106 protein-coding genes and 1 tRNA gene (2 of these 107 only partly in view) are annotated in these 112,965 nt (G+C 64.5%); 50 read left to right on the top strand and 57 right to left on the bottom strand.

The genetic code is table 11. The features are described from left to right. A protein-coding gene (locus tag ABIB80_RS06155) for a MarR family winged helix-turn-helix transcriptional regulator (RefSeq protein ID WP_007599417.1) crosses the window boundary here: on the bottom strand, positions 1-138 show its 5' portion. 357 nt of this gene lie to the left of the window's left edge; the window shows 138 of its 495 coding nt (coding positions 1-138); the start codon lies at positions 136-138; its stop codon lies off the left edge, out of view. 126 nt (positions 139-264) lie between these two features. Between ABIB80_RS06155 and gstA the strand changes: the two genes are divergently transcribed. Continuing rightward, complete coding sequence (gene gstA, locus ABIB80_RS06150) at positions 265-879, top strand: glutathione transferase GstA (protein WP_007599415.1); 615 nt, start codon at positions 265-267, stop codon at positions 877-879. 70 nt (positions 880-949) lie between these two features. Here gstA and ABIB80_RS06145 read toward each other — a convergent pair whose 3' ends face one another. The 4 genes from ABIB80_RS06145 to ABIB80_RS06130 all read right to left on the bottom strand — a co-directional run bounded on the left by ABIB80_RS06145 (position 950) and on the right by ABIB80_RS06130 (position 6,675). Continuing rightward, positions 950-3,163: an FAD-dependent oxidoreductase gene (locus tag ABIB80_RS06145; RefSeq protein WP_007599413.1), complete on the bottom strand. Its 2,214-nt coding sequence runs from the start codon at positions 3,161-3,163 to the stop codon at positions 950-952. A 19-nt stretch (positions 3,164-3,182) separates the two neighbouring features. Continuing rightward, positions 3,183-4,391 carry an acetyl-CoA C-acetyltransferase gene (locus ABIB80_RS06140; protein WP_007599410.1) on the bottom strand — a complete coding sequence of 403 codons (1,209 nt, stop codon included), beginning with the start codon at positions 4,389-4,391 and terminating at the stop codon, positions 3,183-3,185. Positions 4,392-4,459: 68 nt separating this feature from the next. Further along, the gene (locus ABIB80_RS06135) at positions 4,460-6,250 is read right to left on the bottom strand and encodes an acyl-CoA dehydrogenase C-terminal domain-containing protein (RefSeq protein WP_354127137.1); all 1,791 of its coding nucleotides are present in this window, start codon (positions 6,248-6,250) and stop codon (positions 4,460-4,462) included. Between the two features lie 38 nt (positions 6,251-6,288). Then, a complete protein-coding gene (locus ABIB80_RS06130) occupies positions 6,289-6,675 on the bottom strand; it encodes a nuclear transport factor 2-like protein (protein WP_007599406.1) in 387 nt (128 codons plus the stop codon). 199 nt (positions 6,676-6,874) lie between these two features. Here ABIB80_RS06130 and ABIB80_RS06125 point away from each other — a divergent pair, with 199 nt between their 5' ends. The 4 genes from ABIB80_RS06125 to ABIB80_RS06110 all read left to right on the top strand — a co-directional run bounded on the left by ABIB80_RS06125 (position 6,875) and on the right by ABIB80_RS06110 (position 13,328). Beyond that, positions 6,875-7,465, top strand: a complete 591-nt coding sequence (locus tag ABIB80_RS06125; RefSeq protein WP_007599404.1) for a PadR family transcriptional regulator — start codon at positions 6,875-6,877, stop codon at positions 7,463-7,465. 365 nt (positions 7,466-7,830) lie between these two features. After that, complete coding sequence (locus ABIB80_RS06120) at positions 7,831-11,271, top strand: tetratricopeptide repeat protein (RefSeq protein WP_007599401.1); 3,441 nt, start codon at positions 7,831-7,833, stop codon at positions 11,269-11,271. Positions 11,272-11,643: 372 nt separating this feature from the next. Next, complete coding sequence (locus ABIB80_RS06115) at positions 11,644-12,561, top strand: sulfite exporter TauE/SafE family protein (protein ID WP_007599400.1); 918 nt, start codon at positions 11,644-11,646, stop codon at positions 12,559-12,561. Next, a complete protein-coding gene (locus tag ABIB80_RS06110; RefSeq protein ID WP_035993981.1) occupies positions 12,558-13,328 on the top strand; it encodes a TIGR02186 family protein in 771 nt (256 codons plus the stop codon). Before ABIB80_RS06115 ends, ABIB80_RS06110 begins: the two co-directional genes overlap by 4 nt. Before the next feature lie 144 nt (positions 13,329-13,472). Here ABIB80_RS06110 and ABIB80_RS06105 read toward each other — a convergent pair whose 3' ends face one another. Next, the gene (locus ABIB80_RS06105) at positions 13,473-14,246 is read right to left on the bottom strand and encodes an MBL fold metallo-hydrolase (RefSeq protein ID WP_007599397.1); all 774 of its coding nucleotides are present in this window, start codon (positions 14,244-14,246) and stop codon (positions 13,473-13,475) included. Positions 14,247-14,258: 12 nt separating this feature from the next. Beyond that, a complete protein-coding gene (locus ABIB80_RS06100) occupies positions 14,259-15,170 on the bottom strand; it encodes a DMT family transporter (protein ID WP_007599395.1) in 912 nt (303 codons plus the stop codon). Between the two features lie 95 nt (positions 15,171-15,265). Here ABIB80_RS06100 and ABIB80_RS06095 point away from each other — a divergent pair, with 95 nt between their 5' ends. After that, positions 15,266-16,129, top strand: coding sequence for a LysR family transcriptional regulator (locus ABIB80_RS06095; protein ID WP_007599393.1), 864 nt, complete (start codon positions 15,266-15,268; stop codon positions 16,127-16,129). 238 nt (positions 16,130-16,367) lie between these two features. Here the strand turns inward: ABIB80_RS06095 and pdeM are convergent, their stop codons facing one another. From pdeM to ABIB80_RS06075, 4 genes are all read right to left on the bottom strand, one after another. Continuing rightward, on the bottom strand, positions 16,368-17,039 hold the full coding sequence (pdeM, locus tag ABIB80_RS06090) for a ligase-associated DNA damage response endonuclease PdeM (protein ID WP_051058445.1): 672 nt from the start codon (positions 17,037-17,039) through the stop codon (positions 16,368-16,370). 53 nt (positions 17,040-17,092) lie between these two features. Continuing rightward, positions 17,093-19,669 carry a ligase-associated DNA damage response DEXH box helicase gene (locus ABIB80_RS06085; protein ID WP_035993979.1) on the bottom strand — a complete coding sequence of 859 codons (2,577 nt, stop codon included), beginning with the start codon at positions 19,667-19,669 and terminating at the stop codon, positions 17,093-17,095. Positions 19,670-19,826: 157 nt separating this feature from the next. After that, complete coding sequence (locus ABIB80_RS06080) at positions 19,827-21,056, bottom strand: ABC transporter substrate-binding protein (RefSeq protein ID WP_354127136.1); 1,230 nt, start codon at positions 21,054-21,056, stop codon at positions 19,827-19,829. 114 nt (positions 21,057-21,170) lie between these two features. Next, positions 21,171-22,097, bottom strand: coding sequence for a methyltransferase domain-containing protein (locus tag ABIB80_RS06075; RefSeq protein ID WP_007599385.1), 927 nt, complete (start codon positions 22,095-22,097; stop codon positions 21,171-21,173). A gap of 64 nt (positions 22,098-22,161) precedes the next feature. On the opposite strand from ABIB80_RS06075, the gene ABIB80_RS06070 reads away from it, so the two are divergent. From ABIB80_RS06070 to ABIB80_RS06050, 5 genes are all read left to right on the top strand, one after another. After that, positions 22,162-23,199 carry a ligase-associated DNA damage response exonuclease gene (locus ABIB80_RS06070; protein ID WP_035993976.1) on the top strand — a complete coding sequence of 346 codons (1,038 nt, stop codon included), beginning with the start codon at positions 22,162-22,164 and terminating at the stop codon, positions 23,197-23,199. Further along, positions 23,196-25,073 (top strand): ATP-dependent DNA ligase, encoded by a 1,878-nt coding sequence (locus ABIB80_RS06065; protein WP_007599381.1) that lies wholly within the window; start codon positions 23,196-23,198, stop codon positions 25,071-25,073. Before ABIB80_RS06070 ends, ABIB80_RS06065 begins: the two co-directional genes overlap by 4 nt. Before the next feature lie 285 nt (positions 25,074-25,358). Next, on the top strand, positions 25,359-25,661 hold the full coding sequence (locus ABIB80_RS06060) for a DUF6460 domain-containing protein (protein ID WP_007599380.1): 303 nt from the start codon (positions 25,359-25,361) through the stop codon (positions 25,659-25,661). Between the two features lie 78 nt (positions 25,662-25,739). After that, on the top strand, positions 25,740-26,474 hold the full coding sequence (locus tag ABIB80_RS06055; protein ID WP_007599379.1) for an MBL fold metallo-hydrolase: 735 nt from the start codon (positions 25,740-25,742) through the stop codon (positions 26,472-26,474). A gap of 1 nt (position 26,475) precedes the next feature. After that, positions 26,476-27,807, top strand: coding sequence for an MATE family efflux transporter (locus tag ABIB80_RS06050; RefSeq protein WP_007599378.1), 1,332 nt, complete (start codon positions 26,476-26,478; stop codon positions 27,805-27,807). A 100-nt stretch (positions 27,808-27,907) separates the two neighbouring features. On the opposite strand, the gene ABIB80_RS06045 is transcribed toward ABIB80_RS06050, so the two are convergent. Together ABIB80_RS06045 and ABIB80_RS06040 are read right to left on the bottom strand one after the other, a co-directional pair. After that, positions 27,908-29,005: a quinone-dependent dihydroorotate dehydrogenase gene (locus ABIB80_RS06045; RefSeq protein WP_007599377.1), complete on the bottom strand. Its 1,098-nt coding sequence runs from the start codon at positions 29,003-29,005 to the stop codon at positions 27,908-27,910. Continuing rightward, positions 29,002-29,346: a DUF952 domain-containing protein gene (locus tag ABIB80_RS06040; RefSeq protein ID WP_007599376.1), complete on the bottom strand. Its 345-nt coding sequence runs from the start codon at positions 29,344-29,346 to the stop codon at positions 29,002-29,004. Before ABIB80_RS06040 ends, ABIB80_RS06045 begins: the two co-directional genes overlap by 4 nt. A gap of 290 nt (positions 29,347-29,636) precedes the next feature. Here ABIB80_RS06040 and ABIB80_RS06035 point away from each other — a divergent pair, with 290 nt between their 5' ends. Both ABIB80_RS06035 and ABIB80_RS06030 read left to right on the top strand, forming a co-directional pair. Continuing rightward, positions 29,637-30,290 carry a S24 family peptidase gene (locus ABIB80_RS06035; protein WP_007599368.1) on the top strand — a complete coding sequence of 218 codons (654 nt, stop codon included), beginning with the start codon at positions 29,637-29,639 and terminating at the stop codon, positions 30,288-30,290. A 138-nt stretch (positions 30,291-30,428) separates the two neighbouring features. Next, a complete protein-coding gene (locus ABIB80_RS06030; protein WP_007599367.1) occupies positions 30,429-31,175 on the top strand; it encodes a carbonic anhydrase in 747 nt (248 codons plus the stop codon). A gap of 124 nt (positions 31,176-31,299) precedes the next feature. On the opposite strand, the gene ABIB80_RS06025 is transcribed toward ABIB80_RS06030, so the two are convergent. The 5 genes from ABIB80_RS06025 to ABIB80_RS06005 all read right to left on the bottom strand — a co-directional run bounded on the left by ABIB80_RS06025 (position 31,300) and on the right by ABIB80_RS06005 (position 35,591). Continuing rightward, positions 31,300-32,943: a lysine--tRNA ligase gene (locus tag ABIB80_RS06025; protein WP_007599366.1), complete on the bottom strand. Its 1,644-nt coding sequence runs from the start codon at positions 32,941-32,943 to the stop codon at positions 31,300-31,302. Between the two features lie 180 nt (positions 32,944-33,123). After that, a complete protein-coding gene (locus ABIB80_RS06020) occupies positions 33,124-34,059 on the bottom strand; it encodes an ABC transporter substrate-binding protein (RefSeq protein WP_007599365.1) in 936 nt (311 codons plus the stop codon). A 91-nt stretch (positions 34,060-34,150) separates the two neighbouring features. Continuing rightward, entirely contained in the window at positions 34,151-34,741 is a 591-nt protein-coding gene (locus ABIB80_RS06015) for an SCO family protein (RefSeq protein ID WP_007599364.1), read from the bottom strand. 24 nt (positions 34,742-34,765) lie between these two features. Further along, positions 34,766-34,960, bottom strand: a complete 195-nt coding sequence (locus ABIB80_RS06010; RefSeq protein WP_007599363.1) for a hypothetical protein — start codon at positions 34,958-34,960, stop codon at positions 34,766-34,768. Between the two features lie 109 nt (positions 34,961-35,069). Beyond that, the gene (locus ABIB80_RS06005; RefSeq protein WP_007599362.1) at positions 35,070-35,591 is read right to left on the bottom strand and encodes a Clp protease/crotonase-like domain-containing protein; all 522 of its coding nucleotides are present in this window, start codon (positions 35,589-35,591) and stop codon (positions 35,070-35,072) included. Between the two features lie 292 nt (positions 35,592-35,883). Here ABIB80_RS06005 and ABIB80_RS06000 point away from each other — a divergent pair, with 292 nt between their 5' ends. The 4 genes from ABIB80_RS06000 (at position 35,884) to ABIB80_RS05985 (ending at position 39,461) form a co-directional block, all read left to right on the top strand. Further along, on the top strand, positions 35,884-37,542 hold the full coding sequence (locus tag ABIB80_RS06000) for an FAD-binding dehydrogenase (protein ID WP_035995413.1): 1,659 nt from the start codon (positions 35,884-35,886) through the stop codon (positions 37,540-37,542). Further along, positions 37,543-38,463: an extracellular catalytic domain type 1 short-chain-length polyhydroxyalkanoate depolymerase gene (locus ABIB80_RS05995; protein WP_219684562.1), complete on the top strand. Its 921-nt coding sequence runs from the start codon at positions 37,543-37,545 to the stop codon at positions 38,461-38,463. Between the two features lie 115 nt (positions 38,464-38,578). After that, positions 38,579-38,929 (top strand): RidA family protein, encoded by a 351-nt coding sequence (locus ABIB80_RS05990; RefSeq protein ID WP_007599359.1) that lies wholly within the window; start codon positions 38,579-38,581, stop codon positions 38,927-38,929. A gap of 166 nt (positions 38,930-39,095) precedes the next feature. Then, on the top strand, positions 39,096-39,461 hold the full coding sequence (locus ABIB80_RS05985; protein ID WP_007599358.1) for a nuclear transport factor 2 family protein: 366 nt from the start codon (positions 39,096-39,098) through the stop codon (positions 39,459-39,461). Between the two features lie 344 nt (positions 39,462-39,805). Here the strand turns inward: ABIB80_RS05985 and ABIB80_RS05980 are convergent, their stop codons facing one another. Both ABIB80_RS05980 and ABIB80_RS05975 read right to left on the bottom strand, forming a co-directional pair. Continuing rightward, the gene (locus tag ABIB80_RS05980; protein ID WP_007599357.1) at positions 39,806-40,726 is read right to left on the bottom strand and encodes an amino acid ABC transporter substrate-binding protein; all 921 of its coding nucleotides are present in this window, start codon (positions 40,724-40,726) and stop codon (positions 39,806-39,808) included. A gap of 12 nt (positions 40,727-40,738) precedes the next feature. Beyond that, positions 40,739-42,034, bottom strand: a complete 1,296-nt coding sequence (locus ABIB80_RS05975; RefSeq protein ID WP_007599356.1) for a dicarboxylate/amino acid:cation symporter — start codon at positions 42,032-42,034, stop codon at positions 40,739-40,741. 207 nt (positions 42,035-42,241) lie between these two features. Between ABIB80_RS05975 and ABIB80_RS05970 the strand changes: the two genes are divergently transcribed. From ABIB80_RS05970 to ABIB80_RS05955, 4 genes are all read left to right on the top strand, one after another. Then, the gene (locus ABIB80_RS05970; RefSeq protein ID WP_007599355.1) at positions 42,242-43,243 is read left to right on the top strand and encodes an NADP-dependent oxidoreductase; all 1,002 of its coding nucleotides are present in this window, start codon (positions 42,242-42,244) and stop codon (positions 43,241-43,243) included. A 151-nt stretch (positions 43,244-43,394) separates the two neighbouring features. Further along, positions 43,395-44,249 (top strand): cysteine rich repeat-containing protein, encoded by an 855-nt coding sequence (locus ABIB80_RS05965; protein ID WP_007599354.1) that lies wholly within the window; start codon positions 43,395-43,397, stop codon positions 44,247-44,249. A 269-nt stretch (positions 44,250-44,518) separates the two neighbouring features. Then, on the top strand, positions 44,519-45,658 hold the full coding sequence (locus tag ABIB80_RS05960) for an FAD-dependent monooxygenase (protein ID WP_007599353.1): 1,140 nt from the start codon (positions 44,519-44,521) through the stop codon (positions 45,656-45,658). Further along, on the top strand, positions 45,655-47,268 hold the full coding sequence (locus ABIB80_RS05955) for a benzoate-CoA ligase family protein (protein ID WP_007599352.1): 1,614 nt from the start codon (positions 45,655-45,657) through the stop codon (positions 47,266-47,268). Before ABIB80_RS05960 ends, ABIB80_RS05955 begins: the two co-directional genes overlap by 4 nt. Positions 47,269-47,383: 115 nt before the next feature. On the opposite strand, the gene ABIB80_RS05950 is transcribed toward ABIB80_RS05955, so the two are convergent. After that, the gene (locus ABIB80_RS05950) at positions 47,384-47,893 is read right to left on the bottom strand and encodes a MarR family winged helix-turn-helix transcriptional regulator (RefSeq protein WP_007599351.1); all 510 of its coding nucleotides are present in this window, start codon (positions 47,891-47,893) and stop codon (positions 47,384-47,386) included. Further along, positions 47,883-48,515: a maleylacetoacetate isomerase gene (maiA, locus tag ABIB80_RS05945; protein ID WP_007599350.1), complete on the bottom strand. Its 633-nt coding sequence runs from the start codon at positions 48,513-48,515 to the stop codon at positions 47,883-47,885. Before maiA ends, ABIB80_RS05950 begins: the two co-directional genes overlap by 11 nt. Before the next feature lie 90 nt (positions 48,516-48,605). Between maiA and gtdA the strand changes: the two genes are divergently transcribed. Continuing rightward, positions 48,606-49,646 carry a gentisate 1,2-dioxygenase gene (gtdA, locus tag ABIB80_RS05940; protein ID WP_007599349.1) on the top strand — a complete coding sequence of 347 codons (1,041 nt, stop codon included), beginning with the start codon at positions 48,606-48,608 and terminating at the stop codon, positions 49,644-49,646. 111 nt (positions 49,647-49,757) lie between these two features. Here gtdA and ABIB80_RS05935 read toward each other — a convergent pair whose 3' ends face one another. From ABIB80_RS05935 to ABIB80_RS05920, 4 genes are read right to left on the bottom strand one after another with little or no spacing between them, the layout of a single operon-like run. Then, positions 49,758-50,582, bottom strand: a complete 825-nt coding sequence (locus ABIB80_RS05935; protein WP_007599348.1) for an ABC transporter permease — start codon at positions 50,580-50,582, stop codon at positions 49,758-49,760. Then, positions 50,575-51,348 (bottom strand): ABC transporter ATP-binding protein, encoded by a 774-nt coding sequence (locus ABIB80_RS05930; RefSeq protein WP_354127135.1) that lies wholly within the window; start codon positions 51,346-51,348, stop codon positions 50,575-50,577. The genes ABIB80_RS05935 and ABIB80_RS05930 overlap by 8 nt, the downstream gene beginning before the upstream one ends. Positions 51,349-51,364: 16 nt before the next feature. Next, positions 51,365-52,369, bottom strand: a complete 1,005-nt coding sequence (locus ABIB80_RS05925; protein ID WP_007599346.1) for an ABC transporter substrate-binding protein — start codon at positions 52,367-52,369, stop codon at positions 51,365-51,367. A gap of 33 nt (positions 52,370-52,402) precedes the next feature. Beyond that, entirely contained in the window at positions 52,403-53,767 is a 1,365-nt protein-coding gene (locus ABIB80_RS05920) for an FAD-dependent oxidoreductase (protein WP_007599345.1), read from the bottom strand. A gap of 113 nt (positions 53,768-53,880) precedes the next feature. Here ABIB80_RS05920 and ABIB80_RS05915 point away from each other — a divergent pair, with 113 nt between their 5' ends. Then, positions 53,881-54,765 carry a LysR family transcriptional regulator gene (locus ABIB80_RS05915; protein WP_007599344.1) on the top strand — a complete coding sequence of 295 codons (885 nt, stop codon included), beginning with the start codon at positions 53,881-53,883 and terminating at the stop codon, positions 54,763-54,765. 45 nt (positions 54,766-54,810) lie between these two features. Here the strand turns inward: ABIB80_RS05915 and ABIB80_RS05910 are convergent, their stop codons facing one another. From ABIB80_RS05910 to ABIB80_RS05900, 3 genes are all read right to left on the bottom strand, one after another. Next, positions 54,811-56,847: a methyl-accepting chemotaxis protein gene (locus ABIB80_RS05910; protein WP_007599343.1), complete on the bottom strand. Its 2,037-nt coding sequence runs from the start codon at positions 56,845-56,847 to the stop codon at positions 54,811-54,813. Positions 56,848-56,863: 16 nt separating this feature from the next. Next, complete coding sequence (locus tag ABIB80_RS05905; RefSeq protein ID WP_007599336.1) at positions 56,864-57,850, bottom strand: TRAP transporter substrate-binding protein; 987 nt, start codon at positions 57,848-57,850, stop codon at positions 56,864-56,866. 162 nt (positions 57,851-58,012) lie between these two features. Next, the gene (locus tag ABIB80_RS05900; protein WP_007599334.1) at positions 58,013-58,816 is read right to left on the bottom strand and encodes an enoyl-CoA hydratase-related protein; all 804 of its coding nucleotides are present in this window, start codon (positions 58,814-58,816) and stop codon (positions 58,013-58,015) included. A 154-nt stretch (positions 58,817-58,970) separates the two neighbouring features. On the opposite strand from ABIB80_RS05900, the gene ABIB80_RS05895 reads away from it, so the two are divergent. Next, complete coding sequence (locus ABIB80_RS05895) at positions 58,971-59,945, top strand: ketopantoate reductase family protein (RefSeq protein WP_007599333.1); 975 nt, start codon at positions 58,971-58,973, stop codon at positions 59,943-59,945. Between the two features lie 4 nt (positions 59,946-59,949). Here ABIB80_RS05895 and ABIB80_RS05890 read toward each other — a convergent pair whose 3' ends face one another. Beyond that, complete coding sequence (locus ABIB80_RS05890) at positions 59,950-60,627, bottom strand: alpha/beta hydrolase family protein (RefSeq protein WP_007599332.1); 678 nt, start codon at positions 60,625-60,627, stop codon at positions 59,950-59,952. 126 nt (positions 60,628-60,753) lie between these two features. On the opposite strand from ABIB80_RS05890, the gene ABIB80_RS05885 reads away from it, so the two are divergent. Further along, positions 60,754-61,899: an acyl-CoA dehydrogenase family protein gene (locus ABIB80_RS05885; RefSeq protein ID WP_007599331.1), complete on the top strand. Its 1,146-nt coding sequence runs from the start codon at positions 60,754-60,756 to the stop codon at positions 61,897-61,899. A 17-nt stretch (positions 61,900-61,916) separates the two neighbouring features. Here ABIB80_RS05885 and ABIB80_RS05880 read toward each other — a convergent pair whose 3' ends face one another. Beyond that, positions 61,917-62,801: a LysR family transcriptional regulator gene (locus ABIB80_RS05880; protein WP_007599330.1), complete on the bottom strand. Its 885-nt coding sequence runs from the start codon at positions 62,799-62,801 to the stop codon at positions 61,917-61,919. A gap of 106 nt (positions 62,802-62,907) precedes the next feature. Between ABIB80_RS05880 and ABIB80_RS05875 the strand changes: the two genes are divergently transcribed. The 3 genes from ABIB80_RS05875 to ABIB80_RS05865 are packed head-to-tail and all read left to right on the top strand — an operon-like array spanning position 62,908 to position 64,406. Continuing rightward, positions 62,908-63,336 carry a DoxX family protein gene (locus tag ABIB80_RS05875; protein WP_219684571.1) on the top strand — a complete coding sequence of 143 codons (429 nt, stop codon included), beginning with the start codon at positions 62,908-62,910 and terminating at the stop codon, positions 63,334-63,336. Positions 63,337-63,355: 19 nt separating this feature from the next. After that, positions 63,356-63,817: a DsrE family protein gene (locus ABIB80_RS05870; RefSeq protein WP_007599328.1), complete on the top strand. Its 462-nt coding sequence runs from the start codon at positions 63,356-63,358 to the stop codon at positions 63,815-63,817. Continuing rightward, positions 63,810-64,406: a TlpA family protein disulfide reductase gene (locus tag ABIB80_RS05865; protein ID WP_035993963.1), complete on the top strand. Its 597-nt coding sequence runs from the start codon at positions 63,810-63,812 to the stop codon at positions 64,404-64,406. The genes ABIB80_RS05870 and ABIB80_RS05865 overlap by 8 nt, the downstream gene beginning before the upstream one ends. Positions 64,407-64,413: 7 nt before the next feature. Here the strand turns inward: ABIB80_RS05865 and ABIB80_RS05860 are convergent, their stop codons facing one another. The 7 genes from ABIB80_RS05860 to ABIB80_RS05830 form a co-directional block, all read right to left on the bottom strand. Then, positions 64,414-65,553, bottom strand: a complete 1,140-nt coding sequence (locus tag ABIB80_RS05860) for an amidohydrolase/deacetylase family metallohydrolase (RefSeq protein WP_007599321.1) — start codon at positions 65,551-65,553, stop codon at positions 64,414-64,416. Positions 65,554-65,815: 262 nt separating this feature from the next. Next, positions 65,816-66,529: a DUF2569 family protein gene (locus ABIB80_RS05855; RefSeq protein ID WP_035993961.1), complete on the bottom strand. Its 714-nt coding sequence runs from the start codon at positions 66,527-66,529 to the stop codon at positions 65,816-65,818. A gap of 117 nt (positions 66,530-66,646) precedes the next feature. Then, a tRNA-Arg gene (locus tag ABIB80_RS05850) sits at positions 66,647-66,723 on the bottom strand. A gap of 97 nt (positions 66,724-66,820) precedes the next feature. Continuing rightward, entirely contained in the window at positions 66,821-67,777 is a 957-nt protein-coding gene (locus ABIB80_RS05845) for a tripartite tricarboxylate transporter substrate-binding protein (protein ID WP_007599317.1), read from the bottom strand. Positions 67,778-67,823: 46 nt separating this feature from the next. Next, the gene (locus ABIB80_RS05840; protein WP_007599315.1) at positions 67,824-68,195 is read right to left on the bottom strand and encodes a dimethylsulfonioproprionate lyase family protein; all 372 of its coding nucleotides are present in this window, start codon (positions 68,193-68,195) and stop codon (positions 67,824-67,826) included. 29 nt (positions 68,196-68,224) lie between these two features. Further along, entirely contained in the window at positions 68,225-68,863 is a 639-nt protein-coding gene (locus ABIB80_RS05835; RefSeq protein ID WP_275172775.1) for an RraA family protein, read from the bottom strand. Between the two features lie 26 nt (positions 68,864-68,889). After that, positions 68,890-70,407, bottom strand: coding sequence for an AMP-binding protein (locus ABIB80_RS05830; RefSeq protein WP_007599311.1), 1,518 nt, complete (start codon positions 70,405-70,407; stop codon positions 68,890-68,892). A 208-nt stretch (positions 70,408-70,615) separates the two neighbouring features. On the opposite strand from ABIB80_RS05830, the gene ABIB80_RS05825 reads away from it, so the two are divergent. Next, positions 70,616-71,248, top strand: coding sequence for a hypothetical protein (locus tag ABIB80_RS05825; RefSeq protein ID WP_007599309.1), 633 nt, complete (start codon positions 70,616-70,618; stop codon positions 71,246-71,248). A 178-nt stretch (positions 71,249-71,426) separates the two neighbouring features. Here ABIB80_RS05825 and ABIB80_RS05820 read toward each other — a convergent pair whose 3' ends face one another. Together ABIB80_RS05820 and ABIB80_RS05815 are read right to left on the bottom strand one after the other, a co-directional pair. After that, positions 71,427-71,642 (bottom strand): hypothetical protein, encoded by a 216-nt coding sequence (locus ABIB80_RS05820; protein WP_007599307.1) that lies wholly within the window; start codon positions 71,640-71,642, stop codon positions 71,427-71,429. Between the two features lie 36 nt (positions 71,643-71,678). Then, entirely contained in the window at positions 71,679-72,680 is a 1,002-nt protein-coding gene (locus ABIB80_RS05815; RefSeq protein ID WP_007599305.1) for a 2-dehydropantoate 2-reductase, read from the bottom strand. Between the two features lie 158 nt (positions 72,681-72,838). Between ABIB80_RS05815 and ABIB80_RS05810 the strand changes: the two genes are divergently transcribed. Both ABIB80_RS05810 and ABIB80_RS05805 read left to right on the top strand, forming a co-directional pair. Then, positions 72,839-73,420 (top strand): YidB family protein, encoded by a 582-nt coding sequence (locus ABIB80_RS05810; protein ID WP_007599303.1) that lies wholly within the window; start codon positions 72,839-72,841, stop codon positions 73,418-73,420. Between the two features lie 31 nt (positions 73,421-73,451). Next, positions 73,452-73,724 carry a GlsB/YeaQ/YmgE family stress response membrane protein gene (locus ABIB80_RS05805; protein ID WP_007599301.1) on the top strand — a complete coding sequence of 91 codons (273 nt, stop codon included), beginning with the start codon at positions 73,452-73,454 and terminating at the stop codon, positions 73,722-73,724. Positions 73,725-73,870: 146 nt separating this feature from the next. On the opposite strand, the gene ABIB80_RS05800 is transcribed toward ABIB80_RS05805, so the two are convergent. Next, positions 73,871-74,656, bottom strand: coding sequence for an SDR family NAD(P)-dependent oxidoreductase (locus tag ABIB80_RS05800; protein WP_007599300.1), 786 nt, complete (start codon positions 74,654-74,656; stop codon positions 73,871-73,873). 250 nt (positions 74,657-74,906) lie between these two features. On the opposite strand from ABIB80_RS05800, the gene ABIB80_RS05795 reads away from it, so the two are divergent. From ABIB80_RS05795 to ABIB80_RS05785, 3 genes are read left to right on the top strand one after another with little or no spacing between them, the layout of a single operon-like run. Beyond that, positions 74,907-75,971, top strand: coding sequence for an acyl-CoA dehydrogenase family protein (locus tag ABIB80_RS05795; RefSeq protein ID WP_007599297.1), 1,065 nt, complete (start codon positions 74,907-74,909; stop codon positions 75,969-75,971). A 17-nt stretch (positions 75,972-75,988) separates the two neighbouring features. Beyond that, a complete protein-coding gene (locus ABIB80_RS05790; RefSeq protein WP_007599295.1) occupies positions 75,989-77,149 on the top strand; it encodes an acyl-CoA dehydrogenase family protein in 1,161 nt (386 codons plus the stop codon). 15 nt (positions 77,150-77,164) lie between these two features. Next, positions 77,165-77,983, top strand: coding sequence for an enoyl-CoA hydratase/isomerase family protein (locus ABIB80_RS05785; protein WP_007599292.1), 819 nt, complete (start codon positions 77,165-77,167; stop codon positions 77,981-77,983). Between the two features lie 77 nt (positions 77,984-78,060). Here the strand turns inward: ABIB80_RS05785 and ABIB80_RS05780 are convergent, their stop codons facing one another. From ABIB80_RS05780 to ABIB80_RS05765, 4 genes are all read right to left on the bottom strand, one after another. Then, positions 78,061-80,175 carry an acetate--CoA ligase family protein gene (locus tag ABIB80_RS05780; protein WP_007599290.1) on the bottom strand — a complete coding sequence of 705 codons (2,115 nt, stop codon included), beginning with the start codon at positions 80,173-80,175 and terminating at the stop codon, positions 78,061-78,063. 186 nt (positions 80,176-80,361) lie between these two features. Then, positions 80,362-81,111 (bottom strand): VOC family protein, encoded by a 750-nt coding sequence (locus tag ABIB80_RS05775; RefSeq protein ID WP_007599288.1) that lies wholly within the window; start codon positions 81,109-81,111, stop codon positions 80,362-80,364. 2 nt (positions 81,112-81,113) lie between these two features. After that, positions 81,114-81,902: an enoyl-CoA hydratase gene (locus ABIB80_RS05770; protein ID WP_007599286.1), complete on the bottom strand. Its 789-nt coding sequence runs from the start codon at positions 81,900-81,902 to the stop codon at positions 81,114-81,116. A 120-nt stretch (positions 81,903-82,022) separates the two neighbouring features. Next, the gene (locus ABIB80_RS05765) at positions 82,023-83,228 is read right to left on the bottom strand and encodes an ABC transporter substrate-binding protein (RefSeq protein WP_007599285.1); all 1,206 of its coding nucleotides are present in this window, start codon (positions 83,226-83,228) and stop codon (positions 82,023-82,025) included. Positions 83,229-83,525: 297 nt separating this feature from the next. Between ABIB80_RS05765 and ABIB80_RS05760 the strand changes: the two genes are divergently transcribed. Further along, positions 83,526-84,320, top strand: coding sequence for a thermonuclease family protein (locus tag ABIB80_RS05760; protein ID WP_007599283.1), 795 nt, complete (start codon positions 83,526-83,528; stop codon positions 84,318-84,320). A 131-nt stretch (positions 84,321-84,451) separates the two neighbouring features. Then, on the top strand, positions 84,452-85,843 hold the full coding sequence (locus ABIB80_RS05755) for a M48 family metalloprotease (RefSeq protein WP_018452960.1): 1,392 nt from the start codon (positions 84,452-84,454) through the stop codon (positions 85,841-85,843). Positions 85,844-85,965: 122 nt separating this feature from the next. On the opposite strand, the gene ABIB80_RS05750 is transcribed toward ABIB80_RS05755, so the two are convergent. Continuing rightward, on the bottom strand, positions 85,966-87,291 hold the full coding sequence (locus tag ABIB80_RS05750; protein ID WP_007599274.1) for an MFS transporter: 1,326 nt from the start codon (positions 87,289-87,291) through the stop codon (positions 85,966-85,968). A 182-nt stretch (positions 87,292-87,473) separates the two neighbouring features. On the opposite strand from ABIB80_RS05750, the gene cyoA reads away from it, so the two are divergent. From cyoA to ABIB80_RS05715, 7 genes are read left to right on the top strand one after another with little or no spacing between them, the layout of a single operon-like run. Further along, complete coding sequence (cyoA, locus tag ABIB80_RS05745; RefSeq protein WP_007599273.1) at positions 87,474-88,634, top strand: ubiquinol oxidase subunit II; 1,161 nt, start codon at positions 87,474-87,476, stop codon at positions 88,632-88,634. Positions 88,635-88,645: 11 nt separating this feature from the next. Beyond that, positions 88,646-90,643, top strand: coding sequence for a cytochrome o ubiquinol oxidase subunit I (cyoB, locus tag ABIB80_RS05740; RefSeq protein WP_007599271.1), 1,998 nt, complete (start codon positions 88,646-88,648; stop codon positions 90,641-90,643). Then, a complete protein-coding gene (gene cyoC / locus ABIB80_RS05735; protein ID WP_007599270.1) occupies positions 90,644-91,273 on the top strand; it encodes a cytochrome o ubiquinol oxidase subunit III in 630 nt (209 codons plus the stop codon). After that, positions 91,270-91,656, top strand: coding sequence for a cytochrome o ubiquinol oxidase subunit IV (gene cyoD, locus ABIB80_RS05730; RefSeq protein WP_007599269.1), 387 nt, complete (start codon positions 91,270-91,272; stop codon positions 91,654-91,656). Before cyoC ends, cyoD begins: the two co-directional genes overlap by 4 nt. Beyond that, complete coding sequence (locus ABIB80_RS05725) at positions 91,653-92,513, top strand: SURF1 family protein (protein WP_354127134.1); 861 nt, start codon at positions 91,653-91,655, stop codon at positions 92,511-92,513. Before cyoD ends, ABIB80_RS05725 begins: the two co-directional genes overlap by 4 nt. Next, positions 92,485-93,864, top strand: a complete 1,380-nt coding sequence (locus ABIB80_RS05720) for an ATP-binding protein (RefSeq protein ID WP_007599267.1) — start codon at positions 92,485-92,487, stop codon at positions 93,862-93,864. Before ABIB80_RS05725 ends, ABIB80_RS05720 begins: the two co-directional genes overlap by 29 nt. Then, positions 93,854-94,387 (top strand): response regulator transcription factor, encoded by a 534-nt coding sequence (locus ABIB80_RS05715; protein ID WP_007599266.1) that lies wholly within the window; start codon positions 93,854-93,856, stop codon positions 94,385-94,387. Before ABIB80_RS05720 ends, ABIB80_RS05715 begins: the two co-directional genes overlap by 11 nt. Before the next feature lie 182 nt (positions 94,388-94,569). Here ABIB80_RS05715 and ABIB80_RS05710 read toward each other — a convergent pair whose 3' ends face one another. From ABIB80_RS05710 to ABIB80_RS05690, 5 genes are all read right to left on the bottom strand, one after another. Next, entirely contained in the window at positions 94,570-95,406 is an 837-nt protein-coding gene (locus tag ABIB80_RS05710) for a CarD family transcriptional regulator (RefSeq protein ID WP_354127133.1), read from the bottom strand. Between the two features lie 344 nt (positions 95,407-95,750). Further along, positions 95,751-96,089: a ferredoxin FdxA gene (gene fdxA / locus ABIB80_RS05705; protein ID WP_007599264.1), complete on the bottom strand. Its 339-nt coding sequence runs from the start codon at positions 96,087-96,089 to the stop codon at positions 95,751-95,753. Positions 96,090-96,221: 132 nt separating this feature from the next. Then, complete coding sequence (locus ABIB80_RS05700; protein ID WP_083869901.1) at positions 96,222-96,491, bottom strand: RNA-binding S4 domain-containing protein; 270 nt, start codon at positions 96,489-96,491, stop codon at positions 96,222-96,224. Between the two features lie 84 nt (positions 96,492-96,575). Continuing rightward, entirely contained in the window at positions 96,576-100,022 is a 3,447-nt protein-coding gene (locus ABIB80_RS05695) for a helicase-related protein (RefSeq protein WP_007599262.1), read from the bottom strand. A 592-nt stretch (positions 100,023-100,614) separates the two neighbouring features. Then, a complete protein-coding gene (locus tag ABIB80_RS05690) occupies positions 100,615-101,424 on the bottom strand; it encodes a DUF3108 domain-containing protein (RefSeq protein ID WP_354127132.1) in 810 nt (269 codons plus the stop codon). A 574-nt stretch (positions 101,425-101,998) separates the two neighbouring features. Between ABIB80_RS05690 and rpmB the strand changes: the two genes are divergently transcribed. From rpmB to ABIB80_RS05670, 4 genes are all read left to right on the top strand, one after another. Continuing rightward, complete coding sequence (gene rpmB / locus ABIB80_RS05685; protein ID WP_007599259.1) at positions 101,999-102,310, top strand: 50S ribosomal protein L28; 312 nt, start codon at positions 101,999-102,001, stop codon at positions 102,308-102,310. 249 nt (positions 102,311-102,559) lie between these two features. Continuing rightward, positions 102,560-103,723 (top strand): ABC-three component system protein, encoded by a 1,164-nt coding sequence (locus ABIB80_RS05680; protein ID WP_354127131.1) that lies wholly within the window; start codon positions 102,560-102,562, stop codon positions 103,721-103,723. 6 nt (positions 103,724-103,729) lie between these two features. Further along, entirely contained in the window at positions 103,730-104,221 is a 492-nt protein-coding gene (locus ABIB80_RS05675; RefSeq protein WP_354127130.1) for a three component ABC system middle component, read from the top strand. Then, positions 104,221-106,170, top strand: a complete 1,950-nt coding sequence (locus tag ABIB80_RS05670; protein WP_354127129.1) for a DUF3732 domain-containing protein — start codon at positions 104,221-104,223, stop codon at positions 106,168-106,170. The genes ABIB80_RS05675 and ABIB80_RS05670 overlap by 1 nt, the downstream gene beginning before the upstream one ends. An 82-nt stretch (positions 106,171-106,252) precedes the next feature. Here the strand turns inward: ABIB80_RS05670 and ABIB80_RS05665 are convergent, their stop codons facing one another. The 3 genes from ABIB80_RS05665 to ABIB80_RS05655 form a co-directional block, all read right to left on the bottom strand. Beyond that, positions 106,253-106,531 (bottom strand): DUF1488 family protein, encoded by a 279-nt coding sequence (locus tag ABIB80_RS05665; RefSeq protein WP_007599254.1) that lies wholly within the window; start codon positions 106,529-106,531, stop codon positions 106,253-106,255. Positions 106,532-106,726: 195 nt separating this feature from the next. Continuing rightward, complete coding sequence (locus tag ABIB80_RS05660; RefSeq protein WP_007599252.1) at positions 106,727-107,023, bottom strand: hypothetical protein; 297 nt, start codon at positions 107,021-107,023, stop codon at positions 106,727-106,729. A 1-nt stretch (position 107,024) separates the two neighbouring features. Continuing rightward, positions 107,025-107,282: a hypothetical protein gene (locus tag ABIB80_RS05655; protein ID WP_007599250.1), complete on the bottom strand. Its 258-nt coding sequence runs from the start codon at positions 107,280-107,282 to the stop codon at positions 107,025-107,027. A 361-nt stretch (positions 107,283-107,643) separates the two neighbouring features. On the opposite strand from ABIB80_RS05655, the gene ABIB80_RS05650 reads away from it, so the two are divergent. The 3 genes from ABIB80_RS05650 (at position 107,644) to ABIB80_RS05640 (ending at position 109,892) form a co-directional block, all read left to right on the top strand. Further along, a complete protein-coding gene (locus ABIB80_RS05650) occupies positions 107,644-107,775 on the top strand; it encodes a hypothetical protein (RefSeq protein ID WP_007599247.1) in 132 nt (43 codons plus the stop codon). Positions 107,776-108,061: 286 nt separating this feature from the next. Continuing rightward, positions 108,062-109,399, top strand: a complete 1,338-nt coding sequence (locus ABIB80_RS05645; RefSeq protein ID WP_354127128.1) for a T6SS phospholipase effector Tle1-like catalytic domain-containing protein — start codon at positions 108,062-108,064, stop codon at positions 109,397-109,399. Positions 109,400-109,646: 247 nt separating this feature from the next. Next, positions 109,647-109,892: a PilZ domain-containing protein gene (locus tag ABIB80_RS05640; RefSeq protein ID WP_007599245.1), complete on the top strand. Its 246-nt coding sequence runs from the start codon at positions 109,647-109,649 to the stop codon at positions 109,890-109,892. Positions 109,893-110,136: 244 nt separating this feature from the next. Here ABIB80_RS05640 and ABIB80_RS05635 read toward each other — a convergent pair whose 3' ends face one another. From ABIB80_RS05635 to ABIB80_RS05625, 3 genes are all read right to left on the bottom strand, one after another. Next, entirely contained in the window at positions 110,137-110,547 is a 411-nt protein-coding gene (locus tag ABIB80_RS05635; protein WP_007599237.1) for a hypothetical protein, read from the bottom strand. Positions 110,548-110,824: 277 nt separating this feature from the next. Beyond that, positions 110,825-111,937 (bottom strand): NADH:flavin oxidoreductase/NADH oxidase, encoded by a 1,113-nt coding sequence (locus ABIB80_RS05630; protein ID WP_035993952.1) that lies wholly within the window; start codon positions 111,935-111,937, stop codon positions 110,825-110,827. A 118-nt stretch (positions 111,938-112,055) separates the two neighbouring features. After that, a protein-coding gene (locus ABIB80_RS05625; protein ID WP_007599235.1) for an esterase-like activity of phytase family protein crosses the window boundary here: on the bottom strand, positions 112,056-112,965 show its 3' portion. The gene runs 164 nt beyond the window's last position; only the last 910 of its 1,074 coding nucleotides appear in the window; its start codon lies off the right edge, out of view; the stop codon is at positions 112,056-112,058.

Here is a 112,965-nt window from a genome sequence, read left to right as displayed (position 1 = left end):
GAGCAGCGCGTCATACCATGCCAGCGGTGGGAAGCCGGCCTTCTTCAGGTCCTGCTCGACGCAATTGAGCACACGGCTCTGCACCCGCATCAAGCGGATCCAGGCGGAAGTCGCCTCGGTCGATGGTTTGCGTTTCATGGTCCCGCTCAAGCTCGTCGCCCGTCTCTTACCCTATTCGATGCAGCTGCATCAATCTTGACTATTTCAAGCAGATGCATGTAGTCGTTCTTTCGCCTGAACCAAGCAACAAGAGGAGGAAATTCCATGAAATTGTACTATTCGCCCGGTGCCTGCTCGCTATCCCCCCATATCGCGCTCCTGGAAGCCGGCCTGCCGTATGAACTGGTCAAGGTCGATATCCGGGCCAAGAAGCTCGAAAACGGTGAGGATTATCTGAAGCTGAACCCCAAGGGCCAGGTCCCTGCGCTGGGCCTCGATAGCGGAGAGATCGTGACCGAAGGCCCGGTGATTGTCCAGATGATCGCCGATCAGGCCTCGGCCAAGGCGCTGGCGCCGGCCCACGGCAGCTCCGAGCGCTACAAGCTGCTCGAATGGCTGAACTTCCTCACCTCGGAGGTCCACAAGAGCTTCGGCCCGATGTTCGCGCCGGCGCTGAACGACGAGGCCAAGGCCTTCTTCAAGGACCGCGTCATGGGCAAGCTGAAATACATCGACAGCCAGCTCGCCGGCCGCGACTACCTCATGGGCAAGCAGTTCACGGTGGCCGACGGTTATCTCTTCACGATGCTGACCTGGGCCGACCGGATGAAGTTCGACCTGTCGGCGATGCCGAACCTTGCCGCGTACAAGACCCGCGTCGCGGCGCGGCCGCAGGTGCAGGAAGCGATGAAGAAGGAAGGACTGATTCAGGCTGCCTGAGGCGCCCATGCGAAAGGCCGGATCGAGATCCGGCCTTTCGTAATTTTCGTCCCGGCTACGGTTCAGAGAATCACGCCGCCGCCTTGTTCGGAGCGAAGCGGCCGTAGAAGGTTTCTCCCTTTGCGGCCATCTCCTCGAGGAGTTTCGGCGGGGTGAAGCGCGAGCCGTATTTCGCTTCCAGCTTGTGGCAAAGTTCGACGAACTTCTTCGTGCCCATGAAGTCGATGTAGGACAGCGTCCCGCCGGTGAACGGCGCGAAGCCGAAGCCGAGGATCGAGCCGACATCCGCCTCGCGCGGATCGGTGATGACGTGATCCTCCACCGTGCGCGCGGCTTCCACCGCCTGCACCACCAGGAAGCGCTGCTTCAACTCCTCGACGTCGAGCGTATCAGGGTCGAGCCGCTTGGGCTGCAGCGCGGAGAGGCCCGGCCACAGGCTCTTCTGTCCCTTGCCCTTCTCGGGGTAGTCGTAGAAGCCTTTGCTGTTCTTGCGGCCCAGGCGGCCCTGCTTCTCGACCATTTCCACCATCAGCTTCTTCTGATCGGGATTGATGGCGTTGGGGCCGAGGTCGGCTTCCGTCGCCTTCATGATCTTGAGCCCGAGGTCGAGCGCGACCTCGTCCGACAGCGAGAGCGGGCCAACCGGCATGCCGGCCATCTTGGCGCAGTTCTCGATCATCGCGGGCGGCACGCCCTCGAGGAACATCTCGTTGCCTTCGGCGACGTAGCGGCCGACGCAGCGATTGGCGAAGAAGCCGCGGCTGTCGTTGACGACGATTGGCGTCTTGCCGATCTGGCGGACGTAGTCGAGCGCGGTCGCGATCGCGAGATCGCCGGTGTTCTTGCCCTGGATGATCTCGACCAGCATCATCTTCTCGACCGGCGAGAAGAAGTGGATGCCGACGAACCTGCCCTGGTCCTTGAAGGATTCCGCCAGCGAGGTGATCGGAAGCGTCGAGGTGTTGGACGCGAAGATCACGTCCGGCTTCATATGCTCCTGCGCCTTGGCAAAGGTATCAGCCTTGACCTTGCGGTCTTCGAACACGGCTTCGATGACGAGATCGACGTCCTTCAGCGCGGAATAGTCCGCCGTCGGCGTGATGCGCGCGAGCAGGGCTACTGCGTCGCCGGGCTTGGCGCGGCCCTTCTTGATCTGCTCTTCGATCACCTTCTGCGCATGCGCCTTGCCCTTGTCGGCGCTCTCCTGGTCGCGATCGATCAGGACGACGTCGAGACCGGCACGGGCCGAGACATAGCCGACGCTCGCCCCCATGAAGCCAGCGCCGATCACGGCGATCTTCTTCACCTTGGTCGGCGGCACATCCTTCGGACGGCGCGCGCCCTTGTTGAGCTCCTGCATCGACAGGAACAGGCTGCGGATCATCGCCGCCGCTTCCTTCGAGCGCAGCACCGAGGTGAAGTAGCGCGACTCGACACGGAGCGCGGCGTCGATCGGCAGCTGCAGGCCCTCATAGACGCAGCTCATGATCGCGCGTGCGGCCGGATAATTGTCGTAGGTCTCGCGGCGATAGATCGCGTTGCCGGCCGGGAACATCATCATGCCGGCCTTGGAGAACACCGGGCCGCCCGGCAGCTTGAAGCCCTTCTCGTCCCAGGGCGCGACGGCCTTGCCGCCGCCCTTGATCCAGTCCTTTGCCGTCTTGATGAGGTCGGCGGCGGGAACGACGGCGTGAATCAGATTCAGCGCCTTGGCTTTCTCGACCGTGACCGGATCGCCCTTGAGCAGGATCGTCATCGCGTCCTGCGGCGGCACCAGGCGCGGCACGCGCTGCGTTCCGCCAGCGCCCGGGAACAGGCCGACCTTGACCTCGGGCAGGCCGAGGCGGGTCTTGGGATTGTCGGCCGCCACACGATAGTGACAGCACAGCGTGATCTCGAAACCGCCGCCGAGCGCGAGGCCGTTGATCGCCGCCGCCCACGGCTTGCCGGAGGTTTCGATCGAGCGCAGCACCTGCGAGAAGCGCCGGCTCTGCTCGAACAGCATCTGGTTCGCCGCGGTCTCGCCCTGCTCCTTGAACAGTTTCGCGTAGGCCTGATTCATGCTCTCCAGCATGGAAAGATCGGCACCCGCGCAGAACGCTTCCTTGGCGGAGGTGATGACGGCGCCCTTCACCGTAGCATCGGCCGTGGTCGCCTTGACGATCGCGTCGAGCTCGCTGGTCGAGGTCTCGTCGAGCACGTTCATCGAACGGCCCGGGATGTCCCAGGTGACAAGCGCGATGCCGTCGGAATCGGTCTCAACCTTGAAGTTCTTGTAAGCCATGCTGGTTGCTCCCCTACCCTTAGACGCGTTCGATGATGGTGGCGGTGCCCATGCCGCCGCCGATGCACAGCGTCACCAGCGCGGTCGCCTTGTTGGTGCGCTCGAGCTCGTCGAGCACGGTGCCGAGGATCATCGCACCGGTCGCGCCAAGAGGATGGCCGAGCGCGATCGCACCGCCATTGACGTTGATCTTGGCGTTGTCGATGTCGAAGGCCTGGATGTAGCGCAGCACGACGGAGGCGAAGGCTTCGTTGAGCTCGAACAGGTCGATGTCCGACTTCTTCATGCCGGAGCGCGCAAACAGCTTTTCGGTGACATCGACCGGGCCGGTCAGCATCATCGCGGGCTCCGAGCCGATATTGGCGAATGCGCGGATTCTTGCACGCGGCTTCAGGCCGTATTTGCTAGCCGCTTCCTTGCTGCCGAGCAGAACCGCGCCGGCACCATCGACGATGCCCGACGAATTGCCGGCGTGATGCACGTAATTGACGCGCTCGATTTCCGGATGCGACTGCACCGCGACGCCGTCGAAGCCGCCCATCTGCGCCATCATCGTGAACGCCGGCTGCAGCTGCGCCAGCGACTGCATCGTCGTCGACGGACGCATATGCTCGTCCTTGGCGAGGATGGTGAGGCCGTTGATGTCCTTCACCGGGACGACCGACTTGTCAAAGCGGCCTTCTTCCCAGGACTTCGCCGCTCGCTGCTGGCTCTGCACCGCATAGGCGTCGACATCGTCGCGCGAGAAGCCGTATTTGGTCGCGATCAGATCGGCCGAGATGCCCTGCGGCATGAAATAAGCCGGCACGGCCATCGACGGGTCCATCGGCCAGGCGCCGCCGGACGCACCGATGCCGACGCGGCTCATCGATTCGGCGCCGCCGCCGATCACGAGCTCGTGCTGGCCGCTCATCACCTGGGCTGCGGCAAAATTCACGGCATCGAGGCCGGAGGCGCAGAAGCGGCTGATCTGCACGCCGGGGACCGCCTCGCCGAGGCCCGCCTTCAGCGCGGCAAAGCGCGCGATGTCGGAGCCGGCTTCGCCGACGGGATCGACCACGCCGAGAATGACGTCATCGACGGAATCTTCCGGCAGGTTGTTGCGGTCCTTGAGCGCCTTGAGCGGCACGGTCGCAAGCGCGAGCGCGGTGACTTCGTGCAGCGCGCCGTCCGCCTTGCCGCGGCCGCGCGGGGTGCGGACGTGGTCGTAGATGAATGCCTCAGGCATGACGCCCTCCTGATGTGATGATCTTCTGGTCTTGATCTGGTTTTGGACGGGTCGCAGCGAAAGCAGCTTCAGAACGCTTCCGCCGGCAATTCCATGATGGTGGCGCAGCCGGCCTGGATGCGCGCGAGATTGGCGGCGGTCTCCGGCAGCATCCGCTCCATGAAGAAGCGGCCGGTGACGAGCTTGGTCGAGAGATAGGGCGTCGTCCCGCTCTCGGCAATCTTGGCCTGCGTCACCTTCGCCATCTTCGCCCACATGTAGCCGAGCGCGACGAAACCGAAGAGATTCAGGTAATCGGTCGCGGCGGCTCCGGCATTGTCGGGCTTCGCCATCGCGTTCTGCATCAGCCACGTCGTGGCCTGCTGGAGATGGCCGAGCGAAGCCGAGAGCGGGGTGATGAAGGGCTTCATCGCCTCGTCGCCGCCGTTCTCCTTGGCGAAGGCCATGACCTCGCCGAAGAACGCCATGATGGCGCGGCCGCCATCGCGCGGCAGCTTGCGGCCGACGAGGTCGAGCGCCTGGATGCCGTTGGCGCCTTCGTAGATCATGGCGATGCGGGCATCGCGCACGAACTGCTCCATGCCCTGCTCGGCGATGTAGCCGTGGCCGCCATACATCTGCTGCGCCTGCACCGCGTTGGCGAAGCCGTAATCGGTGAGAAAGCCTTTCAGGACGGGCGTCATCAGGCCCATGTGATCGTCGGCGGCCTGGCGGTCCTTGGGATCCTCGGAGCGATGGGCGACGTCGCTCTTCAGCGCGGTCCACATCACGAAGGCGCGCGCGGCCTCGTTGAAGGAGCGGATCGACAGCAGCGTGCGACGCACGTCGGGATGGACGATGATCGGATCGGCCGGCTTGTCCGGCGCCTTGGCACCGGTGAGCGAACGGCCCTGGATGCGATCCCGGGCATAGGCGACCGCGTTCTGATAGGCCACTTCCGACTGCGCGAGACCCTGCACGGCGACGCCGAGGCGGGCCTCGTTCATCATCACGAACATGCCCTGCATGCCCTTGTTCTCTTCGCCGATCAGCCAGCCCACGGCGTTGTCGTAATTCATCACGCAGGTGGAATTGCCGTGAATGCCCATCTTGTGCTCGATCGAGCCGCAGACGACGCCGTTGCGCTGCCCCACCGAACCGTCGGCATTGACCATGAATTTCGGCACCACGAACAGCGACACGCCCTTGATGCCGGCGGGCGCGCCCTCGATACGGGCGAGCACGAGGTGGATGATGTTGGGCGCGAGGTCATGCTCGCCGGCCGAAATGAAGATCTTGGTGCCCGTGATCTTGAAGCTGCCGTCGGCCTGCCGCACCGCCTTGGTGCGGAGCATGCCGAGGTCGGTGCCGCAATGCGGCTCGGTCAGGTTCATGGTGCCGGTCCACTCGCCCGCCACCATCTTCGGCACGTAGGTCTGCTTCTGCTCCGGCGTGCCGTGGACGATCAGCGCCGCGGTCGCGCCCATGGTGAGGCCGCCATACATCGAGAACGCCATGTTGGCGGAGATCTGGAATTCGTTGACCGCCTGGCTCAGCGTCACCGGCAGGCCCTGGCCGCCGAACTCGGTCGGCGCCGACAGGCCGAGCCAGCCGCCCTCGGCGACCTGCTTGAACGCCTCCTTGAAGCCCTTAGGCGTGGTGACGCTGCCGTCATCGGCGCGCTTGCAGCCTTCGAGATCGCCCACGCGGTTGAGCGGCTGCAGCACCTCCTCGGCAAGCTTGGCGGCTTCGCCGAGAATGGCTTCACGCACGTCGCTCGACGCATCGGAGAAGCCGGCCAGATTGTCGTAGCGGTCGATCTGGAAGACGTCGTTGAGCAGGAAGTTCACGTCTTCGACGGGGGCTTTGTAGATCGGCATGGTGGTCTCCCGGCAGGCCTAGAAGTGATGATGCTGGCTTAGGATTGAGCGGCGGCGAGCTGCTCCGCCATCAGGCGGTGCAGCATGTTGATCGCCTTGAGCGGCCGCACCATCACCTTGAAATGCGTGATGCGTCCCTCGCCGTCGAAACTGATGATGTCGACGCCGTTGATCTCGATGCCGTCGATGATGGTCTTGAATTCGAGCACGGCGCCGCTCTCACTCTTCCATTCGCCGACATAAATGAAGCCGGGACCGCCAAGCACCTTCTCGGCGCTGGCCAGATATTTGAAGGTGATGTCGCGGCCGCGCTGCGGCGCGTGCACGACGGGGCTTTCGAAGATCGCGTCGGGATGGAGCAGGTCCCAGAGCGCTGCCCGGTCATGCGACTTCATGTAGCCGTACCAGGATTCGAGGCCGGTCATTCAGCTGCCTCCCTAAAGGCTTCGGCAAAAAACGCGAAAACAACCCCATGCACAGTAGCGCGAAGGTTGATTCCATTGGGGTTTTCGGGGCGGTGTTTGCCCTCGTTCTTGGATCACCTCATATGCACATTGACGCATATGCGCCGATGCGCATAAAGTCAAGCCAATTGGTTAAGGTCAAGAACAGGAGGACCGGGTCATGGCTTTGGGCGACGCAATCCTCGCATGCCTGACGGAACGTCCGATGACGGGCTACGAGCTCGCCAAGACATTCGATTCCTCGATCGGCTTCTTCTGGAAGGCCGACCACCAGCAAATCTACCGCGAGCTCTCCAAGCTGCGCGACCGCGGCTACATCCAGGGCCGCGAGGTCGTGCAGACCGGCAAGCCCAATAAGCTGATCTATACGCTGACTCCGGAGGGCCGAACAGCGCTGCGGCACTGGGCCGCGCGGCCAAGCACGCCCCCCTCGATCAAGGACGACCTCCTGGTGCGGCTGCATGCGCTCGACAGCATCGGCCTCGAGCCCATGCGCACCGACCTGATGGCCCGGCTCGAGCACCACCGCGATCGCCACGAGAACTACGAGCGGATCCTGAAGAAGCGCTTTCCGGAAGGGGCGGCCTCCGGCGTGCTCGACCTCGGTAACCTGCTGCTGCTTCAGCTCGGCGCCCGGCACGAGCAGATGGTCGCCGATTTCTGCGAAGAGGCGCTCGAGGCCCTGTCGGCGATGAGCGCTGGCGGCACCGTGGTGCCGCTGGAGGACGGCAAGCGCGAGGGCAAGGGCTGAGCGAGTCGACCATTCCAGCCCAGTTTGATGTGTCAGCTAATGTCTCCGAACAACTGTCAGTGATCTGTCCGGTCTAAACAGAAGGCGGGCGATCCAGCATTCCAGAGGCTGCGCGGCTGGAATCGAGGGGCTGCAGCGTGCTGGATGCCCCGCTTTCGCGGAGCATGACAGCGGTGGGTGTCGCACACCGCTGGCCAACTTTAAGACACCGTCAACGGGTTCCTTAACCCGTTATTTACCGTAACAGACAAAAGTCGGTTTTCGAGGCAGACGACCCGCGCCAAATTCGATTGTCTTTGCAACGGGCACGCGTGGGGAGGCTGGAGGCGCCGGGTGGGGCGCCGGAGTCGGGACCGGACAGAGTCATGAATTCGCGCGTATCGTGGAGTGTTGACGGCATCGATCCCTCCGTCCGGGAGCGGGCCGAAGCTGCTGCGCGTCGCGCCGGCATGTCACTCAACGATTGGCTGAACTCCACGCTCGGCGAGACCGCCCCGCCGAACTTTCGCGGACTTTACGATCAGCGTCCGCAAGCCCAGCACGTCCCGAGTCAACTGCCGAGCCAAGTCCCGAGTCACGTGCCGAGCCAGGAAAGTCGCGAAGTCGCCGACATCCACCAGCGGCTCGACGCCATCACCCAGCAGATCGAACGGATTTCTAAGCCCGCGCCGCGGCAAGATCCTTCGCGACAAGATACTCCGCGACCAGACGTCTCGCGCGAGCAAGGCGTTGCGCGCCAGCTCAACGACGCGATCTCGCGTCTCGATGCCCGGCTATCGCAAATTTCGAAACCGCAGCAGGCTCCGGCACCGCGGCAGGCACCCGTTGAAACGCGCCAGCGCCAGGCCGATGCGGTCGAGCGTGCGGCAGCGCAGGTCTATCGCAGCTCACCGCCCCTGAGCCCCGCTTCGTTCGACGTCGCGGTCGCCGAGATCACGGCACGGCAGAGCGAGCTCGACGGCTTTACGCCCAGGCAGATGCCGCCGCGCGCAGCACCCTCGATCGCGCCTGCGGCAGCTCCTTACGCGCCCCCCGCGCCGCCTGCCTACGCTCCGCCGCCACCGCAGCCGGGGCCGGGGCCGGATTTCTCTGCGCTCGAGCGTCATCTGCTCAAGATCACGAGCCAGATCGAATCGCTCCAGCGCCCCGACAATACCGAGCAGGCGATCAACAGTTTCCGCAGCGAGCTTGCGGAGATCCGCAACGCCATCACCGAGGCGATGCCGCGCCGCGCGATCGAATCGATCGAGAACGAGATCCGCTCGCTGCATCGGCGCATCGACGAGACCCGCTCCAACGGCACCGACGGTCAGGTCCTGTCCGGCATCGAGCACGCGCTGTCCGAGATCAAGCAGGTGCTCCGCACGCTGACGCCGGCCGAGCAGCTCACCGGCTATGACGAGGCGATCCGCAATCTCGGCGCCAAGCTCGATCTGATCCTGCGCGCCAATGACGATCCCTCGACGGTCCGCCAGCTCGAAGGCGCGATCTCGGCGCTGCGCGGCATCGTCTCCAACGTCGCTTCCAACGAAGCGCTGGCCCGGCTCTCGGATGACGTGCAGCTGCTGTCGTCCAAGGTCGACCAGGTCACCCGCGCCTCGGGCAACGGCGACAGTTTTGCGGTGCTGGAGCAACGCATCGCGGCGCTCACCGCGGCTCTGGAAACGCGCGAGCGCCCTCAGCCACCCGAGAGCAGCGAGCATCTCGAAAGCGCGATCCGCGCCCTGTCCGACCGTTTCGACCGCATGCAGGTCGGCAACGACTCGGCTTCGACCTTTGCTCATCTTGAACAGCGGGTCTCGTATCTTCTGGAGCGGCTCGAGGCCGCCTCCGATCCGCGCAACGGGAATTTCAGCCGCGTCGAGGACGGGCTGCACGACATCCTGCGCCACCTGGAGCGGCAGCAGGCGACCTATTCGGCGCTGGCCGAGAGCCGCAACTCCGCGCCCCCTGCCGAGTCCGGCATGGTCGATCTCGTCAAGCGCGAGCTCTCCGACATCCGCTTCAGTCAGGCCGAGACGAACCGGACCACCCAGGACTCGCTGGAGGCCGTCCACAACGCCCTTGGCCACGTGGTCGATCGTCTCTCGATGATCGAGGGCGATCTGCGCAATGTGCGCACCGCGCCGCCCGCCCCAGCGCCGCAGCCGATGCCGATGGCCGCTCCCATGGCGCCCGCGCCGATGGCGCACGAGCCGCGGCCGCAGCAACAGCAGCACCCGAAATACGATCCGAAGCCCGAGCTGCCCAATCCGGCCGCCGCGCAGGCGGCGCAAGCCGCCTTCGCCGCCGCGCCGCGCGAATTCCATGCCGCCGCGCCGGCAGCGCCGCCGCCGATGCCGATGGCACCGCCGGTTCCGCCACGCGCGATCAGCGAAATCCTGGAGCCGCATACGGCGCCCACGCGCGCCGCGCTCGCGCCCGAACTGCCGCCGGATCATCCGCTCGAGCCCGGCACCCGGCCGGGTGCACGCATCGCCACGTCGTCGGAGCGCATTGCTGCGTCCGAAAGCGCAATCAGCGAAATCCCGGCCGCGCCCAAGGAGCCGGTGTCGTCGTCGAGCTTCATCGCCGCCGCACGCCGCGCAGCCCAAGCCGCCGCCGCGCAGCCGCCCGAAAAGCCGGCACGTGGCGCCAAGGCCGCAATCGCCCGCGCCAAGGACAAGGGCCAGGAAGGTGGCGCGACCATCACCTCAAAGATCCGCTCGCTGCTGGTTGGCGCGAGCGTGGTCGTGATCGTGCTCGGCACCTTCAAGATGGCGATGAACCTGCTCGATGGCAGCAGCCCGTCGCCGTCGCCGCAGGCGATGGAGAATTCGTCGCCCGCGCCCGCGCCGCAGGCCCCTCCGCCGGTCGAGAACAAGCCCGCCACGCCCGAGCAGGTCACGCCGTCGATGACCTCGCCGACCCCGATCGGAAAACAGTCGCAGAACAATGCCGCGCCGGGGTCCGTGACGAGCCCGAGCGGCACCGCTTCGGTCGAAATCCCGCAAACCGCGGCGCCAACCCCGCCTGCGGCCTCCAGCGACGTCACCGGCGCGCTGTCGGGCACGAGCCGTGCGAAACTCGCGATGATCCAGGTGCCGCCGAGCGAAAAGCTGCCTGACGGCATCGGTGGCCCCGGCTTGCGCACCGCCGCGATGAAGGGCGATGCGACCGCAGCCTACGAGATCGGCGTGCGCTTTGCCGAGGGCAAGGGCGTGGCCGCGAATTACGACGAAGCCGCCAAATGGTACGACCGCGCGGCACAGGCCGGCGTGGTGCCCGCAACCTTCCGCCTCGGGACACTCTACGAAAAGGGTCTCGGCGTGAAGAAGGACGCCGACATCGCCCGCCGCTACTACACGCAAGCCGCCGAGCGCGGCAACGCCAAGGCGATGCACAATCTCGCGGTGCTCGATGCCGATGGCGGCGGACGCGGCGCCAACTACAAGAGCGCGGCATTGTGGTTCCGGAAGGCCGCCGACCGCGGCGTTGCCGACAGCCAGTTCAACCTCGGTATCCTCTACGCCCGCGGCATCGGGGTGGAGCAGAACCTCGCCGAGTCCTACAAATGGTTCACACTCGCCGCCGCCCAGGGTGACGCAGACGCAGCAACCAAGCGCGACGACGTCGCCAAGCGGCTCGACCCGCAATCGCTCGCCGCCGCCAAGCTCGCGATCCAGACCTTCAGCGCCGAGCCGCAGCCCGACGACGCCGTCAACGTTGCGGCCCCGAACGGCGGCTGGGACAGCGCGCCGCAGGCCAACGCGAAGCCCGCGCCGAAGCCGGTTGCGAGCAAGAAGTCGGCGTCGGCGGTGCATTAATCGGTTTAGTACGCTTTCTCCTCTTGTCGTCGCCCGGCTTGACCGGGCGACCCAGTATTCCAGAGGCCGGCGTTAAAGAGCTCGCTCTCACGACAACGGGGCGGCGTACCAGTATTGGAGAGACACCGGTTTGATGCGGAAAGGCCGCGGCGTACTGGATGCCCCGGTCAAGCCGGGGCATGACCGTGGAGAACGTGGCGAAGTCCTCGGCGCACGAAAAGTGGCCATCTGATTCCTCACCCTCATTCACCACGCCCGAAATTCCTGGTCCCGCCCGCCGTCGAATTCCGCTATTGAGGGGCGCGGCAATCGTTCTGCTCTCCTGCGAGCATTCCGCGCAATCGATCCGTCTCGTCGGCGCGTGGTTTCTCGATGCAGCTCTATCTCCCGATCGCCGATCTTCCGGTCAACGTCTTCCTCGTGCTAGCGATGGGCGCGGCGGTCGGCTTCGTCTCCGGCATGTTCGGGATCGGCGGCGGCTTCCTGATGACGCCGCTTCTGATCTTCATCGGCATCACACCGGCAGTCGCGGTCGCTTCCGTCGCAAGCCACATCGCCGCCTCGTCCTTTTCCGGCGCCCTCGCTTATTGGCGGCGACGCGCGATCGACCCGGCGCTGGCGAGCGTGCTGTTATGCGGCGGCGTAACCGGGACGGCTCTCGGGGTGTGGACCTTCACGCAGCTGCGCGCGCTCGGCCAGCTCGATCTGATGATCGCACTGTCCTACGTCGTGCTGCTCACCACCGTCGGCAGCCTGATGTTCTCCGAAGGCCTGCGTGCCCTGATGCGGACCCGGCGCGGCGCGGTGCCGCCGCGACGCACGCATAACTGGATCCATGGCCTGCCGCTGAAGATGCGGTTCAAGCGCTCCAAGATCTACCTCTCGGTCATTCCGATCGTGATCGTCGGCATCCTGATCGGCTTCATTGGCGCCATCATGGGCATCGGCGGCGGCTTCATCCTGGTGCCGATCATGATCTATTTGCTGCGGGTGCCGACCTCGACGGTGATCGGGACGTCGATGGTCCTGACGCTGGTCACGATGCTGTTTGCGACCTTGCTGCATGCCGTGACCAATCATTTGGTCGACGCGGTGCTGGCGCTGATCCTGATGGTCGGCGGCGTCACCGGCGCCCAATTCGGCGCCCGCGCCGGCCAGAAGATCCGCGGCGAGCAGTTGCGGCTGCTGCTTGGCCTCTTGATCCTCTCGGTCGGCGTCCGCTTCGCCATCGAGCTGGTGATCCGGCCAGAGGATCTCTTCACCATCCGCGAGCTGGGAGTGAACGGATGATGCGCGCAGCTCTCGCGGTCCTGCTTGTCCTGCTGCTCGGCTCCGTCGCACGCGCCGAGCGGCTGATCGTGTCGGTCTCCAACCATCGCGTCACGGTGACGCCGAACTATTCCGGCGAGGAGCTGGTGCTGTTCGGCTCGGTCGAGAAGGACGCCTCTACGCCCGCTGACCGCAAGACCTACGATCTCGTCGTCACCGTGATGGGCCCCCGCGCCGACATGGTGACGCGGCGCAAGGAGCGCACCTTCGGGATCTGGATCAACACCGACTACCGCCAGTTCCTGGCGGTGCCGAGCTATCTCGCATTGTTCGCCAACCGCTCCTTCGAGGCGATCACCTCGCCCGAGATCGCGCGACGCCAGCAGATCGGGCTCAACAACGTGCTGCTGACCCAACGCGTCAGCGGCGACTATGCCGATGTGGTGCCGAACGACGCGTTCCGCTCCGCCTTCATCCGCCTGCGCACCCAGCGCGGTCTCTACCGCGAGGATCCGAGCGCGGTGACGTTCCTGACACCGACCCTGTTCCGCACCGGCATTCCACTGCCGGCGGAGGTGCCGATCGGCACCTATGAGGTCGAGATCAAGCTGTTCGCCGACGGCGCGTTCATCGGCAAGACCGAGACCGCGTTCGAGATCGTCAAGGTCGGCTTCGAGCAGTTCGTCGCGACGACGGCGCGCCAGAACGGGCTGATCTACGGCCTCGTCACCGCCGCGATGGCGCTGATGACGGGCTGGATGGCGTCGATTGTTTTCAGGAAGGATTGAGGGAACTACGCTCTCTCCTCTCGTCGTCGCCCGGCTTGACCGGGCGACCCAGTATTCCAGAGGCTGGCGTTAGGCAGTTCGCTCTCACAACTACCGCCGCGGCGTACTGGATGCCCCGGTCAAGCCGGGGCATGACAGTTGGGGCTACGGCGCCTGCACCACGGTCGGCACCCCCGGCTCCAGCAATCGCAGCCTTGTGCCAAAACCCAGCACATCAAACGTCTTGCGCAGATCCTCGCCGTTCTGGCGGAAATGCGCCCAACCCTCCGTATGAACCGGCACGATCATCGCATCGGGGAAGGCGCGTGCGGTCTCGATGGTGTCGTTGGTGTCCATGGTGAGATGGAACGGCCCGCGCGTTTGCGCGGCGCCGGCGAAAGGCATCACCACGCCGCATTTGAAGCGGCGCGCGACCTCGGCGACGCCGTCGAACCAGGTGGTGTCGCCGCTGATATAAACCGAAGTGGTGTCGGTCCGGCTCGACGACACCACGAAACCGATGACGTCGCCCGACAGCGGCTCGATGCCGGCCGGGCCGTGGCGCGCGGGCGTGGCGGTGATCGTCAGCGTATTGCCGTCACCGTCTTTCAGATGCGAGGTCGCCCATGGCGCGAGGCCTTCGACATGGCCGCCCAGGCGCTTGGCGCCGGCCTCGGTCGTCAGCGCGCGCGGCGCTTTAAGCAGATAGTCGCGGCCGGAATTGTCGAGATTGTCGGAATGCTGGTCGTGGCTGAGCAGGACCGCGTCGACCGGGCCGATTGCGTCGGCCTTCAGCGCGGGTCCAATCGTCTTCTCCAGCTTCACATGCGGCAGTTGATAGGCGCCGGGCGCATCGAAGGTCGGGTCAGTGAGCAGGCGGAAGCCATCGATCTCGATCAGCGCAGTGGGACCGCCGATCAGGGTGATGGAAATGGGCATGATGGACTCCTGTTACGAGACGGATTTTGCGGGCCGCGTCACCAGATAGATGCCAAGTGCGACCGGGATGATTCCGAGCAGATCGCGGGCCTCGACATGCTCGCCGAGCACGAGATACGCGAACAGCATGCCGAGCGGCGGCATCAGGAAATGATAGGCACTGGCGGCCGTCGCGCCACACACTTTCAGGAGATGAAACCAGAGCCAGTACGCCATGATCGAGCCGCCGAGCACGAGGAAGGCGAAGGCGCCGATCAAACCCAGCGTGAGGTCGATGGCATGAATATCGGCGAAGGTCAGCGCCACCGGCGTCAGCACGATGCCGGCGGCGAGATTCTGCACGCCATTGCCGATCCACAACGAGCCCTTTGGCGCGAGCAGCTTGAACAAAATGGTGCCAGCGACGAGGGAGGCAAGCGAGGCCAGCGTGAACACGATGCCGTGCAGCGAGTCGGTGCCGACCGACAGGCGGTGCCAGACGATCAAGGTCACGCCCATGATGCCGAGCAGGAGGCCGCTCGCCTTGCGCCAGGTCATGCCTTCGCCGAGCAGCAGCGCGGCGAGGCCCGCCGTGAACACCGGATTGGCCGACACGATCAGGCCGCCGAGCCCGGCGGAGACCGATTGCAGCCCGGTGTAGCCGAGGCCGAGATAGAGCGCGTTGTTGGCGACGCCGAGCACGGCGAAGATCGCGGCATCGCGCCAGGACAGCGACCAGTCGTCGCCGCGGACCAGCGTGGCACCGATGATCAGGATGCCGGCGAGCGAAAAGCGCGCGGCGAGCAGGATCAGCGGCGGGCAATGGGTCACGCCGATCTTGCCGGCGACGAAGGCGTAGCTCCAGAGCAGGCAGAACGCGCCGATGGCGAGCGGCAGCGTATTGAAGCGGCTGCGGGGAACCGAAATCGAGGGGGCGAGCGACATGCGAATCTCCTGAGCCCTCGATCTAGGGGGCCGGCTTGTCATTTGGAAATTAAATGATTAACTTCTAGTCAGTGGATTTTCGAATGGAGGCGCCCATGCTCGATCTGGAGCTCCTGCGCAGCTTCGTGTCGGTGGTCGATGCCGGCGGCTTCACCCGCGCCGGCGAGCGCGTCCATCGCACGCAATCGACCGTCAGCCAGCAGATCAAGCGGCTGGAGGAGGATGTCGGACAGGTGCTGCTGCATCGTGACGGCAAGGATTTGCGCCCGACCGAAGCCGGCGAACGGCTGCTGTCCTATGCGCGGCGGCTGTTGTCGCTTGCGGAAGAGGCCCGCGACGTGCTGCGCCAGCCCGACGGCGAAGGCGCGATCCGGCTCGGCATCCCCGAAGACTTTGCGGCGTACCGGCTGGCGAAACTGCTCGGCGCCTTCTCGCGTTCGCATCCGGGCCTGCGGCTCGATGTGCGCGCCGACCAGAGCAAGAACCTGTCGCGCGACCTCGATCGCGGCGAGCTCGATCTCGCATTGTTCAAGCGCGCAGCCGGTGAGAAGGGCGCGATCGCGGTGTGGCCGGAGCAGGTGCACTGGGTCACCAGCAAGAGCCATCCGATCCACGCCGATGTCGCCTCGGTGCCGCTGATCGGCTTTCCGCTCGGCTGCCTCTACCGCGCCGGCGCCATCCACGCGCTGGAAAGCGCGGGCCGCATTTGGCACATGTCCTACACGTCATCGAGCCTCGCCGGCATCCAAGCCGCGGTCGCTGCCGGCATGGGGCTGAGCATCCTGTCGGAGATGGCGATCCAGTCCGACCACCGCGTGCTGACCGCGAAGGATGGATTTGCGCCAATCAACCGGACCGAAGTCGCGTTGATGGCCGCGCCGGGTGCAAGCCCCGCGACGCTGCGGCTCGCCGATCGGCTGGCAGAGTTCTGCGATGACGTGCAGGCGAAGGCGGCGTGAACCGTTGCGATAGTCGCGATCTGCGGCTGCGAGACCGGTACGTTCCCTCCCCCCTTGTGGGGGAGGGTTAGGGAGAGGGGTACCACACGGGGACTATCTCGATTCGCACACGCGTTTGCGCGACGCCAACGCGCAACTTTTCCTGGGCTACCCCCCTCCCCTGCCCTCCCCCACAAGGGGGGAGGGAGCGCAGTGTGCGCGTGGTGAGAGGGTTCAGCCCGATCGAAGCGATAGCTAGTCAATAACACCGCGACGCGGCAATCGCGTGCACGCGGCGGTCGCCGAGCAGGTGCGCGACAAAACCGTTCTTTGGAAAGATCTTTGCAAACGCCACGTCACGGATGCTGAGGCCGCCGGCATAGGCGCCGAAGGCGGGCATCACGGCGCGCATCCCGTCGCAGGCGAAGCAGCGGCGCTCCATCGAGCGGCCGCGCGCGGAGACGCGGGCCTTGGGATGGAGATGGCCGGCGATCTCGCCGCCCGCGCCGGTCGGCTCGTGGCGGAAGGTGATCGGGCCGATCGCGACTTCGTCGGCGACGGTGCCGCCGAGATCACGCGGCAGCGCCGGATCGTGATTGCCCGAAATCCAGATCCAGTCGCGGCCGGCCTGCAAGGCGGCGACCGCGTCGCGATCCTCCGCCGACAGGCGTCCATGCGCGGTGCGATCGTGAAAGCTGTCGCCGAGCGCGATGACGATTCGGGGATCATGGCGGGAGATGACAGCAGCGAGACGACCGAGCGTCGCGATGGTGTCGTAAGGCGGCAGCAGCACGCCGCGCATGGCGAAGCTGGAACCTTTTTCCAGATGCAGGTCGGAGACGACGAGCAGGCGCTGCTCTTCCCAGAACAGTGCCCCGGAAAGATCGGCCACGAACGTCACGCTGCTGATGCTGACATTCGAAACGCGCATGTCCTCGTTATCTCCTGAAACCAGCGCGCCTGCCGTCACGTCAAAACCTGCTGTTATCCCATCGCCTCTTTGACCAGCTCGTCAGCGGCTTCGGCCAGGAGCTCGTCTCCTGCTTCGCCATAGACTGACTCGCGGCCGATTTCCAGCATCACGGGGACCGCGAGCGGCGAGACACGGTCGAGTTCCCGGTGCGTGATGCGGCCCTGGATGCGGGTGAGCATGTCGCTGAGACGGCGCAGATCGAGCAGGCCGGTGGCGGCATCGGCACGGGCGGCGCGCAGCAGCACGTGATCGGCCTGGTGTTTTCGCAAAACGTCGTAGACGAGATCGGTCGAGAACAGCACCTGGCGGCGGCTCTTCTCCTCGCCGGTGTGACGGCGCGCGATCAGGCCGGAGATGATCGCGCAATTGCGAAACGTGCGCTTCATCAGTGCGGATTCGGCAAGCCAAGCTTCGAGATCGTCGCCGAGCATATCAGGGTCGAACAGCGCATCGAGGTCGATCCTGCCGTCCCGGATCATGGAGGACAGGTCGCCGAGCGCCCAGACCGCGATCGCATATTCGTTGGCGACGAAGCCGAGCGGTCGGGCGCGGGCACGCTCCAGCCGGCGCGTCAACAGCATGCCCAGCGTCTGATGCGCGAGACGGCCTTCGAAGGGATAGCAGACGATGTAGTGCTTGTTGGCGCGGGGAAAACTCTCGACCAGCAGCTCGCGCACTTCAGGCACACGCGAGACGTCCTTTTGCTGCGACAGCCAGTCGCGCACCTGCTCCGGCAAGGCGCCCCACGCGCGCCCGTCATCGAGCAGGCGGCGGACCCGTTCGGCGAGATAGGTCGAGAGTGGGAACTTGCCGCCCATATAGGACGGCACCTTCGGGTCCTTGTCGTTGGCGCGCGAGACATAGACCTGGTCCTCGACCAGGGTCTCGTAGCGCACCACCTCGCCCGAGAACACGAAGGTGTCGCCGGGGCTGAGGCCCTCGATGAAGGCTTCCTCGATCTCGCCGAGCAACCTGCCGCCGCGCGCGATCACGCCCGTCGACCCGCCTGCTTTTCCTTGACCACCGCCGCGCGATCGCACCAGCCGCACCTTCAGCATGTCGTCCTCGACGATGGTGCCGACATTCATCCGGTAGCTCTGCCGCACCTTGGGATTGGCGACGCGCCAGCGCCCCTCCTTGTCCTGCTTGATGCGGGCGAAGCGCTCATAGGTCTTCAGCGCGTAGCCGCCGGAGGCGACGAAATCGACCACGTCGTCGAAATCCTGCCGCGTGAGATCGGCGTAAGGTGCGGCGGTGCGCACTTCGTCGTAGAGCTCGTCGGAGAAAAATGGCTCGCCGCAGGCGCAGCCGAGAACGTGTTGGGCCAGCACGTCGAGGGCACCGATCCGCAGCGGCGGCGTGTCCTGCGCATTCTCCGCGATGGCGTCGATCGCGACGCGGCACTCCAGCACCTCGAAGCGGTTCGCGGGCACCAGCACCGCGCGCGAGGCTTCGTCGAGCCGGTGGTTGGCGCGGCCGATGCGCTGCATCAGGCGCGAGGAGCCCTTGGGCGCGCCGATATTGACGACGAGATCGACGTCGCCCCAGTCGACGCCGAGATCGAGCGAGGAGGTGCAGACCACGCCGCGCAGTTTGCCCGCCGACATCGCATCCTCGACCTTGCGGCGCTGGGCGACGTCGAGTGAGCCGTGATGCAGCGCGATGGCAAGGTTGTCGTCATTCATGCTCCAGAGATTCTGGAACAGCATCTCGGCCTGGCTGCGGGTGTTGACGAAAACCAGCGTGGTCTTGTTCGCCTTGATCAGCTCGTAGATCTCGGGAAGCGCATGGCGGGCACTGTGGCCGGCCCAGGGCAGGCGTTCGCGCGTGTCCATCATTTCGACCAGCGGCGGCGCCGCGCCGCCGGCAAGGACGATGTCGGCCGCCGCTTCCGTGCCGCCGGGCTGCGGCACCAGGAAGCGCGCCAGCGATTCCGGCTCGGCCACGGTCGCCGACAGGCCGATCGCGCGCATCTGCGGCGCCAATCGCCACAGCCGCGCCAGCCCGAGGGAGAGAAGATCGCCGCGCTTGGACGTCACCAGCGCGTGCAGCTCGTCGAGCACGATACGCTTCAGCGAGGAGAACAGGAACGGCGCGTCGTCGGAGGACAGCAGCAGCGCGAGTTGTTCGGGCGTCGTCAGCAAAATGTCAGGCGGATAGCGTCGCTGCCGCTGCCGCCGCGACGTCGGCGTGTCGCCGGTGCGGGTCTCGATCTTGATCGGCAGCGCCATCTCGGCGACGGGACGCTCGAGGTTGCGCGCGATATCGACCGCGAGCGCCTTGAGCGGCGAGATGTAGAGCGTGTGCAGGCCGCCGGTGCGTTGCAGACTGCGGCCGGTGGAGATCACCGATTTCGCCGAAGCTTTGGGCGTAGAACTCAACTCCACCAGCGTCGGCAGAAATCCCGCCAGCGTCTTGCCGGCGCCGGTGGGCGCGATCAGCAGTGCGGACCGGTCCTCGCGCGCCTTCTCCAGCAGCGCCAATTGATGCGCGCGGGGCGACCAGCCGCGGGCTGTGAACCACGCCTGGAAGTGGTCGGGCAGCAGCGCGGCAGGCTCGGCCGGAGATTTGCGGATGCGGGGCGGCACGGCATCACAGGTAAGCCGTGGGGGTGGGTTCGTCGAGGGGGTGGTCCCGTAGGGTGGGCAAAGCGAAGCGTGCCCACCATGTGCACCCGAATGCATGGAGAGATGGTGGGCACGGCGCAAGTGCGCCTTTGCCCACCCTACAGCATCCCGCCCGCCCCTACTCCGACATCGGCTTGTCGGAGATGTCCCAGTCTTTGCCGGTGAAGGTGGAGATGAAGAGCGTCTTCATCGGCGTGTAGTCGTCAGGCGTGTAGTCGTAGGTGACGCCGTCGAGGAAATAAGGCGAGTGGAAGCCTTTGAGGTTGGAGGCCTGCTTCAGCACGTTGGCGCGCGTGAGCTCGTCGCCGCAGCGGCGCAGGATCTCGCCCATGGTGACGGCCTGGCCGTAGCCGGCGAAGGCGATGGTGTTGTCTTGATCGATCGCCGGCGTGTACTTCTTGCGCAGCTCCTCGAACGCCATCACGTCGGGGTCCTTCTCCCATTTGGGCAGGCCGACCTCCTTGTTGTAGCGGATGGCGACGATGCCGGCGGCGTTCTCGAGGCCCGCTGCATTGAGGATCGAGCGGCCGGTCGAGCCGGCCGAGAGCAGCTGCAGTGGCTTCCAGCCGAGCTCGGCCACTTTCCGGATCGACTGCGACGACGCCTTGCCGGTGGAGATGTTGTAGAAGACGTCCGCACCCGACTTCGAGAGGTTGATGAGCTGGGAATCGACGGTCGGATCGGTCAGATCATAGGTCTGTTCCATGATGACCTGCGCGGTGCCGCCGGCATCGGCCAGCACTTTCTTGAAGGGACCCAGGAAGTCGCGGCCGAAATCGTCGTTCTGGTAGAGGATGCCGACCTTCGCGTTCGGCTTCACGCTGACGACGTGCCGCGCCAGGATGCGCGCCTCGGTCGGATAGAGCGGCAGGCCCGCCATGGTCCATTTGAACTCTTTCGGATTATTCCACTTCGACGCGCCGGTGTTGAGCAGCAGCTGCGGCACGCCCTTCGAGTTCAGGTATTTGTGCACGGCGGTCTGCGGTGCGGTGCCGAGCGAGCCGTAGAGCGCGAGCACCTCCTCCTGCTCGACCAGGCGCCGCGTCGCCTCGACGCATTTCGGCGCGCTGTAGGCATCGTCCATGGTGAGGAATTTGACCTTGCGTCCGTTGATGCCGCCCTTCTCGTTCAGCATCTGGAAATAGGCTTCGCCGACGCGCCCGAGCACGCCGTAGAGCGAGCCGGGGCCGGAATGCGGCACGGTCTGCCCGATCTTGATCTCGGTGTCGCTGGCGCCGGCATCGTATTTCTTTTCCGCGGCCCAGACGGAGGGCGCGGGCAAGGTGGATGCCGCGATGGTCGCGAGCGCGGCGGCGCTGAAATCACGCCGCGATGGATTCTTGGTCATTGTTTGTTTCTCCCTAGCGAGGACATAGTGCTGGCATCGCGGCACGTGTCGCAAGTGGGAAGTCACGGCTTTGCGACGCAATGACGCTCAAAGCGTCGCGTATAGCGCCTAGACTCAAGTTTTCTCGGCGACCACGACGAGGCCGCGCACCGGCTCGTTGTTCTCGGTGCGTGGCGAGGCCCGCTCCAATGTGAGGACCTTGAGGCCGGCCTGCGCCATCGCATCGCGCACATATTCCGCCGAATGGGCATAGCGCAGGCCTTCGCCGAGAACGATCCCGCTGCCGTCATGGGTCTCCAGCGTGAACGCAAGCACGCCGCCGGGCGCGAGCACGCGCCTGGCCTCACTGAGCACTGGCGCGAGATCGGGGAGATAGACGAACGCATCGGCAGCGACGACGAGGTTTGCGCTCGCATCGCTCCTGCTGCGCAGGCCTTCGATCATGTCGGCGACTTCGAGCTCGGCATAGAGGCCGGTTGCGCGCGCCTCCTTGACCATGCCGGGCGACAGGTCGATGCCGATGAACTGGTCGACCTGTTTTGCGAAGGCGGCGGCCGCAAGCCCCGTACCGCAGCCGAGATCGATGGCGCGCTTGAACAGGGCGGGCTTCTTCGCGGCGACGCGGGCAGCCACCACTGCCTTGAAGATTAGCGACGGCGCGCGATAGCCGAGATCGTTGATCAGCACGTGCTCGAAGCGCGGCGCGTATTGATCGAACAAGGCCTGCACATAGGCCTTCGGCATCTCCGACAATTGCGCATCGCCGAGTCGTATCAGATGCAGATGAGCGCCGTGCTGATCGCCCGGGTCGGACTCGCGCGATTTGCGAAAGGCCGCAATGGCCTTGTCGCGCTCGCCGAGTTGCGCGCGGATTTCGCCGAGCGTGAACCAGGCCGAGGTGAAATTCGGCGCAAGCTCGATGGTCTGCTCCAGCAGGTCGGCGGCAGCCGCCAGATCGCCCTTGAGCTGGAGGTCGCGCGCGAACTCGAAGCGGCGGTCGGCCATGAGATCGCCGGAGGTCAGGAACAGGCGCAGGGGCATTGGGGAACCAGGGAACGAAGCGGTGATGACTCGAAGATGCGGGGTCGCAACCTATATAACAGGCATGCGTCCGCAAGACATCCTGCTGCCAGTTGCCGCCGGCCTATGCTGCAAGCCGGGCGGCTTCCATATCGACCCCGTCCGGCCGGTCGAGCGGGCCGTGATCACCCACGGCCATTCCGACCATGCCCGCGCCGGCCACGGCGCGGTGCTGGCGACGCAGGAAACGCTGGACATGATGCGGCTGCGCTATGGCGAGAATTTTGCCGGCTCGACGCAGGCGATCCGCTATGGCGAGGAGATCCGGCTCGGCGATGTCAGCGTGAAGTTTCACCCGGCCGGCCATGTGCTCGGTTCGGCGCAGGTCGCGGTGACCTGCAAGGACACCTGCATCGTCGCCTCCGGCGACTACAAGGATGCACCCGACCCGACCTGCACGCCGTTCGAGCTCGTGCCCTGCGACGTCTTCATCACCGAGGCGACGTTCGGCCTGCCGGTGTTTCGCCATGGCGATGCCGCCGACGAGGTCAAGAAGCTGCTGGCATCGGTGGCGCTGTTTCCGGAGCGCGCGCATCTCGTTGGCGCCTATTCGCTCGGCAAGGCGCAACGCGTGATCGCACTGCTGCGCCAAGCGGGTTACGACGTGCCGATCTATCTGCATGGCGCGATGGAGAAGATCACGCATTACTATCAGAGCCGCGGAATCGAGCTCGGCGATCTCAGGCCGGTGAAGGGCGTCAAGAAGGCGGCACTTGCCGGCACCATCACGCTGGCGCCGCCCTCTGCGACGTCCGATCTCTGGACCCGGCGGTTTCCCGATCCAGTCACGGCATTCGCCTCCGGCTGGATGCGGGTGCGCGCCCGCGCGCGGCAACGCGGCATCGAGCTGCCGCTGGTGATCTCGGATCACGCCGATTGGGACGGCCTCACCGCCACGATCGCCGCGACCGGCGCCGGCGAGATCTGGGTCACCCACGGCCAGGAAGACGCGCTGGTGCATTGGTGCCAAAGCAAGGGTTTGCAGGCACGGCCGCTCGATCTGGTCGGCTATGGCGACGAGGAGGAGACCGAGACGCCGCTCGCTGACGAGGCCGAAGCATGAACCGCTTCGCCGAACTTCTCGACCGCCTCGCCTACGAGCCCGGCCGCAACAACAAGCTGCGGCTGATCACAAGTTATTTTCGCGAGGTCGCCGATCCTGATCGCGGCTATGCCCTGGCCGCGCTGACCGGCGCGCTGAGCTTCAAGCACGCCAAGCCCGCGCTGATCCGAGATCTGATCGCGTCGCGCACCGATCCGGTGCTGTTCGGATTGTCTTACGATTATGTCGGCGACCTCTCGGAAACGGTGGCGCTGATGTGGCCGAAGCGGAATGCACACAAGGACGAATCTTTTCCGGGCTACCCCTCTCCCCCGCCCTCCCCCACAAGGGGGGAGGGAGCGCAGTTGCGCGCGGCGCTATCAGTGAGCGCGAGAGCTAACAGCGATTCCCAAAGTGATGGATGCACGAACCTCACCGTTCCCTCCCCCCTTGTGGGGGAGGGTCAGGGAGGGGGGTACCGCGGGCGAGATGCCAGCGATGCGCTTCATCCGAGCAACCACAACAATCCACCGCCGCCGACGCTGACCGAGGTCGTCACCACGCTGCGCACACTCGGCAAGACCGAGCTACCAAAACAGCTCGAGCGCTGGCTCGACGAGCTGGATGAGACCGGCCGCTGGGCGCTGTTGAAGCTCGTCACCGGCGCGTTGCGCATCGGCATCTCCGCGCGGCTGGCCAAGACCGCGGCCGCGGCACTCGGTGACAAGGACCCGCATGAGGTCGAGCTGATCTGGCCCGGTCTCGCGCCGCCCTATCTCGACCTGTTCGCCTGGCTGGAAGGCCGCGGCGACAAGCCGATCAATCGCGATCCCGCCCCGTTCCGCCCGGTGATGTTGGCGCACGCGATCGAGGACACCGATTTCGCCGCGCTCGATCCCGCCGATTACATCGCCGAATGGAAATGGGACGGCATCCGCGTGCAGGCGGTGGCCGGCCGAGACGAGCACGGCCACATCACGGCGCGGCTCTATTCGCGCACCGGCGAGGACATCACCGGCAGCTTTCCGGACCTCGTGCCGTCATTGCGCATGCCCGGCGCCATCGACGGCGAGCTTCTGATTCTGCGCGAAGGGCGCGTGCAGAGTTTCAATGTTCTGCAGCAACGGCTCAACCGCAAGGTCGTGTCTCCGAAGCTGATCAAGGAGTTTCCGATTCATCTGCGCGCCTACGATCTGCTCGGCGACGACGAGAACGATTTGCGCGAGCTACCCTTTGCGGAGCGGCGCGAACGGCTGGAGACCTTCATCGGCAAGCTTGACGATCCCCGCATCGATCTGTCGCCCACCGTCGCCTTCGCAAGCTGGGAGGCGCTAACCGCCGCACGCGCCGATCCCGCGAGCGCCGGTGCGGGCGAGGACGCGGACGCCGTCGAAGGCGTGATGCTGAAGCGGCGCGATGCACCCTATCTGCCGGGACGGCCGAAGGGACAGTGGTGGAAGTGGAAGCGCGATCCGCACATCATCGACGCCGTGCTGATGTATGCGCAGCGCGGCCACGGCAAGCGCTCGTCCTACTATTCCGACTACACCTTCGGCGTCTGGACCGCAGGTGCGGGCAGTGACGAGCTGGTGCCGGTCGGAAAAGCCTATTTCGGCTTCACCGACGAGGAGTTGCTCCAGATCGACCGCTTCGTGCGTCGCAATACCACCGAAAAATTCGGTCCCGTCCGCCACGTCGTGCACGAGCCGGACAAGGGCTTGGTGCTGGAGGTCGCCTTCGAGGGGCTGCAGCGCTCGCCACGGCACAAATCCGGCGTCGCGATGCGCTTTCCCCGCATCAGCCGCTTGCGCTGGGACAAGCCGCCGCGGGAAGCCGACCGGCTGGAAACGCTGGAAACAATGCTGAAAGCGGAGGCGGCGGAGATTGAGGCGTGAGGCGTACTAGGTGCGCTCCCTCTCCCGCTTGCGGGAGAGGGTCGGGGAGAGGGTGTTTCCCCAGTGGGAATCCCCAATAGGAGAGAGCCCTCACCCGCGCCTTCGGCGCGACCTCTCCCGCAAGCGGGAGAGGTTGCAGCGAGCCTGCGGCACGATCATCTCGCAACGAAGGCGTACCCGCCCTGCCCGAATTAAAATCCCGTAAGCCGATTGACGCCCCGTTGCGGGTTCCCCATGTCCCCCGCCTTGCCCTATGATAGGGTCGAATCCCCTGAGGAGTTTGAGATGGCCCACGACGTCAGAGATTTGCCGGCCGGCCGCGGTGACAGCCTGAACCGCTTTCTCGGCGGCTCGCCGCTGGCGGTCGCGTTTCGCCTGGTGCTGCTCTCGATCCTTGTCGGCGTCGTGCTGGCGGCGATCGGCTTCGATCCCTGGAATATCATCTTAAGCATTCGTCTTCTGTTCCAGCGTTTGTGGGATCTCGGCTTCGACACCGTGAACTGGCTGTGGCGCTACTTCCTGCTCGGCGCTGTCATCGTGATTCCGATCTGGCTGCTGATGCGCGTTTTCGGTGCGCCGCGCAGGTAAGTCGTTAGTTTTGAGCATGATCTTGTCGGAAAACCGCTTCACACTTTTCCGGATCATGCTCTAGGGAGCTCGCGGCCGATGCAATTGCGCTTTGTCGGCTGCGGCGACGCCTTCGGATCGGGCGGCAGGCTCAACACCTGCTTCCACGTCTCGGGGCGCGAGGCCAACTTCCTGATCGATTGCGGCGCGTCGGCTCTGCCGGCGCTGAAGCGACTCGAGATCGACTGCAATGAGATCGATCTCATCCTGATCACGCATTTCCACGGCGACCATTTTGCCGGGCTGCCGTTTGTCCTGCTCGACGCGCAATTCTCGCGGCGGACGCGGCCGCTCACCATCGCCGGCCCCAAAGGCATCGAGACGCGGCTGCGTGCGGTGATGGAGGCTCTGTTCGAGCATTCCTCCAAGACGGACCGGCGCTTCGAGCTGTCGGTCGTCGAGCTCGCGCCCGAGCAGAGCCAAAGCTTCGGCGCGGTGACGGTGACGCCCTATCCGGTCGTTCACGGCGAATCCGGCGGACCGTTCCTCGCCTATCGCATCGAAGCCGAGGGCCGCACCCTCGCCTACAGCGCCGATACCGAATGGACGGAGACGCTCATTCCGCTGGCGCATGGCGCCGACCTTTTCATCGCCGAAGCCTATATGTACGAGAAGGTGGTCAAGAATCACCTCAGCCTGAAGACCTTGGAACAGCACCTCCCCGAAATCGGCGCAAAACGCCTCGTGCTCACCCATATGAGCGAAGACGTGCTGTCGCGCCTCGACGACATCGCCCATCTCGCCGCCGAAGACGGCATGGTGCTCGTGTTCTGACATGCACGCACCCGTTCACGTGAAGATCGGTTCCCGTCAGGTCTTCGCCATCGCAGGCCCCGCGATGGTCGCGAACCTCACCACGCCGTTGATCGGCGTGGTCTCGACCACCGCGATCGGACGGCTGGACGACGCGGCGCTGCTCGGCGGCGTCGCCATCGCGTCCGTCATCTTCGATTGCCTGTTCTGGCTGTTCGGCTTCCTTCGCATGAGCACGCTTGCCTTCACGGCGCAGGCGCTCGGCGCCGGCGAGACGCGCGAGCTGACCGCGATCCTGGTGCGCGGCTTCATCGTCGCCGGCTTGATCGGCATAGCCCTGATCGTGCTGCAACTGCCGCTGGCCGCCGGGCTGTTCGACCTGATGGGCGGCAGCGAAGGCGTTACGCGCGCGGCGAAAACCTACTTCGTGATCCGGATCTGGTCGGCGCCGCTGGCGCTCGCCAATTACGTCATCCTCGGCTGGCTGGTCGGCCAGGCCCGCGCCAATCCGGCGCTCGCGCTCCAAATTGTCATCAATCTCGTCAACGCGGCGGCGACGATCCTGCTGGTGCTGGTCTACGACACCGGCATCGCAGGTGCTGCAATCGCCGCGCTGTTGTCTGAAGCGGCCGGATTCGGGCTCGGCATGATGGTCTGCCGCCGCTATGCGGACGGCGGGTTCGCGGTGCCATACGCAGAGCTGTTCGACCGGGCCAAGCTGATGCGGCTGCTGGCGGTGAACTCCGACATCCTGATCCGCACCGCGGCGCTGATCGCGGTGTTTCTGTTTTTCACCGCCAAGGGCGCGCGGGCTGGCGACGTCACGCTGGCCGCCAATTCCGTTCTCAACAATTTTCTGCTGGTCAGCGCCTTCTTCCTCGACGGTCTTGCGAACGCAGCCCAGCAGCTTTGCGGCCGTACGCTCGGCGCACGCGACGCCAAGGGATTTGCGGATTCGACCCGGCTGGTGCTGCTATGGGGGCTCGGCTTCGCGCTGGTCGTGTCCGCGCTGTTTGCGCTGTTCGGACCGAACTTGATCGATTTCATGACGGCGAGCGAAAGCGTCCGTCGCGGCGCGCGGGAATTCCTGCCGTTCGTCGTGCTTGCGCCGATTCCCGGCGTGTTCGCCTTCGGCTTCGACGGCATCTATATCGGCGCGACCTGGGCGCGCGAGATGCGCAATCTGATGCTGGCCTCGCTCGCGATCTTCCTCGCCACATGGTGGGCGCTGCAATCGTTCGGCAATGCCGGGCTGTGGAGCGCGCTGATCGCCTCCTACGTCTCGCGCGGCGGCTTGCAGGCCGCGCGCTATCCGGCGCTGTACAGGAAGACGTTTTCGAAGCAGTCGCTGTAACGCGTAGCCCGGATGGAGCGAAAGCGTAATCCGGGACCTTCGCGTCCGCGGATAGAATCCCGGATTGGGCTTCGCTCCATCCGGGCTACGCGGCGAAGAGCTACATCCCCGGCCAGGCTTCCGCCGTCAACGTGGCGGCGTCGGAGCCGACGATCTCGGAGAGAGAATCCCGCCCGGTGCGCAATAGGGTCGAGGCGAGATCGCGCTTGATCTCGTCGACGAGGCCGAGGCCCTTGTAGACCAGCGACGAATAGAGCTGGATCAGGCTCGCGCCGGCGCGGATTTTCGTCAGCGCGGCGCCGCCCGAGTCCACACCGCCGACGCCGATCAGGGGGAATGCGCCCTCGACCCGCACATAGGTTTCCGCGACCATCCGCGTCGACAGCCGGAACAGCGGCCGGCCGGACAGGCCGCCCTGCTCCTTGGCGCGCATTTCCTCGCGCAGCGTGCTCGGCCGCGCGATCGTGGTGTTCGACACGATCATGCCGTCGACCCGGCGCGAGCGTGCGACCTGCACGACGTCGTCGAGCTGGGCGAGGCTCAAATCCGGCGCGATCTTGAGCAGCACCGGCGTGTCGCCGGCCTTTTGCCGCACCCGCTCGCGCGCGTCGATCACCCTGGCGAGGAGATCGTCGAGCAGCGCGCCTTCCTGCAGATTGCGCAGGCCCGGCGTGTTCGGCGAGGAAACGTTGACGGTGAAATAGCTCGCGACCGGCGCAAATGTCTCGATCAGCTTGACGTAGTCATTGACGCGGTCGGGTGAATCCTTGTTGGCGCCGACATTGACGCCGACGATGCCGCCGTGCTGCGCGCGCGCCGCGAGCCTGCGCAGCGCTGTCTCCGCGCCGTCATTGTTGAAGCCCATGCGGTTGATCACGGCCTCGTCGCGCTCCAGACGAAACAGCCGCGGCCGCGGATTGCCGCTTTGCGGCTTCGGCGTCACCGAGCCGATCTCGACGAAGCCGAAGCCGAGCCGCAGCAGCGCATCTGGCACTTCGGCGCTCTTGTCGAAGCCCGCGGCCATGCCGATCGGATTGGGGAAGTTGAGCCCGAACGCACGCACCGCAAGCTTGGGATCGTCAGCGTGCGGCTTGCCCGGCGGCAGGAAGCGCAGGCCCTGGATCGCGAGGCGATGCGCATCCTCCGGATCGAGCCAACGCAACACCGGCAGCGAGAGAGCGTCGAAAGCGCGGATCACGGGGCAAGCTCCGGAACATCGTGGCCACCGTCGGAGCGCGTGTTGAGGTTCATCACGGCAATCACCGCACCGAGATCGAGTTCGCCATAGAGATGCGGAAACAGCTCCTCATTGCGCGAACGCTCCCAGCGCAATGCGCTACCGAGCGCATCGCCGTCGACCTCGACCAGGAACAGCGCGCGCTGCCCGACATAATGCTTGTGCAGGGTCTCGGGAACCTGGGCGGCGGTCGAGAAATGGATGAATCCGTCGCGCGAATCGTCCGCGCTGCCGCGGTAGACGCCCTGCCGTTCCGCCTCACGCCAGGCCGAGGCCGGACAGATTTTGTAGATCTTGACCACCGCTTACGCAGCCCTGTTTGCTCGTTGAGTCTTTTGGGGTTTTTGGGTCGTGCGGGTCCCTGAAACCCGGGCGCGACCGTAATGGCCGCCCCCTCCGAACTCAAGACTTAGAGCCATTTCCGTTCCGATGAAATCGAAGCGGAGCGCCAAATTCCTGCTTTGACGCGTTTCCTGGTGCGAACCGGTAACCGGTTCGCTTGAAAACACGCTCAGCGCGCCCCTTGCGCAAAAAGCGGAAAACCGGTTGATTCGAGGATAGTTTTCCTGAGTTGCGACGGGCTGGACCTTTCATGGTCAGGCAGGCCAAAGCGCAGAGGATCCTCACTCACGACCAGATCTGGGGCGCGCTGGATCGGCTGGCGGCGCGCGCCGGCTTGTCGCCGTCGGGCCTCGCCAAGCGCGCCGGGCTCGATCCCACCACCTTCAACAAGTCCAAGCGCGTCACCTCCGACGGCCGCGAGCGCTGGCCCTCGACCGAATCGATCGCGAAAGCGCTGGCGGCGGCAGATTCCTCGATCGACATTTTTGCCAGGCTGGTCGGCGACGAGGCAGGCGGCGGCCGCTCGGTGCCGCTGCTCGGCTTGGCACTGGCGGGCGCGAGCGGCGCCTTCGACGAGTCCGGCCTTCCCATCGGCAAGAGCTGGACCGAATTTGCCCTTCCCGCCGCCGAGGACAACCACAGCTTCGCGCTGCAGATTTCCGGCGAAGCGCTTGCGCCCGCCTATCGCGACGGCGACATCATCCTGGTCGCACCCGGCGCGCCGATCCGCAAAGGGGATCGCGTGGTGGTGAAGACCAGGGCAGGCGAGGTGACGGTGGCGACGCTGAAGCGCCGCACGGCAAAGGCTGTGGATTTGCAGCCGCTCGATGCCTCCCAGGCCGAACGCAGGATGGCAGCGAGCGAGGTCGGCTGGATCGCGCGGATCGTGTGGGCGAGCCAGTGATCACGTCTCGCCTGCGTCGTGACCGGGCGATGATTTCAGCCGCGCCGCATTCGCCGCGGGCATCCTTGCGACTCAGCATCTCTCTCGCATAGGTTGCGGCCACTCATTGCCGAGCAAATTCATGTCAGGGGGAATATGATGGATCGCCGTCACGCATTGAAGGCCCTCGCAGGTCTTGCGCTTTGTCCGCTCTGCAAGCCGGCCTTCGCCGCCGAAGGTGCGCATTGGAGTTATGAAGGCGCCGGCGCCAAATGGGGCGATCTCGACGCGGCCAACAAGGCCTGCGCGGTCGGCCTGCAACAATCGCCGATCGACATCGAGGCGACGGTCAAATCGCAACTGCCCGCGCTGAAGCTGAACTGGGGCAAGAGCGCCGACACCATCGTCAACAACGGGCACACGATCCAGCTCAACTTCACCGAGGGCAGCACGCTCACGCTCGGCGACGTCAAATACAAGCTGCTCCAGGTGCATTTCCACCGGCCGAGCGAGCACATGATCGGCGGCAAGAATTTTCCGATGGAGGCGCATTTCGTCCACCGCAACGATGCCGGCGGGCTCGCCGTGGTCGGCGTGCTGATGGCCGAGGGCAGGCCGAACCCTGCCTTCGGCAAGATCGTCAAGACCATGCCGGCCGCGGAAGGCCCCGCCGTGAAGGCGGATTCGACCATCGATCCCCACGCCATGCTGCCCACGAGGCTCAGCTACTTCCGCTATCCCGGCTCGCTGACGACGCCGCCTTGCTCAGAAGTGGTCGAGTGGCTGTTGTTGACGACCCCCATCCAGGCGTCGGCCACCGACGTCGCCGCATTCGCAAAGCTCTACCCGATGAACGCGCGCCCGGTGCAGAAGGATAACCGGCGCTACGTGCTGCGGTCGACCTGAGCGGGGGGCTGAAGGTCCGTAGCCCGAATGAGCGAAGCGACATCCGGGACCGCTGGTGCGGCTAACTAGCGAAAACCCCGGATGTCGCTTCGCTCATCCGGGCTACGCGTTCGCTACAACCGCCTCACGCACTCCGCGCCAGTGCGCCGTCGATCATGTTCACCGCGTTCTGCACGCCATACACCGCGACAAAGGAGCCGAAGCGCGGGCCCTTTTCCTGGCCGAGCAGCACCTGGTAGAGCATGTTGAACCAGTCGAGTGTCACGCCGGGACGGCCGTCCTTGCCCTTCTTGACCGGATCGAGGAACGGCTCGCGGCGGCCGATCTCGTAGACGACGTTCTGGATGTCCTCGGCCGTGGCATCCTGCGGCAGCTGCGATAATGCATCGCGCAAATCCTGCAGCGCCGCGCGCTCGGTCTCGGTCGGTTCGCGGAACGTCTTCGTCGGCGCGACGAAGTCGCGATAATAGTTGATGGCATAGCCGACCATCGCGTCGAGCTTGGGATGCGTCTGCGGGCTCACGCCAGGCCGATAGCGGCCAATGAAACCCCACAGCGTCTCGGCATTCTCCGCATTCGACGACGACACCAGCGTCAGCAAGAGCTGGAACGTGACGGGCATATCGAACTTCGGCGGATGGCCGCTGTGAACGTGCCAGACCGGATTGCCGAGCTGCTGTTTGGCGTCCTGCTTGGCAAAGCCGTCGATGAACTGCTGGTAGTCGTCGACGTTGCGCGGGATGACGTCGAAATACAGCCGCTTGGCCGCCTTCGGCTCGCGATACATGAACAGCGACAGCGATTCCGGCGAGGCGTAGCGCAGCCATTCGTCGATGGTCAGCCCGTTGCCCTTCGACTTCGAAATCTTCTGGCCCTTGTCGTCGAGGAAGAGCTCGTAGTTGAAGCCCTCCGGCGGCGTGGCGCCGAGTGCCCTCGCGATCGCGCCGGAGAGTTTGACCGAGTCGATCAAATCCTTGCCGGCCATCTCGTAATCGACGCCGAGCGCAACCCAGCGCATCGCCCAGTCGGCCTTCCATTGGCACTTGACGTTGCCGCCGGTGACCAGCGTCTCGACTTCCTGGTTGGTATCGGGATCGAGATAGGTCACGGTGCCGGCCGCAACGTCGCGGCGGATCATCGGCACCTGCAGCACCACACCCGTGGTCTTGCTGATGGGGAGGAACGGCGAATAGGTCGCGCGGCGATCGGGGCCGAGCGTCGGCAGGATGATCGCCATCACCTTGTCGTAGGCCGCGAGCATTTTAAGCAGCGTCGCGTCGAAACGGCCGGACGTGTAATAGTCGGTCGAGCTCGCGAATTCGTAGTCGAAGCCGAAATGATCGAGGAAGGCGCGCAGCCGCGCATTGTTGTGGTGCCCGAACGACGGGTACTCGTTGGAGAACGGGTCCGGCACGCGCGTCAGCGGCTTGCCGAGATGCGCGGCCAGCATCTCCTTGTTGGGGACGTTGTCGGGCACTTTCCGAAACCCGTCCATGTCGTCGGAGAACGCGAGCAGGCGGGTCCTGATCTTGTTCTCGGTCAGCACATGAAAGGCGTGCCGCACCATCGAGGTGCGCGCGACCTCGCCGAAGGTGCCGATATGCGGCAGGCCTGATGGCCCGTAGCCGGTCTCGAACAGCACCTCGTCCTTCGGGCTTTTCTTCAGCCGCGCGACAATGGCCTTCGCCTGCTCGAACGGCCAGGCGTTGGATTGTTCGGCGAGCGCACGCAGATCGCTCGGGTTCGCGGCAAGATCGATAACGGACATCTAAGGGGCCTCCGGGGCGCGGAAAATAGCGATTTCCGGGCAGAATGCAATTTTGCGAGACGGTGCAACCGCACCCACCGTCATTGCGAGCGAAGCGAAGCAATCCAGAATCTTCGCGCAGAAGCACTCTGGATTGCTTCGTCGCTGCGCTCCTCGCAATGACAACGAGGAGGCAGCGAACTAAAACGGGCTCACCGAGAAGTACCGCAGCCACAGATCCGTGTAGCGGCCCTTTTCCCAGACGCGGAACATCGCCCAGTTCAGGGCCTGGCGCAGCACGTCGTTGCCCTTGCGCACGGCGATGCCGATGCCTTCGCCGAAGAAGCGGCTTTCGACGAAGGGACCGCCGGAGAAGGCGCAACAATCGCCGGAATCGGTGCCGTTGATCCAGAACGCAAGCGCGATGGCGTCGCCGAAGATGAAGTCGACCTCGCCCTTGCGCAAGGCGGCGCGCACGGCATCGTCGTTGGGATAGGGGTGCAGCTCGGCGTCGGTGAACATCGCCTTGAGATAGGCTTCATGCGCGGAGCCGGCGATGACGCCGACCTTCTTGCCTTCGAGATATTCGGGCCGGATCTCCGGCATCACCGCGTCCTTGCGCGAGACGAAGCGCGCCGGCACGCGGTAATAGGGATCGGTGAAGTCGACCCGGGCGCGGAGCTGCGGGCTCACCGCCATCGAGGCGATGATGGCGTCGCCCCGGTTGGAGGCGAGTGCATCGACCAGCGTCTCGAAGCGGCGCATCTGCACCGTGCAGGTGACCTTGATCTCCTCGCACAGCGCGCGGGCGAAGTCGACGTTGAAGCCGGCCGGATTGCCGTCGGCGCCGGTATAGTTGAACGGCGGATAGTCGGTCTCGGTCAGGAAACGGATCACTGTCAGGCGCGACAGGTCCGGCCGCTCCGGCCGCCGCCGTGGGTCCCAGAAGCCCGGCACGGCCTGGGGTGCGGCTTGCGGCGCGACCTGAGGTGAGGCTTGCGGCGCCGTTGGGGGCTGCTTGGCCGGAGCCTGCGCCTGCGCGCACGGCGCGGCAGCGAGCAGGCAGACGCCGACGACCAGCCCGGTCAGCAAGCCACGGGCGGATTTGGACGATTTCGCCTGTTGCGATGGAGCCATCGGCTGAAAATGAACGATTTTCGTTGGGATCGGAGGGCCTTATAGCCCATCCGGCCGGGAACGCGAGCGCGGATTGCGGCGAATAGGGAGCCTACAGATACCGCTTCAAGTCCACTGCGGCTTCTTCCGGCGTGCGCTTCAGGTTGAACGGCGAGACGAAGCGACCGTCGCGGTCCATCAGATAGATCAGCGCGGTGTGGTCCATGGTGTAGTCGCCGTCCTTGGTCGGGACCTTCTTGGCGTAGACCCGGTAGGAGGTGATCACCTTGGCGGTCTCGGCAGGATCGCCGCTGAGGCCTTCGAGGTGCGGGTCGAAGCTCGACAGATAATCCTTCATCGTCCCCGGCGTATCGCGCTCGGGATCGACCGAGATGAAGACGGCGTTGACCTTGTCGGCGTCCTTGCCCATCGCGCGCAGCACTTCCGAGATCTCGAACAGCGAGGTTGGGCAGACATCGGGGCAATGGGTGTAGCCGAAGAAGATCAAGGTCGGCTTGCCCTTCAGGTTCTTGTCGGTGACGGGCTTGCCGTTCTGGTCGGTGAGCTGGAACGGGCCGCCGATCGCGGCCGGCTGCGCCACCTTGCTGACCCCGCCCATGGCCCAGAATACGATCAGGAGCCCGAGGACGAGGCTTGCGGCGAAGGCGGTCGCGATCACCAGCGGACGGGCGGTGGAACTCATGGGCGGAAAACTTCCTGTCGCGGGTCAGAAGCAGGCGGCAAAACCGGTCCTGATCATTTCGAAGAACACCTGGCTGCCATAGTGGAACCAGAGCGCGAGCGCACCGAGCACGACCAGGCTGCCGACGCCGGCACCCGCCAACAGCAGCACGAACGGCATCCGGCCGGCAGTGGGCGAATTGTCCGATACAGGATGGGCGGGGTGCAGTGGTTGAGCCATGACAACGATCGGGGTGAAAACGTGAGTTTCCCGAGCGTTCAGATAAGCTTTGCCCCGCCTGCGGGCAAGGCAGCACCGGCTGGCAAAGAATCCCGTCAGGCCGAGGACGTCAGTGCAAGAGCTGGCCCCGGGCGGATTCGAGCCGATCCGCTTGCGGGAGTGGCGCGCGCGACGGCTTGTTGGCCGAGGCCTGCGCGTCGAGGTAGCAGGGCTTGTACATGGCCTGGAGCTGCCGGCCCTTCAGGAACAGCATATGCGGGGTGAGCCCGCCGCGCTGATTGATCCAGCGCTTCACCTGCGAGGGATACATCGCATAGAGCATCTGGGTCGCTTCGGTATTGGTGACGGCACGGCCGTTGCTGCCGAAATCCCACGCTGCGTGGAAGCCCAATGTCGCGTGCGACGTCACGCAGATGCGGTCGGGCGGGATGGCGCCGAGGACGATGGTGCAGGCAGAGGCGCAGAGACCGTCGATGATGACGGTGTCGCCCGACTGTCGCAGGTCCTGGTATTTGTCGACGTAGGTTCCGATCCGGCCGCCGCGGTCATCCGCGATCCGAACCACCGCGTGAGAAGCGCCCATGCTCGCGATCAGGAGAACCGCCGCAAGCAACCCCGTCAGAAACTTCATTGGCCCCCGCCCCAGTCGAATTCGAATCTGTGTGTCAGGTGGTGATGCCCTGCTAGGGTCCGTCGTAACCGCGGTTTTGTCTAGGCATGCCGGCTCGCTCAAAACAAATTCAAATCCAGTGTTGCGCCGGCGCTGCACTCAGCCGGTCTTTTTCCCGAAGTGGAACAAGTTAACGATGTCTTACGCGCCGTACTCTTGATCTCAGTTGCAACCGCCGGCTTCAATCCGGGCAACTACAGGGAGGAACCTGTGGAGGGGGAACACATGGAGGGGGCAACATATGGCCGAACAGATGGCTGAAGAGACTGACGTCATCGTTGTCGGCGCAGGACTGTCGGGCCTCGTGGCCGCAACCGAGATCGCGGACGCCGGCAAGCGCGTGATCGTGGTCGACCAGGAGGGCGAGCAGTCGCTCGGCGGCCAGGCGTTCTGGTCGTTCGGCGGATTGTTCCTGGTCGATTCGCCGGAGCAGCGCCGGCTCGGCATCAGGGACTCCTTCGACCTTGCGATGCAGGACTGGCTTGGCACCGCCGGCTTCGACCGCGACGAGGATTTCTGGCCTCGGCAATGGGCCGAGGCCTATGTGGCGTTCGCGGCCGGCGAGAAGCGTGCGTGGCTGCGCGCGATGGGCCATCGCATCTTTCCCGTGGTCGGATGGGCCGAGCGCGGCGGCTATGATGCGATGGGCCACGGCAATTCGGTGCCGCGCTTTCATGTCACCTGGGGCACCGGGCCCGGCATCGTCGAGCCGTTCGAGCGCCGCGCGCGCGAGGCCCTCAGGAGCGGCCGGCTGAGCTTCAGGTTCCGCCATCGCGTCGATGCGCTCTCGATCACCAACGGCACGGTGGATGGCGTCAGCGGTGCCATTCTCGCCCCGGATAATGTCGAGCGGGGAAAAAGCTCCTCGCGCAACGTCATCGGCGAGTTTGCGTTGAAGGCGCAAGCCGTGATCGTCGCCTCGGGCGGCATCGGCGGCAATCACGAGCTGGTGCGGCAGAACTGGCCGAAGCGGCTCGGCGCGCCGCCCAAATTCATGATCTCCGGCGTGCCGGAGCATGTCGACGGCCGCATGATCGGCATCACCGAAAAATCAGGCGCGCGGCTGATCAACCGCGACCGCATGTGGCATTATGTCGAAGGCATCCAGAACTGGTCACCGATCTGGCCGCGCCACGGTATCCGCATTCTGCCCGGCCCTTCCTCGATGTGGTTCGACGCCACCGGCACGCGCTTGCCGGCGCCGTTGTTTCCCGGCTCCGACACGCTCGGCCAGCTCCAATACATCATGTCCACCGGCTACGATTATTCCTGGTTCATCCTGACCCAGAGCATCATCAAGAAGGAGTTTGCGCTGTCGGGCTCGGAGCAGAATCCCGACCTCACCGGCAAGAGCTGGCGCATGACAATCAAGCGCGCCACCAACAAGGGCGCACCGGCGCCGGTGGAAGCGTTCAAAAGCCATGGTGTCGACTTCATCGTGCGCGACAAGATCGAGGATCTCGTTGCGGCCATGAACAAGCTGGCCGGCAGCGACCTCCTCAAGCTCGAGCACATCAAGATGCAGATTGAGGCGCGCGACCGTGAGATCGCCAACCCTTACGTCAAGGATGCGCAGGTGATGAACATTCACAATGCGCGGCGTTATATCGGCGACAGGCTGATCCGCACCGCCTCCCCGCACCGCATCCTCGATCCCGCGCAAGGGCCGCTGATCGCGGTCAAGCTCAACATCCTCACCCGCAAGACGCTGGGCGGTTTCGAGACCGACCTCTCTTCGCGCGTGTTCGGCGAGGAGGGCAGCGTCATTCCCGGCCTCTATGCAGCGGGCGAAGCTGCTGGCTTCGGCGGCGGCGGCGTGCACGGCTATCGTTCGCTGGAAGGCACGTTCCTCGGCGGCTGCCTGTTCTCGGGCCGCAATGCAGGCCGGGCCGCGGCGAAAGCCGTGGGCTAGATGATGCGGCGGCGGCTGCGCATCGCGGCGCTTGTTGCGGCATTGGCCGCCGCCCCGGCTGCGTCCGCCGATACGATCGATATCGACGGCGTGAAGCGGTCCTACGCTGTGCAATTGCCGGCGAAGCGGCTGGTGCCGCTCGTCGTCGTGCTGCACGGCAAGACCCAGCGCGGCGCCGACATGATGACGCGGACGGCGTGGCCGCAGGTCGCAAAGCGCGAAGGGTTTGCGGTGGTCTTTCCTGATGGCCTCAACCACGCATGGGTCGATGCGCGGACCAAGGCGGGACCGGCGCTCCGTGGTCCGCGCGCGGGCACCGACGACGTCGCCTTCATCGCAAAGCTGGTCGAGAAGCTGGTGGCGAACGGCACCGCCGACCCTCGCCGCGTCTATGTCACCGGCATTTCCAATGGCGGCGCCATGGCAATGACGCTCGTCTGCGCCCGCGCCGATCTGTTTGCTGCCGGCGCGAGCGTGAGCATGAATCTCACCGATGAGGCCGCTGTCACGTGCCATCCGTCGCGGCCGCTGCCGATGCTGCTGATGAACGGCACGGCCGATCCGCTGGTCCCCTACGAGGGCGGCCGCGGATCGAGCTATTATGCCGCAGACGGTTTCTGGTCCACCGACGAGACGCTTGCGTTCTGGCGCAAGCTCAACGGCTGCGAGATCGATAATTCCGACATGACCGATCTGCCCGACAGGGCGCCCGCAGACCAGTCGACGGTGACACGAATCTCCTCGCGCTGTCCTGAGGGGCACGAGGTCGTGCTTTATCGGATCAATCAAGGCGGCCATCGCATGCCCGGATTTTCTCCGGATGCCCGCTTCCCGAAGGTCGCAACCAGCTTGCTCGGGACGCAGAACGGCGACATCGACGCAGCCGAGACGATCTGGACGTTCTTCGGCCAGTTTCCTTGAAGTGCAACGCATGCATAGCCGGCGACGCATGCGTGCCTTGCAATGCATGCGTGCCTGGGGTGGCACAGGGCAAGCCGCTGCGCTAGACAGGGCCGCCATTCAAAGGAGACTCCCAATGAGCATTCAGCGTCTTGAAACCGGCCCGCGCATGAGCCAGGTCGTCGTGCACGGCAACACCGTCTATCTCGCCGGTGTCGTCGCCAACAACGCCGCCGGCGAAAGCGTGACGAAGCAGACCCAGGACATCCTGGCGACCATCGACAGCCATCTCGCCAAGGCCGGCACCGACAAGTCGAAACTGCTCTCGGCCACGATCTACATCACCGACATGAAGACGTTTGGCGAGATGAATGCGGTGTGGGACGCCTGGGTCTCGCCCGGCAACACGCCGGCGCGCGCCACCGTCGAAGCCAAGCTCGCGGCAGCACAATACACCGTCGAAATCATGGTCACTGCGGCCAAGTAAGTTCGCGACAAACATTTGCGCGCGCTTGTCGGCGCATGATCCGATCGGGAAACCGCTTCACACTTTCCCGGATCATGCGCATGACCTCCGAGGTAATCGATCAGCGCGCGTGAACCTTCGATAGTCAGGTCAGCCGAACGACACGGCGCCATCGAAGGAGACGACAATGACCGACCCGATCACCATCGCCCGCCGCTATATCGACCTCTGGAACGAACGTGCAGCCGATCGCCGGCGCGAACTGCTGAGCCAGAACTGGACGGCGGATGCGAGCTATGTCGATCCCCTGATGAAGGGCGACGGCCATGACGGCGTCGATGCGCTGATCGCAGGCGTGCAGCAGCGCTTTCCCGATTTCAAGTTCAAGCTGATCGGCGAGCCCAACGGCTACGGCGACCATGTCCGCTTCAGTTGGGGCCTTGGTCCTGATGGCATCGACAGCCCGATCAAGGGGACGGATTTCGCCGTGCTGAAGGACGGCCGCATCAGGAGCATCACGGGATTTCTGGACCAGGTGCCCGCCGGCGCGTGAGCGCGCGCTGATCGTTGCTGCGCCCTCTCCGCTGGTAAGGCAGGGCAATCGCATATGGATTTCACGAGGACCGCGGGCTTGCTCCGCCTCTCCCGCTTGCGGGAGAGGCCGACGCGCCCCGGGCGATGCGCAGCATCGTCCCGCGCGCGGCGGGTGAGGGCTCTCACCACACAGGGACATCCTGCGCAATTCTCAGCAATCCCGACGCGGAGACACCCCCACCCCAGCCCTCCCCCGCAAGCGGGAGAGGGAGCCCACTGCCGATGGGGCCGCATCGTGCACGCGATATGCAATTGCCCTGCCTTGTAAGGAGAGAGGGCGCAGCGGCGCTCATCGCACAAGCGCTAGTTATTCGCGCTCGCGGAATCGTCCATCGCCTTGAAGGCTTCCTCCAACTGCAGCGAGATCGGCACGTTCAGCCGCTCGCCGGTCGGAAGCCGTGCGGTGAACCATTTGTTGTAGAGCGGAACGAGGTCGTGGTTGGAGCCGAGCTTGCGGAAGGTACGGTCGACCACCGCCGCCAGTTGCGGTTCGCCCTTGCGGAACATGATGCCGTAGGGGTCGTAGGACAGGTAATCGCCGGTGACGCGGAACTTGTCCTGCGCCTTGTGGCGCACGATCAGGCTGGACAGCAGGATATCGTCGGTCGCGAACGCATCGGCCTTGCCGTCGACGAGCATCTGGTATGACTGTTCGTGATCGGCACCGACAACGATGGTCAGTCCCAACGAGGACTTCTTGTCGGCCGCCTGGATCGCCTGCTCGTTGGTGGTGCCCTTCGTCACCACGATGGTCTTGCCCTTCAGATCAGTCAGTGACTGGACGCTGGAGGCCTTCGGCACCATCAACTTGGTGCCGGCGACGAACATCAGCGGCGAGAAGGCGACGCGCTTGGCGCGTTCGGCATTGGCCGTGGTCGAGCCGCATTCCAGGTCGATCTTGTTCTGGAGCACGGCGTCGATGCGGTCATCCGAGGTGACCTTGACGTAGGCGATCTTGAGATTGGGATCGTCGACCTCGACGCCGATCTCCTCGACGATCGCCTCGCAGAGCTCGAGGCTGTAGCCGATCGGCCGGTTGGCCTGGTCGAGGAAGGAGAACGGCGGCGAGCTCTCGCGATAGCCGAGCCGCACGGTGTGCGCGGTCTTGATCGCTGACAGCGTCGGGCTAAGCCCTTCGCTGCCACCGGTCTGGGCGGAGGCACCCGTGGCCAGCTGGCACGCTGCCAGCAAGAGGCCGCCCGATATCGCCATTGAAAGGCGCATGATGCACTCCGATCAATGGCTGGCCATCGCGGGCACTTCGCCAGGGATCATGTCCCCCGGCACGGCATCGCCCGCTCCAAGCTCGTGCTCGGGCCCGAGCTCGCCTTCCCACTTGGCCACGACCGAGGTCGCGAGTGTGTTGCCGATCACGTTGGTGGCGCTGCGGCCCATGTCGAGGAATGTATCGATACCCATGATCATCAACAGCCCCGCCTCGGGGATGCCGAATTGCGACAGCGTCGAGGCGATCACCACGAGGGAGGCGCGCGGCACGCCGGCGACGCCCTTCGAGGTGATCATCAGGGTCGCCAGCATCGCGAGCTGCGTGCCGAGCGGCATGTCGATGTGATAGCTCTGCGCGATGAAGATGCTCGCGAAGGTGCAGTACATCATCGTGCCGTCGAGATTGAAGGAATAGCCGAGCGGCAGCACGAAGCTCGAGATCCGCGACGAGGCGCCGAACTTGTTCAGCCCCTCCAGGGTTTTCGGATAGGCCGCTTCAGAGCTCGCAGTGGAGAACGCGATCATCAGCGGCTCGCGGATCAGCTTCAGCAGATGGGCGTAGCGCGGCCCGATCACGATGAAGCCCACGACCACCAGGATGCCCCACAGCAGCGCGAGCGAGAGATAGAAGCCACCCATGAAGACGATGAGCTTCCAGAGCACCAGCAGGCCGTTCTTGGCAACCGTCGCGGTGATGGCGGCCCAGACAGCGAACGGCGCGAACAGCATCACATAGCCCGTCACCTTGAGCATGATATGGCCGATGTCGTCGATCAGCGCCAGGATCGGCTTGGAGCGCTCGGGCATTGAGCCCATCGCCACCGAGAAGAACACGGCGAAGATCACGATCTGCAGGATCTCGTTCTGCGCCATCGCATCCGCGATCGAGGTCGGGATCAGATGGGTCAGGAATTTTTCGATCGAGAAGGCGGAAACCGGCAGGCCCGTCGACTGCGCCTTGTCAGGCAACGTACCGGGGAAGTTCGCGCCGGGCTGGAGCAGATTGACCATCACGAGGCCGAGCATCAGCGAGACGAAAGAGGCGCTGACGAACCAGCCCATGGTCTTGGCGAAGATGCGGCCGAGCTTGGAGCCCGAACCCATATGAGCAATGCCGCCGACCAGGGTCGCAAACACCAGCGGCGCGATGATCATCTTGATCAGGCGCAGGAAGATCACGGCGATCAGGTTGATGGACGAGGCCCAGTCGCCCCGCGTGTCGGGCAGGAAATTGTAGATCGCCGCGCCCATGATGATGCCCAGCACCATCGCCACCAGAATGAATTGCGTAAACCTGTTCGACATTGAACACCCCCGCTACACCGATCGCTTCATGATGTCGCAGATATGACGGCTGCGCAACACGCTTGGCGTGCGACCGTCGGGGCGGATGTTCCCGTTGCGAAACTGGCGCCCGCGATCTAGCCTGCATGCAGCGCACAACGAAAGCGGCTTGCACGTTTTTCTTGCGGCAGCTGCATCAATAATCGTCAACGACCGAGGGGAAACATCATGAGCGGCAGCGTCAATCGTCAGATTCTTCTGGTGGAAAAGCCCAGCGGCAAGCTCGGTCCCGAGCACTTCAAGATGGTCGAGGGTGTGGTGCCTGAGCCGAAGGACGGCGAGGCCTTGCTGCGCGTGCGATACATCTCGCTCGACGCCGCCAACCGCGCCTGGATGCACGGCGCGACCTATCGCTCAGCGGTCGAAGCCAACAGCGTGATGGCCGGCGGCGCCATCGCCGAGGTCATCAGCTCGAAGGCGCCGGGGCTTGCGCCCGGCGACATCGTGTTCGGCGACACCGGCTGGCAGGAGTTGGCGGCAGTGCCCGCCAAACATCTCACCAAGATGCCGAAGCTCGAGCCGATGACGCATCTGCTCAGCGTGTTCGGCATCGCCGGCCTCACAGCCTATTTCGGCCTGCTGGAGATCGGCAAGCCCAAAGAGGGCGAGACGGTCGTAGTCTCCGCGGCCGCGGGCTCGGTCGGCTCGATTGTCGGGCAGATCGCGAAGATCAAGGGATGCCGCGTGGTCGGCATCGCCGGCGGCGCCGACAAGTGCAACTGGCTGACCTCCGAGCTCGGCTTCGATGCCGCCGTCGACTACAAGGACGGCGCGGTGTTCAAGGCGCTGCGCGCGGCGGCTCCGAAGGGCATCGACGTCTATTTCGACAATGTCGGCGGCGACATTCTCGAAGCCTGCCTGCCGCAGATGAACAATTACGGCCGCATCGCGTGCTGCGGCGCGATCTCGCAATATGACGGCGCGCCCTCGGCACACGGCCCGCGCGGCGTGCCCGGCCTGATCGTGGTGAAGCGGCTCGTCATGCAGGGCTTCATCGTGATGGACTACATGAAGGAAAGCCAGCGTGCGCTCGCCGATCTCCAGGCCTGGGTCACGTCCGGCAAACTGAAGGTGCAGGAGGACATCATCGACGGCCTCGAGAACACGCCGAAGGCGCTGATCGGATTGCTGGCGGGCGAGAACCGCGGCAAGCGGATGGTCAAGCTCTGACGACCTAGTTACGTCGCAATTGCAACGCCAATATCTACTTGCGGTAGAGGTCGCGGCGGCCAATGATGTCGCGCGCGGCATCACCCGCGACGATTGTTTGCATCACTTTTGAAAAAATGTCGGCGTTACCGACAGGGCAGGATTCACTCGGATGTTCAACACGTTGAAACATGCATCAGCACGCGGGGCGTTGCTGGCGGCGGCTCTGTTCGCAACTGCAGCAGGCGCATTCGCACAGGCACCGACCGAGGCGCAGAAGAGCGCGATCCGCTCCGCATGCCGCTCGGACTTCATGGCGCACTGTTCGAGCGTCACGCCCGGCGGCGTGGAAGCCTATCAATGCCTGCAGAAGAACATGTCCAGCTTGTCATCGGGATGCCAAACCGCGGTTCGCGCGGTCGAGCCTGCTGCGGCGCCGAAGACCGAAGCCGCGCCGAAGACCGAGGCTGCACCCAAGGAGGCCGCACCCAAGGCGGAGGCCGCGCCTGCCGCGCCGAAGGCTGAAACCGCTCCCGCCGCAAAGCCGGCTGCGGCGGCCGCGCCCAAGGCTGCTGCAGCCGCCGCTGCAGCCAAACAGCCGAGCAGCGCGCAGGTCGCTGCCGTCAAGAGCGCGTGCCGCGCCGATTATCCCACGGTGTGCGCCAGCGTGCCACCGGGCGGCGCGCCTGCGCTCGAATGCCTGGAGAAGAACAAGGCAAAGGTTTCGCCGGCCTGCGAGAAGGCCGTGAGCGCCGCGGCCGGCGGTGGCGCGGCAGCAACGGCGGCACCTGCGGGCGCAGCTCCTGCGGCAGCTGCACCGGCAGCCGCGCCCGCCGTGATCGTGCTGCGCCCGCTGCGGCCACGCGAAGAGCTGTTCATCGTCCAGTCCGCATGTCGCGAGGATGTCCGCACGCTGTGCGGCAGCGTGGCGCCAGGTGGCGGTCGGATCATCCAATGCATTGCCAGCAACGCCGCGTCGCTGTCGCCCGCCTGCAAGGACGTGCTGGCGCCGTTCGCTGCGCGCTAGAGAAGCGTGCCATCCGGTGGTCCGCTTTACCAGGGGTGCTGGTGGACGGGGTCTACGTGAAGCGCTGCGTCTGACGGGGCGGATGGCCAAGCCGCCACGGTTTGGCTATGCTTCGCAAGGTCACTGCTCCGGACACGCGCCAAACGCGCGTCCGGACGTGAGCTTCGGCGTGCCGCGCGCCTTGCCGATAATTCCGCTGGCGCGGGCGACCCGAGCACATTAGTCTACCCCTAGATAGTAAGTATACTGTCAATCAGGGAGGACAGACGTTGCGGATCGCCGTGATCGGCGGGGGGCCCGGTGGGCTCTACTTCGCCTATCTCTGGAAGAAGCGTCACCCCGAGGATCAAGTCGACCTGTTCGAACAGAACCCGGCCGACGCGACCTGGGGCTTTGGCGTGGTGTTTTCTGACCAGGCGCTGGAATTCCTGCGCGCCGACGACCCCGAGACGGTCGACGCGATCGCGCCGCATATGGAGAGCTGGGAGAACATCACCCTGAACCTGAGCGGCGACAGCGTCGCCATCGACGGCGTCGGCTTCTCCTCGATCGGCCGGCTCGAGCTGTTGCGGTTCCTGCAGCAGCGCGCACTCGATGTCGGCGTCACCCCGCGCTTCGACACGCCAATTCATGCGATTGACCAGCTCAACGGCCACGATCTGATCGTCGCTGCCGACGGGCTGAACTCGCTGGTGCGCCGCGCCTTCGAGGGCGATTTCGGCACCTCGCTGTCCTACTCCTCCAACAAGTTCGTCTGGTACGGCACCTCGAAGCGCTTCGACACGCTGTCGCAGACCTTCGTGAAGACCGACCGCGGCGCCTTCAACGCCCACCACTACCGCTACTCACCGACCATGAGCACGTTCCTGGTCGAATGCGATCACGCGACCTGGCAGGCCTACGGTTTCGCCTACAAGGACGTGGAGCAGTCCAAGGGTGTCTGCGAGGAGGTGTTCGCCGACACGCTTGGCGGCCGCTCGCTGGTCTCCAACAAATCGGTCTGGCGCAACTTCCCCTGGGTCTGGAACGAGCACTGGTCGTTCAAGAACATGGTGTTGCTCGGCGACGCGCTGCATTCGGCGCATTTCTCGATCGGCTCGGGCACGCGGCTCGCGATCGAGGACGCCATTGCGCTGGTCAAGGCGCTGGAATCGGATGCGCACCTGTCCACTGCCCTGCATCGCTACCAGGCCGCGCGAAAGCCGGTGGTGCAGAAGCTCGTCAACGCCGCGCGGACCAGCGCTTTCTGGTACGAGCACTTTGCTCAGCACATGCAGCAGGGCCTGATGGACTTTGCCTACAGCTACATCACCCGTTCGGGCCGCATCGACGACTCCCGCCTGCGCGCGATGTCGCCGGCCTTCATGGCGCGCTACGAAGCCGCCAAGAACGGTGGGGACGAGGCATGAGCGGGCAGATTAACGATCAGGTGCCCGCCGACTGCGCGGGCGCGCGCGAGATCGGCTTTTCCGTTCCGCAGGTCTACAATGCCAGCCGCGTTCTATTCGACAATCTCGCAAGAGGATGCGGCGACAAGCTCGCACTCATTGGCCCCGCGGGGACGCGCAGCTACGCGGAGCTCTGCGCGGAAGCCTGCCGCTGGGGCAACGGCTTTGCCTCGCTCGGCCTCAAGCGCGGCGACCGCGTACTGCTGTTCCTCGACGATACCCCGGCTCATCCGGCCGCGTTCTTCGGCGCGGTACGTGCCGGCTTCGTGCCGCTGCTCATCAACACGCTGACGCCGCCGGATCTGCTGCAATTCTATCTCGCCGATTCCGGCGCTTCTGTTGCGGTGGCGGATGCCGAGTTCTGTGCACGATTCAACGCCGAGGCCTGCAAGGACACGGGCCTGCAGACGCTGATCGTCGTCAATGGCGCGGTGGGCGATCACGCCGCACCGAACGCCGTCTCTGCCGCCGGCTGGCTTCCGCAATTTCCGGCCGAACTCGCGGAAGCCGACACGCATCGCAACGAGATGGCGTTCTGGATGTACTCGTCCGGATCGACCGGCCGGCCCAAGGGCATCGTGCATCTCCAGCACGACATGGCCTATAGTGAGGCCGCCTTTGCGCAGAACGTCTTGAAGCTGACGCCGGATGACATCTGCTTCTCGGTGCCGAAAATCTTCTTCGCCTATGGCTTTGGCAACGCGATCACCTTCCCGTTCTCGGCGGGCGCGACGACGCTGCTGTTGCCGGGCCAGCCCAAGCCCGCGGCGATCTTTTCGGCGATCGAGCAGTACAAGCCGACGGTCTTCTTCGGCCTGCCGACGCTCTATACATCGCTGACCAAGGCCGAGGGGGCCGACAAGACCGACTTCTCGTCGCTGCGCATGGCGCTCTCGGCCGCCGAGGTGCTCTCGGCCGACGTCTTCAACGGCTGGAAGACGCTCACCGGTCTCGAGATCGTCGAAGGCCTCGGCTCGACCGAGGTGCTGCACATCTATCTCTCCAACCGTCCCGAGCGGAAGAAGCTTGGCGCCGCCGGCCTGCGCGTGCCCGGCTACGAGGTCGCGCTGCGCGACAAGGACGGCCGCGATGTCGCCGACGACGAGGAAGGCATCTTGTGGGTGCGCGGCGATTCCAACACGCCGCTATACTGGAACCGGCCGGACAAATCCGCCGAGACCATCCGCGAAGGCGGCTGGATCTACACCGGCGACCGCTTCGTCCGCGATGCCGACGGCTTTCACTTCTTCCGCGGCCGCGCCGACGATCTCATCAAGATCTCCGGCCAGTGGGTCTACCCGCTCGAGGTCGAGCTGTGCCTCGCCGACCACCCGGACATCCGCGAATGCGCGGTGTTCGCCGCCGAGCTGCCGGACCGGCGCATGACGCTGAAGGCGGTCGTGGTGATGAACAGCCGCGCGGCGGATCAAAGCGAAGCGACCCGCAGGCTGCAGGATTACGTGAAGGGCAAGCTGCTTCCGTACAAATATCCGCGCGAGGTGATCTTCATCGACGAGCTGCCGAAGACCGGCACGGGGAAGATCGACCGGCAAGCGCTGTTGCGGATGTGAGCCTCCGCTGTCATCGCCCGCGAAGGCGGGCGATCCAGTACTCCGAGACGGCGAGTTATGCAGAGAAGCTGCGGCGTACTGGATTCCCCGCCTTCGCGGGGAATGACAACCAGGATTAAGGCGCCTTCCCCAGATGCTCCAGCGCGTCCTCCGCCCGGAGCGGCACCCGCGACGCCTCGTTGTTGAGATCGACGAGCTGCGCCAGGAGCCCCATCAGTGCCTTGCGGTCCGCCGGCTTGAGCGGCTCCAGCATCCGCATCTGGGCGCGTTCGACGGCGGGAATGATGTCACGCAGGATCGCCGCGCCTGATTTGGTCAAATAGAGCAGCTTGATCCGCTTGTCTTCCGGCGCCGGCCTGCGCTCGACGAAATCCTTGGCCTGAAGCCGCTCGATCACGCTGCCGAGCGTGGAGCGGTCGAAGGCGATCACCGCGGACAGTCGCGTCGCGTCGATGCCGGGGTGGGTGTGGATCGCGATCAGCGCCGCGTATTGCACCGGCGTGAGGTCGAACGCCTTGCACTCCTCCATGAAGATCGAGACCGCGATCTGCTGCATGCGCCGGAACAGATAGCCCGGCGCGGCATAGACTGCGTCTATCGTGATCGGAGGCGGCTTACTCGGCATCGGGCTGGTTCTCCGGCGCGGCGTTGACGAACGCCGGCAGCGCCTTGGCCGCGGCTTCCGCCTTAAGCAGGCGCGGATAGGCCGAGACGTCGACGCCGAAGCGGCGCGCATTGGCGAGCTGCGGCACCAGGCAGAGATCGGCGAGCGTCGGCGCATCCCCGAAGCAGAACGGGCCCGGCTCGGCCCTGATCAGCGTCTCGCAGGCCGCGAGGCCCTCGCGGTTGACCCAGGCCGCCCAGTCCTGAACCTTCTCCTCGGCAAGGCCAAGCTCGCGCAGCCGCGCCAGCACCTTCAGATTCTGTACGGGGTGAGTGTCGCAGGCGATCGCCAGCGCAAACGCCCTCACCTTGGCGCGCTGCAACGCATCCCCCGGCAACAGCGGCGGGTTGGGATGGGTCTCGTCGAGCCATTCGATGATGGCGACCGACTGGGTCAGCACTGCGCCCGCATCGTTCTCGAGCGCGGGCACCAGGCCCTGCGGATTGATGGCGAGATAGGCCGGCGCGCATTGCTCGCCCTTACGAAGGTGATGCGGCAGGTGCTCAGCACCGAGACCCTTCAGGTTCAGTGCGATCCGTACCCGGTAGGCGGCGCTGGAGCGGAAATAGCCGTGCAGCTTCATCGGAACCCTCCCGTTTCGTTCTTGTTCGCACGTTGACGCTACCTAGATCGTAAGTATACTGTCAATCAACAAAACGACGGGAGCCGCACCATGGAAGCCGTGACCAAGACGCCGGAACGCGAGGCGTTCTACAAGAAGATCGACGGCGAGAACCTCACCGCGCTCTGGACGGTCATGAGCGATTTGATCACGCCGGAGCCGAAGAGCGCCTGCCGGCCGCATCTGTGGAAGTTCGACATCATCCGCGACTACATGACCGAGGCCGGCAAGCTGATCACGGCGAAAGAAGCCGAGCGGCGCGTGCTGGTGCTGGAAAATCCCGGCCTGCGCGGGCAGTCGAAAATCACCACGTCGCTCTATGCCGGCGTGCAGATGGTGGTGCCCGGCGACGTCGCGCCCGCGCACCGGCACAGCCAATCGGCGCTGCGCTTCGTGCTCGAAGGCAAGGGCGCCCACACCGCGGTCGACGGCGAGCGCACCGCGATGGAGCCCGGCGACTTCATCATCACGCCGTCGATGACCTGGCACGATCATTCCAACGAGACCGACCAGCCGATGTTCTGGCTCGACGGTCTCGACATTCCGCTGGTGCAGTTCTTCGACTGCTCTTTCGCGGAAGGCTCCAACGAGGACCAGCAGAAGATCACAAGGCCCGCCGGCGACAGTTTTGCGCGCTACGGCCACAATTTACTGCCGGTCGACGTGAAGCGGAGCTCGAAGACGTCGCCGATCTTCAGCTATCCCTATGCCTACACGCGCGAGGCACTGGAGAAAGCCCGCACGAGCCAGGAGTGGGACGCCTGTCACGGGCTGAAGCTGAAATTCAGCAACCCCGAGACCGGCGACTTCGCGATGCCGACCATCGGCACGTTCATCCAGTTGCTGCCGAAGGGCTTCAAGACCGCGCGCTATCGTTCGACGGACGCAACGGTGTTCTGTCCGATCGAAGGCCACGGCCGTACCCGCATCGGGGACTCGACCTTCGAATGGGGCCCGCGCGATTTGTTCGTGGTGCCGAGCTGGCAATGGGTCACGCACGAGGCCGACATGGATGCGGTGCTGTTCAGCTTCTCGGATCGCCCCGTGCAGCAGAAGCTGGATTTGTTCCGGGAGGATCGCGGGAACGCGTGAATGTCGTAGGGTGGATTAGCCGAAGGCGTAATCCACCATCGGTTTCTCCACGGCGACACAAGGTGGTGGGTTACGCTTCGCTAACCCACCCTACGGCTGCAGTGACTGCGGCTATCGCCAGTGCAAGAGCCGTATCTCCAGCCAGTTGATCACCCGCCCCACGATCAACCCAAACACCGATAAAATCACCACGCCCGCGAGCAGCTGATCCGTCTGCATCAAATTGCCGGCCTGAAGCACGAACGCGCCGATGCCGTACTGCGCGCCGATCATCTCGGCGCTGACGACGAGCAGCAGCGCCACCGACGACGTGATGCGGAAGCCGGCGAGGATCGCGGGCAGCGCGCCCGGCCAGACCACCTTGCGCACGATGGTGGCGAACGGCACGTTGAAGCTCTGCGCCATGCGGATCAGGTTGCGCGGCACCGCGTCGACGCCGCTATAGACCGAGATCGCGGTCGAGAAGAACACCCCGAGCGCGATGGTCGCGATCTTCGGCTCTTCACCGATGCCGAGCCAGAGGATCAACAGCGGCAGCAGCGCGATCTTCGGGATCGGGAACAGCGCCGAGATGAAGGTGATGCCGACGCTGCGCGCCAGCCGCGAGAGGCCGATGGCAAAGCCAACCGCGACACCGGCCGCCGTGCCGAGCAGCCAGCCGACACCGATGCGCAGGAGCGACGCGGAAAGGTGCTGCCACAGCGCACCCGAGATCGCGAGCTGGTAAATTGCACGCGCGATCGCCGATGGCGGCGGCAGGAACAGCGGATTGACGAGGCCGGTGCTGCCGGCCGCCTGCCAGATCGCAATGACCAGCGCGAGCGCGATCCAGCCGCCGAAACGGCTGCTCGCCGGCACGAAGCCGGCGCCGCGAAAGCGGACGCGTCGGACCGCTTCATCCTTCGCAGATGGTCCCGCCGGAGCGCGATCAAGCATGCTGAACCTCGCGCTCGGCATCGATCGCCTCGTTGCGGATCAGCGACCAGATCTGGTTCTGAAGCGCGAGCAGCTTTTCACGGGCTGCAATGTCACCGCGCTCGGTGCGCGTCATCGGCACGCTGACGACCTCCCGAATGCGGCCAGGACGCCGCGACAGCACCACGATGCGGTCGGCAAGCCGCGCCGCCTCTTCGAGATTGTGGGTGACATAGACCGCGCCCATGCCGCCATCGGCGAGCAGCCGGACGAAATCCTCCATCAGCAGTTCGCGGGTCTGCGAATCCAGCGCCGACAACGGCTCGTCCATCAGGAGAATGGCCGGCCTGACCCCAAGCGCGCGCGAAATGCCGACGCGCTGGCGCATGCCGCCGGACAGCTGCTTTGGATAGGTTTTACGAAAATCGGTCAAGCCCGTGCGGCGCAAGGCGTCGTCGACCAGCGCGCGGCGCTGCACGGGCGAGAGCTGGGTGTGCAGCAGCGGGAATTCGACGTTCTCCTCCACATTGGCCCAGGGCAGCAGCCCAAAGTCCTGGAACACGAAGGTGAGCGGATTGAGACTGTCCGCCGGCGGCGATCCACGCAGCTCGGGCGCGCCGGAGGTCGGCAGCAACAGCCCACCAAGGATCGACAGCAGCGTGCTCTTCCCGCAGCCCGACGGCCCCACGATCGCCACCACCTCGCCCGCGCTGACCGTGAACGAGACGTCGTCGAGCACGGCGAGCTCGCCGAAGCGATGGGTGATGTGGTTGGCGATCAGGTCCATGCGTTGCGTTCTACTCTCAATCCGCCTTCACAAAGTCCTTTGCGATGATCGCGTTCGCGTCGAAGCCCTTGTCGGCAAAACCCTGCTCCTGGAGCCATTTGATCTGGTTGTCGACGTTTTTCACATCCAGCTTGCCGTCGGGATCGATATAGGCGCAATTGCCGACCACCTGCTCCACCGGCAAATTGGTATATTTTGCGATGATCTCCAGCAGTGGCTTTGTCTTGTCGTTGATCGGGGCGACACCGTCCTTCATCGCGGCAAGGATGACGTCGTGATATTCGCGGTCGGCTTTTGCCAAAGCGCTGAGCAGCTTCGTCACCAGCACCTTGTTAGTCAGCGTCTTCGGCGAAGCGAACACCGCGCCCAGTTGCCAGGGTGTCTCGTCGCCGACCCAGCCGAGAAACTTCGCACCGCCGTCGTCCATCAGCTTTCGCGCCGTGGAGATCGGCAGCAGCGCTGCATCCACGGTCTCGCCCTTCAGCGCGGCCGCGGCATTCGACAGCGATTGCAGCGGCACGATCTTCACGTCGGCAAGCTTGAAGCCGTATTTGTCGGCAAGCAGGCCGAGCGAATAGTGAAAGGACGAGCCAACCTGCGTCATCGCCACGCGCTTGCCCGCGAGGTCCTTCGGCGTCTTCAGACCGCTCGCATAGGCGTTGTTGCTGGCGAAATAGCCGATCAGGGGATAGCCGGCCTTCTCGCGGCTCATGCCGCCGATCACCTTGAGCACGCCCTTGCCGGCGAGATTGTAAAGACCGGCGGTGAAGGCGGTGACGCCGAAATCGATATCGCCGGATGTGGTGGCCACCGCGATCGGCTGCGCCGCATCGAAGAATTTCAGCTCGACGTCGAGGCCGGCCTCGCGGAAATAGCCCTTGTCCTGCGCGATGAAGACGGGCGCGGAGGAGGACAGCCTGAGCACGCCGATCCTGGCCTTCAGCGCGTCCTCGGCTCGGGCCGTGCCCATCGCTGTGATCGCCATCAGGCTAGCTAGCGCGAGCCGCACAATCCCGGTCATTTCGTTTCCTCGCCGTCGTTATCTTGCAGTCGGTTACAGGCCCTCGGGCACGGGCTGGTCCCGTCCGATGAAGGCGCCCTGTTGTTTCAACGTTTCCTGCAGCTTTTCAACCGGGATGTCACGCGGGATCCGGTTTCCGGAGAGCGCCAGCGCGGCGGCGGAACCGGCGGCCTCCCCCATCACGAAACAGGCACCGGAGACCCGGGCCGCCGATTGGCCCTCATGGGTCATCGAGGCGCAGCGGCCGGCGACCAGCAGATTGTCGACGCCTTCGGGCACCAGCATCCGGTAAGGCAGCTCGTTATAGCCGCGCGATTCCGGGATCGGCGGGAAGGTGAAGACGACGTCGCCGGGGACATGGGCCTCGATCGGCCAGCCATTGACCCCGATGGAATCCTCGAACGAGGCGCAACCGAGCACGTCCTCGCCGCTGAGCTGATAGCCGCCATTGATGCGGCGGGTTTCGCGGATGCCGAGCTGCGGCGGCAGGTCGACGATGTAGGATTTTTCAAAGCCCGGCACGGTGCGCAGGAATTCGAACGCGGCGAGCGCCTGCTTGCGGCCCTCGATCTCGCCGCGGGTGAGATCGTCGGGCACGATGCCGTTGATGGCATGGCCGTCCTCGCGCGCCACTTGCGTAAAATTCACCCGCCATTCGATGCCGGACTTTTGCGGCCGCACGATCGCGCTCTTGCGCGGGAATGTGTGGGTGCCGGCGGCGGTGGCCTGCTCCATCAATTGCGGGATGGTGCGCCAGGCATCGCCCGCCTTCGCGGGATCGATGCCGTTGAGACGGAGCATCATCGAGGGATACATCGGATGACCGTGCTCGTCGCCGAATTCGAACGGCGCGCCGGCCCACACCGCAAGATCGCCGTCGCCGGAGCAATCGATGAAGATCTCCGACCGCACCGCCTGCCGGCCCGCCTTGGTCTCGACCATCAGCGCATCGATGCGGCTGTTATCGCCCATCACGACGCCGGCGCCGAGCGCGTGGAAGAGGATGTGCACCTTGTGACTGGCGAGCAGCTGGTCGGCCGCGATCTTGTAGGCGGCGGTGTCGTAGGCCTGGGCGAAGACCTTGCCGAGGATCAGATGCGGCGCGTTGAGGCCGTTCAAATGATCGATCCGCGCCAGCAGCTCGGACGCCATGCCCTGCACCAGCCGGTGGGCCTCGCCGTAGACATTCCCATGCAGGCCGCAGAAATTGGTGACGCCGGCAGCGGTGCCCATGCCACCGAGAAAGCCGTAGCGCTCGATCAAGAGCGTCTTCCGTCCCGCGCGTGCACTTGAGGCCGCCGCGACGATGCCGGCCGGACCGCCGCCGAGCACCACGACTTCATATTCGCCGTAGAGCGGCACCTGGCGCGCCGGTTCTTCGATCGTGGTGGCCTGCATGGCGCGTCCCGTCCCTGAAAATCTCTTGCTTGGGCGGACTATGAATTAACGCAAGTGGGGCTACAATCTACCAAAATAAGCGATCACCTTTCTCGAATCGCGAAAGGCCGAAAATGGACATCCTGGTAAACCTTCAGGCGTTCCTCGCCACCGCAGACGCCGCCGGATTTTCCGCCGCGGCGAGAAAACTCAATGTCGCAACTTCGGTGGTCGCAAAGCGGGTCACCCAATTGGAGACGCGGATCGGCACGCCGCTATTTCATCGCTCGACGCGGCAATTGCGGCTGACCGCGGCCGGCCAGGAATATGTCCAGAGGGCGCGGAGCGTGGTCGCCGATGTCGGCGATCTCCTGTCGCGCATGGGCGAGAAAGGCCATGATCTTATCGATCATTTGCGTATCAAGGCACCGACATCGCTGACCATCGCCCGGCTTGCCGATGTGTTCAGCACCTTCCAGACCCAAAACCCGAAGCTGAAACTCGAAATCGTCTTGATCGACCGTCCCGTCGATCCGGTGACCGAAGGCTTCGATATCGCCATCGGCGCGTTTCCGCATTCGTTCGGCGGTGTGGTCGACGAGCCCCTATGCCGATTGAAGCGCTTGTTGTGCGCGTCGCCGGCCTATCTCAGGGCGCACGGCGTGCCGCGACATCCGCGCGATCTGGTCGATCATCGTTGCCTGAGTTTTCTTCCCACCGGTCCGGACTGGGTGTTCGACGGGCCGCGCGACCGTATCACGGTTCAGGTCCGGCCGCTGTTGAGTTCGAACGAGGGCCACGTGCTCGTGAAAAGCGCGATCGCCGGCAACGGCATCGCCTTCATCTCGCACTACCTTGCGGAAGAGGCCCTACGTCAAGGCACGTTGCAGGTCGTGTTGCCGGATTTTCCAATCCCGGATTTATGGGTGAAGGCAACCATTCCAGAGCGACGGGTCCAGGCTGCAGCGGTTCAGGCGTTATTGCGCGAATTGAAGAGCTCGCTGTTGCCGGTGCTGTGAGGCCCGTTTCGTTGGCACCCGCGGCATCGCCGGTTTCTCGGGAATTCAGGCCGCCGAGCGGATGGTGTGGAGGAAGTCGTCGACGTTCGACTTCATTGAATCCGCCTGCTGCTTCAGGGCCGCTGCGACCGTAAGAGCGGCTTCGGCACCGGCGTCGGTCTCGCCCGCCACCGCGCGCACCTGACCGATTTCCTGCGTCACCGCCGTGGTGCCGTTGGCCGCCTCTTCGACGTTGCGCGCGATTTCGCCCGTTGCCGCGCCCTGCTCTTCGACCGCCGCGGCGATCGCGGTGGCGATGTCGGCCATTTCCTTGACGGTGGTGCCGAACTGCTTGATCGCCTCGACCGATTGGCCGGTCGCGCTCTGGATCGTCGCAATCTGGCTGGCGATCTGCTCGGTCGCCTGCGCTGTCTGGGTCGCGAGACTCTTGACCTCGCTGGCGACGATCGCGAAGCCCCGGCCGGCGTCGCCGGCGCGCGCCGCTTCGATGGTCGCGTTCAGCGCCAGTAGATTGGTCTGGCTGGCGATGGCCTGAATCAATTGAATGATGGTACCGATCTTTTCAGCCGCATCCGACAACCCATGGATCAAATCGGAGGTTCGGTTGGTCTCGTCGGTCGCCCGGTTCGAGACCGCGACGGAGCGGTGCACCTGGCTCGAGATTTCGCGGATCGAGGCCGCGAGCTGCTGGGTGGCGGAGGCGACGGTCTGCACGTTCATCGATGCCTGCTCGGCGCGGGTCGCGACCGCTTCGGCGAGCCCGCGACCGCGCTCGGCGACCTTTGCCAACTCCTCGGCGCTACGCCCCATGTCGTCGGCCCGGCCACCGACACCGGCAATCACCCCCTGCATGCCCTGCTCGAAGCGGCCGGCAAGATCAGACATCATGCGGGCACGGTCGGCCTCGGTGGCTTCGCGCTGTGCCGTGGCCTCGCCTTCCATGCGACGAACCGCCAGTGCATTTTCGCGGAACACCTCGACGGCACGCGCCATGCGGCCGATTTCGTCGCGCGATTCGCCGCCGGGAATGGGCTCATCGAGCTCGCCCGCCGCCAGCGATTGCATCCGGTCCGTCATGCCGCGAATCGGGCCGGATACGCTGGCTCCGATAAGCCATGCGAGCACCGCTCCCAGCAGCAGCGCGCCGGCCGCGGTCGCGATGACGGTCCGTTTGGTTTGATCGACCGCTGCCGAGGTCTTGTCGCCCTGCTCGGCGCGCACGGTGCCGAGCTTCGCATTGATCTTGTTGACTTGATCGTCGATCGCCGCACTCGCCTTCTTCAATTCGGCCTGCCTGGCGCGCAGATCGGCGGCGACCTTGATGACCTCTTCGAGCGCCGTCGTGTCGGCGGCGATCGCGGTCTTGAGTGCTGCGACCAGCGTCTTCAATTTGGGGGCGTCCACCGTCGCCAGCTCAGCCTCGGTGTCTGCGATCGCCAATTGGGCGTAGGACAACGCCTGCCTGGCGTCGTCGGCATCGCCCGTCGACAAAGTGGATCCATAGCGCATCACGGTGACGCGCAGCGCGTCGACGACGCCGGCCAGGCGCATCGGGTTGACAAGTCGTTCCGCATCTTCCGGGCGATTGGCAAGCGCAACCTGAATGCCGCCGACATTGAGGCCGGCGGCCGCGCCCTGGGCGTCGGTCTTCGTGGTGGCGGCGCGCAGCCGATCCGCGGCATCCGCCGCCGCGGTGAACGACGCACGATAGGTTTCCAGCGCCGTCTTGACCGGGCCGATGCCTTCCGCGATCGCTTGCAGTTTGCCGAATTGCCGATCGGCCTGATCGGCCAGTTTGCCCACGCCGTCGATCGCCTTGGCTGCGGCATCCTTGTCGCCGACATTCCAGGTCCGGATGAATTTCTCGACCGCCGAGTTCGCTTCCAAGAGCGCGGCACGCGCCTGCGACATGCCGGCGTCGCCAGCCGCGCTGGTCACGAGGTCATTGACCGTTCCGCCGATCCGCTCGACCTGAACCACGGCGAAGCCCGCGAGCAGGACCAGAAAGCTGAGAACCAGCGCGAAACCGCCGAACACGCGCGGACGGACACCGACCCGGGACATCATGTGCGATAATTTCATGGGAATCCCGAAATTCTTACTGGGTGGACCGGATGGTGGCGAGCAGATCCTTGCCGAACCGCTTCTCGAATTCCTGATCGAGCGGCTTGACCGCGTCGACGAAGGGTTGGCGATCGAATTTCTCGATCACGTCCATGCCGCCGCTGCGCACCTGCTCGAGCGCCGCGGCATCGAGCTTCGCCTGCCATGTCGCCTCCGCCCCCGCTTTTGCCTGCGCGATCAGTGTTGCCTGGTCGGCCGGAGTGAGCTGCTCGAACATGGCACGGTTGGCGATGAACACGATCGGCGCGAAGAAGTGGCCGGTCAATGTGAGGTATTTCTGGACTTCATAGAGGCGGGAGCCGGCAATGGTCGGCACGGGATTTTCCTGCCCATCGAGCCGGCCGTCCTTGAGCGCGGTATAGACCAGCGGAAATTCCATCGGGACCACTTCGGCACCGAGCGCCTTGAACGTCATCTGATAGATCGGGTTCGGGATCACACGAATCTTCAGACCCTTGATATCGTCGGGGCTGCGAACGGGCCGCTTGGAATTCGTGACGTTGCGGAAGCCCTGTCGGCCAATCGCCAGCAAGGTCAGCCCCTTATCGCCGAATTTGGCGGCGATTGCGGCGCCTGCCGGACCTTGCGCCACGGCTTTGGCGTGAGCCGTATCGCGAAACAGGAAGGGAATGTCGAACACGCCGAGTTCGGGGACGACCGCACTGACCACCGAACCCGACAGCACCGCCATATCGACGGCGCCGGCCTGCGTCGCGGCGAGAATGGCGTTCTCGCTACCGACTGCATTGGTGGCGCGCTGGTCGATCACGATGGGCTTGCCGGGCAATGCCACCAGCTTCTGGCGAAACTCATCCGCCCCGATCTGCTGCGGGCTCCCCAGCTGGGAATTGAACGCCAGAGAGACCAGTCGAGGTGAAGCGGCAACCGGATGCAGGACCAGCAGCGTTGCCGCCGCGACGATCGATCCGGCCTTCCAAAATCCCAGAACTTCTCTGTGCATCCGACACCATGGCGTGACAATTGTCGTAACCATAATGGTCGGGAATGATTGAACTCTTAAGGATGGCCCCGCGGAATTACGGGGATTCGAATCGATCCCGCGTGCAGGATTTGGGGAAGGTGCACGATGCAGATCGTATCGGGTTGCTGCTGAGCGGCGCGCTCAGGCCTTGCCGCCACTCCAATTCGCCGCGCGCTTCTCCGCGAACGACGCCAGCCCCTCCGCGGCTTCCGCACTCTGGCGCTTGACCGAATGCAGGTGCACGAGCCGCTCGTAGGCGGCATCGTCCACCGCCATTCCGCCGAACGAGCTCTCCAGTGCCAGCCGCTTGGTCTCGGCCATCGCTTCAGGTCCGTTGGCAAGCAACTGCTCGACCACCTTCGCGCTGGCGGCTTCCAGCTCGGCGAGCGGCACCACCTCGTGGACGAGGCCGATGCGGCGGGCGTCCTCGGCGCCGAAACGTTCACCGGTCAGCGCGTAGCGGCGGACTTGCCGTACACCAATGGCATCGCAGAGCTGCGGGATGATGATCGCCGCCGTGAGGCCCCAGCGCACTTCGGTGATCGAGAACAGGGCGTTGTCGGCCGCGATCACGACGTCGCAGGCTGCGATCACGCCGGTGCCGCCGCCAAAGCAGCCGCCCTGCACCAGCGCGACCGTCGGGATCGCCAGCGTGTTGAGCCGCTGCACGGCCTCGAACGTCGCACGCGACGCGGCCTCATTCGCATCAGTCGATTGCGGCCGCACGCCGTTGATCCATTTGAGGTCGGCGCCGGCCTGGAAATGCTTGCCGTTGCCCTTGAGCACGACCACGCGAAGGTTGGGCTTGCTGCCGAGATCGTCCATGGCCGCGAGCACGCCCGCGATCAATGCACCGTCATAGGCATTGTTCACTTCGGGCCGATTCAACGTGACGGTCGCAACCCCACGCGCATCCAGGGTCCACAGGACGGGGCTGTCGGTCATCGGTGTTCCTCCGCTCGTTTGTTTGGCGCGTACTATGGCCGAGGCACCGCACCTTGATCCATATCTTTCGAGCGTAGGGCAGCCGCGTCCATCGCATGGCGGCTTGTGTCATGCTGTCGCGGGGCGGCATCAAGGGATCAGGGACGGACATCACATGCGCATCTGCATTTTCGGCGCGGGCGCCGTCGGCAGCCATCTCGCGGTCAGGCTGGCCCGCGCCGGCCACGAGGTCTCGTGCGTAATGCGCGGCGCGCACCTGGAGGCGGTCCGGGCCAACGGCCTCAAGCTGCGCGTCGGCGATTCCGAGGTCTCCGCCAAGGTGAACGCCTCGGGCGATCCGGCCCAACTCGGCCCCCAGGACGTCGTGATCAGCACCTTGAAGGCAACCGCGTTGACCGGGCTGGTCTCCAGCCTCAAGCCGCTGCTGCAGGACGACACCGCGATTGTGTTCGCGCAGAACGGCATTCCCTGGTGGTACGGGATCGGCCTGCCGCCGCGGCACCCGACCCCGCCGGACATCTCCTTCCTCGACCCGGGCGGGCGCTTGCGCGCCTGCATCCCGAAAGAGCGGATCGTCGGCGGCGTGGTCTTCTCCTCCAACGAGGTAATCGCGCCTGGCGTGGTGCAGAACCTGACGCCGGACCGCAACCGCCTGCTGATCGGCGAATGCGACGACCGCAATTGCCAGCGCATCACGACGCTCCGCGGTGTCTTCACGGACGCGCGGCTGGAATCGCCACCGGTCGCCGAGATCCGCGAGGCGATCTGGTCAAAGCTGCTGACCAACATGTCGTTGTCGGTGCTGTGCCTGCTCACCGGCCAGACCGCGCGCGGCGTGCGCGACGATCCTGCGTTCGCCGAGGTCATCCCGCGGATGCTGAACGAGGCCAACGAGATCGCCCAGCACTTCATCCCCGAGGTCAAGCGCGTGAGCCGCAGTGGTCCCGCGCCCAATCACAAGCCGTCGCTGCTGCAGGACTACGAGCTCGGCCGCGCCATGGAGATCGACGTCCTGGTGAAGGCGCCCCAAGCCTTCGCGCGCACCGCCGGCCTGTCGACGCCGACCCTCGATCTCATTGCCGCGCTCGCGATCCAGAAGGCGCGCGACAAGGGGCTATATTCGGCGTGAGATTTCAGGCGAGCTTGTCGATCCAGTCCGCGAGCGTGTCGAGCACCTCCGCAAGCGCCTCTTCGTTGCTGCGACCGGACTTTTTCAGCACCGCGAAGGAGTGATCGCCGCCCTCGATCTCGTGCAGCGTCGCCTTCGGGGCAAGAGCGGCGATGACGGGCTTGAGGAGGCCGAGATCGGCGAGCCCATCGCGGGTGCCTTGCAGGAACAGCATCGGGATCTCGATACGGGCAAGGTGCTCGGCACGCTCGGTCGATGGCTTCTTGTCGGCGTGCAGGGGAAAGCCAAGGAAGGCGAGCCCTTTGACATCAGGCAGCGGCGTCTTCGACTGCGCCTGCGACGTCATGCGCCCGCCGAAGGATTTTCCGCCCGCAACGAGCATCACACCGGGGCAGAGCCGCGCGGCTTCCTCGACTGCCGCGCGGATCGTGGCATGGGCGACCACCGGCTGGTCGGGACGGCCCTGTTTGTTTTCCATGTAGGGAAAATTGAAGCGGAACGTCGCGATGCCGCGGTTCGCGAGCCCCTCCGCAATCTTGTCCATCGATGCGTGCCGCATCCCTGCACCGGCACCATGCGCCAGAACGTAGCAGGCGCGCGCCTTGTCCGGCTGCGTCAGGATCGCTGACACCGTGCCGATGCGCGCGATGTCGAGCTTGAGCTCTTGAGTTTTGACAGCCACAATCAACCATCCCGAAAGACGCGTTTCCGGTCGCCTTGGTAGCGTCACCGGCGCAGCCTGAAAACACAATAATTGCCGCCGAAGGCTGGCCTACCAAGCCGGCAAGCCGCATTGACCGAGGTGACCATGTCCTACCGCTCCTCCTGGATGACCGAAGAGCTCGAAATCTTCCGCGATCAGTTCCGGAAGTATCTTGCCAAGGATCTGGCCCCGCATGCCGAAAAATGGCGCGAGCAGAAGATGGTCGACCGCTTCGCCTGGCGCGGGCTCGGTGAGATGGGCGCGCTGCTGGCAAGCGTGCCGGAGGAATATGGCGGCCTCGGCGCGACCTTCGCCTATGATGCCGCCGTACTCGACGACCTCGAAAGCACGGTGCCGGAGCTGACGACCGGCGTCTCCGTGCACAGCGCCATCGTCGCGCACTACATCCTCAATTACGGCTCCGAGGAGCAGAAGAAGCGCTGGCTGCCGAAGATGGCCTCGGGCGAGATGGTCGGCGCCATCGCCATGACCGAGCCCGGCACCGGCTCGGATTTGCAGGCCGTCAAGACCACCGCCAGGAAGCAGGGCAATTCCTACGTCATCAACGGACAGAAGACTTTCATCACCAACGGCCAGGCCGCCGATCTCGTCATCGTGGTCGCGCGCACCGGCGATGACGGCGCCAAGGGCATTTCGCTGATCGTGGTCGAAACATCAGGCGCGGATGGATACAAGCGCGGGCGCAACCTCGACAAGATCGGCCTGCATGCTTCCGACACCTCAGAGCTGTTCTTCGACAACGTCACGGTCCCGCCGGACAATTTGCTCGGCGGCGAAGAAGGCCAGGGCTTCGTGCAGCTGATGCAGCAATTGCCGCAGGAGCGCCTCGCGCTCGCGGTCGGCGCGGTCGCCGCGATGGAGCGCGCCATAAAACTCACCGTCGACTACACCAAGGAGCGGAAAGCGTTCGGCAAGCCGCTGATGGATTTCCAGAACACCGCCTTCAAACTCGCCGAGCGCAAGACCGAAGCGATGATCGCCCGCGTCTTCGTTGACTGGTGCGTCGAGCGGCTGGTCGCCAAGGACCTCGACACCGTCACGGCGTCGATGGCGAAATACTGGTGCTCGGAGAAGCAGGTCGAGACCGCCGACGAATGCCTCCAGCTGTTCGGCGGCTACGGCTACATGCAGGAATATCCGATCTCGCGCATCTTCATCGATTCCCGCATCCAGAAGATCTATGGCGGCACGAACGAGATCATGAAGCTGTTGATCGCGAGGTCGCTCTAATCAGCTCGCTTAGCCGGCTATCTCATCCGCTTGTCGGCCGCGACGAAATCGATGAACGTCCGGACCTTGGCGGAGAGGTATTTGCGGCTGGGATAGACCGCGAACAGCTTCCCCTCAAAAAGGACCTGCCCGGGCATGACGTGCTCGAGGCGGCCGGCGGTGATATCCTCCGCGACCAGCCATTTCGGCAGGAAGGCGAGGCCCATGCCTTCGAGCGCCGCCATGTGCAGCAGCGTTTCATTGCCACTGCGCAGCACCGGATTGAGCTTGACGGTCTCGGTGCCGTGCTCGCCCTCGAAGGAGAAGCTTTCACCCGGGTACAGCGCGTAGTGCAGCATCGCCTGGCCGGCGAGATCGGCAAGTTTGGTCGGGCGCCCTGCGCGATCGAGATAAGCGGGCGCGCCGACCATAAGGAACGCAACCTTGGTGATGGGCCGCGCGATCAGCGCCTCGTCGGGCGCGGCGGTCGCGCGAAGTGCGAGATCGAATCCCTCCTCGACCAGATTGACCATCCGCCCGCTGAGATCGACGTCGAGGCGCACTTCGGGATAGCGGCTTTGATAGCCGGCCAAAATTCCCGCGAATAGGGCGTTCGCCATCCACACCGGCGCGGTCAGCCGCAGCGTGCCGCGCGGAACGACCGTCGCTTTGCTGACGGCGGCTTCGACCTCATCGAGGGAGTCGAGCATCTGCCGCGCCTGCTCGAAATAGAGCGCTCCGCTTTCGCTCAGGCTGACGCGCCGACTGGTGCGGTTGAGCAGTCGCGTGCCTAGCCGCTTCTCGAGCTGCATCACATGCTTGCTTGCCATCGCGGGCGAGATGCGCAGGCGTTGCGCCGCGGTCGCGAAGCTCTTCAGCTCGGCCACAAGGCAGAACACCCTCATGCTGACTAAGGAATCCATGAAATCATCAACACCCAGGAAATGAACTAATCCCGGGACGCATAATGATCAAATATGAGGAAACTATCAAATGGTGGCGACCGTCACCTTTTTTGGAGAACCACCCGTGTCCACCACCGCCTTCGAGACTGCCTCCCCCGGCCGCGCCATTCGTATCGGCCTTTGGGTCGCACAGGCCCTGCTCTTTTTCGTTTTCACCGCGGCCGGGCTGGTCAAGCTGCTGACGCCGATTCCAGAGCTTGCCGCGATGATGCCCTGGGCCGGCCAGTATTCCGCAACGTTCGTCCGGTTCATCGGGCTGGTCGATCTCGCCGGCGGAATCGGCATCCTGCTGCCGGCGCTGACGCGGGTCCTGCCCCGGCTGACGGTGTTGGCTGCACTGGGCTGCTCCATGTTGCAGGTGTTGGCGCTCGTCTTCCACATCTCGCGCGGCGAGGCGCCGGTCACGCCGCTCAACGTCGTTCTGCTCGCGCTCAGCCTGTTCGTGTTGTGGGGGCGCGACCGCAAGGCGCCGATCGCGCCGCGTCAGTTCTGAACAGCTGAACGCCGCAGCCATGATTTCTGCCAACGGATGGTCCCGCAGGGGCCTGCTCGCCGGCACCGCGATCCTCACGGCCGGCGGCACCGCCGCGGCCAAGGAGGATCGTCTCGCCGACGGCGTCGTGATCCTGATCGACAGCAACGAGCCCTATGTCATGGGACACGCGATCAGCTACTCGGCCAACCTCTCGAAGCACTTTGCGGACGGGGGCGCGCGATTGCTGATCGAGGTCGTCGCCAATGGTAAGGGCATCGACGTCTTTCGGGCGGACAGGAGTCCGCTGGTCGAGCCGCTCGCGGCGCTGCGGCAGTCGCTGCCCAACCTCGCCTACAGCATGTGCGCATCGTCAAAAGCGATCGCCGAAGCCAAGGAGCAGGTCCCGATTCCGCTGATAGCAGGTGCCAGCCTCGTGCCGTTCGGCATCGGCCGCGTGGTCGATCTGCAACTCAAGGGCTGGGCCTACATTCATGCGTGAGACCGCGCGCGAAAGCGGTCCATTGCCGTCGCGGCGATCGATCATGATGGCCGCGCCGGCGCTTGTTGCCTCCTTCCGCGCGGCCCATGCGCAGGAAGACTGGCCGCCGGTGTTCGAGGCCGGCCGCAGTCAGTTCACGCTGGTGCGGCCGCGCGCGTCGATGCCAATGCTCAGGCTTCAAGACATTGGCGGGAAGGAGGTCGCGTTGAGCGCGAAGCCGGGCCGCATCACCCTCGTCAATTTCTGGGCCACCTGGTGCGCGGCCTGCCGGCTCGATCTGCCTGTGCTCGCAAGTCTCGCGGGATCACGGTCGGACCGGCTCGATGTTGTCGCGATCTGCACGGATACCAAAGACCTGCGCAAGATCCGCACGTTTCTCAGCGGCCTCGCCGTGCAGAACCTCGCTTGCTATGTCGACGCCTATGGCGCAGCGGCAGAAGCATCGACCGCGATATTCTCCCTCGTCGGCATGCCCATCACCTATCTCGTCGGAACGAGCGGTCACGTCGAGGGCTACATCGCCGGTGCGCCCGACTGGCTTTCTCCGGCAGGCGCGCAGCTGCTGCAATTCTATCGCGAGCGGGGCTAGCGCCGCATCAATTCGGATGCCACCAGCGGCCGCCGATCACGACACCCTCGGAGACGATCTTGCGGTCGCCGATCAGGTGCTCGCCGACCACGTCCTCATAGTCGAACTGGCCTTCCCTCACCGAGATCAGCGTGGCGTCGCCGACGCTGCCTGGCTTGAGGCTGCCGAGTTCGGGCCGCCGCAGCGCCATCGCCGCGTTGACCGTCGAGGTTGCGATGACGTCGGACAGCGGCATGCCCATGCACAGGAATTTCGACAGGGTCGTGACCTGGTCGAAGGCCGGGCCGTCGATGCACAGTTGATGAATGTCGGACGAGATGGTGTCCGGATAGAAGCCGTTGGCGAGCATGGCGCGCGCGGTCTTGAACGCGAACGAGCCCTTGCCGTGGCCGATATCGAACAGCACGCCGCGCTCGCGGGCGTCCAGCACCGCCCGCTTCACCGTGCCCTGCGCGGTCGCGGGCGTGTTGGGGAAGGGCCGGAACGCATGGGTGAGCACGTCGCCGGGGCGCAGGCGGCCCAGCACCTCCTCGTAGCTCGGCGGCGGATGATCGATATGCGCCATCAGGGGCATGCCGACCTCGTTCGCGACCTCGAGCGCGATGTCGAGCGGCACGACGCCCGACGTGCCCGAGGAGTGCAGCCCCACGCGCACCTTGATGCCGACGATGAGGTCGCGGTTGGCATCGGCCACCTTGGCCGCCTCGATCGGATTCATCAGCCGCAGCTCCTCGCTCTCGCCGACCATGATCCGGTGCGAGAAGCCGAAAATGCCGGCATGCGAGACGTGCAGATAAGCGAGAATGCGGACCTGGCTCGGCTCGATCACGTGCTTGCGGAATCCGGCGAAATTGCCGGGCCCCGCGCTGCCGGTATCGACCGCGGTGGTGACGCCGGAGAGACGGCAGAATTCCTCGGCATCGATGCCGAGCGACGTACCGCCCCAATAGACATGGGTGTGGAGATCGATCAGCCCCGGGGTCACCATGAACTTCGAGACGTCGCGCACGTCAGTGCCCGGATCCGCCTTGAGCCCGCTGCCGATCGCAGCGACCTTGCCACCCGCAAAGGCGACATCGGCCACGGCATCGAGCTTCTGGGACGGGTCGACCACACGGCCGCCGCGCAGGATCAAGTCGAAAGGCATCATGGTCTCCGGATATCGCTGAGGCATCGTGAGAGGCGGGAAACAGACCAGGCTGGAAGGCAGACTTCCAGCCTGGTCACCTCTGTTAGCAATTTTCGCGCCGCCGAAGCAAATCGGCCGCAGTCGGTGCCCGTTGGGCTTGCGATCCGCGCGGCGCCTCGTCCTTCAGCCGCTCCAGTGCATCCGGCATCATTCGGCCGGACATCGAGCTCAGCATCGCGGTCGGGATCAGGCCCGACGCAACGCGGACCACAAACGCGGCTTATTTCGTGAACGTATTCGCGACTCTGCGGGAGCGAAGCACGTACGTTATCCAAACCGCGGCACTCATCACACCGACAACCGTTTGTCCGACCTGTCGCGTTTCAATGATGAAAAAATCGCTGAAAGGTCGGTTCAGCGCGGCGGAAAAAAACGATGCGACGCAGAGGAGATCGACGAGCGGCATCAGCACAGCGCAGATCATTTGCACGATGAAAAAGGCGGGAAATCTGTGGGAGTGTCTGAACAGGAGCACCGTTGTCCAGACCGAGAAGCCTATCATGGCGGCATTTATCAGCATTTCGCTCCAGATCACCGTCGGAAAGTAAGTCCAGGTTTCGTCGGTGATCGACTGCACGTATTGTCCGACGTTGAAGATCAGGCGCAGAATGCCCATCACTTGGCCGAACGCGAGTAGCGCGAGCCAACCGCTGATACCGGTCATCTCGGGTTGGACGTTCTTGAAGGCAGCAGCGTCTTCTGCGGGAACGGACGGCTCCCGCGTGGCGTTGACCGGTTGCGGTGCCGGCATCGGCGACTGCGTTCGAAAGAGGTGCTCCGTGATCTCACGCACCTCCGCGACCGGCTTCCAGCCCTCCCGCCAGACCAACACGCGCGGTGAATCTGCGATGCGAGCCAGTAGCGGAAGGAGCTCCGATATCGGCATCGGACCGCGTTTCTGCCCACCTTCCGCGTAGAACCACGAATCCGCCATGCGAACGCCCCCCTGCACCCGCCATATCCTAGCCGGCGATCGACACACGTCACGATAGAAAGTAATTGGAGGGGCGACCAGTACCGCGGCCGTCGCGGCGCTTAGCTCTCGAGAAAATGGCGATCCCGGGAAGACTCGAACTTCCGACCTACGGTTTAGGAAACCGTCGCTCTATCCGGCTGAGCTACGGGACCGCGGAACCCGCAGAGCGGGCTACCGGGGCTTCATATCAAAGCGGAGGGGAGATCGGAAGCCCTACGCGTTGCTCAATGCGGAGGGCTGCCGGTCATCTTACGCCCGGATATTGTTGTCCCGGACCACCTTGCCCCAAGTGGCAACCTGCTTGTCGAAGAAGGTCTTGAAGGCGGGACCGTCCTCGAGCAGCAGCGTCATCTGCTGCGCCTCCTTGAGCTGGGCGGCGGTCGCGGGCTCGCTCAGTATCTCCTTGGACGCCGCCGCGAGGCCCGCGACGATGTCCGGCGGCGTGCCCGTGGGCGCGAAGATGCCCCACCAGGCCAGCGTCTCGAAATCCGGGAAGCCGGCCTCGATCGCGGTTGGCGTATCCGGCAGGCCGGGCAGCCGCTCGCGGCCGAGCTGCAGGATCGGACGCAGCATGTTGGTGCCGAGCTGGGCTGCGACCAGCGCCGCCGATCCCGCGATCAGGTCGACATGGCCACCGAGCACGTCGTTCATCGCGGGGCCGCCGCCGCGATAGGGCACGTGCATGATCTCGACGCCGGCCTTGTTGCCGAGCACAGTCATGGCGAGATGGCCGAGCGTGCCGATGCCGACGGAGGCATATTTCACCGCGCCGGGCGTCGCCTTGCAGGCCGCCACCACGTCGGCAAAGCTCTTGTAGGGACGGCCGGCGCCGGCGGCGATCACGTAAGGCGCAGTGCCGACCAGCAACACCGGCATCAGCTCGCGCTCGACATCGACGGGCGGCTTGTCGAGGATGGAGGGGATCACCGCGTGTGAATCGAAGGTGACCAGGAACGTCGAGCCATCAGGCGGGCTCTTGGCGACCTGCGCCGCGCCGAGCGCGCCGGCGGCGCCCGACTTGTTCTCGACAATGACGATGCGGTTGAGCTTGGTCTGCAGATGGCTCTGGAGCAGCCGCGCCATCGCATCGGTCGATCCGCCCGGCGGAAACGGCACCACCAGCGTGATTTTTGAGGCCTGCGCCAATGCCGGCGTCATCGCGAGAATAGCCGGCGCTGCGAGCAGCGCGCGTCGTGTGATCGTCATGGTCCCCTCCCCTGTTTTCTCGCGCCCGGCTTTTGCTCTTGGCGCTTTAAGTCGTTCCGAAACCGGATCCCGCTTTTCTGTATTCTGGCCGCGGCGGGCTGAAAATGTCCAGCACGCGGGCGCCGTCGGGGCCGGCGCGCATGGTGTGCGGCACGTTGCCGGGCGTGCGCCAGAAATCGCCCTTCTTCACGGCAATCTCCTCACTGCCCTGGACGCGGATGGCGGAGCCGTCGAGCAGCACGCCCCATTGCTCCTCTGGATGATGATGCAGCGTGCCTTGCGCATGCGGCGCCAGCGTCACCACCGACAGCATCGCCTGTTCGCCGGAGAAGATGCGCGTGGTCACCCCTGCCGCGAGCTCGCGAAACAATCCGTCGCCGGTATCGTCGAGATTGTGGAATTCGTCCTTCTGGCTCACGCTATTCTCTCCCCGTTTTTTTTTGCTGATCAGGATTTGCCATACGAGCCCTGATAACGGCCCTCGCGGATCGCCTTCAGCGTCTCCTCCTCGCGCGCGACCTGGGCGCGCACGGCGTCGAGCAGCGCCGCGGCACCTGCGGCGGCAAACGACACCACGCCGTCTTCGTCGCCGACGACGATGTCGCCGGGGGAGATCACGCTGCCGCCGATCGTGACAGGTACGTTGATCTCGCCGGGGCCGTTCTTGTAGGGGCCGCGGTGGATCACCGCGCGAGCGTAGCAGGGAAAGTCATCGGCCGCGAACGCCGCGACATCGCGGATCGCGCCGTCGATGACATAGCCTTCGGCTTTGCGCCATTGCGCGATATTCTTCATGATCTCGCCGACCAGCGCGCGGGTCTCATCGCCGCCGCCATCGACCACGATGACGTCGCCGGGGCCCACCAGTTCGAGCGCCCGGTGGATGGCGAGATTGTCGCCGGGACGGGTGCGAACCGTGAAGGCCGTGCCCACCAGCTTGGCGCCGCGATGATAGGGCTTGAGCCCCACCGCGCCCGGCAGCCGGCCGAGATTGTCCGAAATGACCGAGGTCGGCGCACCGCGAAAACCCTCGATGATCTCGGCCGGCGGCTTCGGCACGGCGTTCGCGGCGATGGTGATGGTCATAATCTCAGTCCTTCCCGTGAATTCTCTTAATCGGCGTGCGCCCGCGCCCTTGCCGGCAAAATCCGGAAGGCGCGCCCCTCCTTCATCCATGTTGCGCGCTCGTCGCGCAACAGCGTGCGGCGAACTTTTCCGGAATCGTCGCGCGGCGGGGCGCTGACAATCTCGAAACTCTCCGGATGCTTGTAGCGGCTCAGCCTGTCCTTGAGGAAATCCGCCATGCCGTCGGCGATGGCCTGACCGTCCGCATCGCAATCCGGCTCGATGATGGCGTGCACGCGCTGGCCCAATTCCGGATCGGGCAATCCCACCACCACGCAGGAGCGCACGCCCGGACAGGCGGAGACGGCAGCTTCGACCTCGGCCGGATAGATGTTGGCGCCGCCGCGCAGCACCATGTCGGCGAGGCGGTCGCCGAGATACAGATAGCCTTCCGCATCCAGTCTGCCGATATCGCCGAGCGATTCCCAGCCGTCGGCGCGGCGCTTCGGCTCGGCACCGAGATAGTGATAGGTGGCATCCTTGCCGTCATTGTTGAGGAAATAGATCTCGCCGCTCTCGCCCGGCGCGACGTCGTTGCCGTCCTCGCCGATGATGCGCAAGCGCGCCATCTCGCCGATCTTGCCGACCGAGCCCTTGTGCGTCAGCCATTCCGTGCCGGAGATGATGCAGGAGCCTTGTCGCTCGGTACCGCCATAGAGCTCCCAGATCCGCTCAGGCCCGAGCCAGGCGATCCAGTTCTCCTTCAGCCAGGGCGGCATCGGAGCGGCCATGTGGAAGACGGTCTGCAGGCTCGACACGTCGTAGGCGTTGCGCACGTGCTCCGGCAGCGCCCAGATCCTGTGCATCATGGTCGGGACGAAATTGACCCATTGCACGCGCTCGCGCGCAATTTGTCGCAGCGCCTCCTCGGCGTCGAACTTGACGAGGCCGGTGAGCTGGCCGCCGGTGAACAGCGCGTAATGCGACACGATGAACGGCGCATTGTGATAGAGCGGACCGGGATTGAGCAGCGAGACCCCAAAGGGAATATTGAGCGGCGGCGCGGCGACCGTGTCGATCACGGCCGGCTGGTGATCGAGGATCACCTTCGGCCGCCCGGTCGATCCGCCGCTGGTCATCGCTTTCCAATAGCGCGCCACCGGTGCGGTGAGCGGCTCGTCCGAAAACCCTTCCGGCATGAAATCCGCGGGCAGACGGTTCGGCGCATTCCAATCGGCTTCGCCGCCGACCACCAGCGCCGGCTTCAGGATATCGAGCACCGCGGCGGCTTCGCCGCGCGGCAGCCGCCATGACAGCGAGGTCGGCGTCGCTCCGCATTTCCACACCGCAAACGAGGTCTCGAAGAACGCATTGCCGTTGGGCAAACCGATTGCGATAAAATCGCCGGGCCTGACGCCCTTGGCCATGAACGCCCGTGCGCGCCGGTTGGCGCCGCGTTCGAGCGCGTCCCATGTCAGCGTATCCTGCCCGTGACGGACGGCGATCGTGCCTTGCGGTTTGCGCTCGGCGTACCAGCGCGGCACATCGGACAGGGGCAGCAACATCAGGCGTTTCCACTTCGTTTTCTTGGCGTCGCCAATGAGGCGAACGCAGGATGAAGTGACGCTGTGACTCCTGCGCCACGTCAAGCAAAAAATGTCAGCATCACAGCCATGAAAATCCCGGGTTCCATGGGTGACAAGCCGGCCATAAAGGGGCAAAAATCAGCCCGACTCAGTTCGGGTTGAGTTTTGCAAGGAATGCTCTCGTAGAATGTCGGACGTAGTTGCATCGCGTCGTGCGGCGCTTGTCGTTGCCGCAGCAGGATTTTTCCTGCTGGCGCCGTCGCATGCCCAGGCACAATGGTGGAAGCGCGCGCCTGTTGACTTCGAGGCCTGCGCCGACGCCGCCGAGAAAGCCACGACCAAATCCGAGAAGACGGCTGCGCTTGCCGATTGCAACGCCAAATTCGCCGGCCGGCGCAAGGCAGGCGGCGGCTATTCCTATTACGACTTCCTCCAGGACCGCACCTTCGACATCGCCGGCCCCAATCCGACGCCGGAGGAGCAGAAGAAGATCGACGAAGCCTACACCGCCTATCTCGCCAATCAGCGTCGCAGCAATGAAGCCGCTCAAGCTACCGCGCGCCAGCAGCGCGAGCAGCAGGAACAACAGGTGCAGCAGCTCCAGCGGGTCGCGTTGCGAACCGAGGTCGAGCGCGTGCCCGTGCCGGTCGAGCGGCCCAAGGTCCAGCAGGCCGCCATCGGCGACGCGCGGCCGCGGCCGAAGGGCGCGCCCTGCACCAAGGGCTCGTTCTCCTGCGAATGGCCGCGGCTGTCGGATGGTTTGAACGACATCAAGAAGCTGTTCAGCCCGACGCCGAGCAAGCCGGCGAAGAAGGGCTGAGTTGCTTTGGTGTCATTCCGGCAGAGCTACACCCTCCGCCGTCGTCCCGGCGAAGGCCGGGACCCATTACCCCGAGGGGTAGTTGTGGCGCGAGACTAGTAACCGCGAGTCTTCGCCAAATCCAATTCGGTGGTTATGGGTCCCGGCCTTCGCCGGGACGACGGTTGAGGATGCGGCCTCAGTTCGTGTGCTTCTTCTTGCTGCGCTTCGGTTGAGCAACCGGCGCATTCACTGGCGCCGTTGTGGTCGGAGAACTGCCCAACTGCGACCTGCTCTCCTGCAATCGCCTGTCATAGCCGGGAGAGTTCATGACCGTCGGCGGCCGGGCCTCCGCGACCAAGGACGCGGCGCAGAGCACGGCCAGCGCGAATCCGATCATCAGACGACGCTTCATCGTTGCTCCTCCCCTCGCGCAGCCTGCACTCATGCGTTACCCGCGAATCTGCTGCGGCGTCAGCCGCGGCGGACCCTTGCCCGCGGCCTCAGCCTGTTTGATCAGCGCAACAATGCGGCGCGACAGCGGCACGTTGACATTGTTCTGCTCGGCGAGCGCGATGATCGCGCCCTGGAGATAGTCGATCTCGGTCTTGCGGCCCTGCTTCAAATCCTGCCACATCGAGGAACGCGCCTCGGGATCGATCTTCATGGTCCTTCCCAGGATCAGGTTGAAAATCGGGTCGGGCAGTCTCAGCAAGGTCGGCGTCAAGGACGACGGGATCGGCGTCGCCGAGACCGGTGTGATGCCGGCAGCCCTCATTGCAGCCAGCCCCTCCGCCATCTGATCGGCGAACAGCCGTCGCCAGTCGCGGTTCGCCAATTGCGCGGCGAGCGGCATGTCGGACAAGGCGCTGAGCGCGTTGTTCAAATTGATGATCAGCTTGCCCCATTGCACGCCGATGATGTCACGGCTCGCGCGCATGGTGAGCCCCGGCACCGACAGCGCTGCGGCCGTGTTCGTATCATCTTGACCAACATGAATGTCGCCGGAGGTCGAGCGGTGGAAGCGGCCCTCGCCCATCGCGACCACGTTGAAAGGCACCATGCCGGCGAGCACGCGGCGGTCGCCGAGGCGCTCGCGCAGCACCGCGACATTGCCGACGCCGTTTTGCAGCGAGACGATGACGGCCTCCTGCGGCGCATGCTGCGCGATCTGGTCCGCGATACCGGCTGTGTCGGCGCTCTTCACCGTGACCAGCACGATGCCGGCGCTGTGGAAGATCGCGGGATCTTCCGACAGCGCGAGTTGGCCCGCGCCGATCTTCTTCTCGGAGCCGTCGAAATCGGTCAGAAGCAGGCCGAACCGCTCGATCTCGGCCTTCACCCGCGGCCGCACCAAGAACGCGACGCGGCGGCCGGCAGCCGCCAGGGTGCCGCCGACGAAACATCCGATGGCGCCTGCGCCGGCCACCACGATCGGTCGATCCGTAACCACCTTGGCTTGTCTCCTTAACGGTCTGCCCTCGATAGCAGAGGCGCTGCCTGCTGCCCATTCCCGCAGTTGCGGCGCAATCGCCTTGTAACCGTCATGACGGCCTCATATGTTTTCGATCGGGGCTTGTTACCAGCAAGAAAGCGCCAAGGGAGAACGCCATGGGTTTGCTCGACGTCCTCAACGGCATGCAGAACGGCCCGCGCGGCCCAAGCACGCCGAGTTCACAATCCTCATCCAGCGGCGGCATGTCGCCAATGACCATGGCGCTCCTTGGCCTGCTCGCCTGGAAGGCATTCAAGCATTTGAGCGGCAACCAAACCGGCAGCGCGCCGCAGCCGTCCCCGGCACCGACGCCGACGCATCTCCCCCCGTCGGTGAATGCAGGCGCTGGCGGCGGCCTCGGTGACCTGTTGAAGGGTGGCCTTGGCGGCCTGCTCGCGGGCGGCGCGGCCGGCAGCGTGCTCAGCGGCGGTCTCGGCGATCTCCTCAACCAGCTCCAGCAGAGCGGTCATGGCGATACTGCCAATACCTGGGTCGGCAAGGGCGAGAACAAGGCGATCGCACCAGGCGATCTCGCCAATGCGCTCGGCGCCGACCAGATCGAGAGCCTGTCGGCCCAGAGCGGCTTGTCGCGTGACGAACTGCTCTCCGGCCTCAGCCAATATCTGCCGCAGGTGGTCGATCATCTGACGCCGGACGGACGGCTGCCGACCGAGCAAGAGATCGCGGGCAGAGTCTGATTTAGTTTAGTCAAACGAGGGGAGCACGGACATGAGCATGGGTGGCTTGTTGTGGATCATCGTCGTCGGCTTCGTCGCCGGCCTCATCGCGCGTTGGCTGGCGCCGGGACCGAACAATCCGAGCGGCTTCATCCTCACCACCATCCTGGGCATCGCCGGCGCGTTTCTCGCGACGTTCATCGGCCAGGCCATCGGGCACTACAGTCCCGACCAGGGCGCGGGATTCATCATGGCCACCGTCGGCGCCGTGGTGGTGCTGTTTATCTGGCACCGGCTGGTGGCGAGCGGCGTGATCAAGGGTTGACGCTTCAAAGCGCCCGAAAGCGGCACACCGCCACCTCATCGTCATGCCCGGGCTTGACCCGGGCATCCACCTCTTTTGATCCGCGCAGCAACACGTGGATGGCCGGGTCAAGCCCGGCCATGACGTGGAGAGAGTGTGCCTCGCGATCACGTCACCAAATGCATCCCCGCATCCATGCGCACGACCTCGCCGGTCATGTTGCTAGAGGCCGGCATCGCCAGAAAGCAGACGAGCTGGGCGATGTCTTCCGCCGAAGATGCGACCTTCAGCGGCACCTTGGCCACGACGCTGTCGCGCACCTGCTTGGCGCCCGCCTCGCCGCGGCCCTTGGTGAACCAGGGTGTGTCGATATAGCCGGGACACACCGTGTTGACGCGGATCAGCGGCGCCAGCGCACGCGACAGCGACAGCGTCATTGTGTTGAGCGCGCCCTTGCTCGCGGCATAGGCGATCGACGATCCGACGCCGCTGATGCCGGCGACCGAGGAGATGTTAACCACGGCGGACGGCCGCCCAGAGGCCTTGGCGCCGGCCTCGAGCAGGCTGCGCGCCGCGCGCACCATCTGGAACGGGCCGATGGTGTTGACGCCGTACAGGCGCTGGAAATCTTCCGCAGACAATCCGTCGAGATCGGCATGGGCGACATGCTTGGTGGTGCCGGCATTGTTGACGAGCACGTCGAGCCGGCCCCAGCCGCCAGCTGCCGCAACGATCTTGCGGCAATCGTCATCCTTCGAGACATCGCCCTGCGCGACCAGAACTTCCGGTGAGCCCGCCTTGCGGCAAAGCTCCGCGGTCGCCTCCGCTTCCTTCTGGCTCGAGGAATAGTTGATGACGAGCCGCGCCCCGCTCCGTGCGAGAATTTCCGCGGTCGCAGCACCCAGGCCGGAGGCGGACCCCGTCACGATTGCGTACAAACTGTCCTTGGCCATCCGGATGTCCTTCCCCTTGATTGAATATCGACGTTCTGTTTAGCGAGTTTGCCGCGCCCTGCAAATCGAGCAAACTCCGCTAAGCGGAATTAGCCTTCTATAGTCCCTTGCGCCCATGCCCGCGCCGCAGGTTGATCTGCGATCAACGCTTGTCAGGGCCATGGCTTTTTCGGATCATCGGGCGCAAGAAGAACCTGCGCGTCCGCCCCTACTGGGCCGGATGCGCCAATGGCAAGACACGGGGAACGCTGTGGCGGAGAGTGACAATATCGTCGTCGAGACCGCGGAGAAAATCTTCGCCGATCTCGCCGATCCGCAGACCGTCAACAACGACAAGAAGGATTCGTGGCAGGCGCCGCTGTGGCAGGCGCTGAGCGAAGCCGGCCTGCCGTTGGCCTGGGTGCCGGACGATCTCGGCGGCTCCGGCGCGAGTCTTGCCGACGGTTTTGCGCTGCTGAACGCCGCCGGCCGTTTCGCAGTCGCGGTTCCCCTGGCCGAAACCATGCTGGCCGGCTGGCTGCTGGCGCAGGCGAAGATCGCATCCCCCGAGGGCGAGATGACGGTGCTGCCGGCCTCGCCCAAGGATCGCATCACCTTGGATGCCGATGGTGCGCTCTCCGGCCGAGCTCGCGGCGTGCCCTTCGCAAAGGCGGCAAAGCACTTCGCAGTGCTGGCCCACGGCAAGGACGGCGCCTCGATCGCACTGGTCGACGCAAGCAAGGGTCGGATCGAGACCGGACTCAATGTCGGCTACGACCACAGCGACACCGTTACGCTCGACAAGGTCCAGCCCGTCGCCATCAAACCCGCCCCGAAGGGCTTTGACCAGACCACAATGATGCTGATGGGCGGCGTCGCGCGCAGCCTTCAGATCGCGGGCGCGCTGGAATCAATGCTCGACATCTCCGTGCGCTATTCCAATGAGCGCGTCGCCTTCGAGAAGAAGATCTCCAAATTCCAGGCGGTGCAGCACAATCTCGCCCGCCTCGCCGGCGAGTCGGCTGCCGCTCTTGCCGCGGCGACCTCGGCCGCCGATGCCATCGCGAACGCAAGATCGTTCGACGACGCGGTCTACCTCGAAGCCGCCTCGGCGAAAATCCGCTGCGCGGAAGCCGCGGAAAAGGGCGGCGCCATTGCGCATCAGGTCCATGGCGCGATCGGCTTCACCCTGGAGCACATCCTGCACCGCTATTCGCTGCGGGCATTGGCCTGGCGCGACGATTTCGGTTCGGAAAGCCACTGGGCCGTCGAGCTCGGCAAGCTCATTGCCAACCGCGGCGCCGACGAATTATGGCCGCTCGTGGCTTCGCGCTGATCAGGGACGAGACAACAATGACCGCTGCCCTCCGTTTCGATCCGATCCGCCTGCCCGAGAAATGCGAGCAATTGCGCAAGGAAGTGCGCGCCTTCCTCGCCGAGGAAATCGCGGCCGGCACCTTCGATCCGCACAAGCCCAACCGCGAAGACACCGACGCGCCGGAATTTTCACGCCGGGTCGGCGCCAAGGGTTGGCTCGGCATGACATGGCCGAAAAAATATGGCGGCCAGGAGCGCTCGTTCCTCGAACGTTACGTGGTGACCGAGGAGATGCGCGTCGCCAACGCGCCGACGCGGCGGTTCTTCGTTGCCGACCGCCAGAGCGGACCGGTGCTGATCAAGTACGCGCCCGAGCACATCAAGATGGACATCCTGCCGCGCATTTGCCGCGGCGAGATCTGCTTCGCGATCGGCATGAGCGAGCCGAACTCCGGCTCGGACCTGTTCGCCGCGAAGACCCGCGCGACCAAGACCGACGGCGGCTATCTCATCAACGGCACCAAGATCTGGACCTCGTCGGCGCACATCGCCGATTACATGATCGCGATCTTCCGGACGTCGCAGCCGACCAAGGAGAACCGCCGTCACGGCCTGACGCAGTTCCTGGTCAAGATGAAGCAGCCGGGCATCCGGGTGAACCCGATCGGCCAGATCACCGGCCAGTACGAGTTCAACGAGGTCGTGTTCACCGATTTCTTCGTACCCGACGATCACGTGCTCGGCGAAGTCGACGGCGCCTGGAAGCAGGCGACGAGCGAGCTCGCTTATGAGCGTTCGGGCCCCGAGCGTTTCCTGGAGACCTATTACGTGCTGACCGAGCTGGTTCGCGCGGTCGGCCCCAATCCTGATACCCGCAGTGCCGAAGGCATCGGCCGGCTGGTGGCGCAGCTCCACACCATGCGGCGCATGTCGGTCTCGGTCGCGGGTATGCTGCAAGCGGGCAAGGAGCCGGTCGTCGAAGCCTCCATCGTCAAGGACATCGGCACGGTGTGGGAGCAGCAGCTGCCGCACCGCGTGCGCGATCTCGCCGCTTTCGTCGAGGAGACCGCGACCAACCGCGAGACGCTGGAGCGGCAGCTCGATTTCGCCATCAAGACCGCGCCGAAACTCACCATCCAGGGCGGCACTACCGAGGTGCTGCGCGGCATCATCGCGCGCGGGCTTGGTTTGCGCTAACTCTTCGAGGACATCATGAGCACCTATAAAGATATCGGCGTCGAAAAAGTTGGTCACGTCGGCACCATCGAGATCCGCCGCCCGCCGCTCAACTTCTTCGACATTTCGCTGATCAACCAGATCGCGGACGCGCTCGACGAGTTCGATCGCGACATCGAGATCCGCAGCTCGGTACTGTCAGCGCAAGGCAAGGCGTTTTGCGCCGGCGCCAATTTCCAGGACCCGGCACGACAGGCGCAAGAGGCGCGCGAAGCCGATAAGACGGCCAAGGGCGATCCGGCCGACAGCCTCGGGGCGATCAATCACCTCTACATCCAGGCCGTGCGCATCTTCCGCGCCAAGAAGCCGATCGTCGCCGCCGTGCAGGGCGCCGCCATCGGCGGCGGATTGGGCCTCGCGGTCTCCGCGGACTTCCGGGTCACCTGCCCCGAAGCGCGCTTCTCCGCGAACTTTACAAAACTCGGCTTCCATCCCGGCTTCGGCCTGACCGTGACGCTGCCCGAGCTGATCGGCAAGAACAACGCCGAGCTGATGTTCTACACCAGCCGCCGCGTCACCGGCGAAGAGGCCTTCAAATGGGGCCTCGCCAACGAACTGGTGCCGCAGGACCAGGTCAAGGCGGCCGCACTGAAGCTCGCCGGCGAAATCGCCGAATGCTCCCCGCTCGGCCTCGTCTCCACCCGCGCCACCATGCGCGCTGGCCTCGCCGATCGCGTGATGGCGGCGACCAATCACGAGCTCGAGGAGCAGACGCGGCTGCGCGCGACGGAAGACTTCAAGGAAGGCGTGAAGGCCACGGAAGAGCGGCGGGCGGCGAATTTCAGGGGGCGGTGATTCCGACTTTTGGCCGGATCACTTTGGCGCGGCCACAACTTCCCATGTCGTCCCGGCGAAGGCGTTAATTGTGACTGTTATCTCCGCCCCACCACCAGCGCATCCACGATGGTCACGCCCTGGCCTTCGGCGTGCACCAGCACCGGGTTGAGCTCGATCTCCGCGATCTCCTCTGCATGCTGCGCGGCAAGCAGAGAGATATCCGCGATCAACTGCGACAGTGCCGCAACATCCGCCATCGCGGCCCCGCGAAATCCTGTCAGCAGCGGTGCGGCTTTCAAGCGCGCCAGCATCGCGCCGGCTTCTTCTGCGCCGACCGGCGCCGGGCGGTAGACGACGTCGCGGAATAGCTCTGTCGTGATGCCGCCGAGGCCCACCATCACCATCGGCCCAAACGTCTTGTCCGTCATCGTGCCGATGATGATCTCGACACCCTGCTTCGCCATTGGGCCGACCAGCACACCTTGGATGGCCGCCTCAGGCCTGTGCTTGCGCGCGTTGTTGAGCAGCGCCTCGAACGCCAGAAACACTTCGCCCTTTGTGGTGATATTGACGCGCACGCCGCCGACCTCGCTCTTGTGCGCGATGTCCGGCGACTGGATCTTCAGCACCAGCGGAAAGCCGATGCGGGCGACGGCGTCGTCGAGCCCGCCCTTGTCCTTCACCAGCACTTCGTCCGGCAGCGCGATGCCCGCGGTGCGGAGCAATGCCTTGCTGTCGGCTTCCGAGAGCGCCGGCGATTGCAGGTGCGCAGAGATGTCCCGCACAGGGACTTGCGCAACGTCCAAGGGCTTCTGGAGCTTGAACTTGGCGTAGTCCACGAGTTGCCGCATCGCGACGCCGACATGGGTGAGGCCCGAGAGCACCACGACGCCGGATTTGGCAAGCTCGCGCCGGGCGAAATCGGACGGCACCGTGTAGGAATAGAACACCACAGGCTTGTGCTGCGCTGCCAGCACCGGCGTCAGCTCGGCTTCCCTAAAGGGCTTGCGGATCTCGCTCGACAGCGACAGCACGACCAGGATCGCGTCGATCTCGTCGGATGCGGTGAGCACATCGACGCTCTTTTGCAAGCCGCCCGAGGTCACGCCCTGCGCGGTGACGTCGATCGGGTTGCGCGCGGTTCCGTAGGACGGCATCAGCGTCCTGATCTGCGCCTGGACTTTTTCGGAGAGCTCCGGCATCTGCAAACCTTGCAGCGCCACGGCATCGGCGCCCCAGATGCCGGCACCGCCGGAGACGGTGACGACGGCGACGCGATCGCCTTTCGGCAACGGATTGCTCGCAAGCACCGCTGCGATCGTCAGGGCTTCGTCGAGATCGTTGGAGACGATGAAGCCATATTTGGCAAACACCGCGTCGTAGGCCGCCGACCATCCGGCCATGCTCGCGGTGTGCGAGGCGGCAGCGCGCATTCCGGCGCCGGAGCGGCCGACTTTCGTCACGATGACAGGCTTTTTCAACTCGGCCGCGCGCCGCGCTGCCGCGAGAAACTTGTCGACGTCGCGAATGCCTTCGATGAACAGCAGGATCACGTCCGTGGAAGCGTCCTGCACCATGTAGTCCAGGAACTCGCCGGCCCCGAGATCGGATTCGTTGCCGGCACTGACGACATAGCTCACGGCAATGCCGAGCGCGCTGGCGCGGTGATAATAGGCAAAGCCGATGCCGCCGCTCTGCGCGACGATGCCGATCCGCTTCGTCGCGGCGACCAGCGGCACCACGCCCGGCTTGACGTCCACGGCGGGACTGAACGTCGCCGCCACGCGCTGCATCTGGCTGAAAAAGCCCTCGGCGTTCGGACCGGAAATCCGCATGCCGGTCCGCCTCGCCAGCGCCGCGATCGCGTCCTGCATCGCCGCGCTCTCCCCACCCTCCTCGGCAAAGCCGGAGGAGATGATGACGGCGTTCTTCACGCGGACGGCGGCGCATTGTTCGAGCGCGGCAAGCACCGCGCGGGCGGGGATGAGGATGATTGCGAGATCGATCGGCGCGCCGATGTCGGTGATCGATTTGTAGCAAATGAGGCCGTCGATCTCGGCGTAATTCGGGTTCACCGGATAGATTTTTCCGGGATACTCGTTCTTGCGCAACATCGACAAGAGCCGCCCCGGAATCTTCTCATGATCGCGCGAGGCACCGATCAGCGCGATGCTGGCGGGTGCAAAGAAGCTATCGAGCGGATGCGGCATGGAGTGATCCCCTTCTTATTCTTCGTGCACCCGCCGTATCCAGACCGTCATCCTGAGGTGCGAGCCGCGCGGTGCATAGCACCGTGCGGGGAGCCTCGAAGGATGAGCGGCCCCGCCGGTGGCCGTCGCCCTTCGAGGCTCGCCGAAGAGGTGAGCACCTCAGGGTGACGGATCACTACCAAGCACTCAACTGACGCGGAACGTCACCCCACCGAGCAAGAACTCGTTGCCCGCCACGGCATGTCCCTTCGCCCTCGCAGCATGCAGCACGCCGGCAACATCAGTGACCCGAAACTCCAGCGCGCTCATGATTTCGCTGGCGCCCTTCACGAAGCGGAATGTTGCGTTGGGCAGCTTCAGTTCGGCATCGCCACCCGGCGCAACGCCGATGATCTTGCCCCAATGCTCGGCCAGCCGTTGCGGGTCCGGGCTCTGCATTTCCACGCTCGTCAGCGCCTGCGTCACGTCCTTGCGGATGAATTTTTGCCAGTCAGGGCCGGCAGGTGGATACGGCCCCAAAATGTCGTCGCTGCCTTCGGTGTGGTTGAACTCGATGAAGGCGGCCCGGCAGTCGCGGGGGTGGAGCTGCACGCCGTGATAGGGCGCGTGGTCGATGACGTTGGCGGTGCGCACGCCCAGCGCGTTGGCGTTACGACCGCGCTCGTCGGGATCGTTGCAGCAGAAGATCGCCATGTAGCCGCCGCGCCCGCCGCTCTTCTCGATGAAGCGGCCGGCCGTGGTGCCGTCCTTGAACGGCGCGACCACCTCCAGCAGGATCGTGTCGACCGGCAGCAGCGCGTTCTCCAGGCCGTATTTCGCAACATTGCCGTCGCGGTAGCAGACAGCGAGGCCCATGATATCAGCGATGTCGGAGATCACGGGCGCGAGCTGCGGCGCGACCAGGCAGATCTGCCGCAACCGCATATAGGGCGCCATCGTCATGCGCCCTTGAAGGTCGGCTTGCGCTTCTCGACGAACGCCTTTGCGGCCTCCTTGTGATCCTCGGTGTCGCTGCAGCGGGTGTGGTGGATCGCCTCGCCGTCGAAGCAATCCTCCAGCGCGAGATGCTCGGCATTGTTGATGTTGCGCTTGATGAAGCCGAGCGCGATCGACGGGCCTTGCGCCAGCGACAGCGCGAGCTCGTGCGCGGCCGCGTCGATCTCGGCGTCGGGGACGACCTTGGTCACCATGCCGATCGCATGAGCCTCCTTCGCGGTCAGCACCGGCGAGGTCAGATAGAGCTCGCGCGCCCGCGCACTGCCGAGCAGCTGGGTGAGGAAATAGGTGCCGCCGTAATCGCCGGAGAAGCCGACTTTTGCGAACGCGGTCGTGATCTTGCAGGATTCGGAGGCGACGCGGAGGTCGCACGACAGCGCCATCGACAGACCCGCGCCGGCCGCCGCGCCATCGAGCTGCGCCACCACGGGTTTCGGCATCTGGTGCAGGATGCGCGACACCTCCATGCCGCGGCGCAGGTTCGCCATCTTCACTTCGAACGGCAGCGGCGCCCGGCCCTCCGCCATCGACTTGACGTCGCCGCCGACGCAGAACGAGCCGCCCGCGCCCTTCAACAAGACCGCGCGCACCTCCGGATCATCAGCCGCGCGACGCGCCGCCACGACCAGCCCGGCGACCATGTCCGGGTTGAGCGCGTTCTTCCGCTCGGGCCGGTTCATGGTGATGGTGAGCAGCCCACCCTCGAGCTTCTGCAGAACCATGTCGTTCATGGGACGTCTCCCTTGTCGTTGTTTTGCTTGATCTATCACCACACTCGTCATTGCGAGCGAAGCGTTTCCGCGGAGACAGCCTGGATTGCTTCGTCGCTTCGCTCCTCGCAATGACGGTGTTTATTTCTTCACCAGCGGACAGCGCGACTGCTCCAGCGACTGGAACGCCTCGCTGCCGGGCACCGTGGCGAGCAGCTTGTAGTCGTCCCAGCGGCCCTTGGATTCCGACGGCTTCTTGACCTCGAACAGGTACATGTCGTGCAACATGCGGCCGTCCTCGCGGATCTTGCCATTCTTGGCGAAGAAGTCGTTGATCGGTGTCTCCTTCATCACTTTCATCACCGTCGCGGCATCGGTCGTGCCGGCCGCCTTCACTGCTTTCAGATAGTGCGTCACGGACGAATAGACACCGGCTTGCGCCGAGGTCGGCGGCCGCTTCATGCGCTCCTGGAAGCGCTTCGAGAACGCGCGGGTGTCGTCGTTGAGATCCCAGTAGAAGGCCTCCGCAAGCAACAGGCCCTGCGCGGTCTCGAGCCCGATCGAGTCGATGTCGGTCACGAAGGCGAGCAGCGGCGAGACCTTCTGGCCGCCCTTGGTGATGCCGAACTCGGCCGCCTGCTTGATGGCGTTGACGGTGTCGCCGCCGGCGTTCGCGAGCCCGATCACCTTTGCTTTCGAGGCCTGGGCCTGCAGCAGGAACGACGAGAAATCCGACGTGTTGAGCGGATGGCGCACGCTGCCGAGCACCTTGCCGCCGGTCTTGGTCACGACGGCGCTGGTGTCCTTCTCCAGATCCTGGCCGAAGGCGTAGTCGGCGGTGAGGAAGTACCAGGTGTCGAGGCCCGACTTCACGGCCGCAAGGCCGGTCACATTGGCCTGGCCGTAGGTGTCGAACACATAGTGAATGGTGTAGGGACCGCAGGCCTCGTTGGTGAGGCGGATCGAGCCCGGGCCGTTGAACATGATGATCTTGTTGCGCGCTTTCGCGATCTCGCCGGCGGCAAGCGCGGTCGCGGACGCCGCGACGTCATAGATCATTTCGACGCCCTGATTGTCGAGCATGTCGCGGGCGATATTGGCGGAGAGATCGGCCTTGTTCTGATGGTCGGCAGCCAGCACCTGGATCTTGCGGCCGAGCACCTCACCGCCAAAGTCCTCCACGGCCATCTTGGCCGCGGTCTCGCTGCCGGGGCCGGTGATGTCGGCATACAGGCTCGACATGTCGAGGATGCCGCCGATCTTCAGTGGCGGCTTGTCCTGGGCCTGTGCGGCGCTTGCACTCAGCGCCAACGCAGCAGCAAAAATACCCGACACAACATGCTTCATCGAAAAAGGCCTCCCTTATCGCGCCGTACTCTGATGGCGGCTTGGTTATTGGTGTTGCCGCAATCATGCCGCATGCGCGACAGCGCAGCAAGCGCGCGGGACGATGCAGATGAGCGATCAACACGCGCTTTCCGCAAAGCGGAATGACGAGATGCGGAAGAGTGCCTCCGCCGTCATTGCGAGCGCAGCGAAGCAATCCAGGATCTTTCCTCTGAGGGACTCTGGATTGCTTCGCTGCGCTCGCAATGACGGAGTATGAACAAACAGTCTTCGCGCCCCACCGCGCTTGAGTTATAATTGGAGCGCAACGCAACCTCACCGGGCAACGTGACGCAACGGCTTCAGCTGATCGCAATCCTTCTCGTCGCGGGGCAGAGCGCATTCGCGAGCCCGTGCCAGTTCGAGTCCCAGGGCGAAGGCCGCGTCACCGCGATCGATGCGCGCAGTCTGCGGCTCGATGACGGCCGGGAAATCCGCTTGACCGGCATCGAGCCGACCGCGACCACGAAGCAGGCGCTGACCTCGCTGCTGGTCGGGCACGACGTGATCCTGCGCAGCGCCGACGACACGCCTGACCGCTATGGCCGCCAGGGCGCGCTGGTCTTTGTCGGCGAGAGCGACATCTCCGTGCAGGCGACGCTCCTCGCCCAGGGCGACGCCATCGTCTCCGCCGAGATTGCCGATAAGGACTGCGCGGCGGCCCTGATGGCGTCGGAGGCCGAGGCGAGGCGCCAAAAAAAGGGCAGCTGGGCTGACCCGTCGGCCATAAAAAACGCGGAAAGTCCGGACGATATTTTGGCGGGGATCGGGCGTTTTGTGGTGGTCGAAGGCAAAGTCCTGTCGGTCCGGCAAGCTGGGGCAATGACCTACCTCAACTTCGGACGAAACTGGACACGCGGCTTCGCCGTGACTATTTCAAAGCGCATGGTACCCGCGTTCGAAAGCGCCGGGATCGCTCTTAAGTCTCTGGAAAATAAACGTATTCGTGTCCGAGGCTGGGCTGAGGGGAATACGGGGCCGCGTATCGATATACGCCTCGTAGGACAAATCGAGTTGCTGGGCGCAAACGAGCCGACAGGGGTAAGGCCCTAAAAAGGGCCAGGCACGGGTTAAGCGACGTGAATGGGGTGCTAGGACGGCACGGACAAGGTGAACGCCGCCTGCGGGCAGCGCCGGCTGTGCTATGCCTCGTGCTGGGTTCAGCCCTTGGCGGCTGCGGCGATATGGGCCGCTTCCAGACCGCGGCGGCCCCGCCGACCGTCGCGATGCCCAAGCCGAAGCCGGCCGTCGCCCAGACCCCCGCCACCGAGAAGGAGCATGAGCGCATCCTGGCGAGCTATGGCGGCACCTATGACGACCCCAGGCTCGAATCGCTCGTCACCAAGACCGTCGACCGGCTGGTCGCTGCGTCCGACCGGCCCGACCAGGGTTACCGGGTCACGATCCTCAATTCCGGCGCGGTGAACGCCTTCGCGCTGCCGAACGGCCAGCTCTATGTCACGCGGGGCCTGCTTGCGCTGGCGAGCGATACGTCGGAATTGTCCTCCGTGCTCAGCCACGAGATGGCGCATGTGCTGTCCAAGCACGCGGCGATGCGCGAGGACCAGGCCCGCCAGGCCGCGATCGTCACCCGCGTCGTCACCGACATGAGCAACGATCCCGATCTCACCGCGCTCGCGCTCGCCAAGACCAAGCTGACGATGGCGAGCTTTTCGCGCAATCAGGAGTTCGAGGCCGACGGCGTCGGCGTCGGCATTTCCGCCAAGGCCCATTTCGACCCTTATGGTGCCGCACGCTTTCTCTCGGCGATGGAGCGCAATGCCGAACTGAAGGTCGGCAAGACCTCGCTCGATCCGCGCGCGCAGGATTTCACCTCGTCGCATCCGGCAACGCCCGAGCGCGTGCAGAACGCGCAGACCATCGCACGGCAATACGCAGCGCCAGAGGGCGGCGAGCGCGACCGCGAGACCTATCTCGCCGCGATCGACAATCTCGTCTACGGCGAAGACCCCAGCGAAGGTTTTGTCCGCGGCCGGCGCTTCCTGCATCCGAAGCTCGGCTTCACCTTCCAGGCGCCGGACAATTTTACGCTCGACAACACTGCGCAGGCCGTGATCGGCGTGCGCGACGGCGGCTCGCAGGCGATGCGGTTCGACGTCGTGCGGGTGCCGGCTGAACAGTCGCTCGGCGATTACCTGAATTCCGGCTGGATGGAAGGCGTCGAGAAGGCCTCCACCGAGGACATCACCATCAACGGTTTTCCGGCTGCGTCCGCCACCGCCAAGGGCGACCAGTGGCAGTTCAAGGTCTATGCGCTGCGGTTCGGCAGCGACGTCTACCGCTTCATCTTCGCGGCACGGCAGAAGTCCACCGAGAGCGAGCGCAATGCGCGCGAGACCGTCGGTTCATTCCGCCGCCTGACGCTCGACGAGATCCAGGCCGCGCGCCCGCTGCGCATCAAGGTCATCACCGTGCAGCCCGGCGACACCGTGGAATCCCTCTCCCACCGCATGGCTGGCGTCGATCACCCGGCCGAACGTTTTCGCGTCCTCAACGGGCTCGATCGCAACGCGCAGGTGAAGGTGCGCGATCGTGTGAAGGTCGTGGCGGATTGACGTACGCTAAACTGCCGTAGGGTGGGCAAAGCGAAGCGTGCCCACCATTCCCGATCAGGATTATTGAAAGATGGTGGGCACGGCGCTTACGCGCCTTTGCCCAGCCTACAAGCTCCGCCCGATCAGCGCCCCGCGTCCATATCGCCGGCCTCGCGCTGGCCGCTGAGCCAGAGCGCGAGCAAGGTCCAGAACGCGCCCGACAGCAGGTACGCACCCGAGGCGATGACGCCGAGGTTGGTCGCCAGCAACAGCGCGACCAGCGGTGCAAAGCCGGCGCCGAACAGCCAGGCCATGTCGGAGGTCAGCGCCGAAGCCGTGTAGCGATACGCCTGCTTGAAGTTCGAGGCGATCGCACCCGACGACTGGCCGAACGACAGACCGAGCAGGATGAAGCCGATCACCATGTAGATGGTCTCGCCGAACGCGCCGGCATCGAGCAGCTGCGGGGCAAAGCCGCTGTAGATCGCGATCGCGATCGCCGATCCCATCAGCAGCGACTTGCGGCCGACGCGGTCGGCGATGACGCCGGAGAGCACGATCGCGCCGACGCCGAACACGGCGGCGACGATCTCGATGATCAGGAAGCGCACCGGGCTTTCGCGGGTGAACAGGAACACCCAGGACAGCGGAAACACCGTGACCATATGGAACAGAGCGAAGCTTGCCAGCGGCGCAAACGCACCGAGCATGATGTTCTGGCCTTCGCGCGCCACCGTCTCGGAGATGCGCGAGGGCTGCAATTCGCGGGTCTCGAACAGCGAGGCATATTCTTCCGTCGTCACCATGCGCAGGCGCGCGAACAGCGCCACGACGTTGATGGCAAAGGCGACGAAGAACGGATAGCGCCAGCCCCAATCGAAGAAGTCGTCGGCCGAGAGATTTCCGGCGAAATAGGCGAACAGCCCGCTCGCCACGATCAGACCGAGCGGCGCACCAAGCTGCGGCACCATCGCGTACCAGCCGCGCTTTGAAGGCGGCGCGTTCAGCGCCAGCAGCGAGGCCATGCCGTCCCAGGCGCCGCCCCAGGCCAGACCCTGTGCGATGCGCGCCAGCGCCAGCAGCCAGATCGCGGCAACGCCGATCTCGTGATAGCCGGGCAGGAACGCGATCGCGACGGTGGCGGTGCCGAGCAGGAACAGCGCCGAGATCAGCTTGGCCGTCTTGCCGTATTCGCGGTCGACCGTCATGAAAATGACGGTGCCGATCGGCCGGGCCATGAAGGCCAGCGCGAAGATCATGAAGGAATAGAGGGTGCCGGTCAGTTCACTCGTGAACGGGAACACCAGGCGCGGGAACACGATCACCGAGGCGATCGCGAAGACGAAGAAGTCGAAGAATTCCGAGGTGCGGCCGATGATGACGCCGATAGCGATCTCGCCGGGACTGGCCTGGTCGTGGCCGTGCTCGCCCGAGTGGTCTGCCATTGCGGGGGTCTGTGCCATCGCCATTCGCGCGCCCTTAACGTCCTGAAAACCAAAGCCGACCGCCCGGCGAGGCGCCAGGCAATCTAGCCTTGTCTGGCGCAACATCCCGCAGTGCAACATTGGACAAATTGTCCAATGTCCGGATTGCTGCGCCGCAGCTACCCCTTGGCCCCGCAAAAGAAACTCATTCTCATAAGGCTCGGCCCTTGTCCCGTTTCAAGATTCTAGCGCTGCTACCCCTGGCGGTTGCGCTCAGCGGCTGCAACTACGTCGTGCTGGCGCCGGCCGGCGATATCGCAGCGCAGCAGCGCGACCTCGTCATCATCTCCACCGTCCTGATGCTCCTGATTGTCGTGCCCGTGATGGCGCTGACGGTGCTGTTCGCCTGGCGCTATCGCCAGTCTAACACCGACGCCCGCTACGAGCCGGAATGGGACCACTCGACCAGCCTCGAGCTGGTGATCTGGTCGGCGCCGCTCTTGATCATCGTTTGCCTGGGCGCGCTGACCTGGATGGGCACGCATCTGCTCGACCCCTATCGCGCGCTCGGCCGCATCCATGCCGACCGCGCCGTGGACCAGTCCAAGGCCCCGCTCGAGGTCGACGTCGTCGCGCTCGACTGGAAGTGGCTCTTTATCTATCCGGACTACGGCATCGCCACTGTCAACGATCTGGCAGCTCCGGTCGATCGTCCCATCAACTTCCGCATCACCGCGTCCTCGGTGATGAACTCGTTCTACATCCCCGCGCTGGCCGGCCAGATCTACGCGATGCCGGGCATGGAGACCAAGCTCCACGCCGTCGTGAACCACGCCGGCACCTACCGGGGCTTTTCCGCGAACTACAGCGGTGCCGGCTTTTCCGGCATGCACTTCAACTTCCAGGGTCTCGACGACAAGGGCTTTGACGCCTGGATCGCAAGCGCCAAGTCCGGCGGCGGCTCGCTCGGCCGCGCCGAATATCTCCAGCTCGAAAAACCCAGCCAGAACGAGCCGGTGCGGCGCTACGGCACCGTCGATTCCGATCTCTACCGCCTGATCCTCAACATGTGCGTCGAGACCGGCAAGATGTGCCAGAGCGAGATGATGGCAATCGACGCCAAGGGCGGCCTCGGCCATGAGGGCCTGAACAACACGCTGCCGCTGGCCTACGACAAGTACGCCCGCCGCGGCACGGCGCTTGGGCCGGAGCCGACCTTCGTCGCCGGCACCTGCACGCCCGATGCGCCGCAGGGCAGGACCACCGCCTCCATCACGGCGCCTCTCGACACCGCGCCGCTGCTCGGCGCCGGCCTGAAGCGGCCGAGTTTCACGCCGCTGAAGTCCTCGTCCTTCTTCCTCGGACAACGTCCGAAGTCAGATTCGTAAAGAGATCCCGCATGTCTCCTGATCTTCTCAAGCTCATCTTCGGCCGGCTCACCGTCGAATCGCTGCCGCTGCACGAGCCGATCGTCGTCGGCACCTTTGCCGTGGTGGCGACCGGCGGCCTCATCATGTTTGCCGGCCTGACCTATTTCCGCGTCTGGGGTTATCTCTGGAGCGAGTGGTTCACCAGCGTCGACCACAAGCGCATCGGCATCATGTACATGATCCTCGGCATCGTGATGCTGCTGCGCGGCTTCGCCGACGCGCTGATGATGCGGTTGCAGCAGGCCCTCGCCTTCGGCGGCTCGGAGGGCTATCTCAACTCCCATCACTACGACCAGGTCTTCACCGCCCACGGCGTGATCATGATCTTTTTCGTGGCGATGCCGCTGGTCACCGGCCTGATGAACTTCGTCGTGCCGCTCCAGATCGGTGCGCGCGACGTGTCGTTCCCGTTCCTGAATAATTTCAGCTTCTGGATGACGGTCGGCGGCGCGGTGCTGGTGATGGCCTCGCTGTTCATCGGCGAATTCGCCCGCACCGGGTGGCTCGCTTATCCGCCGCTGTCGAACATCGGCTACAGTCCGGATGTCGGCGTCGACTATTACATATGGGGACTACAGGTCGCGGGCGTCGGAACGACACTGTCCGGCATCAACCTGATCTGCACCATCGTCAAGCTGCGGTGCCCCGGCATGACCATGATGCGGATGCCGGTGTTCACCTGGACCGCGCTCTGCACCAACGTGCTGATCGTCGCTTCCTTTCCGGTTTTGACCGTCGTGCTCGCGCTGCTCTCTCTCGACCGCTACGTCGGCACCAACTTCTTCACGAACGATTTCGGCGGCAGCCCGATGATGTACGTGAACCTGATCTGGATCTGGGGTCATCCCGAGGTCTACATCCTGGTTCTCCCCGCCTTCGGCATCTTCTCGGAAGTGACCTCGACCTTCTCGGGCAAGCGGCTGTTCGGCTACACCTCGATGGTCTACGCCACGGTGGTCATCACCATCCTGTCGTACCTGGTCTGGCTGCACCACTTCTTCACGATGGGGTCGGGCGCCAGCGTCAACTCCTTCTTCGGCATCACCACGATGATCATCTCGATCCCGACGGGCGCGAAGATGTTCAACTGGCTGTTCACGATGTATCGCGGCCGCATCCGCTTCGAGCTGCCGATGATGTGGACGATCGCGTTCATGCTGACCTTCGTGCTCGGCGGCATGACCGGCGTGCTGCTCGCGGTGCCGCCGGCCGACTTCGTCCTGCACAACAGCCTGTTCCTGATCGCGCACTTCCACAACGTGATCATCGGCGGCGTCGTATTCGGCGCGTTCGCCGGTATCGGCTACTGGTTCCCGAAGGCGTTCGGCTTCAAGCTCGACCCGTTCTGGGGCAAGCTGTCGTTCTGGTTCTGGGTCACGGGTTTCTATCTCGCCTTCATGCCGCTCTATGTGCTTGGCCTGATGGGTGTGACCCGCCGCCTCCGCGTGTTCGACGATCCGAGCCTGCAGATCTGGTTCATCGTCGCCGGCATTGGCGCCTTCCTGGTCTTCCTTGGCATCCTCTCGATGCTGATGCAGTTCGCAGTCAGCTTCCTCAGGCGCGAGCAGCTCAAGGACGTCACCGGCGATCCCTGGGATGCGCGTACGCTGGAATGGGCGACCTCCTCGCCGCCGCCGGCCTACAACTTCGCCTTCACTCCTGTCGTTCACGACAATGACGCGTGGTGGGACATGAAGAGGCGCGGTTATCAGCGCCCGCTCACCGGGTTCAAGCCGATCCACATGCCCAGCAGCACCGGCACCGGCATCATCCTCGCCGGCCTTGCCACCGCGATGGGATTCGGCCTGATCTGGTACATCTGGTGGTTGGCCGCCGCGAGCTTCATCGCGATGCTCGCCGTCGGCATCGGTCACACCTTCAACTATCACCGCGATTTCGACATTCCGGCCGAGGACGTCATCCGGGCCGAGGACGCGCGCACCAAACTGCTCGCCGGAGCCAAGTAAATGACTGTCGCTGTCAATCCCACGCAAACCGGCGAGCCGGTGTTCTACCTCGCCGACGAACACCCGCATCCGGAAGGCTACAGCACCTCGCTCGGCTTCTGGATCTACCTGATGAGCGACTGTCTCATCTTCGCGATCCTGTTCGCCACCTTCGGCGTGCTCGGCGGCAACTACGCCGCCGGTCCGGCGCCGAAGGATTTGTTCGAGCTGCCGCTGGTCGCGGTGAACACCTCGATGCTGTTGCTATCGTCGATCACGTATGGTTTTGCGATGCTGACGATGCAGCAGAACAAGATCGCCCAGACCCAGATCTGGCTGGCGATCACCGGCCTGTTCGGCGCCGCGTTCATCGGCATCGAGCTGTCGGAGTTCGCCCACATGATCCATGAAGGCGCGACGCCGCAGCGCAGCGCCTTCCTGTCCGCCTTCTTCACCCTGGTGGGGACGCACGGCCTGCACGTCAGCTGCGGCCTGATCTGGCTGGTGACCCTGATGGTGCAGGTCTGGAAGTTCGGCCTGATCGAGGCCAACCGCCGCCGCCTGATGTGCCTGTCGATGTTCTGGCACTTCCTGGACGTGGTCTGGATCGGTGTCTTCACCTTCGTCTATCTCCTGGGAGTTCTGCGATGAACACCGATACTCACGTCGCCCACGCGGACGATCATCACCATGGTGACGGCCATGCCAACGCGCACGGCTCGTTCTCGACCTACATGCTCGGCTTCGTGCTCTCGGTCGTACTCACCGCGATCCCCTTCTGGCTGGTGATGAGCGGCGCGCTTCCGAGCAAGCAGATCACCGCGCTCGTGATCATGGCCTTCGCGGTCGTGCAGATCGTCGTGCACATGATCTACTTCCTGCACATGAACACGACGTCCGAGAACGGCTGGAGTATGATGGCGCTGATCTTCACCATCGTCATGGTGGTGATCGCCCTGTCCGGTTCGCTGTGGGTGATGAACCATCTCAACAGCAACATGATGCCGATCCACCAGATGAACGGGATGAAATGAACGAAATCCGGACCGAGACGAGCAAGGCAAACGGGGCGCGCCGCGACGCTGCGCACCCGTCCTTGTGGCTCACGGTCCTCTCGCTCGCGGCCATTGCACTTCTGATCGCGCTCGGCGTCTGGCAGATCGAACGCCGCGCCTGGAAGCTGGCGCTGATCGACCGCGTCGAGCAGCGCGTTCATGCCCCGGCCCAGCCGATCCCCTCGCCGGCGGCATGGCCGACCGTCTCCGCCGCAAACGACGAATACAGGCATGTCAGCGTCAGCGGCCGTTTCATGCATGACCGTGAGACGCTGGTTCAGGCCGTCACCGAGGAAGGCCCGGGCTATTGGGTGCTGACACCGCTTCGGCGTAGCGACGGCACGCTGGTCCTGGTCAACCGTGGCTTCGTGCCGTCCGACCGGCGCGACGCGTCGACGCGCCGGGACGGCAATCCGGACGGCCAGGTCGAGATCACCGGCCTCTTGCGCATCACGGAGCCAAAAGGCGGATTCCTCAGGACCAACGTGCCTGAGCATAATCGCTGGTACTCGCGGGATGTTGCCGCGATTGCGGCGGCACGCGGCCTCGACCATGTCGCGCCCTTCTTCGTCGATGCCGACGCTGGATCACAATCCGGCGGCGGCCCAATCGGCGGATTGACCGTGATCAGCTTTCCCAATAACCACCTGATCTACGCGCTGACGTGGTTTGCCCTGGCTTTCATGCTAGCCGGCAGACTTATCGTCACATTCGGCGGCGGGCTGTTCCGCCGCAGGAAGCCCTGGAGCGGCTTCCTCCACGAAGCGGCCGACGGCTCCGATGCCGACGCCCGCAGGACGGGATCAGATGCTGGAACGATCGTCGAGCCCACCTGACGACGGAAGAACGCATGTCGCCGTCACGCTGCAATCGCAGGCGGACGCGCGCAGCGAGCTGATCGGCGCTGCGCCGACCGACGACGAGACCAACCGCAAGAACATGGCGCTGCTGATCCAGCTGCGCTGGACCGCAGTGGTCGGGCAGATCGTGACTATCGGCGGCGTGCATGTCTGGCTCGGCATTCCCCTGCCTCTCACCCGCATGGGCGCGGTGATCGGCGCACTGATATTTCTCAACGTCTCCAGCCTGGTGTGGGTGCGCCATCGCGCCGCGATCACCAACAACGAGCTGCTGGTCGCCCTGATGCTGGACGTCGCTGCGCTGACCGCGCAGCTCTATCTCAGCGGCGGCGCCACCAATCCCTTCACCTCGCTGTTCCTGCTCCAGGTGACGCTGGGCGCGGTGCTGCTCGATGGCCGCTCGACCTGGTCGCTGGTCGCGCTGACCTGCGCGAGCTTCGTCTGGCTGACCGTCGCCTATCGGCCGCTCGATCTGCCGCCGAACCCGCTGAGCGAGACCTATACGCTCACGGTTGCCGGCATGCTGCTGGGCTTCGTGCTCAACGCCGTGCTGCTGGTGGTGTTCGTCACCCGCATCAACAGGAATTTGCGCGAGCGCGACGCGCATCTGGCGGCGCTGCGCCAGCATGCCGCCGAGCAGGATCATATCGTGCGCATGGGCCTGCTCGCCTCCGGCGCGGCTCACGAGCTCGGGACGCCGCTCGCCTCGCTCTCGGTCATCCTCGGCGATTGGCGCCGCATGCCCGACCTTGCCGCCGATCAGGAGCTGGCCGAGGACCTCGCGGAGATGGAGACCTCGCTGCAACGCTGCAAGTCGATCGTGACAGGCATTCTGGTGTCGGCGGGCGAAGCCCGCGGCGAAGGATCGTCGCCGACGACGGTGGCGGCTTTCGTCACGGCGCTGGTGGAAGAGTGGCGCGACGCGCGCTCGGCGCGCACGCTGTATTTCGTCAACACCTTCGGCGAAGACGTCGCGATCGCCTCAGACGTCGCGCTGAAACAGGTGATCTTCAACGTGCTCGACAACGCCTACGAGGTCTCGCGCGACTGGGTCGAGCTCGTTGCCGAGCGCGAGGGCGATAATCTCGTGCTGTCGATCAGCGATCGCGGCCCCGGCTTTGCGCCGGAGATGCTGGCACAGCTCGGAAAGCCCTATCAGTCGAGCAAGGGCCGCGCCGGCGGCGGGCTCGGCCTGTTCCTGGTGGTGAATGTGGTGCGCAAGCTTGGCGGCAGCGTGACTGCCGAGAACCACAGGAAGCGCGGCGCCACGGTCCGCCTCACGCTGCCGCTCGCCACGCTCGCGATCGGAGGCAGCTTTGACGCCTGACCGTTCGCTCATCGTCGTCGAGGACGATGCCGGCTTCGCCCGCACCCTGAAGCGTTCGTTCGAGCGCCGCGACTACGAGGTCGTGCTCGCCGCCTCGATCGAGGACGTGCGGAAAGTTCTGGAGGAGCGATCGTTCGGCTATGCCGTCGTCGACCTCAAGCTCGGCGGCGCCTCGGGGCTCGCCTGTGTCGAACTCTTGCACACGCACGATCCGGAGATGTTGATCGTGGTGCTGACGGGCTTCGCCAGCATTTCCACCGCGGTCGAGGCCATCAAGCTCGGCGCATGCCACTATCTCGCCAAGCCGTCGAACACCGACGACATCGAGGCCGCCTTCAACAAGGCCGCAGGCAATGCCGAGGTTGCGCTCGACGCCCGGCCGACATCGATCAAGACGCTGGAATGGGAACGCATCCACCAGACCCTGATCGAGACCGATTTCAACATCTCGGAAGCGGCAAGACGGCTCGGGATGCACCGGCGGACGCTGGCGCGGAAGCTCGAGAAGCGGCCGGTGAAGTGAGGTTGGTTAACTTTGTAGGGTGGGTTAGCGAAGCGTAACCCACCACTTCTTTGCGGCAGCATCGTGGGTTACGCCTTCGGCTAACCCACCCTACGGACCGAGCAAGATCATCCGGCGCCCCAAACAAAAAGCCCGGCCAAACGGCCGGGCTTTTGATCTGTTGCGATCGACGCGCGAGCCGCTTACGCGGCCTCGTCGGCGACCGTGGCTCCGCCCTCGGTCTCGTCGCTATCGCCCTCGGCGTCGGCTTCGCCTTCGGCGGCTTCGGACTTGGCGCCGGTGCGACGCGGGCTCTTGGCGAGCTGGGCCTCGATCTCCTTGACCGCTTCGGTCTCGGTCGAGTGCTGCACCACCGCGATCTCGCGGGAGAGACGGTCGAGCGCGGCTTCATAGAGCTGGCGTTCGCTGTAGGACTGCTCGGGCTGCGATTCGGAGCGATAGAGGTCGCGCACGACTTCCGCGATCGCGACGATGTCGCCCGAGTTGATCTTCGCTTCGTATTCCTGGGCGCGGCGCGACCACATGGTGCGCTTGACGCGGGCACGGCCCTTGAGGGTCTCGAGCGCACGCTTCACCAGCGCGGGCTCGGACAGCTTGCGCATGCCGACATTGGCGACCTTGGCGGTCGGCACGCGCAGCGTCATCTTGTCCTTGATGAAGTTGATGACGAACAGCTCGAGCTTCGCGCCGGCAATCTCCTGCTCCTCGATGGCCAGGATCTGGCCGACGCCGTGGGCGGGATAGACGACGAATTCGTTGGCCTTGAAGCCCTGACGCTGGGTCACGACCTTCTTTTCCTCGACCTTCGGCGCAACAGCCGCGGGCTTCACGGCCGGCTTGGCGGCAGCGACGGGAGCCTTGGCAGGAGCAGCCGCAACAGGAGCCTTTGGCGCGGCGGGCTTGGCAGCGGGAGCCTTGGCAGCGGGCGTCTTGGCAACAGTGGGCTTGGCGGCAGGCTTGGCGGCAACAGGCTTGGCAACGGTCGCTTTCGCGGCCGGCTTGGCAGTCTTGTTAGGCATTGCGCTTCTTTTGTTCTTCGAGGACTTTGCAGCCGGCGCCTTAGTCGCGGTCCGACCCTTGGATGCGCTACGGCTGGCCGCGGCGACTTTCTTGGCGTCCTTATGGGAAGCCTTCGCTGAAGTACTCTTTTTACGCGTTTTCTGTGACACAGCCTGCGCGCGGAAACTGCCACGCCCCTGTTCGACATTTGGTTTCACGGGAACCCAACGGGGCCGACGGGGCTAACCAGGGTTCGGCTCAATGTGCCCAATATAGCACATTTCCCGCAAAAATCAATGATTTAGGGGTCTTAAGGGCTGGTTTTCGGCGGTAACGCCGCTAATAGGGTTAAGTTTGACCCGAATTAGTCGCCGGAGCCGGGGTTCGCGGAGAAATACTTGTCGAACTTGCCCTCCATGCCGTCGAAATCCTTGGCGTCGGCAGGTGATTCTTTCTTCTGGGTGATGTTCGGCCAGCTCTTGGCGTAGTCGGCGTTGACCGTGAGCCACTTTTCCAGGCCCGGTTCCGTGTCCGGTTTGATGGCATCGGCGGGACATTCCGGCTCGCACACGCCGCAATCGATGCACTCGTCAGGATGGATGACGAGCATGTTCTCGCCCTCGTAGAAACAATCGACCGGGCAGACCTCGACGCAGTCGGTGTACTTGCACTTGATGCACGCTTCAGTGACGACGTAAGTCATCCAACGCTCCGAAAAGCTCTTTTAAAAGTCGCGGCTTGCGTAGCGCGGATGGCCCGGCGCCGCAAGCTCAGGAACGGCCGATCATGACGGCTTTATGCGCTTGATCGACCAAGAAATGAATTCAAAGCGCAATTAATTGCGCTGAGAATTCGGATGGCCTTCACCGAGCTCTTCGTAGAGCACACGGGCCGAGGCGGCATCGCCGCGGCGTTCGTTGAAGGCGGTGACTTTCAAGACGCGCACAGTGCGATCGAGCGCGATGGTGAGCACGTCGCCGATCTTGATCGCATGCCCCGGCGATTTCTCGCGTGCACCGTTGACGCGAACATGGCCGGACTCGACAAGCTCGGCAGCGGAGGTGCGCGCCTTCACCACCCGCGCGTGCCATAGCCATTTGTCGATGCGCTGCCGCTCGGTCGTGACTCTATTCCCTCTGACGCGTTTTCTTCACGCGAACCGCTCCGCACTTCGCTTGAAAACGCTACGCTACTCCTTACGCCCGGACAGCTGCTCCTTTAGCGCAGCGAGCTTTGCGAACGGCGAGTTCGGATCGACCGGGCGATCGCGCTCGCGCGGATTGGCGCTCGATGCATAGGGGCGCAGCGAGGGTCCGCCCTGGCGGTCGCGGCCCTTGTCGCGGTCGCGGCCACGGTTGTCGCGACCCTTGTCGCGATCACCGCCACCAAACTTGCCCTTGTTGCGATCCTTGTTGTCGCGGTCCTTGTTGCCGCCATTCTTGCCCTCGAAGCGGCGGTTCTTGTCGTCGCGTCCCTCGGGCCGCGGCGCAGCTTCGGCGCCACCTTCGCGCGGCTTGCGGAAGTCCCTGCCGCCATCGCGGCCGGAATCCCGGCGATGACCGCCGCCATGGCGATGACGCTCACCGCGTTTCTCGCCGTCGGCGGCAGGCTGGGCTTCGCCTTCGGCAGGCGCAGTGCCTGCTTCAGCAGCCGCCTGCGGACGCGGCTGGTGATGACGCTGGTTGCGATGGCGCTCGTGGCGCGGCTTGCGATCGTCGTGACGGCCGGCGGGACGCCAGACCTCGATGAGCTCGGGCTCGGCGGGCGTTGCCGCGGCTTCCACAGGCGCAGCCGCATCGGCCGACGCAGCGGCTTCGGTTGCAGCAGTCTCTGCAGACGCGGTCTCGGCAGGTGCGGTCTCGGCAGGTGCGGTTTCGGCGGCTTCAACGGGTGCCGCAGCCTCTTCCGCAGGCGGCGCGATGCCGGGAGCGTCTTCCGGCGTGACGGAGGCTTCGAGCGCCGGCTCGTCTTGCACGGGCTCGTCGTGCTGCTCCATGCCGGGCGCGTCTTCGACGGTCACAGGCTCGGCGGCGGCTTCGATCGCGGTTTCCGCAGGCACTGCGGCGTCCTCGACCGACGTTTCGGCTGCGGGCGTCTCTTCGCTGGAGGCTTCAGCAGCAGCCGCGTCAGCAACAGGGATCTCGGCAACAGCCGCGGCGGGTTTCGCCGGCAGCGGCGGGCGCTTGTCCATGCGATAGCCGAGCGCACGCAGCACGGAGGCAAAATCTTCGCCGGCCGAACCGGTGAGCGAGGTCATCGCCTGCGTCACCACGAAGCTGCGGCCGTCGAACGCACCGGCGGGCTTTTCGCCGGACGCGTTCTCGCGCCAGGCCAGCGCCGGACGGATCAGATCGGCCAGGCGCTCCAGGATGTCGACGCGGACGGCGCGCTCGCCGGCCTGCTTGTAGCCGAGCACGCGATAGGCGTCGCGCGGCAGCTGCTTGTCGACCGGGAACGAGGTGCGGCCGGAGCTCGCCAGATGCTGCGCGCCCGACAGCGCGGAGGGATCGACATTGTCCTGCTTCAGCGCCCAGAGCAGCGCGGCCAGAGCACGCCCGGCCGGCTTGAGCAGGCCGGGGAAATAGAGGTGATAGGCGCCGAAGCGGACGCCGTATTTGCGCAAGGTCGCGCGCGAGGGCTGGTCGAGGTCCTTCAGCTCGTTGGCGATCTTCGGGCGCTCCAGCACGCCGAGCGCCTCCACGAGCTGATAGGCGATGCCGCGGGCGATGCCGGTGACGTCCTCGGCCTTGCTGAGCTCGAACAGCGGCCCGAGCAGCTTTTCGATATGCGTCTTGAGCCAGAGCTCGAGCCGGGCCTGCACCTTGTCGCGGGGGGCGCCCGTGAGGCGTTCGTCGGAGATGATGCGGATGCGCGGATGCAGCGCGTCCTCTGCGGCAGACAGCCGCGCCACGGCATCGCCGGTCCAGCGGATGATGCCTTCCGAGGTCAGCACGAACTGCTCGTCCGGCGCATTGCCCAGTTTTTCGGCGCGCGCGTTGATCTCGCCGGCGAGCACGGCCTGCGCTGCAGCCTGCAACGCTTTCGCATCGGAGCCGGCTTCCGCCGCATCCGGTGCAAAGGTGAAGCCATCGAGGCGGCCGATGACATGGCCTTCGACGATGACTTCGCCGGTCTTGCCGATTTCAGTATTCAAGCTCGTGTTCTCCCGCAGGCGGCGCATCAATACACTGGTCCGGCGATCAACGAAACGCTCAGTCAAGCGTTCATGGAGCGCATCCGATAATTTATTTTCGACCTCGCGGGCGATCCCCTGCCACCGTTCGGGGTCTTTCAGCCAGTCGGGACGGTTGGCGACGAAGGTCCAGGTGCGAATCTGCGCGATCCGGGCCGACAGCGTGTCGATATCGCCGTCGACGCGGTCGGCCTGGTCGATCTGGGTCCTGAACCAGGCGTCGGGGATGCACCCCTTCCGCATCAGGAAGCCGTACAGCGTCGTCACCAGCTCGGCATGGGCGGCCGGCGACAGTTTTCGATAATCCGGGATTTGGCAGGCCTCCCACAGCCGTTCCACCGCATCCTTGCCATGCGCGACATCGCGCACCTCGGCGTCGCGGGCGGCGTGGTCGAGCACGCGCATGTCCTCGGCGATCGGCGCGCGGGTCAGCGCCTCATGGCCGGGGGCTAGGTTCAGCGAGACCTGGAGCGCGCCGAGGGAAGCGAAATCCAGCTTCGAATTGCGCCATTGCAAAACCTTCACGGGGTCGAAGGTGTGGTTCTGCAGCGCATTGACGAGCTCGGGCTCGAACGGTGCGCAGCGGCCGGTGGTGCCGAAGGTGCCGTTGCGGGTGGCGCGGCCGGCGCGGCCGGCGATCTGGCCGAATTCGGACGGCGTCAGGCGGCGGAACTGGTAGCCGTCGAACTTGCGGTCGGAGGCAAAGGCGACGTGGTCGACGTCGAGATTGAGGCCCATGCCGACGGCGTCGGTGGCGACGAGGTAATCGACCTCGCCGTTCTGGAACATCGCAACCTGCGCGTTTCGGGTGCGCGGCGACAGCGAGCCCAGCACCACGGCGGCACCGCCATGCTGGCGGCGGATCAGCTCGGCGATGGCGTAGACCTCGTCAGCCGAGAAGGCGACGATGGCGGTGCGGCGCGGCTGCCGCGTGATCTTGCGGTCGCCGGCGAATTCCAGCTGCGACAGACGCGGCCGCGTGATCATGGAGACGCCCGGCAGCAGCCGCTCGATAATGGGCCGCATCGTCGCTGCGCCGAGCAGCAGCGTCTCGTCGCGGCCACGCCGGTTGAGGATGCGATCGGTGAAGACGTGGCCGCGCTCCAGATCGGAGGCGATCTGCACCTCGTCGACGGCGAGGAACGAGACGTCGAGATCCCGCGGCATCGCCTCGACGGTCGAGACCCAATAGCGCGGCGCTTTCGGCTTGATCTTCTCCTCGCCGGTCACGAGCGCGACGGCGTCGGGGCCGACCCTTGCTGCGATCTTGTTGTAGACCTCGCGCGCCAGCAGGCGCAGCGGCAGCCCGATCATGCCGGAGGGATGCGCGAGCATCCGCTCGATGGCGAGATGGGTCTTGCCGGTGTTGGTGGGACCGAGCACCGCAGTGACGCCGGCGCCGGGAAGCCGCTCGGAAGCGAAGGGGGAGGAGGAAAAAGGCATCTGGGGGATTAGGTAATGGCGATTGGGGCGAATGTCAGTGCTGTTTTGGGGCGGTGGCGCGAAGGGCTCGCCTCACACACTGCTGTCCTCGCCCGGCTCGACCGGGCGATCCAGTATTCCAGAGGCGGCGCAGATCAAACCGAGAGGGCGCGGCGTACTGGATGCCCCGGTCAAGCCGGGGCATGACGGCGGAGAATGCGGCGCCCCTTCCCAAATCCCGCGCAACTGTCTCACTTTGCGACGCTTTTCCCGTTGGCTTTAAGCTTCGGAACGAGTTGAGAACGAATCGCGGCCGAATCGCTGACTCCCCCTTGAGTCCTGTTCCGTTCTCGCAAGATGTCGCGGGAGGCTTATTGGGTTCGCACTAGATGGAGTTTTGGCCCGCCGCACAAGCGACGTTTCGGTGGCGGATTCGTTAAAGCTGGGGACGGCGCGGAGTCGAATCAGAATCGGGGAGGAGTCAAATGGATTCCCGGCCCTGGAGCCCTCCCAAACAAAAAGTGCGAAAACAACCCCATGCACAGTAGGGATGCCATTGAAATCGCTTGCGTTTATTTTCACCAAAAAGGGAGATTCAGCACGGGACGCCCCTCTACTGCGTCTTCGCGATCCTGGGCGGCTGGGCCGTGGTGATGAAGCTGGTGGCTTCCAGCATGGCCGGCCCGAGCGGGGTCGGCACTTTCAGCCAGAACGGGACCAGGATGCGCGTTCCCGCGATCGGCGCGAACGCGACCTCGATGTTGCGCTGGGCGGCGAGATATTTGATCACGGGACGGTCGGGGATGTAGCCGGCGATGGGCACGAAATACAGCGAGCAGACCACGACCTGGCCGTGATAGCCCTTCTCCGCCTTCACGCTCTCCATGCGCTTGAAATCGAGCTTGAGCTCGTAGCGCATGCGGCCGTCGAACACGGCGGCGCTGCCGTGGCAGGCGTCCGCCGACAGCACGTCGCCGCTGCCTGCTACGCGCACCAGCGAGGCCGTCATCGGATCCCAGACGCCGCGGCGATGCGCGTCGGTGACGACGATGCGGTCGGGATCGACCGGCGGCTCCGGCAGGATGGCAAAATCCTTCACATTGCCCTTGTCGAGCGTGATGCGGATCTCTTCGGTCTTCTTCGAGGTGGTGGTGGAGGCCTGGTAGCCGGTCGCCACCAGCGCGCCGTTGACGACGCGGCCCTGCGAGGCGCCGGTGCCCGACCCGCCCGCGAACGATTTCAAGAGCCCCGAGGTACCGCCGGAGGCCGCGGCCGCGAACACATCGTCCTGGATGTCGATGTTCCAGGCGCCTCGGCCTACGGGAATGCCCGACAGCGTCGCCTCGTATTGCGCCTCGAGCTTGCCTTGCGCCGCCGCGGGCTCCGCCGCCCACGCCAAAACCAGCCCGCCAAGGGCCGCCATGACCCAGCGGCCGGCAGAGCGCGGATGACTTGCGCGTGGATTCCTTGCGCGCCGCTCCGCTGAGCGCAGCTCATTTGGGCGCAGGCTTGGCGCAAGATGAGACGTTGTGAGCACGAAACAATCCAATCGGGGCGCGAACGGTTGTTACTTAAGCCAAAACCCGCGCCAAGCAATGTGTCCGGGCCACTCCGCGTCCGGAACTCCACTGGACTCTTCGGGCGCGAATACGCCCTTTATGTGATGGTAAGGCGCGATAATCATTGCCGTTTTGGTGATCGGGGCGGGTCAGAACCGCGCACCTCACCCCGCCACCTCCACCGCTGTCATGCCCCGGCTTGACCGGGGCATCCAGTACGCCGCGGCCCCTCTGGTCAGCCGTACCGTCTCGGCGTACTGGATCGCCCGGTCGAGCCGGGCGATGACAGCTACCTTGGAGCACGAAACCCGCCCCAAAACCTTGACGTCCCGCCGCTTCCCCCCTATACGTCCGCCCGCTCCCTGCAAGGACAGAGAATTTGCCCGTGGCGCCCCGAATGGCGGCCGCACATCGTTGGGAAAGATTGAGGATTTTGCCATGTCTCGCCGCTGCGAATTGACGGCCAAGGGCCCCCAGGTCGGCCACACGGTCAGCCACTCCAACATCAAGACCAAGCGCCGCTTCCTGCCGAACCTGGTCAACGTGACCTTCATCAGCGAAGCGCTGGGCCGCAACGTGCGCCTGCGCGTCTCCACCAACGCGATCAAGAGCGTCGACCACAATGGCGGCCTCGATCCCTTCCTGCTCAAGGCCAAAGCCGCCGTGCTGTCGCCGCGCGCCCTCGAGCTGAAGCGCGCCATCCAGAAGAAGATCGGCCCGGCCCCTGCGCCAGAGAAGAAGGCGAGCTAAGAATTTTCGAATTGGGCGAGGGCTTGCGTCGCGAGGCGTAGGCTTAGCTGGATCAAGTTTTGCGTAACGGCCGGATCGGAAGATCCGGCCGTTTTTTCTTGTGCATCAAGGCTATGGCCTCGGAACACGGGGACTCCCCTCTCATCGATTCGCAGCCTATGCTTTAGCCTTATTGATCATCAACCGAGGCGTGCAAGAATAAGAAGGGAAATCGGCTCGGCTCATTGTGGCTAGTCGTCAGGGGCGGGAATGAACGTTGCTGTAAAAGCCGTAAAACATGCTGCACCCGGACCATACCTGGGCTTTTCCCTGCAACAGGTCCGTCTCTGCTATCATCTCTTAACCTGCCCTAGTGGAGCTCAGGTTTCGCTAGAACTGCTGGATGATGTAGCCGTCCACTACTCCAACGGCGCAGTCACTCTCGAGCAAACAAAGAGTGCCCTCAAACAAAATCCGCTATCTGACTGGGCCGCAGATTTATGGAAAGCGCTCGCCAATTGGCTCGACAGCGCGGCAAGTGGAGCGATTGATCCCAAGAAGTCTCAGTTTCGAATTTACGTGTCACCGTTTCACACGGGCTCTTGGGCTGAAGCGTTAAACAACTGTAATTCCAATGCCGACGTCAAAGGTCTAACCGACGCTATTGCCTCTAGCTTTAAGAAGAAGAAGCCCACTGCTTGCGCGACCTACATTCAGCGCTTCCTGTCAGCTACAGATGAAGAGCGGGCCGCCATTGCAAAGCGACTAATCATAGTAAGTGAAGACGATCCTATAGAGAGCCTACGCGCGCTCATTAAGACAACCGTGGTCGCCGAGCTAGTCGACGCTCTTTGTCATTCAGCCATCGGAATGGCAAAGGAATGGGCGGATGAGCTAATTCGCAAAGGAAAAGCAGCGAAGATAGACGGAGATAAGTTCAAGGCCAACTTCATCGCTTTTGTTCAAAGAAATAATCTTCCCGGTTTGCTCACATCCCTATCTTCAAAGCCAGAAGAAGAGCAGGTCGCAGCAATTCTCGTCAAACGACCAACCTTCATCCGCCAACTCGAGATTATTGACGCAAGCGAAGGCGATCGAGTCAGAGCGATCAGCGACTTCCTTCGAGCATCTTCAGATAAATCCCGCTGGGCAGAAGCAGGGCTCGTCTGGGAAGGGAGTTTCAGCGACTTCGACGATTCGCTTGTACGGCGCCACGGGCTAATCTCCGGAGAGATAGATGACCTCTTCTCGTTCGAGGAGGGAGCATTTCGAGGACGTCAAATCTACCGACGATGCGCCCAGCTGCAAATTCCGATCGATACTCGCTCGGTTCCCGAACACTTCGTGCATGGATCTTTCAACGCTCTGGCTGACGTTAGAGAAGTGGGCTGGCATCCCGATTACAAATCGTTGCTTGGACCCGCTGAGGAGTAACTCTGGATGCGGCCGTTGAACGAAATCGAGATTGTCCAGAATCCCGCGCTTGGCGCATACGCTCTTTGGCGGTTTGGGCTTGGATATCAGTCCGAGGACGGTCGCACCCCGCTGCTACCTTTGTCATTTCTTGTATTACCGCTCTTACTTCACCGACCAACATTGGATGTCATTAGTTCAACGCTGAAGCCGTCCGGGCTTACTCTCTTTGCAGCGAAGCTTGGAAAGGAGCGAGAGAAGCTCCTGGCGGTCCACGAGCGAGCGCTCGCTCTTCGACCCCTTACATTGCAGTCAATCGGATTGGGTATCAATCAACGCCTCCTCACGTTGGACTATACGACCACATACATTCGCGCGAATACACCCGAGACCTCCGTCCGAAAGGCTGCGGTCCCAGAAAGAATCAGAGCGTTCTCAGGGGCAGCGGACAAAGTTGGGTTCTGGTTCGCACAACTCAGTTTTCAACAAATAGCTTCTATTTTGGCAGTGGAGTTCTGATGTATTTCCAGATTCAGCAGCTCATTCTTTGGCCGCGCGCTAAAGCCCCGCCAAGGATCGTGAATTTCAAACGCAGAGCGGTGAGCGTTATCAGCGGCGCATCCAAAACAGGAAAATCGGCAGTCATTCCGATTATCGATTACTGTCTCGGAGCCGACAAGTGCGCGATCCCCGTTGGGGTAATCCGGGAAAAATGCGGATGGTTCGGAATCGTAATCGAAACCGTTGAAGGGCAGAAACTTCTGGCTAGGCGCGAGCCCGGCGATCAACAAAATACTGGCGACATGTTCTTCCTTGAGGGCCAAGAAGTCCAAGTTCCTGTTCGCATAGAGGGCAAGAACACCAACGTCGATTTCGTCAAGGAAGCGTTGAACCGACTAGCCGGTCTGACAAATCTCGAATTTGAGCCAAATCCGGAGAGTGGATACAAGGCTCGCCCAGGTTTTCGTGACCTTATGGCTTTCGTATTTCAGCCGCAGAACATTGTCGCAAATCCCGACGTTATGTTCTTCAAGGCCGACACTACCGAGCATCGCGAAAAGCTGAAGACGATCTTCCCCTATATCCTTGGAGCAGTCACTGCTGCAGTCTTGCAAGCGAGATTTGAACTGGACCGCCTCAATCGAATCTTGCGTCGCAAAGAAGCCGAGCTGCGAACGATGACGTCAGCGAACTCCGCCTGGCAACTGGAGGCACAAGGTTGGTTAAGGCAAGCAATCGAGCTTGGCTTACTGCCGGCAGATTTGACCCTTCCAACTGACTGGTCAAACATTGTCGACTTGCTTCGACGCGTCGTGACCAGCAATGCACGGAATGCGAGGCCGTCGCTTGCTGGAATTGATATCAGCTTGACGAGGTTAGAGCTTCTGAGAACCAACGAAAGCGATCTCGCCGAGCAACTTAACGAACACAGGCAACGTCTAAACGAGCTTAGACGCCTGTTGGAAAGTAGCGAAGCCTATGGTGGTGCAATACGCATTCAGCGCGATCGACTCGCTCTGGCGAGCTGGCTTCGCGGCCTAGTAACAACTGAAGTAGACGATCCTGTTGCAATTGTGAGTGGGGGTGATCGAAATCAACTCCTAAAGCTTTGCGATACTCTGGACGCGCTTGATGTAAGACTTCAGTCCCTTCCAAGCGTTTCCGGGACTCTTGATAAAGAAATGCTCCGCCAGCGAGCAGCCACCGAGGAAGTACTTAGTCGACTGAACGAGGTTCGAGGCGAAATTGGTAACTTGGAGAGAGATTCTGAAGCCGCACGCGAGGTCGCCGATCATTTCGACCGAGTCGAACGCTTTCTAGGTCGCCTCGAACAGGCGTTGCAATTGTATGACCGGGCTGACCAATCATCCGACCTACGCATGGAGATCGAAGGACTTCGAAGGCAAATTGAAACCCTTCAGAAGACAGTCTCTGACGCAGAGATCCGCCGCAAACTAAATAACGCGCTCACCCGAATTGAGAGCATGACCACTCAACTGGTGCCGCAGCTAGATGCCGAGTGGCCGGATGCTCCCGTGAGGCTCATAATCGACGACCTTACGGTAAAGGTAGTTCGCGGCAGCAGAGATGACTATCTTTGGGAAATCGGCAGTGGGGCGAATTGGCTCGCGTATCACGTCAGCTTGACGCTCGCGTTGCAAAAATTCTTTCTCGCTGAGCCTCAACATTTCGTACCTGCTCTGTTGATCTATGATCAACCTAGCCAAGTTTATTTTCCGAAGCGGGCCGCAAGCGATGACGCGACTGAAGCGTTCGCGCTGCGCGATCAGGACGTTCTAGCAGTCCGCAAGGTGTTTGCTCTTTTGGGACGAGAGGTCGAGGCCGCAGGTGGACGGCTTCAAATCATCGTCCTCGACCACGCCGACGAAGGCGTTTGGGGCGGCATCCCAAACGTCTCCCTTACAGAGGAATGGCGCGGCAAGGCACTCGTTCCCTCAGATTGGTGATCGCCATTTCGTGCAACGCGCCGGCGTCGCGTTGGCAGGCTCCAAAGAATGTCGAGCGAGATACCTTGCTGAGAGCAGCCCCCTACCCCCGAAAATCAATGCTCCGCAGCACGATCCCCGGCGGCGTGCCTTCGAACTCCGTAGCCTGATATTTGCGTCCGGTGCAGGCTTCGATGCGTTCGCGCAGGCGCGTGAACTGCTCTTCGCGCTCGCTGGGCCTGGCGCGCGGGCCGCGCTCGAGGTCGTCCATGGCGGAGGTCGAGATCGCGCAGGCGATCTCCTTACTGCCGTCCTGCATCGAGAACTGGACGATGCCGCGGTCCTGGTCGTGGGCGATGAAGCGGCTGGTGGTGAGCGTCATGGGGTACTCCTTTGCGTCCGCGTCGTGCCGGCCTTGTGCGCAATTACGCACTGGGGGCGTCGGTCAGCGTATCGAAGCACGCTGTGGCACGAGGATGCACAACAACTGACTTCGGTGGTTATGGGTCCTGGCTTTCGCCAGGACGACGGGTGTGCTTGCGAGCGTTGCGCGATGGCGCCACGAGTTGGCTTGCCGTCAGCCGTCGCCGTTGAGCCTTGCGAAATCGTCGAACAGCGCGGCGACCAGCGCACGGTGACGGGTGTCCTCGGCGGGGAGGCTCGCGGCATAGAGATTGAGCAGATGGCGGGCCTTCACGGCGGCCTCCGGCCAGGACGTGGCGGGCACCGACATCATGCGGTTTTCGAGCTCGGCCTCGCGCTCGCGCAGCTCCCTGACCTGGGCCTCGACATCGGCCAGCGCGCGGCGCAGATCGGTTGCCTTCTGGGCGGCCATGCCGCGGTGGCTGTCGAGATCGACCGGAATGTCAGTCATTTCAGGCACTCGCGTCGATACGTTGGGCATCCGCAAGGTCGACCGAGCCGATCGACAGCATCTCCGTCGCACCGCGCACGCCTTCGGAGGGCACCGTGATCATGGTGGCGACGCGGCGATAGGACGCGAAGGACAGGCCCTCGATCATCTCCTCGTCGGTGACGACCTCATAGGCGCCCGCCGGCAATTCGCGCGCGACGCCGCGGATGTGGAATGGATGTTTGAAGGTGATGGTTTCTCGCCGCGAGCGGATGGTCATGCGCGCCTGCCTTTCGCAAAGAAGGGGCCCCAACCGACGCCAGCCGTGGCGAACCATGCGCTTGTTACCCGGCAATAGCCAGCTTTATGTCAGCGCGGGCCGGGACTTAAGCTGCAAGCGCGACACTCGCGCGCGGCGTTTTAGTCCTCGCCATCGGCGCGGCGCGGGCGTACGCTCCAACGTGTCAGCGCAGCTCACGCAATTGCCGCGCGTCGATGTTGCGCTGCATCTTTCGCGCCTCGTGTGCGCAGCGGCGATCTTTCAATGGCTCGGGCAGGTGTAACTCGTCGCCTCGCCCAGCGACCATTGCAGCGCCGATCTCGCACGCGGACGAATTCGAAACCCAGGAGGAGACGACGTCATGGCCAAGGGACAGCAACGCAGCAATCGCGAGACCAAGAAACCGAAGAAAGACAAGATCAAGACCAGCGCCGCGGCGCCCAGCCGCAAGGATGCGGCGTGGCAGCCGGAGATCGGGCAGAAGAAGAAGTAGCGGCGAGGCCTCTTTCAAAACGGCGGGGCTCTCGCATAGGACGCTCAGCGGCGCCTGAGCGAGCGCCTCGTCCTTCGAGACGACCGCTTCGCGGTCTCCTCAGGATGAGGCTTGGCTGCACTCATGTGCGTTGAAATGCCGCCGCATACTCATCCCTCATCCTGAGGGCCCGCCGCAGGCGGGCGTCTCGAAGGATGGCCGCAGTCGAACTTCCGGCCATACATCTCCTTCTCCCCGCGCTTTTCCGCTATACTCGCCCGGGTAGCATCAGCGGGAGGGGTATCCTGTGGAGCACGAGCGCAACGCCGACCACACATCCGAGCCGAAGAATCTCGTCATCTGCTGTGACGGCACCGGCAACGAGATTTCCGAAAACATCTCCAACGTCCTGAAGCTGTATCGCTGCCTGCGCAAGACCGACAAGACGCGACCGCGGCAGATGGTGTTCTACGATCCCGGGGTCGGCACGGTGACCGAGCCGTCGACGTGGCACCGCTGGAAAGCCAACATCAATCTGGTGCTGGGGCTCGCCACCGGCTACGGGCTCGATGACAACACGCTGTCGGCCTATTGCTTCCTGGTCGAGCACTACGCGCCGGGCGACAGGATCTACCTGTTCGGCTTCTCGCGCGGCGCCTATACCGTGCGCGTGCTGGCGGGGCTGATCCACAAGATCGGCCTGATCTCGCCGGAGCAGGCCAACCTCGCAGGCAGTGGCCTCGTCGCCTACAAGCAATATTCCGGCACCGGGCGCGGCAACGATGTCAGCGACCTCGTCGATGAGGGTTTTGACGACAGCGGGCCGCTGCCGAAAAACAAGTTCGATCTCGCCGCCCAGTTCGCACGCATCACCTCGTCGCGCTGGCCGACCATCCACTTCATCGGCGTCTGGGACACGGTGGCGAGCGTGATCGTGCCGCGCGCCGACCGGGGCTATTTGCCGAGCTTCGAGGAGCTCGCCTTCACGCTGCGCAATCCCAGCGTCAACATCTTCCGCCAGGCGATCGCCATCGACGAGCGGCGCTGCATGTTCCGCCTCAAGCAGTATGAGGAGCCGCAGGATTACTGGCGCAACCGCTTCGTGCCCGACGACAAGAAGGAGCCGCAGGACATCCTGCAGGTGTGGTTCGCCGGCGTGCATTGCGACGTCGGCGGCGGCTATCCGGAAGCCGAGAGCGGCGAGTCCAAATATCCGCTGCTCTGGATGATCGAGGAGGCGGCCAAGGCCGGGCTGAACTTCAACCCGCGCACGGTGAACCAGCTCGCCTGGGGCATCCAGCGCAAGAACTCACCGTTTCAATATGTGGAGCCGGCCTACACCGGCAAGACGGGCGAGCTGCACAATTCGATGACGGCGCCCTGGCGCGTGCTGGAGTATCTGCCGAAGAGCGCGACCTACAAGGAATGGCCGGAGCGGAAGGTGTTTATGCGGCTCTACATTCCCGATTGCGAACCGCGCCTCATTCCCGAAGGCTCGCATGTGCATGAGAGCGTGTTGAAGCGGATGGCGGTGGAGCCCGGTTATCGGCCGGTGAATCTGCCGAAGGATTATGTGACGGTGCCGATGCCGGTGCCGCCGGGTGTGGGCGCTGGAGGCGAGGCGGGGGAGATCGTGGTGGGGTGACTCCGCTCGTCATTGCGAGCGCAGCGAAGCAATCCAGAATCTTTCCGCAGAGGAAGTCTGGATTGCTTCGCTGCGCTCGCAATGACGGACGGGCTTTGATGGCAGCCGCACCCCGCTACCGCTCCTTTCTCCATTCGCCAATACTTTTCATTAAAATTCTCCGCCCCGCTTTAGCCGGATCGAATCAACTCCTTGGCATCATCGACAAACCACCCGCGCCATCCGCGGAAATTGGAGGAGAGTGCCAATGCATCCGCGCCGACATGCCCGCGTCAAACCCGCAGGCCTCGTGTCCCGCCAGGCCAAGATCATCACCGACCCGCGCGCGCCGGTGATCCCCTGCACGCTGATCGACTATTCGCCGGGCGGCGCCTGCGTCGATCTCGGCGGCCAGGTGAAGATTCCCGATCGCTTCGAGCTGCTGCATGTCAACACCAAGAAGCGCTGCCGCGTGGCGTGGAAGCGCGGCACGAAAGTGGGCGTGGTGTTTTGAGTCCTTCCAGCTGTTGAACAAGGCCGCGCTCCACACTCCGCTCGGCTCCCTCCCCCCTTGTGGGGGAGGGTTGGGGAGAGGGGTGGCCCAGCAAAAGGTGTCGGCGACCTGCGAAGTGACGGCAACAGAGTCTCGCTTCATTCGACAGAGCACGCCGTGTGGCTACCCCTCTCCCTAGCCCTCCCCCACAAGGGGGGAGGGAACGCACTGTGCTTGCGGCGCGATCTCTCCCAACACAACAAATTCACGACTTCCGCATCCGCGCCTTTGCCCCCGCGACGATCTGCATCGCGACGCCGGCGATCCAGCCGAACAGGGCGAACCAGCTCCACGCAATATGCGGTTCGAGGCGGAGCACGATGATGGCGACGGAGGCGAGCGCAGTGAATGTGGCGCAGAGCGTGCCGGCGGAGCTCAACAGTTCCGCGGCGTCGATGTCGCCGTGGGCCTCGTCGAAAGGCAGTTGCGGTGTGTCGATGCCGAGATAGAAGCCGACGAAGCCCAGCACCATCATCAGCAGCAGGAAGCCTTCCGTGGTGAGCGCGGGTATAGCGGATCCCACGTAAGCGCCGACGAACAGCCCGCACGCCGCGCCCGCCATCGCAAGCCCCACGCGCTCGATGACGTGGGCAGCTTTCCGGATACGAAACCGCATGGCAGGCCTCCGCGAGGCGTTGGACGCACGCGAGGTTAGGCCAGATTTGGCGGAGGTGGAAGGTGAGAGGGTTTACGGATGCGTGAGGTGGGATGGTTTAGGACCAAAGGACGCAAGCGCGGCGACCTTTGCGTGGGCGCATGCCTCCCCGACCGTCATTGCGAGCGCAGCGAAGCAATCCAGGCTCTTTCCGCGGACGCAGTCTGGATTGCTTCGTCGCAAGGGCTCCTCGCAATGACGAGTTTGCGGCGCGGTCGTCGCGCCACATTCGCCCCCCTCACCGCGCCCCGAAATTGGTCTTGCCGAACAGCGCCTTCTGCGTCGAGGGCTGCGAGCGCCAGTATTGCGGGGGGGCTTCGACCTCGCCGCCGAGATCCGCTGCGGCGTGCCAGCCCCAGCGGGGGTCGTAGAGCATGCCGCGGGCGAGCGCGACCATGTCGGCCTTGCCGGATGCGACGATCTCTTCGGCCTGCTTCGGCTCCGTGATCAGGCCGACGGCGATGGTGGGCAAACCCGTCTCGCGCTTGATCGCCTCTGCGAACTGCACCTGATAGCCGGGGCCGAGCGCGATCTTCTGCAGCGGCGAGACGCCGCCGGAGGAGGCATCGATCCAGTCGACGCCGCGCGCCTTCAGCACCTTGGCGAACTCAATCGTCTGCGCCAGGTCCCAGCCGCCCTCGACCCAGTCGGTCGACGACACCCGCATCCCGACCGGCTTGTCGTGCGGGAATGCCGCGCGCACCGCGTCATAGACCTCCAGCGGGAAGCGCATGCGGTTTTCGAGCGAGCCGCCATATTCGTCGGTGCGTTTGTTCGAGATCGGCGACAGGAACTGATGCAGGAGATAGCCGTGCGCGCCGTGCAGCTCGATCGCGTCGATGCCGATGCGATCGGCGCGCTTCGCCGACTCGACGAAGGCATCGCGAATGCGCTTGAGGCCGGCGGCGTCGAGCGCCAGCGGCGCGGCTTCGCCCTCCTTGTGCGGCAGCGCTGACGGCGCCACGGTCTGCCAGCCGCCCTGGTCCTGCGGGATCAGCTGGCCGCCGTCCCAGGGCCGCGCGCTCGAGGCTTTGCGGCCCGCATGCGCGAGCTGCATTGCGACCGCGGTCGAGGAATGTTTCCGCACCGAGGTGAGGATCTGCTTCAGCGCGGCCTCGGCGGCATCGCTGTAGAGCCCGAGGCAGCCCGGTGTGATGCGGCCGATCGCCTCGACATGGGTCGCCTCGATGCAGAACATCGCCGCGCCCGACAGGCTGAGATTGTTGATGTGGGTGAAGTGCCAGTCGGTGGGAACGCCGTCCTCGGCCGAATATTGACACATCGGCGACACCACGACGCGGTTCTTCAAATTCAGGCCGCGCAGCTTGATCGGGGAAAACAGGACGCTCATGCGGGGGAGTTCCGGGATGGGGCGGGGAGTTGGACAGAGTGTAGTGAGCGATGCGCCGATTGCCAGCCGCGCGGCGGGCATGGCGGCTCGTAGCGTCATGCATTGCGGCCGCGCCGCCCTACTCCACCAGCGCGAACTGCAGCAGCAGGGTGCGCTGGAGCATCGAGAAATTGTCGTCGGACACCAGCGTCAGCACGGTCTCGCCGTCAGGCGTGACGTGGGCGTCGATGCCTTCCATGTTGTCGATCTCGTGGCCGAGATCGGCCTTGAACAGCACGGGGCCGTCGACCAATGCGCCCGGCGCGATCGATTTCAGGGGGATCGCGCGGATGCGGATATCGACGCCGGTGAACCAGGAAAATTTGCGTTCGAGGATCAGGAGATCGCTCGAGGGCAGCAGCACCGCATCGCTGATCAGCTGCTGCTCGGTGCGGCGAATGCTGAACTGGCCGGGCGTCGGGCCGCCGAGCAAGAATCCGATCAGATTGCCGTCGGCATCGAAGCCGCCCTCCGACAGCGCGATCAAGGTGCCCGCGAGCGGCTGCCCCTTTGGTATGTCCTTGGGGACAAACACCAGCGCCTCGAGCCCTTTATTATAGGGCAACTTCCGCACTGCCGGCGGCGTCGGCAGCACCTCGCCGCGGGCGCGCGTGCCGCCCTTCGAAAAATCGAACCGCATGATCTGGTTGACGCGCTCGAGCCCCACATAGACGAAGTCGCCGTCGCGCGCGAGCGATTCGGTGTCGTACCACAGCCGCTTCTCCGTGATCGGCCGCCCCTCCGCATTGAGCACCGGCGCAGCCTCGACGTCGTCGAGACCGGTCATGCTCCGCCCGGAATAGCGGATGCGACCGGTGAACCAGGTGCCCTGGTCGGAGATCGCGAGAAAGCGCTCGCCTTTGGTGTCGAGGAAGCGGAAGCCGGACAGGCCGCCGAAGCCGCGATGCGGCGAGGTCAGCACCAGGCCGCCGCGATAGTCCAGCGAACCGAACCGCGTGCGCGCGCGGTCGCGCGGCTCGAAATTGGGA

Origin of the sequence: Bradyrhizobium sp. i1.15.2, from assembly GCF_040548425.1 — a bacterium.
GTDB lineage: Bacteria > Pseudomonadota > Alphaproteobacteria > Rhizobiales > Xanthobacteraceae > Bradyrhizobium > Bradyrhizobium canariense.
The sequence above is the reverse complement of the archived record's forward strand: the minus strand, read 5'-3'. Positions and strand labels throughout refer to the sequence as shown.

Bases quoted from the DNA above. Each gene is read 5' to 3' on its own strand.
- ABIB80_RS05820 (WP_007599307.1), bottom strand. From the start codon at position 71,642: ATGAAGCGTCGTCTGATGATCGGATTCGCGCTGGCCGTGCTCTGCGCC.
- ABIB80_RS05675 (WP_354127130.1), top strand. From the start codon at position 103,730: ATGCGGCCGTTGAACGAAATCGAGATTGTCCAGAATCCCGCGCTTGGC.
- ABIB80_RS06120 (WP_007599401.1), top strand. From the start codon at position 7,831: ATGAATTCGCGCGTATCGTGGAGTGTTGACGGCATCGATCCCTCCGTC.
- ABIB80_RS06080 (WP_354127136.1), bottom strand. From the start codon at position 21,056: ATGACCAAGAATCCATCGCGGCGTGATTTCAGCGCCGCCGCGCTCGCG.
- ABIB80_RS05845 (WP_007599317.1), bottom strand. From the start codon at position 67,777: ATGACGATCACACGACGCGCGCTGCTCGCAGCGCCGGCTATTCTCGCG.
- gtdA (WP_007599349.1), top strand. From the start codon at position 48,606: ATGGAAGCCGTGACCAAGACGCCGGAACGCGAGGCGTTCTACAAGAAG.
- ABIB80_RS06060 (WP_007599380.1), top strand. From the start codon at position 25,359: ATGGCCCACGACGTCAGAGATTTGCCGGCCGGCCGCGGTGACAGCCTG.
- ABIB80_RS05870 (WP_007599328.1), top strand. From the start codon at position 63,356: ATGATTTCTGCCAACGGATGGTCCCGCAGGGGCCTGCTCGCCGGCACC.
- ABIB80_RS05950 (WP_007599351.1), bottom strand. From the start codon at position 47,893: ATGCCGAGTAAGCCGCCTCCGATCACGATAGACGCAGTCTATGCCGCG.
- cyoD (WP_007599269.1), top strand. From the start codon at position 91,270: ATGAACACCGATACTCACGTCGCCCACGCGGACGATCATCACCATGGT.
- ABIB80_RS06125 (WP_007599404.1), top strand. From the start codon at position 6,875: ATGGCTTTGGGCGACGCAATCCTCGCATGCCTGACGGAACGTCCGATG.
- ABIB80_RS05900 (WP_007599334.1), bottom strand. From the start codon at position 58,816: ATGACCGACAGCCCCGTCCTGTGGACCCTGGATGCGCGTGGGGTTGCG.
- ABIB80_RS05975 (WP_007599356.1), bottom strand. From the start codon at position 42,034: ATGTCGAACAGGTTTACGCAATTCATTCTGGTGGCGATGGTGCTGGGC.
- ABIB80_RS05680 (WP_354127131.1), top strand. From the start codon at position 102,560: ATGAACGTTGCTGTAAAAGCCGTAAAACATGCTGCACCCGGACCATAC.
- ABIB80_RS05835 (WP_275172775.1), bottom strand. From the start codon at position 68,863: ATGACCATCACCATCGCCGCGAACGCCGTGCCGAAGCCGCCGGCCGAG.
- pdeM (WP_051058445.1), bottom strand. From the start codon at position 17,039: ATGCGCGTTTCGAATGTCAGCATCAGCAGCGTGACGTTCGTGGCCGAT.
- ABIB80_RS05985 (WP_007599358.1), top strand. From the start codon at position 39,096: ATGACCGACCCGATCACCATCGCCCGCCGCTATATCGACCTCTGGAAC.
- ABIB80_RS05780 (WP_007599290.1), bottom strand. From the start codon at position 80,175: ATGCCGCATCCGCTCGATAGCTTCTTTGCACCCGCCAGCATCGCGCTG.
- ABIB80_RS05895 (WP_007599333.1), top strand. From the start codon at position 58,971: ATGCGCATCTGCATTTTCGGCGCGGGCGCCGTCGGCAGCCATCTCGCG.
- ABIB80_RS06110 (WP_035993981.1), top strand. From the start codon at position 12,558: ATGATGCGCGCAGCTCTCGCGGTCCTGCTTGTCCTGCTGCTCGGCTCC.
- ABIB80_RS05905 (WP_007599336.1), bottom strand. From the start codon at position 57,850: ATGCACAGAGAAGTTCTGGGATTTTGGAAGGCCGGATCGATCGTCGCG.
- ABIB80_RS05980 (WP_007599357.1), bottom strand. From the start codon at position 40,726: ATGCGCCTTTCAATGGCGATATCGGGCGGCCTCTTGCTGGCAGCGTGC.
- ABIB80_RS06140 (WP_007599410.1), bottom strand. From the start codon at position 4,391: ATGCCTGAGGCATTCATCTACGACCACGTCCGCACCCCGCGCGGCCGC.
- ABIB80_RS06130 (WP_007599406.1), bottom strand. From the start codon at position 6,675: ATGACCGGCCTCGAATCCTGGTACGGCTACATGAAGTCGCATGACCGG.
- ABIB80_RS05755 (WP_018452960.1), top strand. From the start codon at position 84,452: ATGGGCCGCTTCCAGACCGCGGCGGCCCCGCCGACCGTCGCGATGCCC.
- ABIB80_RS05695 (WP_007599262.1), bottom strand. From the start codon at position 100,022: ATGCCTTTTTCCTCCTCCCCCTTCGCTTCCGAGCGGCTTCCCGGCGCC.
- ABIB80_RS05720 (WP_007599267.1), top strand. From the start codon at position 92,485: ATGCTGGAACGATCGTCGAGCCCACCTGACGACGGAAGAACGCATGTC.
- ABIB80_RS05665 (WP_007599254.1), bottom strand. From the start codon at position 106,531: ATGACGCTCACCACCAGCCGCTTCATCGCCCACGACCAGGACCGCGGC.
- ABIB80_RS06015 (WP_007599364.1), bottom strand. From the start codon at position 34,741: ATGAGTTCCACCGCCCGTCCGCTGGTGATCGCGACCGCCTTCGCCGCA.
- ABIB80_RS05650 (WP_007599247.1), top strand. From the start codon at position 107,644: ATGGCCAAGGGACAGCAACGCAGCAATCGCGAGACCAAGAAACCGAAG.
- ABIB80_RS05830 (WP_007599311.1), bottom strand. From the start codon at position 70,407: ATGTTGCTGCCCCTGTCCGATGTGCCGCGCTGGTACGCCGAGCGCAAA.
- fdxA (WP_007599264.1), bottom strand. From the start codon at position 96,089: ATGACTTACGTCGTCACTGAAGCGTGCATCAAGTGCAAGTACACCGAC.
- ABIB80_RS06095 (WP_007599393.1), top strand. From the start codon at position 15,266: ATGCTCGATCTGGAGCTCCTGCGCAGCTTCGTGTCGGTGGTCGATGCC.
- ABIB80_RS05750 (WP_007599274.1), bottom strand. From the start codon at position 87,291: ATGGCGATGGCACAGACCCCCGCAATGGCAGACCACTCGGGCGAGCAC.
- ABIB80_RS06115 (WP_007599400.1), top strand. From the start codon at position 11,644: ATGCAGCTCTATCTCCCGATCGCCGATCTTCCGGTCAACGTCTTCCTC.
- ABIB80_RS06070 (WP_035993976.1), top strand. From the start codon at position 22,162: ATGCGTCCGCAAGACATCCTGCTGCCAGTTGCCGCCGGCCTATGCTGC.
- ABIB80_RS05965 (WP_007599354.1), top strand. From the start codon at position 43,395: ATGTTCAACACGTTGAAACATGCATCAGCACGCGGGGCGTTGCTGGCG.
- ABIB80_RS06000 (WP_035995413.1), top strand. From the start codon at position 35,884: ATGGCTGAAGAGACTGACGTCATCGTTGTCGGCGCAGGACTGTCGGGC.
- ABIB80_RS05810 (WP_007599303.1), top strand. From the start codon at position 72,839: ATGGGTTTGCTCGACGTCCTCAACGGCATGCAGAACGGCCCGCGCGGC.
- ABIB80_RS05790 (WP_007599295.1), top strand. From the start codon at position 75,989: ATGACCGCTGCCCTCCGTTTCGATCCGATCCGCCTGCCCGAGAAATGC.
- ABIB80_RS05880 (WP_007599330.1), bottom strand. From the start codon at position 62,801: ATGGATTCCTTAGTCAGCATGAGGGTGTTCTGCCTTGTGGCCGAGCTG.
- ABIB80_RS05855 (WP_035993961.1), bottom strand. From the start codon at position 66,529: ATGGCGGATTCGTGGTTCTACGCGGAAGGTGGGCAGAAACGCGGTCCG.
- ABIB80_RS05825 (WP_007599309.1), top strand. From the start codon at position 70,616: ATGTCGGACGTAGTTGCATCGCGTCGTGCGGCGCTTGTCGTTGCCGCA.
- ABIB80_RS05630 (WP_035993952.1), bottom strand. From the start codon at position 111,937: ATGAGCGTCCTGTTTTCCCCGATCAAGCTGCGCGGCCTGAATTTGAAG.
- ABIB80_RS05775 (WP_007599288.1), bottom strand. From the start codon at position 81,111: ATGGCGCCCTATATGCGGTTGCGGCAGATCTGCCTGGTCGCGCCGCAG.
- maiA (WP_007599350.1), bottom strand. From the start codon at position 48,515: ATGAAGCTGCACGGCTATTTCCGCTCCAGCGCCGCCTACCGGGTACGG.
- ABIB80_RS05915 (WP_007599344.1), top strand. From the start codon at position 53,881: ATGGACATCCTGGTAAACCTTCAGGCGTTCCTCGCCACCGCAGACGCC.
- ABIB80_RS05635 (WP_007599237.1), bottom strand. From the start codon at position 110,547: ATGCGGTTTCGTATCCGGAAAGCTGCCCACGTCATCGAGCGCGTGGGG.
- ABIB80_RS05640 (WP_007599245.1), top strand. From the start codon at position 109,647: ATGCATCCGCGCCGACATGCCCGCGTCAAACCCGCAGGCCTCGTGTCC.
- ABIB80_RS05990 (WP_007599359.1), top strand. From the start codon at position 38,579: ATGAGCATTCAGCGTCTTGAAACCGGCCCGCGCATGAGCCAGGTCGTC.
- cyoC (WP_007599270.1), top strand. From the start codon at position 90,644: ATGACTGTCGCTGTCAATCCCACGCAAACCGGCGAGCCGGTGTTCTAC.
- ABIB80_RS05910 (WP_007599343.1), bottom strand. From the start codon at position 56,847: ATGAAATTATCGCACATGATGTCCCGGGTCGGTGTCCGTCCGCGCGTG.
- ABIB80_RS05655 (WP_007599250.1), bottom strand. From the start codon at position 107,282: ATGACCATCCGCTCGCGGCGAGAAACCATCACCTTCAAACATCCATTC.
- ABIB80_RS05660 (WP_007599252.1), bottom strand. From the start codon at position 107,023: ATGACTGACATTCCGGTCGATCTCGACAGCCACCGCGGCATGGCCGCC.
- ABIB80_RS06020 (WP_007599365.1), bottom strand. From the start codon at position 34,059: ATGGCTCCATCGCAACAGGCGAAATCGTCCAAATCCGCCCGTGGCTTG.
- ABIB80_RS05785 (WP_007599292.1), top strand. From the start codon at position 77,165: ATGAGCACCTATAAAGATATCGGCGTCGAAAAAGTTGGTCACGTCGGC.
- ABIB80_RS05955 (WP_007599352.1), top strand. From the start codon at position 45,655: ATGAGCGGGCAGATTAACGATCAGGTGCCCGCCGACTGCGCGGGCGCG.
- ABIB80_RS05860 (WP_007599321.1), bottom strand. From the start codon at position 65,553: ATGCCTTTCGACTTGATCCTGCGCGGCGGCCGTGTGGTCGACCCGTCC.
- ABIB80_RS06055 (WP_007599379.1), top strand. From the start codon at position 25,740: ATGCAATTGCGCTTTGTCGGCTGCGGCGACGCCTTCGGATCGGGCGGC.
- ABIB80_RS06030 (WP_007599367.1), top strand. From the start codon at position 30,429: ATGGATCGCCGTCACGCATTGAAGGCCCTCGCAGGTCTTGCGCTTTGT.
- ABIB80_RS05935 (WP_007599348.1), bottom strand. From the start codon at position 50,582: ATGCTTGATCGCGCTCCGGCGGGACCATCTGCGAAGGATGAAGCGGTC.
- ABIB80_RS05770 (WP_007599286.1), bottom strand. From the start codon at position 81,902: ATGAACGACATGGTTCTGCAGAAGCTCGAGGGTGGGCTGCTCACCATC.
- ABIB80_RS05865 (WP_035993963.1), top strand. From the start codon at position 63,810: ATGCGTGAGACCGCGCGCGAAAGCGGTCCATTGCCGTCGCGGCGATCG.
- ABIB80_RS05885 (WP_007599331.1), top strand. From the start codon at position 60,754: ATGTCCTACCGCTCCTCCTGGATGACCGAAGAGCTCGAAATCTTCCGC.
- cyoB (WP_007599271.1), top strand. From the start codon at position 88,646: ATGTCTCCTGATCTTCTCAAGCTCATCTTCGGCCGGCTCACCGTCGAA.
- ABIB80_RS06035 (WP_007599368.1), top strand. From the start codon at position 29,637: ATGGTCAGGCAGGCCAAAGCGCAGAGGATCCTCACTCACGACCAGATC.
- ABIB80_RS05690 (WP_354127132.1), bottom strand. From the start codon at position 101,424: ATGGCGGCCCTTGGCGGGCTGGTTTTGGCGTGGGCGGCGGAGCCCGCG.
- ABIB80_RS06005 (WP_007599362.1), bottom strand. From the start codon at position 35,591: ATGAAGTTTCTGACGGGGTTGCTTGCGGCGGTTCTCCTGATCGCGAGC.
- rpmB (WP_007599259.1), top strand. From the start codon at position 101,999: ATGTCTCGCCGCTGCGAATTGACGGCCAAGGGCCCCCAGGTCGGCCAC.
- ABIB80_RS05995 (WP_219684562.1), top strand. From the start codon at position 37,543: ATGATGCGGCGGCGGCTGCGCATCGCGGCGCTTGTTGCGGCATTGGCC.
- ABIB80_RS06065 (WP_007599381.1), top strand. From the start codon at position 23,196: ATGAACCGCTTCGCCGAACTTCTCGACCGCCTCGCCTACGAGCCCGGC.
- ABIB80_RS06010 (WP_007599363.1), bottom strand. From the start codon at position 34,960: ATGGCTCAACCACTGCACCCCGCCCATCCTGTATCGGACAATTCGCCC.
- ABIB80_RS05710 (WP_354127133.1), bottom strand. From the start codon at position 95,406: ATGCCTAACAAGACTGCCAAGCCGGCCGCGAAAGCGACCGTTGCCAAG.
- gstA (WP_007599415.1), top strand. From the start codon at position 265: ATGAAATTGTACTATTCGCCCGGTGCCTGCTCGCTATCCCCCCATATC.
- ABIB80_RS05800 (WP_007599300.1), bottom strand. From the start codon at position 74,656: ATGGCCAAGGACAGTTTGTACGCAATCGTGACGGGGTCCGCCTCCGGC.
- ABIB80_RS06100 (WP_007599395.1), bottom strand. From the start codon at position 15,170: ATGTCGCTCGCCCCCTCGATTTCGGTTCCCCGCAGCCGCTTCAATACG.
- ABIB80_RS05725 (WP_354127134.1), top strand. From the start codon at position 91,653: ATGAACGAAATCCGGACCGAGACGAGCAAGGCAAACGGGGCGCGCCGC.
- ABIB80_RS06145 (WP_007599413.1), bottom strand. From the start codon at position 3,163: ATGGCTTACAAGAACTTCAAGGTTGAGACCGATTCCGACGGCATCGCG.
- ABIB80_RS05925 (WP_007599346.1), bottom strand. From the start codon at position 52,369: ATGACCGGGATTGTGCGGCTCGCGCTAGCTAGCCTGATGGCGATCACA.
- ABIB80_RS06105 (WP_007599397.1), bottom strand. From the start codon at position 14,246: ATGCCCATTTCCATCACCCTGATCGGCGGTCCCACTGCGCTGATCGAG.
- ABIB80_RS05920 (WP_007599345.1), bottom strand. From the start codon at position 53,767: ATGCAGGCCACCACGATCGAAGAACCGGCGCGCCAGGTGCCGCTCTAC.
- ABIB80_RS05930 (WP_354127135.1), bottom strand. From the start codon at position 51,348: ATGGACCTGATCGCCAACCACATCACCCATCGCTTCGGCGAGCTCGCC.
- ABIB80_RS06050 (WP_007599378.1), top strand. From the start codon at position 26,476: ATGCACGCACCCGTTCACGTGAAGATCGGTTCCCGTCAGGTCTTCGCC.
- ABIB80_RS06025 (WP_007599366.1), bottom strand. From the start codon at position 32,943: ATGTCCGTTATCGATCTTGCCGCGAACCCGAGCGATCTGCGTGCGCTC.
- ABIB80_RS05805 (WP_007599301.1), top strand. From the start codon at position 73,452: ATGAGCATGGGTGGCTTGTTGTGGATCATCGTCGTCGGCTTCGTCGCC.
- ABIB80_RS05970 (WP_007599355.1), top strand. From the start codon at position 42,242: ATGAGCGGCAGCGTCAATCGTCAGATTCTTCTGGTGGAAAAGCCCAGC.
- ABIB80_RS05765 (WP_007599285.1), bottom strand. From the start codon at position 83,228: ATGAAGCATGTTGTGTCGGGTATTTTTGCTGCTGCGTTGGCGCTGAGT.
- ABIB80_RS06075 (WP_007599385.1), bottom strand. From the start codon at position 22,097: ATGCCCCTGCGCCTGTTCCTGACCTCCGGCGATCTCATGGCCGACCGC.
- ABIB80_RS05670 (WP_354127129.1), top strand. From the start codon at position 104,221: ATGTATTTCCAGATTCAGCAGCTCATTCTTTGGCCGCGCGCTAAAGCC.
- ABIB80_RS06135 (WP_354127137.1), bottom strand. From the start codon at position 6,250: ATGCCGATCTACAAAGCCCCCGTCGAAGACGTGAACTTCCTGCTCAAC.